The organism is Kaistia adipata DSM 17808, from assembly GCF_000423225.1.
Lineage (GTDB): Bacteria > Pseudomonadota > Alphaproteobacteria > Rhizobiales > Kaistiaceae > Kaistia > Kaistia adipata.
Map to the genome: position 1 here is coordinate 113,165 of NZ_AUHO01000010.1, position 113,650 is coordinate 226,814.

Consider the following 113,650-nt stretch of genomic DNA (forward strand, 5'->3'; position numbering starts at 1 on the left):
GGTTGGATCGTCGGGTCGGCGCGCAGAGCGGGCCTGCCGATCCCTGTCAGGTCGGGCCCGTCATCGGCGGAGCCCGGGGGAGACGTCCCGCGAGGAGGATCGCGGGATCATCGGCATTTTTGTGGGAGGAGAAACCATGCAGACGAAACTGGCGAAACTCGGCAGAAGCACGCTTGTCGCCTTTGCCATGATGGGGGCCACCTCGGCTTTTGCCGAAGAGGTCAGTCTGATGAAGGGCGTCATTCCGCGCGAAGGCGACGACCGGATGACGACGGCGGACCAGTTCAAGAAGCCCGGTCCGTGGAAGATCGGCATGAGCCATTTCGGCTTGAGCAACACCTGGACCATCCAGATGGCGCATGACGCCGAGTTCGAGGCGAAGAACAATCCGAACATCACGGATTTCCTGTTCCGCAACGCTGACCTGAACCAGACCAAGCAGGTCGCCGACATCGAGGACCTGATCGCCCAGGGCGTCGACGCCATCATCATCACGCCGCTGACGCCGACCTCGGCCGATGCCGGCATCAAGAAGGCCGTGGCCGCCGGCATTCCGGTCATCGTCCACACCGGCCTCACCGACACCGAGGAATACACGGTCGACATCCAGGGCGGCGGCAATTACTTCGGCCGCGTCATGGGCGACTTCCTGGTGAAGCAGCTTGGCGGCAAGGGCAATATCTGGGTGCTGCGCGGCGTGCCGTCCCATCCGGAGGACATCAACCGCTATCAGGGCCTCGTCGACGCCATCAAGGGCACCGACATCAAGATCGTGTCGGAAGACTACGGCACCTGGGAATATGACGGCGGCAAGAAGCTCTGCGAGGCCTTCTATCTCAGCAATCCCGACGTCCAGGGCATCTGGTCGTCCGGCGCCGACATGGCGCGCGCCTGCGTCGACGTCTTCAACCAGTACGGCGCCGAGATGCCGCCGATCTCCGGCGAAGGCAACAACGGCTTCTTCAAGTTCTGGCGTGACAACAAGCTGACCTCGATCGCTCCGGAATACGGTCCGGAACAGGGCGCTGCCGGCGTGCGCGCCGCTGTCGCCCTGCTCGAGGGCAAGCCGCTGCACAAGCGCTACGTCTACAATCCCGAGCCGATCACCGCCGAGACGCGCGACACCTACATCCGCGAAGATCTCTCGGACGCTTATTGGTTCCCGACCGCTCTGTCGGAAGAGAAGAAGCAGGAATATTACGGCCTGAAGAAGTAACACGACTTTGGGAAGCCGCGGCCCGCAGCCGCGGCTTCCCGATCTCGCGAAGGAAGCGCCATGGCCGCCCCGCTGATTGAACTCCTCGATATCTCGCGCTCGTTCGGCAGCACCCGCGCCGTCGACGACGTCAGCCTGACCGTCCAGTCGGGCTCCGTCCACGCCGTCACCGGCGAGAACGGCGCCGGCAAGTCGACCCTGATGAAGATCCTCGCCGGCGTCATCCGCCCGGATGCGGGAACCATCCGGCTCGAAGGCTGCGAAGTACATTTTTCGTCGCCGCTCGGCGCGCTCGGACACGGCATTTCGACCGTGTTCCAGGAATTCACCTTGATCCCCAATCTGACGGTCGCGGAAAGCATCTTCCTGGGCCGTGAGCCGATGCGGCGCTGGGGCGGGATCGACTATCCGAAGCTCCGATCCGGCGCCGCAGCGGCCCTGGCGCGGCTTGAGTCCGCCATCGATCCGGACGGCATGGTGCGCAATCTGACCGTCGCCGAGCAGCAGATCGTCGAGATCGCCAAGGGGCTGTCGGCCGATGCGCGGGTCTTCATCTTCGATGAACCGACCGCCGCGCTGAACTCCGCCGACGTCGAGAAGCTGACCCGCCTGATCCGCGACTTGAAGGCGCGCGGCAAGGCGGTCCTCTACATCTCGCATCGCCTGGAAGAGATCTTCGCGCTCTGCGACACCGTCACGGTGATGAAGGACGGCCGCCATGTCGCGACCCGGCCTACAGCCGAACTGAACGAACATGATCTGGTGGCGATGATGGTCGGGCGGGAGCTGTCGAGCTTCTTCCCGCCGCGCGCCGGAACCGTGGGCGAGCCCATCCTTACCGCCGACGACCTTCGCGTCACGGCCGCCGCGCCCTCGGTCAGGCTGAAGCTGTATCGGGGCGAGATCCTCGGACTGGCGGGCCTCGAGGGCCAGGGCCAGCGCGGGATCGCCCGGGCCCTGGCCGGCATCGAGCCGGCAGAGGCGGGCCGGATCGAGAAGACTGACCGCGACCAGAAAAGGCAGGCGCTGCCGGTCGATGCTGGTATCGGCCGCACGCTGGCAAGCGGCATCGGCTTCGTGCCGGAAGACCGCAAGGGCGAGGGCCTGTTCCTCGATCTGGCGATCCGCGACAACATCGCGCTCGGCGTCGAGACCGGCCGCCCGTTCTGGACGCTGGCGCCCAACACCACCGCCGTCATCGGGTCGATGATGCAATCAATGAACATCCGCGCCCGCAACGCCGACGCCATCGTCGGATCGCTCTCCGGTGGCAACCAGCAGAAGGTGCTGATCGGCCGCTGGCTGTCGTCCGGCGTTGACGTGCTGATCATCGAGGAGCCGACGCGCGGCGTCGATGTCGGCGCCAAGGCGGAGGTCTACAAGCTGCTCAGGGCGTTTTCGGATGCTGGCGGCGCCGTGCTGGTGCTGTCGCGCGAGACACCGGAACTGATCGGCCTGTGCGACCGGCTGCTCGTCGTGCATGGCGGCGCCATCGTCGCCGAGATGGCGGCGGACGGCGCCACCGAGCACGACATTCTCCATTCGGCCATCGGTTCGCGGCAAGCAGCATAGGGATCCATCATGGCAATGCTCTCGGCCCTGCTGCCCGCTCCCCGCAATTCGCGCGCCGGCCCTTGGTATCTCGTTCTCGCCTGTCTCGTCGTTGTCGTTGCGGTCGTCTCCTGGTCGGCGCCGCTGTTCCTGACGCCCGGCAATCTCTCCAATGTCGCGGCGCAGATCACGCCGCTGGTGATCACAGCCATTGGCCAGACCCTGGTGATCATCACCGGCGGCCTCGACCTCTCGGTCGGCTCGCTGATCAGCCTGACGACGGCGATCATCGTGCTCGACCTGCCGGGCTGGGCGATGGTGCTGCTGGCGATCGCCGCGGCGGTTACCGTCGGCACCGTCAATGGTGTCGGCATCGCCTACCTGAACGTCCATCCGATCATCATGACGCTGGCCTCGATGAGCGTCGTGCAGGGCGTCGCGCTGATCACCCGGCCGGTGCCGGGCGGCACCGTCCCCGGCTGGATCTCGGGCGCGGTGAATGAAAGCCTGTTCGGCCTGCCGGCGGCGCTCGTCTGGATCGCCGTCGCCATCATCCTCGCCGCCTTCCTGATCTACCGCACGCGGTTCGGGCTGCATCTCTTTGCGATCGGCGGCAATCCGAACAGCGCGCTGATGAACGGCGTCCGGGTACGGCGCAACATCGTGCTCACCTACATCCTGTCGTCGCTGTTCGCGATGGGCGCTGGCTTCTTCCTGGCCGGCCGCATCGCCTCCGGCGACGCCAATGTCGGCACGGTGTTCGGGCTCGATTCGATCACGGCAGTCGCGCTCGGCGGCACGTCGCTTTCCGGCGGCGTCGGCAGCCTCGTCGGCACGGTGCTCGGTTCCGTCCTCGTCGGCGTCATCGGCAACGGCATGAACCTGATGAACGTCTCCGCCTTCCTGCAGATCGTCATCAAGGGCGCGCTGCTCCTCGCCGTCGTCTCGGTGCAGCGGCGCAAGCAGATCGGGCTCTGAGCATGGCACACACCCTCGAAGCCTCGTCGAATGCCGGCGGTGCCAACCACTGGGTCCGGGCCCTCGGCCGTCGCCTGATCGAAATCCCGCCGGCCTATTTCGTGCTGGCGGCGGTGCTGATCGCCATCGCGCTGCTCAACCCCAACCTGATGAAGCCGCAGGTGCTTCTGACCTTCATCCGGCAATCGGCGCCGCTCGGCGTCGCCGTGCTCGGACAGTTGATGGTGATGCGGGCGCGTTCGATCGATCTTTCGATCGGTGGCGTCTTCATCATCACCAATTACCTGCTCACATCGGGCCTGCTCGGTGGCCAGCCGGTGGCCGTTCTGGTGCTGGCGCCGCTCGTCGTCGGCCTCGTGGTCGGCCTCGTCAACGGCGCGCTGATCGCGCTGGTTCGCGCCTCGGCCGTCATCGTCACGCTCGGCGTCTCGATCATCCTGACCGGCATCGTGCTGTTCATGAGCAGCGGCCGGCCGCCTGGCCGGGTGCCGGACGAACTGCGCGCGATCGCCAATGCCCGCATCGACGTCGTGCCGGTGCCCGTCATCATCTGGGTCGTCGCGGCCGTCATCGTCGCGGTGCTGCTCAAGACGCTGATCTTCGGCCGCTACCTGACCGCGATCGGCTCCAATCCGCAGGCGGCCCGCTTCTCCGGCCTGCCGCTGCCGCGCATCGTCGTCACCACCCATGTGCTGTCCGGCCTGCTGGCGGCGCTAGGCGGCGTGATGTTCACGGCAGCGCTGGGCGTCGGCAGCGTCAAGTTCGGCCCCGAGATCATGATGAACTCGATCGCCGCGACGATCCTGGGCGGCGTCACCTTCGGTAGCGGCCGCGGCGGTGTCGCCGGTCCGTTCGTCGGCGTCGTCGCCTTCGCGCTGCTGTTCGCGCTGATGACCGTGTTCGGCATCCAGGAGCCGGGCAAGCTGATCGTCCAGGGCACGGTGATCGCCGTCGCCGCCATCATCTACGGAATGCGGACGCGCTGAGGGCGCGCCATCTTCGAGGGAGGAACTTCATGACACCCGAACAATACCGCGCCGGCGGCCAGCCCTTCCTGATCCCGGGCAACGAGGTCGGCGTGCTGCTGTCGCACGGCTATACCGGCACCACTTCCGGCATGCGTTATCTCGGCGATTACCTGCACGAGCGCGAAGGCTGGACGGTGCTGGCGCCGCAGCTGAAGGGCCATGGCGACAGCCCGGCCGCGATGGCGAAGACGACGGCGACCGACTGGATCCGCTCGCTCGAGGAAGGCCTCGACACGCTGAGCCAGACCTGCTCGACCATCTTCATGGCCGGCCTCTCGATGGGCGGCTGCCTGACGCTCTACATGGCGGCGCAATATGCCGACCGGATCAAGGCGGCGGTGCCGATCAACGCCTGCCTCTATTTCGGCGTGCCCGGCCTCGCCGAGCTTGCCTATGCCAAGGACGCGCCGGAATACATCGTCGGCGTCGGCAATGACGTGAAGGACCCGGACGTGATCGAGGTCGCCTATCGCGAGATTCCGATCCCGACGATCAAGGAAATCTACGGCCTGATGAACATCACCCGCGATCTGCTGGTCAAGGTGACCTGCCCGACGCTGGTGATGGTGTCGCCCGACGACCATGTCGTGCCGCCGAGCAATGCCGGCGTGATCCTGAACGGCATCTCGTCGAAAGAACGGCGCCAGCTGATCCTCGACAATTCCTTCCATGTCGCGACCATCGACTACGACAAGGAAATCATCGCCGAGGAAACGCGGCGCTTCTTCAAGGAACAGCTCGCGGGCTGATGTCTCCTGCGCCGCCCGCCGGGCGGGCGGCGCAGTCTTTTCCAGCGATCCCTCGCGGCTAGTGCGCGAGCTCGGGCGCCGGCAGGCTATTGCGCGGCAGGTGGCAGGCGCTGGCGTTGCCGTCGGCATAGATCGTCTGGCTCGGGTCGTCGGTGGCGCAGCGATCGAAGGCGAACGGGCAGCGCGTGCGGAAGCTGCATCCGGGCGGGATGTCGATCGGATCCGGCGGCTCGCCTTCGAGCAGATAGGTCCCGGTGCGATAGGGCTTGGCCTCGACCGTCGGCACGGCGCTGAGCAGCGCCCGCGTATAGGGATGCGCCGAACGCCAGTACATGGTGTCGTTGTCGGCGAGCTCGACGATGCGGCCGAGATACATGACCGCGATGCGGGCGCAGACGCGGCGCACCATCGCCAGATCGTGCGAGATATAGACATAGGTGATGCCGCGCTTCACCTGCAGCGTCTCGAACAGGTCGAGGAGCTTCGCCTGCTCCACCTGGTCGAGCGAAGATAGGGTCTCGTCGAGGATCAGCAGTTCCGGCTCGAGCACGAGGGCGCGGGCGATGTTGACGCGCTGGCGCTGGCCGGCCGAAAGGCCGATCGGCAGCTGGTTGTAGAGCGTCGGCGCCAGGCCGACTTCGGCCATCACGTCCTTGACCTTCTGCTCGATCTCGCGCCGGTTGCCGAGGCCGTGGATCAGCAGCGGTTCGGCGATGGTGCGGCCGATCGAGGCGTGCGCGGCGATGGCGTTGTAGGGGTCCTGCAGCAGGAGCTGGAACCGGCGCCGCAGGCCGAGCAGGTCTCGCCCCTTCAGGGTCGCGATGTCGCGGCCCTCGAACTGGATCTCGCCGGCATCCGGCTGCTCGAGGCAGCTCAGCAGCCGGGACAGCGTCGATTTTCCGCAGCCGCTTTCGCCGATGATGCCGAAATTCTCGCCCCGGCGCACGGTGAACGAAACACCCCGCACGGCGCGAACCTGGCGCTCGGCGAAGATCGCCTTGCGGTCGCGCACGCGGTAGGTCTTGTCGACGTCGCGGACATCGAGAACGACGGTGTCGGAGGACGGCTCCGGCGGCGCTTCGGCCGTCGCCCAGATCTTCGGCACCTTGGCGATCAGTTCCTTCGTGTAGACGTGCTCGGGGGTGGCGAGCAGGCCCGTGACCGACTGGCGTTCGACGATGTGGCCGCGATCCAGCACGATCATGTCGTCGGCGATCTCGCTGACGATGCCGAGCGAGGACGAGACGAAGACGATCGAGGTGTCGAAGTCCTTCTGCAGATCGCGCAGCAGCCGCAGGATCTGCGCTGCCACCGTGACGTCGAGCGGCTGGGTGATGTTGTCGGCGATCAGCAGCTTCGGGTTGGAGACGAGCGCGTCGACGATCATCGCGCGCTGCATCATGCCGCCCGAGAACTGGAACGGATATTCGTCGAAGCGCTGCTTCGGCGACGGGATGCGGACGGCATCGAGCGTGTCGATGACGCGCTGGCGTGCCGCCTGCGGGCTCAGTTCCGGCGCGACGGCGCGCAGCTTTTCCAGGATCTGGTGGCCGACCGGCACGGTCGGATCGAGGGCGCTGGTCGGATTGGCGCCGATATAGGCGATCTCGCGGCCACGCAGTCCGGCCATGGTGGCGGCGGGCAGGGTGAGCAGGTCGCGGCCGTCATAGCGCACGCTGCCCCTGGTGATGGCGAGCGGCGGCTTCAGCCAGTTGACCATGGCGCGCGACAGCACCGTCTTGCCGGAGCCGCTCTCGCCGATGATGCCGAGCACGGAGCGCGGCGCGACGGTCAGGTCGATGTCGGAGAGGATGCTGCGCTCGCCGGCGGCGGTGCTGACCACCACCGAGAGGCCGCGCACTTCCATGACGGGCGCGACGCTGGCCTGCGGATTGTTCGCCGAGGCCGTCTTGGTTGCCAGGGACGCCGACATCATTCCCCTCCCTGCAGGATGTGGTTGCGCGCGCGTTCGAGGACGCCGCCCATGAGATTGAGGCTGCCGAGCGCCAGCGCCAGCAGCACGCCGGGGACAATGGTGATCCACCACGCGTTGAGCAGATACTGCGTGCCGGAGGCGATGATGGTGCCGAAGGTCGGCGTCGGCGGCTGGATGCCGATGCCGATGAAGCCGAAGATCGCCTCGAAGATCATCATGCGGGCGACGTCGAGGACGGCGACGAAGGCGATCGGCGGCAGGATGCTCGGCGCGATGTGGCGGACCATGATGCGCAGGTCGCTGGCGCCGAGGATCTTGGCGGCGCGGACATATTCCTTCTGCCGCTCGGCCAGCGTGACGCCGCGGGCGACGCGGGCATAGACCGGCCAGCTGGCCAGGATCAGCACGGCGATGATGGTGAGCGGCGAAGGCCGCGACATGCCGAGCACCGTGATCGCCAGGATGACGACCGGGATCGACATCTGCACGTCGGTCAGCCGCATCAGGATGACGTCGGTCAGGCCGCCGCGATAGCCGGAATAGATGCCGATGGCGCAGCCGAGGATGAACATGCCGACGACGCTGACGACGCCGATGGCGAAGGCGTTGCGCAGGCCGATCAGCGAGCGCAGCAGCAAGTCGCGGCCGAGCTGGTCGGTGCCGAGGAAATGCGGAAGCTTGCCGCCCTCCATGAAGATCGGCGGCAGGAACTTGTTGGCGACGCTCATCTTGGTGGCGGAGGCGTCGATGACGTAGGGGCCGAACAGCGTCAGAAGTGTCAGCGCCAGGAAGATCGACGCGGCGAGCTTCATTTCGGTCTGGCCCCAGGCGCGGCGCAGGATGCGCGCGGTGACGCCGCGATATCTGGTCTTGGGTGTGGCCGGCGAAGCGGCGGCCGTAGCGGTCGAGCTCGTCATGGGGTGCCGTCCTTCAGAATTTCAAGCGGCGATCGATGGTCGTCGAGGCGAAGTCGACCAGCATGTTGATCGCGACGAGCGCGGCGCTGGCGAGGATCGCGACGGCCTGGATGATCGGGAAGTCGCGCTGGAATACGGCGTTGATCGTCAGCATGCCGATGCCGGGATAGGAGAAGATGTATTCGACGACGAACAGGCCGCCGAGCAGCATGCCGATCATCTGCGCGCCGAACAGATTCAAGAGCGGCACGGCGGCGTTGCGCAGTACATGCTTGGCGACCATCGTCCGGCGCGACAGGCCGCGCACCAGGCCGACATCGAAATAGACCTCGCCGAGATTGGCGGCGACCGAGACGGAGATGGCGCGGATCATCACCGGCGACAGCTCGATGGCGAGCACCATGGCGGGAATGATGGTGTAGGCAAAGCCCTGATAGCCGATGGCCGGCAGCCAGCCCGTCTTAGCGGAGAGCAGGAAGATCAGCACGACGCCGACCCAGATGTTCGGCAGCGAGACGAAGAGCGAGCTGACATAGAGCCCGAGCCTGTCCGGCCATTTCCCGGCCCGGAGGCCGGCGCCGAGCCCGATCGGGATCGCCACCAGGAAGGCGAAGGCGATGCCGAGCGCCGCCAGCTGCAGGCTGTAGGGCAGGGCATTGGCGATCAGGGCGGAGACGGAAGCGCGCGATTCGGGATTGTAGCCGACCGCGTCCTGCGAGCCGCCGGCGCTGCCGCCCTGCGCGCCTCGAATGAAGGAGCGGCCGAAATCGCCGGTCGTGACCTGACCCATGAAGCGTCCGAACTGGACGTAGATCGGATCGCGCAGGCCGAGCTCGGTCGCCTTTTCCTCCAGAGCCGTCGCCGAGGCCATCGGGCCCAGGATGATGCGGATGGGGTCGCCCGGGACGATCCGGAGCAGGGTGAAGATCACGAAGGCCACCAGGATGACGATCACCACGCCCTGGCTGATGCGCCGCAGGAAGAATTCGATTGCGAAGGCCATGGATGCCGTCCCGGAAACGAAGAAGGGGGTCGAGCGCACCGTCGGCGCGCCCGAGGCCGCGTGACCGGCCCGGCGGTGGTCAGACCGCCAGGCCGGGGAAGGTCGGCTTGCCTCAGAACAGCTTGGCCTTGCTCAAGTCGATCGGGCCATTCGGGTAGAAGTAGGCGCCCTCGAGGTTCTTCGACATCGCGCGCAGCGAGACGGCCGAGAACAGCGACAGGCTCGGGACCTTGGCGGCCAGCAGCGGCAGGGTCTCTTCCTGCAGGATCTTCTTGCGTTCCTCGGCCGTCTCGGCGCCGCGCTCCTTGTCGAGCGCCGCGTCGATCTCCGGATCGTTGACGCCGTTGATGAGCGCGAACTTCGAATAGTAGTTCGGGCGCAGCACCAGATCGGGCTCCGGCGAGCCGGTGATCCAACCGACATCGATGATGTGGCCCGGGCCCTGGCCGTCGGCGCGACGATAGATCTGCTCTTCCCAGGCTGCCGGCTCGAGCGTCGTCAGCTTCACCGGGAAGCCCTGCTCCAGCAGCATGGCCGTGACCAGCTCGCCATATTCGCGCGTCTTCGGATAGAAGCCGACCGAGGTGATGTATTCGAGTTCCGGCAGGCCCTGGCCGTTCGGGAAGCCGGCCTCCGCCAGCAGCTTCTGGCTCAGCTCGGGGTCATATTTCGGATAGTTCGGCACGTCGGTGAAGCCGAACTTGACCGGCGAGATGTGGCAGTTCGAAGCCTCCGCGGCATCCCCCATCAGGGCGAGGATCTGGTCGCGGTCGATGGCGTGGACGGCTGCCATGCGGACGCGGATATCGTCGAAGGGCGGCTTGTTGCAGCGGAAATGCAGATATTTGTTCTCGCTCGACAGGCCGCGATTGGTGACGATGTTGGCGTCGGCCTTGAGCGATTCATACTGCTCCGGCTCGAGGCGCTCCGTCAGGTGGTACTGGCCGTTCAGCAGGCCGAGGACGCGGGTGTTGGCGTCGGGGACGTAGTTCCACAGCAGCGTGTCGATATGCGGCTTGCCGTCGTAATAGGCCTCGTTGGCCTTGAAGACGATCTGGTCGCCCTTGGTCTCCTGGTAGCGGAACGGGCCGGTGCCGTTCGGGCGCTGCTTGAGCTGGTTCGGATCGGCGACATCCTTGGCCGAGAGAACCGGCAGGAAGGCGGCGACATACCAGAAGTTCAGCGCCGGATAGCCGAATTTCTCGGTCTTCAGGCGCACGGTGTAGTCGTCGACGATCTCGACCTCGACCTGGCCAGGATACCAGGCGGAAGCGGGCCGGCTCGGCTGGCAGCCATATTCGTAGGTCGCCTTGACGTCCTCGGCCTTGAACTCCTTGCCGTCATGGAACTTGACGCCCGGGCGCAGCTTGTATTCCAGCGTGTACTTGTCGATCAGCTTCCATTCGGTCGCCAGGTCCGGGAGGATCTCGCCCGGATTCTCCGCCGTCATCAGGCATTTGGTGAGTCGGCTGAACACCAGCATCTCGGCGGTGATCTGCGGCGCGATGGTGTGCGAGGTCGGGTCCCAGCTGCTCGTCACGGTGCCGGCGGCAGCGAAGACAAGCGGCTTCGATTCCTGCGCGAAGGCGGCGCCGAACGGCCCCGTGCCCGCGCCGACCAGCAGGGAGCCGGCGCCGAACGCCGAAGCGCCGGCCAGAAATGTGCGTCTCGTGGTGTTCATGAATGAGTTCCCCTTCATTCGGTGGTGGCTTCGGCCGCCCTTCCGGTCCCCGGATCGCAGCCTCGCGACGACCGCCCCTCAGCGATCCCGCACCTCAACTGGCCAGCGGCCCCGCTGGCTGGGTCAAACGGCAGCTGGTCTTGCGCCGGCGTCGCGGCGCGACGTGTCCCGTCGAGCCGCGCGCCTGATAGCCGTTAGCCCGAATATGGTATATACTGTGACCGTTCAGTCAATCCGATCCGCGAGAATTATTTGCCGGCCCATTTTTCGGGCACCTGCCCCGACCGAAGCGCCGCGGCCCCGTCGCGGCCGGCCTCCGCGATTGCGGGGCGCAGGGGGGTCGGCTATTTTCCCCTCGCCGAAAAACCGTGCGGAAAGCCAATGACATCCAGCCGTTTCAGTCCCGAACAGCGCCGCACCATGATCATGGATATCGCCCGCGAGAAGGGGCGCCTCCTGGTCGAGGATCTCGTCCAGCAATTGTCAGCATCCAGCGAGACGATCCGGCGCGATCTCAACCAGCTCGCCGCCAGCGGTGCGCTGCGGAAATTCCATGGCGGGGCCTGTTTGCCGTCCTTGGCCGAGGAAAACCCGTTCTCCATCCGCATGTCGGAGCAAACGGCCGGCAAACGGGCAATTGCCCGCAAGGCGGCGAGCCTGTTCGGCAATGGCGAGACGATGTTCATCGACACCGGCACGACGACGCTCTTCTTCGCCGAGGAGCTGGCGCATGCCAGCAATCTGTCGGTCGTCACCAATTCGTCGGCGATCGCCGCGGCCCTGTCCGGTCCAGCCAATAACGTCTTCCTGCTCGGTGGCCTCTATCAATCCGACGCCGGGCAGACGACCGGCGAGGCAACCATCGAGCAAATCAGCAATTTCCGTGCCGCTCATGCCGTCCTGACCATCGGCGCCATCCACGGCCGCAACGGCGTCATGGATTTTTCGCTCGGCGAGGCGCAGGTGGCGCGCGCCATGATCGAGCAGGCCGATCGCGTCACGGTCATCGCCGATCATTCGAAAGTCGGCCGCGGCGCGTTCGCCAAGGTTTGCCCGCTCGACGTCATCGATCGCTTCGTCACCGACCTGCGGCCACCGGCGGAAACCATGGATGCGCTGCTGGCCGCCGGCATCGAGGTCATCATCGCCGACTAGGCTGCCGACGCTTCGCCGTTGTCCTTCGCCCGCGCCGCGCGCTGCCGTTACGGACTCTCGCGAGGTCCGGGGCAACGCGTCGGCGATGGAAAACGTCGCCTCTATTGACCGTTCGGTCATTGACAATGTTTGTTTCAGTCGCTTCTAATGCCCGAATTGCGAGACGTCGCCGTGCGAGAATGGCGGCGCCGCCGGGCGGCGGTCCGGCATGAGCGCGATGCAAGCAGGGAGGGCCTGGATGGCCAAGCAGGATCTGGAACAGCTGATTCAGGGGCGGGACCTGAACGAACTCGTGGCCGAGTTTCGCGCCAAGACGACGGGCCAGCACAGCCCCGCGCTGCAGCGCCTGATCAACCGCATTCGCAGCGAGCCGATGACCGGCAAGCTGGCCCTGCTCTGCACCAAGCCGCACGAGGAATGGCGGCTCGTCCAGATGAACGGGCGTGGCAAGCCGATGACGCTGCTCGACGGCATCTTCCACGATCTGAACGATGCCGAATGGGCGATCTTCAAGCTGCGCATGAAGCGGCATTTCGACATCGACCTGCAGGATTGAGCCGGCGGCGGCGCCGTCGCCCGCACCGCCCCGATCGATCGCATTCGACCGATCGCCCCTGACCGACCGAACGAACGCCGCCGGCGAATAGTTGGAGACTGGCCCATGCTGAAAATCACCGGATATGCCGATCGCGTCAGCGCGATGCCCGGCGATGCCGTCCGCTTCATGATCAATTGCGAATATCCGGCCTACCAGGCGAGCGTCGTCCGCGTCGTGCAGGGCGATACCGCCCCCGAGGCGCCCCCGGTCAAGCTGGTGCCTGTGCCGACGTCGATCGACGGCCGCTATCCGGGCCGGCCGCAGGTCATCCATGCCGGTTCGTTCGGGCGCGTCGATTGCGAGCGTGGCTTCGCCGGCGTTTCGAGCCTGTCGCTGCAGGCGATGATCTTCCCGACCACGCCGCAGAAGGGTCGTCAGGCGATCCTGTCGAAATGGGACGAGGCCGCCGGGCGCGGCATCGCCATGATCGTCGCCGCCGATGGCTCGCTCGGCATCGAGATTTCGGACGGCACGACGCGGAAGACGCTGTCGGTCGGCAAGCCGATGCTGTCGCGTCACTGGTACTTCGCCGCCGTCAGCTATGATGCGGCGACGGGCGCGCTGCAGGTCCATCAGGAACCGCAGCACGATTTCCCGACCATCGACGATCGCGGCAGCGCCAGCGATACCGTCCCGGCCGGGCTTTCATGGCAGAGCGCGGCGCCGCTGCTGTTCGCCGCCAACTGGGGCGGCGAGGATCTGGGCCGCACGGTTGGACGCGCGCTCTACAACGGCAAGATCGACCGGCCGCGGGTCTCCGGCGCCAGCCTGAGCCTCGCCGACATGCAAGAGCTGCGCGGCGATCTCTGGTCCGAGCGCCTGGGTGGTTCGCTGATCGGCGCCTGGGATTTCTCGCGCGACATTCCCGGCATCCGCATGGACGACATCTCGGGCCGCGAGCATCACGGCGTCGTCGTCAACATGCCGACGCGCGGCGTCACCGGGCACAATTTCACCGGCGAGGACGGCATGTGCTGGAAGGATCGCCCGACGCAATGGTCGGCGATCCACTTCCATGATGACGACATCTACGATGCCGGCTGGCAGGTCGATTTCAGTCTGACCATTCCGGAAGGCATGAAGAGCGGCATCTACGCCGTCCGCATCGAGGCCGAGGGCGAGGAGCAGTTCGTCACCTTCGTCGTCCGGCCGCCGCGCGGAAAGCCGGGCTCGAAGCTCGCCTTCCTGTTTCCACTCGCCACCTACATGGCCTATGCCAACGAGCATTTCGGCACCAATGACGGCCTGGTCGAGCTGCATCTGAATCGGGCGCTGGTGCTGCATCCGCACCAGCAGTTCCTGAACGAGCACCGCGAATACGGCCATTCGCTTTACGACCTGCACTCGGACGGCAGCGGCGTCTGCTATTCGTCGCGCCTGCGCCCGGTGCTGAACTTGCGGCCGAAGGTCGAGGCCAACCATGGCGCTGGCCCGTCGCATCTCTGGCTGTTCAACGCCGATACGCACATCACCAGCTGGCTCGAGAATTTCGACCAGGACTATGACGTCATCACCGACGAGGATCTGCACGCCGAAGGGCACGGCCTGCTGCGTGACTACCAGACCGTCGTTACCGCGACGCATCCGGAATATTACACCAAGGAGATGTACGACGCCGTCCATCGTTATACGCATGGCGGCGGCCGGCTGATCTATCTCGGCGGCAACGGCTTCTACTGGCGCATCGCCTATCACGCCACCCAGCCCGGCATCATCGAGGTGCGTCGTTCCGAGGGCGGCAGTCGCGCCTGGGAGCCGCCGACGGGCGAATACTATCACTCCTTCACTGGCGAATATGGCGGCATGTGGCGCCGCCAGGGCAATCGCAGCCCCAACCATCTGGTCGGCGTCGGCTTCACCGCGCAGGGCTTCGACCAGTCCTCGCCTTATCGCCGCGCGCCCGGCGCCGACGATGCCCGCGCCGCCTTCATCCTCGAGGGCATCGAGGACGAGATCCTCGGCGATTTCGGCCTGACCGGCGGCGGCGCCGCCGGCATGGAACTCGACCGCCACGACGTCTCGGTCGGCTCGCCGCCGCATTCGCTGGTGATCGCCAGTTCCGGCCCGCATACCGAGGCGCATGTCTTCGTCGTCGAGGACATGCTGTTCAACTTCATGGGCGCCACCGGCGATGTCTGCGACAAGGTCCGCGCCGATCTGGTGTTCTTCGAGACGCCGCAGGGCGGCGCCGTCTTTTCGGTCGGCTCGATCGCCTATTCCGGCGCGCTGCCCTGGAACAACTTCGACAACAACATCTCCAAGCTGACGTTGAATGTGCTGCGCCGGTTCATGGATCCGACGCCGTTCCCGATGCCGACAAGCTGAACCGCGGCACCGTTCAGAAAGACAGATGATGACAAGCCAGTCCGGCTTATTCGATGTCGCCGTCATCGGCGGCGGCGTCGTCGGCTGTGCCGTCGCCAGGCGCTTCGCGCTGGACGGCGCACGCGTCCTGTTGCTGGAGCGGGCGTCCGACATCCTGTCGGGCGCCAGCAAGGCCAACAGCGCGCTGTTGCATACCGGCTTCGACGCGCCGCCCGGCAGCCTGGAGCTCGCCTGCATGCAGGCGGGCTACCGGGAATATTGCGAGATCCGCGAGCGGATGAACCTGCCGCTGCTGGAGACCGGCGCGATGGTCGTCGCCTGGAGCGAGGCGGACCTGGCCAGGCTCGACAGCATCGAAGCGCAGGCGCGGGCGAACGGCGTCGACGATGTCCGCCTGATGGAGCCGGCCGAAGTGCTGGCGCGCGAGCCGCATCTGGCGACGAGCCTGCGCGGCGCGCTGCTGGTGCCCGGCGAGCACGTGATCGATCCGTGGTCGGCGCCGCTCGCCTATCTGAAGCAGGCGGTGGCGCATGGTGCCGAGGTGCTCTGCAACGCCGAGGTCCTGTCCGGCCGCCTCGACGCCGGCCTCTGGACGCTCGAGACGCCGCGGGGGGCCGTGCGGGCCAGGATCGTCATCAACTGCGCAGGCCTGTTCGGCGACGAGGTCGAGACCCGTCTGCTCGGCCGTTCCGATTTCATCATTATGCCGCGCAAGGGCCAGTTCGTCGTCTTCGACAAGGCGGCGAGCGCCCTGCTCACCACGATCCTCCTGCCGGTGCCGAACGAGCGCACCAAGGGCGTCGTGCTGGCGCGCACCATCTTCGGCAATGTGCTGGTGGGCCCCACCGCCGAGGAACAGCTCGACCGGACCCGCGCCGATGTCCGGCAGGAGGCGTTGCGCGATCTGGTCGCCAAGGCTGTCGCGATGGTGCCGGGGCTGGCCGACATGCCGGTGACGGCGATCTATGCGGGATTGCGGCCGGCGACCGAGAAGAAGGAATATCGCGTATCGGCCAAGCCGGAGCTACGCTGGATCACGATCGGCGGTATCCGCTCGACCGGCCTGACCGCCGCCCTCGGCATCGCCCGACACGCCGCCAGCCTGCATGCCGGCTTCGACGATGCCGGCTTCCGCCCGGTGAACGATCCCGTCTGGCCGCACATGCCGAACCTTGCCGAGCATGGCCGGCGCGACTGGCAGGCCGACGGCCATGGCGAGATCGTCTGCCATTGCGAACTGGTCACCCGGCGCGAGATCGAGCAGGCGCTCGAAGGGCCGCTGGCCGCCGGCGATGTTGGAGGGCTGAAGCGCCGGACCCGCGCCGGCATGGGTCGCTGCCAGGGCTTCTATTGCCAGGCCCGCATCGCCGCGCTGACCGAGGGAAAATTCGCGGAGCCGCTGGCCGTGGAGAAGGCGGATGACTGAGCCCTTCGAGACCGACGTCGCCATCGTCGGCGGCGGACCGGCCGGCATCGCCGCGGCGCTGGCGCTGCGCCATCGCGGTGTTGCGCGCGTCACCGTTCTGGAGCGCGAGAGCGAAGCGGGCGGCGTGCCGCGCCATTGCGGCCATCCGCCGTTCGGCCTGCGCGAGTTCGGCCGCATCCTGTCGGGACCGGCCTATGCGGCGCGGCTGCGGCTGGAGGCGGTTCGTGCCGGCGTCGAGATCCGGACCCGTACCAGCGTGACCGCGCTCGGCCCCTCCGGTCGCCTGGCCCTGACGACGCCGGATGGCACGGCGGCGCTTGCGGCCGGCCGGGTGATCCTGGCGACGGGCGTGCGGGAAATGCCGCGCTCGGCCCGGCTGATCACCGGCGACAGGCCGGTCGGGGTCCTTTCCACCGGCACGCTGCAGCATGCCATCTATATCGAGCGGCAGAAGCCGTTTCGCCGGCCGCTGATCGTCGGCACGGAGCTGGTCAGCCTTTCTGCCGTGCTGACCTGCTGGAAGGCCGGCATCCGGCCCGTAGCGGTCGTCGAGGCGGCGTCCCGGCCGACGGCGCGCTGGCCGATGGCGCTGTTTCCGCGCCTGCTCGGCATTCCGATGCATTATGGCGCGGAGCTTGTCGACATTCGCGGCCGCTCGCGCGTCGAGGCGGCGACGCTGCGCCTGGCGGACGGCACGACGCGCGACGTCGATTGCGACGGCATCCTTTTGACAGGCCGCTTCGTGCCCGAGTCGGCGCTGGTCCGCCTCAGTCATCTCGATGTCGATATGGGCAGCGGCGGTCCCTCCATCGACCAATTCGGTCGCTGCAGCGATCCCGCCTATTTCGCCGCCGGCAATCTGCTGCGCCCGGTCGAGACGGCGGGCTGGTCGTTTCGCGAGGGCAAGCGCATCGGCGGCATCGTCGCCGACGACCTGGACGGACGCCTCGCTCCGGCGGAGCGGACCATCCAGATCGCGCGTGGCGAGGGGCTCAAGCTCGCCGTGCCGCAGCGGATCGCGCTGCCATCGGCCGAACCGAGCCTTGGCTGGATCCAGCTCCGCGCCGCGACGGGCGGCACGGGCGTGCTCAGCATCCGAGACGGCTCGGCCATTCTCTGGGAAAAGCGGCTTTCGATCTTGCCGGAGCGGCGAATTCTCGTTCCTCTGGCGGCACTTCTGAAAGCGGGCGAACGAACCGATACGGTCGAGATCCGCTTCACCAGCGACAAGGCGGGCTAGATGCGGCTGGCGGCAATCGATCAGGGTACGACATCGACGCGGGTGTTGGTGGCGGACGATGCCGGTGGCCTTGAAATCGCCCAGGCGCTCCGCCACGCCCAGCACTATCCGCGAGCCGGCTGGGTCGAGCACGACGCGCGGGAATTGCTCGCCAATGTCGCCGCCTGCATCGAAGCGGCGGGCGCCGTCGACGCCATCGGCATCGACAATCAGGGCGAGAGCTGCCTGGCCTGGGACGCCGTCACCGGCGAGCCGCTGTCGCCCGTGATCGTCTGGCAGGACAATCGGACCAAGGATGTCATCGAGCGACTGCGGGGCGAGGGCGCCGAGGCGCTGACCCTGGCGCGCGCCGGGCTGCCGCTCGACCCCTATTTTTCCGCTTCCAAGCTGGCGTGGATCCTCGATGAGCTGCCGGCGGCGCGCGCCGCCCACGCGGCAGGACGATTGCGCCTCGGCACGACGGACGCCTTCTTCCTTGACCGGCTGACCAAACGCTTCGTCACGGACGCGGCGACCGCCTCGCGCACCTCCCTGATGAACCTCGAGACGCTCGATTGGGACCCGGAGCTCTGCCGGCTGTTCGGTGTGCCGGTCGAATGCCTGCCGGAGATCGGGCCCTCGGCCGGCGGCGTCATCGGCATGGCCGGCCGGATCCCGATCACGGCGTCGATCGTCGACCAGCAGGCGGCGCTCTACGGACATGGCTGCCGCCGGCCGGGCGACGCCAAGATCACCTTCGGCACCGGCGCCTTCGCGCTGGCGGTGACCGGCGACCGGATCGTTCGCAATCCGGCGATCGGGCTGCTGCCGACGGTGGCGTGGCGGATCGCGGCGGAGACGGTCTATGCCGTCGATGGCGGCGTCTACGACGCCGGCTCGGCGATCGAGTGGCTCGGGCGGATCGGCATGCTGAACGGCGTCGACGACCTGCAGGCCTTTGACGGCGGCCCGGCGATCGAGCGCGACCTCGTCTTCGTGCCGGCCTTGTCCGGCCTCGGCTGTCCGCATTGGGATCGCAGCGCGGCGGGGCTGTGGCTCGGCATGTCGGCTGACACGACGCGGGCGCAGATGAGCCAGTCGGCGCTCGAAGGCATCGCGCTGGCTTGCGCCGACGTGATGCGGGCGATGGCCGCGGAGGTGACCATCGGCGATGTGCTGTCGATTGATGGCGGCCTGTCGCGCAGCCCCTATTTCGCGCAGTTCCTGGCCGATGCGCTGGGACGCGATATCCGCACGCGCTCCTTCGACGAGCTGACGAGCCTCGGTTGCGCGGCGCTGGCCGGACTGGCGCTGGGCGTCGAACTGCCGGAACGGGCGGGGGGCGACATCGTCTATGCGAGCCGCGATCTCGGCCGGGATCGCTGGCGGCAGCGCTTCGACCAGGCCATCGGCCGTTCGCGCAACTGGCGCTGACGGCACGCGCCCAAAACGGCTGCCGCCCTTCCGCCATTTCCCGTCGTGGCGGAATATGACCGTCTGCTTGGATCCCCCGGCGCCACGCAAGGGTAGAGCTGGCTTCCATCCGGGTACTGGCCCGGCGCCGAGGCCGATTTGATGACGAGGGCCGAGATCGGGATCCGGCGCGGGAAGCAGGGGGCGTGGTGCCGAAGCGATCGGGTCGGCTGGGCCTCAGACCGACCCCAGGTCCAGGATCTCCGACATCGCGACCGGCCGCTTCTGGGCGAGGGACAACAGCGTGGCCTCGATCATCGCGGTGACGACGAGGCCGTCGCGTCCGGTGCACTGGGGAACCAGGTCCTCTGCGACACAATCGATGAAATAGCGGATTGAATCGTACTGGAAGCCGGAGGCCTTACCGTAGCGGGTCACGGTTTCCGACGAGAACGGGGTGTGGAAGCGGTCGGTGTAGACCCACAGGGACGGTTCGTTGCGCAGTTCCAGGCCGCCCTTGGTGCCGTTGAGAAAGATGCGGTTGTCGACCACGTTGGTGTAGGTCTCGGGCACGATCCAGGATGTCTCGAAGGTGCAGAACGCGCCGCCTTCGAAGGTGACCAGGCTCTGGATCGCATCCCAGCTGTTGATGCCCATGCCGTCGAGCACGCCGCGATGGCCTTGGGCGTAGACCGAGACCGGCTCGCGGTCGAACATCCAGCGGATGGCATCCATGGTGTGCGGGAACAGGAACCATTCGGGGCCGGACTGGCCGCCCCATTTCAGCATCTTGGTCGGCACGTGGATCGTGTCGGAGAGGCGCGCATAGGCCATGACCGGATCGCCGAGCTCGCCGCGTTCGGCATAGCCCTTGGCGCCCATGAAAAGCGGATGCCAGCGGGCATGGAAATCGACCATGAACTTGGTGCCGGCGGCGTCGGCCGCGCGCACCATGTCGATGCCGTCGGCGACGGTGGTGGCGAGTGGCTTTTCGCACATGACGTGCTTGCCGGCGGCGAGCATCGCGACTGTCGGGTCGCGGTGGAAGGGGTCGGGCGTGGCGATGGTCACGGCCTCGACGTCGCTGCCGGCGAGGCTGTCGAGACTATCCGTCCACGCGCAGCCGAAGCGATCGGCCAGCGCCTTGGCGCGCGCTGGATCGCGGTCGCAGATCAGGGTCACCTCGCCCTGGGGGTGGGTCGACAGAGCGAGGGCGTGATTGCTGCCCCAGATCCCGGCGCCAACAATGCCGATCTTCACTTTGCGGTTGGACATTCAATGAACCTGTTCACGGGGGCGGTTGGCGCCGGCACATGCCGATCTGGACGAACTCCCCCGCGCGTCGCCGGGCGGGGGAGGGGCTTTCCTAGAATCCGTAGCCGTCGATGTTCTCGGGCGTGAGCCGGGTGTCGGGGACGTAGGCCATCTTGTTGGCGGCATCGATGACCGGCTTGCCCGCCCAGGCATAGTCGTCGCCCTCGGCCGGCAGCGTGCCGGCGGTGGCGTAGCGATGGGCCATCAGCACGCCCAGATAGGTCATCTGGCCCGGATCGAGCGCCAGCGCGCCCTTGGTCCAGCCCTTCTTGACCGCCTCGGCGTTCTGCTTCGGCATGGCAACGCCCCAGATCGCCACCTTGCCCTGCTTGCCGGCATTGACGGCGGCCTGCACGGAAGCGGGCACGCCGGTGGTCACGACCGACGCGAAGCCGGCCAGGTCCGGATGGGCCTGCAGCACAGATTCGGCCTGGCCGAGCGCGACGGCGAAGTCGTTGTCGCTCGCATAGACGCCGACGACCTCGATCTCCGGGTAGCCCGCCAGCGTATCCTCGACCGCCTTCTGGCGCTTGGCCAGCAGCGGCGAGCCGAGGCCACCGGTCAGAATCGCCACCTTGCCCTTGCCGCCGATCTCCTCGGCGAGCCCCTTGGCGATGTTCGTGCCGCTCGAAACCGCTTCCCAGCCCGACGCGGTATAGATCGCCTCGGTGCCGGGCGCGCCGATGTCAAAGCCGAAAACCGGAATGCCGTCCTTGATGGCCTTCGAGATCGGGCGCGCCAGCGTGGCCGGGTCGACGGCGGCGATGACGACGGCGTCGGCGCCATTGTTGATCACGTCGTTGAAGACGTCGACCTGACGCGCGGCGTCTTCGCGCTCGGGGGCCGTGAACACCACCTCGATGCCGAGCTCCTCGGCGGCGCGCTTGGCGCCCTCCTCGGCCCGCACCCACCAGGGGTGACCCAGCGCGAGCGGCACGACGGCGATCGTGTCAACCTTCTTGTCCTGCGCGGCGACCGGTCCAGACAGGCCGATCGCGAAAGCGCTGCTCATGAGAGCCAGCGTCAGAACCGTTCTTCTCAGCATCGATCTTCTCCCCTCTTGGGCCTATGGCCCGTCGTCACCCCGTGGCTCGGGGTATTTCTGCTGGAGATGCCGGATATCCATGCTGAAGCGCCGGAACGCCTCGTTCCAGGCCTGCGCGGTCTCCGGGGTGTATTCGTGGAAGCCCTTGGCGTTGGCGGTTCCAAGCGCGCCGGCAGCGATCGTATCGCGCATCAGGCGCGGCAGCTCGGTCGCGTTGGAGAGGTCCGGCATCAGGTCGGTCATCACCGCGCCGTAGGCCGGGATGCCGGTCAGGTCCATCCAGCGGAACGGACCGGCCAGCGTGGCCCAGGCTCCGATGTCGTTGCGGACCGAACGATCGACGTCCTCGACGGAGGCGGCGCCCGACTCGACGATGTGGAAGGCCTCGCGGATCATGGCGTACATGATCCGGTTGGTGACAAACCCCCGGATGTCGCGACGGACCAGCGTCGGTTCCTTGCCCCAGCGCCCGGCCAGCGCATGCAGATGCTCGCCGAATGCGGGAGCGCTTTCGTCGCCGGCGATGATCTCGAGAAAGCGGGTCAGATGCGCCGGCTCGGCCCAGTGAACGCCGAACAGGCGCTGCGGGCTCCGAAGGCCCTGTTGCAGCATCGTGATGGGGATTGCGGAGGTGTTGCTCGCGATGATCGCGTCGGGCGCGAGAATGCCCTCCAGCGCGGCGAATACCTCCCGCTTCGCGCCGAGATCCTCCGTGACCACCTCGAAGGCGATGCGACAGGCGGCGAGTTCCTGGATCTCGGCGGCCACCGTCAGGCCCTGAAGCAGGGTGTCGACCGGTGTCGCGAGGCCGCCTTCGCGGGACAGCTCATCGAGCATTGCGCGGACGGCGGGAAGCGTCTCGTCGCGCCGGGCCGGGTCGGTGTCATAGCCGATCACCGGGTGCCCCGCGGCGAGCAGGCAGGCGGCGATGCTCTTCCCCATGAGGCCGAGACCGATAATGCCGACCAGGGTGTCGCGCGGCGCGAACCTCATGCGATCATTCCCATTCGAGGATGGCGCGGACCGGCGCGCCCGAGGTGCCCACCACAGGCAGTGGCAGGGCGTAGAGCCGTCCTCGATCGGCGCCGATCTGGTCCAGATTGACGACCGGTGCGAGCAACAAGGTGCCGCGCGCGAACAATTGGGTCAGCAGACCGCCCTTGGCGCTTGCGTCGTCGTCGGTCCAGGCTGCCTCGATGGCCGGAATGTCGACGCCCAGCAGGGCGATGGGCTGCTCGAGGATCCAGGCGAGGGCACTTGGAAGCATCTTGGGGCAGCGTTCGACGAAGCCTGGCGTGTTCCACTGCCGATACCAGCCCGTGTCGATCAGGAGCGCGTCTCCCGGCTCGATCGCCGGCGCCGCCGCGGCAAGCATCGCCCCGTCGATCAGCGTATCGGGGGCGAGGCCGCCGAGCCGCAGGATCTTCGCCGGCCGGATGAAGTCGTCGACGCCATAGCTGCTGAGGTGGCGGCCGTCGGCCAGCACGTGGCTGGATGCTTCCAGATAGGTGCCCGAGATCGAGGACAGCGTGAATTTGGACCCGTAGAAGCCGAAGGTGTCGAGCGTGCCCATGGTCTCGATGCGAAGGGGCGGAACCAAGTCTTCGAAGCCCGGAAAAACCCGATAGTCCCACATGCCGGGTTCGAGTTTGCCGGTGATATCTGTGAGTTGCCCCATAGGAGCCCGCCTCCTGCCTGCGCAGCGTCGATGATCGTCAGCCGCGTCAACTTAAACGTTGCAGAAGCTGGGCCGGATTTTGAGGATATGTCAATGGGGTTCGACTGGCCGTTGAATAATAAACTATTGGGAATCGCACGCTATTTGCAGTCGCGCTCGGTCGTTGACAGCAACTTTCGAGCTGGATAGCGTCACTGTGACGATAAAGGTGGGCGGCAGACTTGCGGCCATTTCTCATTGGAGTTCGGGAGATTGGCTTTCGCGCGCCCTTCCTCAGACGTCATCGTCGCCCGGATTCGATCCGGCTGGGTGGTACATGTCGGCCGTGCCGCGCCCACGCGGCGGACAACGGCGACGAGGATCGAGATATCGTCGCTTTCCGGATGCGGGGCGGAGACCTGATGCAAGCGCAGGGCAGGCTGCAGATGACATCTTCTGGTCCGCCGGCAGCGCTGTCGGTCACCGGACTGGGAAAGAGCTTCCCCGGCGTTCGGGCTCTCGATGGCATTGGCTTCGAGGTGCCGCGCGGCGCCGTGGTCGGGCTCGTCGGCGAGAACGGCGCGGGCAAGTCGACCCTCATCAAGATTCTCTCCGGTGTCTACGCCGAATATGAAGGCGTGGTGACCTTCGAGGGGCAGCCGATCCGCTTTGACAGCCCGCATGACGCGCAGAAGGCGGGCATCGCCACCATCTTCCAGGAGCTGACGCTGGTTCCAGGGCTGACGATCACCGAGAATGTCTTTCTCGGCCGCGAGCCGACGCAGGGGTGGCTCGGCGTCGTCGACAAGGCCGGGATGCACCGCCGCACCGCCGAGGTGATCGCCAGGCTCGGGGTGCGGATCGATCCGGACGAGATGGCCGGCGATCTGTCGATCGCCAGTCAGCAGCTTGTCGAGATCTGCAAGGCGATGGTGCTGGATTCGCGCGTCGTCATCATGGACGAGCCGACATCCTCGCTCACCCAGTATGAGGTCGAGCAACTATTCGGCATCATACGGGCCCTGCGGGCCGAGGGCCGCTCGGTGATCTATGTCAGCCACAAGCTGGAGGAGATCTTCGCGATCTGCGACCATGTCGTGGTCTTGCGCGATGGACGCTTCGTCAACGGCTATCCGATCGGCGAGGCAACGACCGGCCGGATCGTGTCGGACATGGTCGGTCGCGAGCTTTCGGAAATCTATCCGCCGCATAACGCGACCGTGGGCGAGGTGCTGATGCGGGTCGAGGGGCTGACGCGTCGCGGCGAGTTCACGGAGGTCAGTCTCGAGGTGCGCGCGGGCGAGGTGCTGGCGCTGGCCGGCCTGATCGGCGCTGGTCGAACCGAGCTGGCCAAGGCCGTGATTGGATCGACGGAGCCCGAGGCGGGGACGATCGAAGTCGGTGGCGCGACGCTGCGTTTCCGGGATCCCGGAGAGGCGATGGCCCAGGGCATCGTCTATCTGTCCGAGGACCGGAAGGGCGAGGGTCTGCTGCTTGACCACAGCATCGGCGAGAACATCGTGCTTTCGATCCTGAAGCGCCTCGCGCGCCTCGGGATGCTGCTTCCGGGCGTGCAGAAGCAGATCATCGATCGCGGCATGTCCGAGCTGCGGGTCAAGGCGCCGAATGCGCGCGTCGCGGTGTCCGCGCTATCGGGCGGCAATCAGCAGAAGGTCGTGCTGGCGCGCCTGCTCGCCACCGAGGCCCGGGTCTTCATCCTCGACGAGCCGACGCGTGGCGTCGACATCGGCGCCAAGGCGGAGATCTACAAGATCATTGCCGGCCTGACCGAGGCAGGGCGAGGCGTGATGCTCATTTCCTCGGAGCTTCCGGAAGTTCTCGGCCTCGCCGATCGAGTGGCCCTGTTCCGCGATGGGCGGCTGGTCCGCACGCTGCCGCGCCGGGATGCCGACGCGGTTGGTATCATGAACGTGCTTACGGGGGCCGCCGCATGAGCCTGTCATCGGGGCGATCGCTGGCAGCCCAGCGCGAAACGCCCATCCTTGCCTTCTTCGTCTTCATCATCCTCGTGCTTTCGTTCAGCGTCGATGGTTTCGCCTCGCTGAGCACGTTCGACAATGTCAGCCGACAGATCGCGGTCATCTGCATCATGTCTGTCGGCATGACGCTCGTCATCATCACCGGCGGCATCGATCTGTCGGTGGGCGCCGTGATGGCTTTCGCGACCAGCGTTGGCGGCTCCATCGCCATCGGCGGCGGGTGGCCGATCTGGCTGGCCTATCCGCTGATGCTGGGGATCGGGCTCGGTCTCGGTCTGATCAACGGCCTCCTGGTGATCCGCTTCGCCGTTCACCCGCTGATCGTCACGCTCGGCACGATGAGCATCGTGCGCGGGGCCACGATGGTCCTGACCGGCGGCAAGTACATCACGCCCATTCCCGGCGAGTATCTTTGGATCGGCTCTGGCTATGCGCCGGTAATCCTGCTGGTTGTGGTGCTGCTGCTGGCCCATTTCACCCTGACGCGCACGCGCTTCGGACGGAACCTCTATGCCATTGGCGGAAATGCCGATGCGGCGTCCTTCTCCGGCGTGCCGGTGGATCGCTACCGGGTGTGGGTCTATGTCGCCTCGGGCGGGCTGGCGGCTCTGGCGGGCCTGGTCTTGGTCGGCCGCAGCGGGTTCGTGCAGCCGCAGGTGGCGTTCGACGGCTATGAAATGAGCGCGATCGCCGCGGTGGTGATCGGCGGGGCCAGCATCTTCGGCGGCAGCGGCAGCGTGCTCGGCACGCTTCTGGGGGCCGCCATTCTCGGCGTCATCCTTGCCGGCATGACCATGCTGGGCATCGATGCCTACTGGCAGGGTGCGGTTCAGGGCTTCCTGATCATCGTGGCCATTTCGCTGGAATATCTGCGGCAGCAACATGCTGCGCTGATGCAGCGTCATTCGAGGCGGGCGGCAGAATGACGTTTTGGAAAGGCCTGCCGCAGCTGTGGCGCACCATTCTGGTTCTGGTGCTCGTCAACCTGGCGCTGGGCGCTGCGCTCGCCAGCGTATCCGGAACGTTCCTTTCGATGCGCAACATCGAGAACCTCGCGCTGCGCATGAGCGAACTCGGCATGCTGGCGATCGGCCAGGCGCTGGTCATCATCGCAGGCGGCTTCGACCTGTCGATCGGCGCGGTCATGGCGCTCTCGCCGGTCGTCACCAGCAAGCTCTACGAAATGGGCGTTCCGTTCTGGCTGGCACTTCTTGCCGGAATCGGTTCGGGCGCGGCGGTGGGGCTGGTCAACGCGGTGCTCATTGCCCGCTTCCGCATGCAGCCGATCATCGTCACGCTGGCGACCATGACGATCGTCCGCTCCGTCGTCTACGGCCTGTTGCGGGGGCGCACCGCCACCGCCTTTCCGGACGCGTTCCTCGATCTCGTGGATGCCTCGGTTCTGGGTGTGCCGGTGCTTTTCGCCGCGATGCTTCTGCTCGGGCTGCTGGCCGGCCTGCTGCTCAATTTCATGCCGCTCGGCCGCGCCATCCTGGCGGTGGGCGCGAATCCGCGTACCGCCGCTTTGGCGGGAATCAACGTGCGCAACGTCGTGCTTTTCGTCTATGTGGCCTGCGGCATCATCGCCGCCATCGCCGGGCTGACGTCCACCATCCGGGTCCAGGCGGCGACCGCCGATGCCGGGCTCTACGCGCCGCTCGAGGTGGTGACGGCGGTGCTGATCGGCGGCACGCTGATCACTGGCGGCCGTGGGTCGATCCTCGGCGCGCTGCTTGGCGTGCTGACCATGCTGCTGCTGGTCAATGGCTCCACGTTGCTGAAGCTCAGCCCCTTTTATCAGCACATCGCGCTGGGCATCATTCTTATCGTGGTTGTCGGTCAGGACAAGTTCCGCGGGTGGTCGTTGAAGCCGCGACGCGGCAAGGCGGGGGCCGCCGCATGAGCCAGTTCGCGGGTCGGGTTGCGCTCGTCACGGGCGCGGGTGGTGGCATCGGCCGCGCCATCGCCATCAAGCTGGCGCGGGAAGGTGCGGCAGTCGGCATCAATGTGATGGCCAACCGGTCCGGTGGCGACGAGACGCTTGCCGCGGTCGCGGCGGCCGGTGGACGCGGCCGCGTGCTTCAGGGCGATATCTCCGAGGCGGGGGTCGCCGATGCCCTGGCGGCCGAGCTTGCCGGGAACTTTGGCGCCGCGACGATTCTGGTCAACAATTCGGGGATCGGCAGCCCCGGCTCCCCCGATTCCGTGCTCGAGATCGCGCCTGACGACTGGGACCGGGTGATGGCGGTGAACGTACGGGGTGCGATGCTGTGCGCGCGCGCCGTGCTGCCGGACATGATCGCGGCAGGGCGTGGCGCGATCGTCAACATCGCCTCGATCCGCGGCGTGACGGCCGCGCGCAATCTCGCCGCCTACAGCGCTTCCAAGGGGGCGATGATCAGTCTCACCCAAGAGATGGCACTCGACTATGCGCGGCACGGCGTGCGGGTGAACGCAGTCAGCCCCGGCTTCGTGGAGAGCGAGATGTTCAAGGGCTATCTCGACCGCCAGCCGGATCCGGCCGGCGCGCGGGACCATTTCGCGTCGACCGCGGCGCTGAATCGTATCGGTCGGCCCGAGGAGGTTGCCGAAGCCGTGGTGTTCCTGGCCTCGGACGAAGCCTCGTTTGTCGTCGGCGCCAACTTGTTGGTCGATGGTGGTAATATGGCCAACGGACTGAGGGCGTTCCTGTGAGCACCGGCTATGAGGGGCGCGTGGCGCTTGTCACCGGCGGCGGCAGCGGTGTCGGCAGGGCGACCGTGGAACTGCTGTTGGAGCGAGGGGCAAGGGTTGCTGCGATCGATCGCAATCCGGCAGCCGTGGCAGACCTTCCGGATGGCGTGTTCGCCCGTGCCGCCGATATTCTCGATCGTGACGCGGTGGCGGCGCTGGTGGCTGACATCGCGGCGCGCTGGGGGGCGGTCGATCTCCTCGTCAACAATGCCGGGGCCGAACATACCGCGAGCGCCCTCGACACGGTCGCGGTCGACTGGGACCGGGTGATCGGCGTCAACCTGACGGGAACCCTATGGATGAGCCAGGCCGTGCTGCCGGCGATGTGCGCGCGGGGAGGCGGGGCCATCGTCAATGTCGCGTCGATCTCCGGCCTTCTGGGCTGGCCGCTTTCGGCTGCCTATTGCGCTGCCAAGGGCGGGGTCATTCAGCTCACCCGCCAGATGGCCGTGGATTTCGGCCCTCGGGGCATCAGGGTGAACGCGGTGGCGCCCGGAACGACGCTGACCCCGATGATCGAGCGCCTGTTTGCGGAAATGGCGCCGGAGGCGCGGGCCGAGATTGCCGAGCGGCACCCGATCGGCCGCTTCGCCCAGCCGCATGAGATCGCGCGGGCGATCCTGTTCCTCGGTTCGGATGCCGCGAGTTTCATCACCGGCACCATCCTGCCGGTGGATGGTGGCTACACGGCCAAGTAAGCTGGAACGGTTACGCCGGTCAGCGCGCGGTGGGAACCGCGCGTGCACCGGCGCGCCGGCCCGTGGCCTGCGGGCCGCCCTCATAGGCAATCGCGCCGCCGACCATGGTCATGCGGACGCCATGGGCGATGCGCGTGCCGTCCTTCCCGGCATTCTCGCCGATGCGATCCCAGTCGAGCAGCGCCAGATCGGCGCGCAGCCCCGGCGCGATCCTGCCCCGGTCCGACAGCGAGAAAAATGCCGCCGGCGCGCTGGTCATGCGGGAGAGCGCGGTGACCTGGTCGACATGGCCGGGACGGGCATAGCGCTCGATGAAACCGGCGAAGGCACCATAGCAACGGGGATGGCAGGCGGCGGTATGGCGGTGGCCGAACAGGTAGCCGTCCGAGCCGACGAGGCAGAGCGGATGGGTGATGATCCGGTCGATGGTTTCGGGTCGGCTCTCGCGTTCGTAGAGGCAGACCGTTGACGGATCCGCGATGTAGATATCCTGCGCCACCTCGCCGGCCGGCTGGTTCAGCGAACGGGCGATATCGCCGATGGTGTGTCCGGCTGCATCGGGAAACGTCGAGGCCAGAACCCTGACATCGTCGAGGCCGCCGATGCAGACCCCGCGCGCCGCCTCCTCGAGCTCGTCGCCAGGCACGCGCGCCCCGACGGCCGGCGTTCGCTGGAACAGGTAGCTGAACAACCAGGCCAGCGTGGTGAAGCCGGCGGCGTAGGGATAGAGATCGAAGCGTGCGTTCTGGCGCGTCTCGAAGATCGAGAACAGCGGATCGAGCAGATGGTCGTAGCGATCCGAGATCGGCCGCATATGCGAAACCAGAACCTGGCAGCCGGCGGCGTCGGCCCAGGCGACGACCTCGCCGACGGACTGGAGGATGCCGGCGCCCTGGTCGGCGATATGGCAGGTGAGCGGGCGGCCGTGCCGGGCCAGAACGCGGCACAGCGGCACCATTTCCGCCGCGCCATAGCCGATGGCCTCGGGATAGTTGAGGCCGACCGACAGGCCCATGCCGCCTGCGGCGAGGAAATCGTCGAGCAGGCCGCACATGCGGTCGATCTCGGCGGGCGTCGCGGCGCGCGCCTCGCCCATGACGTGGCGGCGCAGCGTGTTGTGGCCGAGCAGGTCGCCGATGTCGAGGGCGAGGCCGTGATCGAGGCGAGCGAGGTGATCGGGCAGCGGCACGTTGCTGTCGCCCGCCTCGGGCATCAGGACGGCATGCACGGTCCCCGTCGGGGTGGCGGAGTAGCCGCAATTGCCGACGACCAGCGTGCCGACGCCCTGTGCCAGGGCGGACACGCCGTCATTGTCCGGATCGACGCCGTGGTAGTCGCCGTGGTTGTGGGTGTCGATGAAGGCCGGCGAGAGGATGGACCCGCTGCCATCGACCCTGCGGAAGCCCTGCTCGGCCAGATCCAGTATCTGGCCGACATGGACGATGCGTCCCTCGGCGACCGCAACCGCCGTGCCGTCGGGCAGGAAGCCCTGGCCGTCGAAAACGCGCGCCCCGGTGATGAGCGTGCCCTGTTCCATCGTCATCTGTCGTCTCCGAGATAGGCCATCGCATCGATCTCGACGAGGATGCCGTCGAGGCCGGCTTCTACCGTGGTCCGGGTTGGGTAGGGTTCCGAGAAGGCAGCCCGATAGGCGATGTCGAACTCGGAAAATGCATCGATGTCGTGAAGGTAGCAGGTGCATTGGACGACTTGATCCATCGATCCACCGGCCGCCTCGACGAGGCGGCGGATGTTGTGGAGCGTGGCGCGCGTCTGGGTGGCGATGTCGCCGTCTATGACGGAGCCGTCCGGACGCAGCGGCCCCTGACCGGAAACGAGTATCCATGGCCCCGCCCGCAGGGCCGGGGAGTACGAGCCTGTATTGACGGCTGCCAAGGGATCGGCGATGCGCCGGCGCATTCATGTCCTCCACAATTCCGCTGAACGACAGCGGCGTTCCAGTCTTCAGGTCCGGGGGGCGTCCGTCGTCACCCGGCGACGATCGCCGGTCCTCGATCAGGCGGCGCGCGCCTGGGCGCGAAGCCGCTCCGTCTTCGCTGTGTCGAGCGTCAGGTCGTCGGTGAGCGCGACGCCATAGACGGCTTCCGCGCGGGCCCGGCTGATCCAGCCTTCGCGCACGTCGTCCATGACGGATTCCGGCCGCCGCTCGAGCGGCGAGCCGTAGCCGCCGCCACCGCAACTGATCGAGACCATCGCCTCGCCGGGCGCGACCAGGACTTCCGCGCATCCCGGCATCGGATCGAGCGTGCCATCCTGCCGTTTGCGGAACTGGGAGGACGGTCCGCCGGCCAGGCCGCCGCGCACGCCGGATGCCGGATTGAGGTTGCCGTCGCTGACATAGGCGACCGTCATGTCGCATCCGAGCGGCGAGAACTCGGAATAGGCGCTGAGCGCGCCGCGGAATCGGCCGGCCCCTTCCGTGTCCGGCATCAGGCGCCGGGCATGGACGAAGATCGGGTGCCGGAGTTCGTCGATTTCGATCGAGTCCTGGTAGCACATGCCGGCATTGCCGACATGCATGATCGTCAGCCACCCGTCCGTGGTCGGCGTGCCGGCCCCGCCGGTACAGCCGAGATAGACCTCGTTGACGAAGGGCTGCCCGTCATGGACGCCCGACACCACGCCCGAAGAGGCCGGGATGCAGGCGCCCGTTTCGGCCATGCCAAGCCCATCCGCGAGCTCGGCAATGGCACATTGCACGGGGTTCGCGACGCGATCGGCCAGATTGGTCGTGGCAACCGAGCAGGAGGTCGGATGCATCGGGCGCCCGACCGCGCAATTGTCGCGAAGGTGGACGCGGATGCGGCGAAAGCTGCCCTCGTTCTTCGGAACCGTATGGTCGATGGAGTTGAAGATGCCGATCATCGGGGCGGAGCGGGCGCAGCCTTCGGACAGGTTGATGCCATTCTCCATGCAGTCGGGATTGTCGCGGACGTCGACATCGATCATCGCGGCGTCCGGATCGACTTCGACCGTGACCTTGATCTCGACGCCATCGGCCGGCGTGCCGGGGAAGGGGTCGTGGCGGCTGGAGCGCGTCACGCGGCCCTTCGGCATGGCGCGGATCGTCTCCGCCATGCGCGCCTCGCTGTAGTCGAACCACTCGCGGACATAGGTTTCGAGCACGTCCCAGCCGACTTCCCGTCCCAGGGCCAGGATCTCGCGCTCGCCCACCCGGGCCGACCCGAGCGTGGCGAGATAGTCGCCCCACCATTGTTCCGGCACGCGGATGCGCATCTGGCACATCCGGACGATGTCCATCTCATGCTTGTAGTTCGACTGGATCCGAACCGCCGGAAAGATCAGCGCGCCCTCGGCATAGACGTCCTTGGCGGCGCCCATATAGGTGGTCGGCAGCGCGTTGCCGCAATCGGCCTGATGCCCCTTGGCGAGCACGGTGAAACGATGGACGCCGTCATCGTCCAGGACCGGGACGAGGATGCTGTGGTCGGCCGGGTGCGTACAGCCGTGATAGGGCGAATTGTGCAGGAAGGCGTCGCCTCGCCGGAGCTCCCTGTGGTTGTCCGTCATCGTTCGGCTCATCACTTCCGGACCGCGCAGGACGTGGATGGGCAGGCTGTCTGAGGCGGTCAGAAGTTCGTGGCGAGCGGTCAGGATCACGCAGGAGAAGTCGCGCGCGATCGTCAGGATGCCGGAGCGACCTGTCCGATGCAGCGTGTTGGCCATCTTGCGCGCGATCCCCTCGAACCGCGCCGTCAGGACGGCGAGCTGGACGCCGCTCATGGTCTTGGAACTGGCGTTCATTCCTGCCTCCTAGGAGCGCACGATGATGATGAGCGTGCCCGTAGCATCCCGCCGAGCGCTGGCGCCCGGATCGACGACGACCGACGTAAAACTGGATTCAACGATCGCCGGACCTTCGATCTCGAGATCGACGGGCAAGGCCTCGAAGCGGTGGACTTCGGCGTCGACCCATCCCGTCGCGGCGAAATAGACGGGGCGGCTGGCCAGTGCAGCGCCCGTGTCACCCGCTTCGATCCGGCCCGGCAGGGGCGAGCCGATGCGGCAGCGTATGGTGGCATTCCATCCGATCGTCTCGATCGGGGAACCCGGATCGCTGATCGCGAAGATTTCCTCATGCGTACGATGAAAGTCCGAGACCAGTTCTTCGACATCCTGGTCGCTGCCGAAGCGGCTCCGGCGAAGCGGCACCTCGATTTCCCAGGCCTGGTCCGGATAGCGAGCCTCCGTCGTCCAGTCGATGCCGACGAACTCGGCATCCGGACCCGTCTTCTCCTGAAAGGCGCGGCAGCGCGCCTCCAGTTCGTCGAGGATCGCGTTGACGCCGTCGATGTCGAAGTCGGCGCTGGTCGCGTGGAACATCGCCTGATGATGCGCAGCGAGGTCGGAGATCAGGGCGCCCGAGGCCGCCAGGGCAGCACCGGTTTCCGGAACGAAGACGGTTTCGCAGCCGAGCCGGCGGCCGATCGCGACACAGTTCAGCCCGGCGGCGCCACCGCCCGCGACGAAGGCTGCTTCGGTCGGGTCGATGCCCTGGTTGACGGTGATGTCGAGGATCGCCTGGACCATGTGCTCGGTGGCGAGTTCGAGGATCGCGGCCGCGGCGATCTCGACGGTTTGTCCGAGCGGGTCGGCGACCTCGCGCCGGATGGCTGCTTCGGCGGCGGCGCGGTCGAGCTGCATGCGGCCGCCCAGAAAATGGGCGGGATCGATATGGCCGAGCGCGATCGCCGCGTCGGTGACGGTCGGGCGCGTGCCGCCACGTCCATAGGCGGCGGGGCCGGGGACGGCACCGGCGCTGATCGGTCCGACATGCAGCAGCCCGCCGGCGTCGACCCAGGCGATCGAGCCTCCGCCGGCGCCGATGCTCTTGGTGTCGACGGAGGGCATGCCGGTCATGTGGCTGGAGAGCGGCTTGCCGAGCCAGGTCTCGCGCGTGCGGGGGATGCGGCCATTGCGGACGAGCGAGACGTCGAAGGTCGTGCCCCCCGTGTCGCCGACGATCAGCGTGCCGGCGCCGCCACCTGGGTTGTAGGCCTTGGCGCCGACCGGCGCCATGCTGGGCCCGGAGTTGATCAGGTGTACCGGCGCGCGCGCCACGTCGATCGCGTCCATCACGCCGCCCTGCGACGTGACGACGAGCAGGCGTCCATGAAACCCGGCTTCGCGCAGCCGCCCGTCCAGGCCGTTCATGTATCTGCCCATGATCGGTTTCAGCGACGCATCCAGCGCGGTCGACATGGCGCGTCGGTATTCGCGGATCGACGGGTTGATCTGGTGCGACAGCGTGTAGGGCATCGCCGGCAAATGGCGCTCGATCAGCCGGCCGAAGGCAAGCTCATGCGCGGGGTTGACGATCGACCACAACAGGCACACGGCGATCGACTCCGCGCCGGATGCCGCGACCTGCTCCAGCAGGGTGACGGCGCGTGCCTCGTCGAGCGGATCGCGAACGGTGCCATCCGCCATGATGCGCTCTTCGAGTTCGAAGGTCAGTGCCTTGGAGATGAACGGGGCCGGGTAGGGCACCGTGAAGTTGAAGGAGTCCTGGCGTCCGCCCTCGCGGAAGACGAGGGTGTCGGGGTGTCCCTTGGTCGTGAGAAACGCCGTCTTCGCGGTGCGTCCGGTGATGATCGCGTTGATGGCATGGGTCGTGCCGTGGACGAGGATCTCGCCGCGCTCGAGATACTCTGAAAGCGGCTGCCCGGCCGCATCCGCGGCAACCCGCATGACATCGATCACGCCCTTGACCGGATCGGACGGGGTGGTGGCGGCCTTGTGCATGCGGAGCGTGCCGGCGGCATCGGCGACGATCAGGTCCGTGAAGGTGCCGCCGGTATCGACGGCAAAGCGCAGGCGGTCCGATTGACCGCTCCGATGGGACGCGGCCCTCGCCTTGCCGGATGCCGTGATGGCGGCATCGCGGGAACTGGTCTCGATCATCGCCTGCGTGCTCCGATGGGGCTGACGGGTGGTTCGGCGGGGAGAATTCACATGGAGAGGACATGGCCTCCGTCGACGACGAGCACGGAGCCGGTCACGAAGCGGGAAGCGCGGGAGGCCAGGTAGAGGATCGCGCCGTCCAGATCGTCGACCTGGCCGACGCGTCCGAGCGGAATGCGATCGGTGATGGCGCGGCTGGCCTCGCTCGCGAAGAAGGCGCTGTTCATGCCGGTGACGACATAGCCCGGGGCCAGGGTATTCACACGGATGCCGGACGCGGCGTATTCGAGCGCCATGACGCCGGATAGCTGGGCGACGCCTGCCTTGGCGACGGCGTAGGCCGCATCGCCGCGCGCCGGCTTGAGGCCGAGGATCGACGATACGTTGATGATGGAGCCGCCGCGTTCTCGCATCCGACTTGCGCCCTCCTGCGCCATGACGAAGAGCGCGTCGAGATCGACGGCGAGGATTGCGCGCCAGCGGTAGAAGTCCAGGTCCGCCGTGCCGCCCGGGCCGGCGATGCCGGCATTGTTGATGAGTACGGAGACGGGGCCGAGCGCCGCCTCGGCCGCATCGAAGACTGGCGGGACCGCCTCCCTGTCGAGCAGGTCGAATGGCAGGACGACGGCTGTACCGCCGATCGCACGGATGCTATCCGCCGTCTTCTCGAGCTCTGCCTCTCGCCGCCCTGCCAGGGCGACCCGGGCTCCGTTCGCCGCCAGAACCGTCGCAAACCGGCGCCCCAGCCCGCTCGAGGCGCCCGAAACGAAGGCGACCTCTCCCGAGAGGTCGAAGATCGAGGCGGCGAGGGGGCTGGCGGCTCGGTCAGACATCGATATCGGCTCCCTCCGGGGAGCGTGCTTCCTGGTCCTGGTGCGTGTCGAGCACAGTGGTCATCAAAGGACGCCGTATTTTTCGTAGACTTCAATCAGGAGGCGTCCGGCCCGCAGTTCGTCGCGCGTGTGCGTCTCTCGCGCGGCCTTGTCGAGCGCGCGCCTGAAGACCTCGTCGGCGATGGCTTGCGGGATGACGACGACCCCGTCGACATCGCCAAAGATCGTGTCGCCCGCCGAGATCATGACGCCGCCGCATTCGATCGTGCGGTCCATCTCGATCATGCGGCAGCGCCCCTTGCTGTCGAGGGGACCGATGCCGCCATGGAACACGGGGAACTTCAGCGCCCGAATGTGACGCACGTCGCGCACAAGACCATCCGTGACGCATGCGACGGCGCCGCGCGCCATGGCCGCCGTCGTCAGCAGCTCGCCCCATGGCGCCATGCGGTGCGTGGGGCCGCCGCAGGCGAAGACCGGAACGTCGCCGGGTTTCAGGTCATCGATCAGGCGGATTTCCAGTTCGTACGGGTTTTCACCCTCGAGCACCGAGTAGGCATTCGAATAGAGGCCGGTGCGGGCGCGGCCGACGAAGGATGTCGTCTCGTCGAGCGGTCGCATGAAGGGTCGACAGGCCTGGTTTGGATAGCCCATCTCGTCCATGACGTCGGAAAGCACGGCGGTATAGAGCGTACGCAGAAGCTCTGCAGATGCGACCACAATCATCCTCCCGTGGCATTTTATAAAACGTTACAGTTGACGTTGCTGCCGAGTCAAGTCGGTCCAGCGAGGGCAAGTTGTTGTCGATTGGGGTGCCGAATTATCGATATTGCTGCAATTTGATTGTCTTTGACTGTAGTCAATGACTGTTGCGTCAGGGTGGCTTGACAAGGGAATTCATCCTCGTTTGTATTGACTGTAACGTTTAAGAGGCGTCTTCGGTTGCCGCTGCAATGACACGCTCGATGCGGCGCAGCCTGAAGGTCAGGGCAGGTGGGCCGCTGATGCAGCAGTTACCGGAAGCAAAGGCTGACCCGCACTCCGAGCCGATCCTCGAGCTTGCCAATATTCGTCACAGCTATGCCGGCAACCCGGCCCTTCGCGGGATCTCGCTGGATGTCGCCAGGGGTGAGTTCCTGACGCTGCTGGGCCCGAGCGGCTCCGGCAAGTCGACGCTTCTGCGCGTCATCGCCGGGCTGGAGGAGCCGGACTCCGTCGGTCAGATGCGGCTTGACGGTCACGACATCAGGAAACTGCCCGCCAACCTGCGCAACGTCTCGACGGTGTTCCAGCATTTCGCGCTGTTTCCGCACATGACCGTCGGCCAAAATGTCGAATACAGCTTGAGATTGCGGAAAGTGCCGCAGGACTTGCGACGCCAGCGCGCCGAAGAGGCTCTGGCGCTGGTGCGGCTGGAGGGGAAATACGAACGGCGCATTCATCAGCTCAGCGGCGGCGAACGCCAGCGCGTGGCGCTGGCCCGATCGCTCGTCATGGGGCCAGACGTGTTGCTGCTGGACGAGCCCTTGGGAGCGCTCGACGAGCGGCTTCGCCTCGACATGCAGCTCGAACTGATCGAGCTCCGGCGCAAGACGGGCGGCACCTTCATTCTCGTCACTCATAGCCAGGAAGAGGCGATCACCATGAGCGATCGCATCGTCCTGATGCGGTCGGGCGCGATCGAGCAGGTCGGCACGCCACGGGATCTGTTTGGCAGTCCGGAGACGGAGTTCGCCGCCCGTTTCATGGGGGTCGAGAATGTCCTGCGCGGCACGCTTGCCGCGATGTCGGGCCGCCGGGCCGAAGTGCGGGTCGGCGATCAGATCATCGTCGGCCGCGCGGTCGGCGACGTTGCCCGCATGGGCCCGGGTGATGCCGTCTTCGTGGCGATCCGGGCCGAGCATGTCCATGTCGGCGCCGGCGGGGGCGCGGCCAACACCCTCCGCGGAACCGATGGCGCGCCGATCTACAAGGGGCGCTTCAGCGATGTGACCTATCGGAGCGCCGTCGGCAGCCTCGTCGCCCGCCTGGGCGATGCGGATCAGCGGGCGCCCAAGCACGCGGATCTCAGTTTCTCGCCCGAGCACTGCATTGTCGGCGTGGTCGATCGGGGAAAACTAGCCTGAGCTGAAACCTTCATAGCTTCCATGAGAGAAGAGCAGGGGAATTCACATGGCCATGAAGAATGCGAACCACTGTACTCCGAGCCGTCGCACGGTCCTGAAGGGACTCGTCGCCGGTACCGGCGCGCTCGCCGCGCCCACGCTCGCGCTTGGCGGCATGGGGCGGGCGCAGGCCGCCACGCCGGGGACGATCCGGATGATGGGCGGGCCGACGGTCGCCCTTCAGGACTGGAGCCTGTTCGAGAAGGAAACCGGGCTCAAGATGGAGTTCACGCCCTTCAACGTTGACGACGTGGGTGCTCTCTACAACGAGATCCTGGTCAATGGCGCAGGCGAGCGCTTCGACCTGATCAACACGCTGGCCGGCGTGCAGAAGCCGCTGGTGAAGCAGGAGCAGGTCGCCCAGCTCGATACGAGCAAGCTCAAGAACTACGCCGGCATTCCGGAAACCGTGAAGCGCAGTCCGGTGCTCTATGCCGGCGACGGCAAGGACTGGAGTGTGCCGCTCTATTACAACGCCGACAGCTTCGGCTATTTCCCCGAGAAGCTCGGTCTGCCGCGTCCGCCGGAAAAGCTGACCTGGGATCTTCTACTCAACAGCGAGCAGACGCTCGGCAAGACCGCGATCGACGGCGACATGATCGCCCTGATGATCGGTGGCATGTACCTGAAGAACCGCGGCCTCGCCGAGATCGCCGACCCGGCCAACATGACAGCAAGCGAGTGCCAGACGGCGACGAACTTCCTGATCGAGCGCAAGAAGGCGGGCCAGTTCCGCTCACTCTGGAAGACCTATGACGAGCAGGTCGCGAATTTCGTCAATGGCGAGGTCGTGGTCCAGCGCTGCTGGGAGCCTGCCGTCAAGGAGGTCCGCGCCAAGGGGCTCGACGTCGAATATGCGACCTGCAGCGACTTCCACATCAACTGGATGCATTCGACCTTCATGCCGGTCCAGGCGGTCGAGCGCGAGAACGTCGAAGAGATCTATCGCGCGCTGGACTGGTTCATCGGCGGTTCCTATGCGGCCGAACTGGCGATCCTGCGCGGCTACACCGGATCGCGCATGGATCTCGGGCTTGAATTCGCCAAGGCGCAGAACTGGGCGCCGGAGAAGATCGCCCAGGTGCAGGCCAATATCGTGAAGGTAGAAACGAAATTCTCCAACCCGAACTACTGGATCGGCGGCGCGCCGGACGACCTCGCGGCGCATGATTCCGAAATGGCGCGCTTCCGCAACGCCTGATCGCGGTGACGGAACCGCTTGGGTGGTTCCGTCACCCCCTTGGCGATGGAGACAGAATGAGCCTGGTATCGGCGACGAGCGATCGCGGCGGCGTGGCGCCGCCAGCGACGCGCACCATACGCTTTTCTCTGGAAGGCGCGGCGATCCGGCTCGTGACCGGGCTTTGGGCGATCGGGGTGCTGCTGCCCATCCTGTCGCTGCTGGTCATTGCCTTTCTGAGGGGGCGGGGCATCGGGTTCATCTGGACCCCATCGCTTCAGGCCTATTCGGATATCCTTGTCGGTTTCCGCATCGAGATCATCCTCCGGACGCTCCGCATCGTGGCGCTGGTCACGCTGATCGAGTTCGTGCTGGCCTTTCCCTTCGCGCTCTGGCTCGCCAAGGGCTTGCGGGCGGGCTGGACGAAATCCATCATCCTGGTCCTGCTCGTGGTGCCGTTCTTCCTCAGTCCGGCCGCGCGAACCATCGTCTGGCGATCGATCCTCGGGCGGGAGGGCCTCGTCAACTCCGTCCTGATGTCGTCGGGCCTCGTGGATACGCCGCTCGACTGGCTTCTGTTTTCTCAGTTCGCCATTCATCTCGGCCTCATCGGCCCCTATTTCCCCTCGATGGTCTGGCCGCTCTTTATCTCGATCTCGCTGATCGACGACGAACTGATCAAGGCCAGCCGGGATCTCGGGGGAAGCGCATGGCAGACGCTCTGGCTTGTCGTCGTTCCGCTGGCGGCGCCGGGCATCGCAGCGGGGATCCTGTTCACGGCGATCCCGATGCTGGGCGACAATGTCGTGTCGGCGCTGCTCGGGGGAGGCCGGGTCGCCCTGCTTGCGGAGAGCTTCGACGATCTGATCCGCGCCATGAACTTCGCCGGCGCGGCGGCACTCGCGAGCCTGCTCGTTCTGATCATCCTGGCGCTTGGCGCCGCCGTGCTCGCCCTCCTTCGCCGCAACGGGATCAATGGCGATGTGTTCCGGGGGATGCAGGCGTGAGACACAATCCGGCCGGGCTGTTTACGCGCAAAACCGTCGCCGTCTCGATCGTGTTCGGCGCGATTGCCATGGCATTGCTCTACATTCCGATCGTCGGCCTGGCGCTGCTCTCGTTCAGCACCCAGCCGCTTTCGGGCATTCCCTGGCCTCTGACGCTCGAATGGTATGCCTCGCTCTTCGAGGGCAACAACGCCAAGTGGATCGGCCCGCTCGGCACCAGCGTTGCGATCGGCCTGATCGTGTCCACCGCCGCGACGTCCGTCGCCCTTCTGATCGGCAGGGCGTTGCCCGTCATCGAGCGGCGTGGCGGAATCCTCGCCGCATATCTCTCGGTCCTCGTCATGCCGGGGATCCTGGTCGGGATCGCGGTGCTGATCTTCTATCGCGGCCTGCTGGGAATCCGGACCGGCTTCTGGTCGGTTGTGCTCGTCCATTTCATCTGGGCGCTTCCCTTCGCGCTGCTGTGCATCCTGCTCGTCGCGGTCCGGTTCGACCGCCGTCTCCTTGAGGCCGCAAAGGATCTCGGCGCGAGCCGTTACCGTCAGTTTGTCGATGTCGAACTGCCGCTGATGCTGCCCGGCATCTCGGCATCTGCGTTTTTCAGCTTCCTGCTCTCGTTCAATGAGTTGCCGCGCACGCTCTATGCGCGCGGCGGCGTCACCACGCTGCCCTACTATATCTGGACCGCATCTTCGGCCCACAGTTCGCAAGTCTCGCTGATCTATGCCCTGAGCGCAGTCATCATGCTGGCCAGCTTCCTGGTGACGTTGCTCGCCATGCGCCTGCTGATGCGCGCCGAATGACGGAAACCCCGATGGAACTCACTGGCTATAGCAATCGCTGGACCGTGCGCCCCGGCGAGGAGATCACGTTTCACATCCATTGCCGATCCACCCGCTATGAGGCGCAACTCGTTCGGCTCATTCACGGTGACGAGAATCCGAAAGGGCCGGGGTTCAAGGAGCAGCCCATTCGCTCCGATCTCGATGGGGGCCATGCCGGCAGGGAGCAAGTGATCCGCAAGGGCTCCTACGGTGTCGTCGATCTCGCAGGGCTGCTCGACGGGGTCGAGAGCTTCACCCTGTCGTTCTGGGTTTGCCCGACCCTTCCGGGTCCGGAGGATCAGGGGATGCTGGCTCTCCACGCACCGTCTGTCGGGGCTGGGCTCGGCCTGTATCTGATGCCGGATGGCTTCGTGGAGTGCCGGCACGGCGATGCGCCGGCGTTGCGCAGTGGCCAGCGCTTGACCGTCGGCGAGTGGTACCAGCTTCGGCTTTCAGTCGAGGTGGCGGCCAGACGGCTCTCCCTTGAAATCGCGTCGCGTCGATGGCAGCCGTCGCACGCGGAGCCGGATCGAGTGGCGGCGCCGCTTTCGTCCCGATTCCGGCCAGGAAATGCTTCGTTGCTGTTTGCTGCCGGCTGGGTCGAAACGACGGAGCATGGTCCCACCCCGCATGGCGTCTTCAATGGCAAGCTGGCGCGCCCCTGCATCGTCGGCCCAGCGCCTGCAGGGAAAGAGGCGCCCGTCTTGGCGGCATGGGACTTCTCAGTCGCTGCGGGAACGGCCTCCATCGTCGATGTCAGCGGTGGGGGACGACATGGCAGGACCGAGAACCGGCCGGCGCGCACCATGACCGGCCCCGGCTGGCCCGGCAGGGCGGACTCGACGGCTCCGACGCCGGAAACTCATGACGCCATTCACTTTCATGACGACGATGTCGCCGATGTCGGCTGGCCGGAGTCCCATCGCTTTCGCGTGCCGGATGATCTCGCTTCCGGTGTTTACGCCCTGCGGCTGAGGACGGGCGGGGCGGAGGACCATCTGCCGTTCTTCGTCGCGCCTTCGCGCTCGGGGCTGCAGGCGAAGCTGGCCGTGCTGATGCCGACGATGAGCTATCTCGCCTATGCCAACGAGTCGCTCGACGTGTCCGACACCGTGCAACTGGCGCCTCGCCAGGACATGGCGATTTCGCCTGAAGCCTATGCCTATGTCGCCGCCAACGGCCTGAAGAGCACCTATGACCTGCACCGGGATGGCAGCGGCATTCAGTACGGGTCGCGCCGCCGGCCGGTGATGGATTTTCGCCCCAAGGCGCGCTGCAGGACCTTTGATGCGCCGCATCAGTTCGCCGCCGACCTGCATCTGATCGACTGGCTCACGGTCAAGGGATACGACTTCGATATCCTTACGGATGATCTGCTGCATGAGGAGGGGGCGGCCCTTCTGGCACCCTATCGGGCCGTCGTCACGGGGTCGCATCCGGAATATTGGACGGCCCGAATGCTGGACGGACGCGACAGCTGGCTCGATGGCGGCGGCCGCCTCGCCTATCTCGGCGGCAACGGGTTCTACTGGGTCACGGGCGTCGCCGAGGATGCTCCCGACGTGATTGAAATCCGACGCTATGGCGGCACGCGGACGTCGACCGGAGCGATCGGCGAGGAAACCCTCAGCGTCACCCACGAGCGCGGTGGCCTGTGGCGGGACCGCGGACGTTCGCCGCATTCCCGCGTCGGTATCGGTTTTTCCGGGCAGGGCTTCGATCGCGGCGCGCCGTTCCGGCGCTCGCCGCGAAGCTTCGATCCGGCATGGTCGTGGATCTTCAAGGGAGTGGAGCAGGAAATCGTCGGCGCGGGACCCGCCCTGGTTCTGGGGCACGGTGCCGCCGGTTTCGAGGTCGATCGGACCGATCCCAGGCACGGCACGCCGGCGCACACCGTTGTCCTCGCCTCAACGGATCGTTTCACCGACGCCTATCAGGGAGCGATCGAGGACTTCAATTCGCTCAACCCGTGGTCGGGTGGCTCGCACAAGGCGTCGGGCATTCGAGCCGATATCGCCTATACGCCCGGGCCGAGGGGGGGCGCCGTCTTCGCTGCTGGTTCGATCAGCTGGAGTTCGACGCTGTCGCAGTCTGGCTATGACAGCGATACATCCCGTATCACCCAGAATGTGTTGGACGCTTTCCTCAGGGAAATGCTGCCAACGTCGTGATGCATGGGCCCGGCCCGACTAGTCGGAGTCGCCCGGCTGGAGCTCGACGTCGAGCACCAGCTGGCGCTCGTCGAACTGCCCGCGCGCGAGACGCTTCAGCAGGAGCGCCGCGCCTTGCTTGCCCATCTCATAGGCCGGTGACGTGACGGTTGTCAGTCGTGGGCGGACATATTGCGTGAACTCGAAGCCGTTGAAGCCGGTCACCCGGACATCGGCAGGGACCGACAGGTGGCGGTCGAGTGCCCAGGTCAACGCGGCGATGCCCATCTGATCGTTGCCGCCCATGAAAACGTCCGGCAGGCCCTCGCGGTCGACATAGCGGCTGATCGCGGTCTGCGTGTCGGCGACACTCTCGCTGCCGCAGACCACCGTCTCGAATCGCACGTCGGGGCCCGAGGCTTGCACGACGTGGTCGATGCCGAGTTGTCGCTCTGTCACGGCCGGCCAGTGCTGCGAAGGAACCAGCAGAACCAGGTGCCGTGCGCCCCGCTGGATCACCCGCTCGGCGATGCGTTCGCCGGCCAGCCGGTCGTTCTGGCGGACGGAGAGCGCATCGGGAAGGAAGCTCGGGCGGTCATCCTGGAAGATCAGGATGGGCTGCTCCGTCTCCTTCAGTCGCCGGTACAGTCGCCGTCGTTCTGTCGCCGAACCGGACGGGATGACGCAAAGGGCGTCGGTCTGGTCCCGTCGCAGCAGGTGCGCATCATCGATCGTGGCGTGATGAATGCCACACAGCAGCAGCGCAAAGCCGTTGACACTCAGATAGTTGGAAAAGCCCGCCAGTATGTTGGTGTTCATCGGGTCGGCGAGGAAGCGGGGGGAATCATCGACGATGATCAGCCCGATCGAACGCCTTTGCGACAGGCGGAGACTGCGCGCGCCCTCATTCGGACGATAGTTGAGATCGCGCATGATCGTTTCGACGCGTTCGCGCGTTGCGGCGGACATCAACTCGAGCCGGCCATTCGCGACATTGGATGCGGTTGTGACCGAGACGTTGGCTGCCGTCGCAATTTGCGACAGCGTCGTTCGCGCGCGCTTCGCTACCATAGCTGCTTCTTAATAAAGACGCCCATGATCGATTCCATGAACGCAGTTTCTCTTTCCTGTAAGGATTTAGTCCCTTCCTTCGGGTTCCGCAACTTGCATCGATAACGCGAGAATATTGAACAGACCATCGAGGGACTTGGCTCCAGATAGCCAAATCTCCTCCCGCAACGCATTGCAAAACTCAAGTCTGTCGTGCCGGTCGTTTTGAGGAGGCGGCAATACTTAGGCGGCTGATGCCTTGAAGGTGGCAGGGGCCAATCTATCCCGGCACGAGCTTTTTATTTCGAGTGACGGCAAAATTCTGGACGAGCTTGTTTCCAAACCTCCGTCAGGTCCATCCGATACGTCTCAGTCAGGCCTTCTGGCAGTTGGCGCTGCCGCATGCGCGAGTTCCGCGTGCCGACCCCGTCTAGTCCGGACCTCGGTAGCGCAGCGCCTCGACCAGGACGGCGAGGGCGGGCGAGATGTGGCGGCGGCTGGGGTAGTAGAGGTGGTAGCCCGGAAAATGCGGGCACCAGTCGTCGAGCACGCGAACGAGCCTGCCCTCCGCCAGATAGGGGCTGGCCTGGTCCTCCGGCAGATAGGACAGCCCGAGCCCGTCCAGCGCCGAGGCCAGCCGCATCCCGAGGCTGTTGAACACCGTCTGCCCTTCGACGCGGACATTCACCTCGCGGCCATCCTTCTCGAGGCCCCAGGCGAACAGGCCGCCATAGGTCGGAAGCCGCATGTTGATGCAGTTGTGCATGGTCAGGTCCTGCGGTGTCCGCGGCATCGGCATGCGGCGGAAATAGTCCGGCGAGCCCACGACCGCCATGCGCATAGGGGGGCCGATGCGGATGGCGATCATGTCCTTGGCGACCTGCTCGCCCATGCGCACGCCGGCGTCGAACCCCGCCGCGACGATGTCGGTGAGGCCGTAGTCGATGATGATCTCCACCCGCAGATCGGGAAAGTCCGGCAAGATGCGCTTCAGGGCGGGTTGCAGGATCGACAGGGCCGGATGCTCGCCGGCCGTGATCCGCACCGTGCCGGCGGGCTTGTCCCGCAGTTCACTGAGAGAGGCCAGCTCCGCCTCGATCTCGGCGAGACGCGGGCCCACCGTCTGCAGCAGCCTCTCGCCGGCCTCGGTCGGCGCGACGCTGCGCGTGGTGCGGGTCAGCAGCCGCAGGCCCAGCCGCGCCTCCAGCTGGCGTATGGTCTGGCTGAGCGCCGGTTGCGACACGCCGAGCCGTGCCGCCGCCCGCGTGAAGCTGCGCTCCCGCGCCACGGCGGCGAAGGCCGCCAGATCGTTGAAGTTCGCCTGCGCCATTCATAATCCCAGCTTATAGCGGCATGACGATTATGGCGTCTAAACGGGGGCGGCGGCGAGCGCTAATTTCGCCTCGTATGCAGGCGCGGCATCGCCCCGGCCGGTTCGGACGAACCGGCCCGATGGCGGAACCGGACAGCCTTCGCGAGGGACGCGGGACCGACCGACGAAACCGCGATGGAAGCGACCGGCCGACAAGGTTCAAGCGACGCAGGCCCCCGGCGCCGCGGCCCGGCGGAACCTCGGCGCCCCCCGGTTCCGGTGTCCGGATCGGCCGGAAGAAAGGAACGGACATGAAGACCAGATTCCTGCGGGACCTCGAGGTCTCCGCGCTCGGCCTCGGTTGCATGGGCATGAGCTCGGCCTATGGGCCGGCGGCGGACAGGGGCGAGATGATCCGGCTCATCCGCCACGCGCATGAGGGTGGCATCACCCTGTTCGATACGGCGGAAGCCTATGGCCCGTTTGCCAATGAGGACCTCGTCGGCGAGGCGTTGCAGCCCATCCGCGACCGGGTCGTCATCGCCACCAAGTTCGGCTTTGACATCGATCTGCGCACCGGAGCGCGCACCGGGGGCACCAACAGCCGCCCCGACCACATCCGGCAGGTCGCGGACGCGGCGCTGAAGCGGCTGCGCACGGATCGCATCGACCTGTTCTACCAGCACCGCGTCGACCCGGCGGTCCCGATCGAGGACGTGGCTGGCGTCGTGAAGGAGCTGATCGCCGCGGGCAAGGTCAAGCATTTCGGGCTTTCCGAGGCCGGCGTGGCCACCATCCGGCGCGCCCATGCGGTCCAGCCGGTCACGGCGGTGCAGAGCGAATACTCGCTGTTCTGGCGCGGTCCCGAGGTCGAGCTGCTGCCGGCGCTGGAGGAGCTGAACATCGGCTTCGTGCCGTTCAGCCCGCTCGGCGCCGGCTTCCTCACCGGCAAGATCGACGAGACCACGACGTTCGATCCGACCGATTTCCGCAATGCCGTGCCGCGCTTCTCGCCGGCGGCCCGCAAGGCGAATCGCGCGCTGGTCGACGTGATCCAGCGAGTGGCCAACGCCAGGAGCGGCACGCCGGCGCAGGTGGCGCTGGCCTGGCTCCTGGCGCAGAAGCCGTGGATCGTCCCGATTCCGGGCACCACCAAGCTGCACCGGCTCGAGGAGAATCTGGGCAGCGTCGATCTCGTCCTGACGCCGGCGGAGCTCGACCGGATCCGGATCGAAGCCGCTCGGATCCAGATCCAGGGAGAGCGCCTGCCGGAAGCGGCGCTGAAGATGACCGGCCGCTAGGCCCGCCGCAGGCGAGCCGTGTCCCCGCTGGCCATCCGTGGCCGCGTCGTCCCGCAGTTTCCCTCATCCTGCCCGCCCGCCCGGCGGCGGCATTCGTCAAGCAGTGCAACCCGGAGAGCGCGATTCTCGAGGAGGTCCCCGCAGTGGCGCGGCGCGCTGTTGGGCTTGGCCGTCCGCGAGCCGGCGGGTTGCGTACGGAACCACCTTCGGCCTTCGGCACGCGTGTCGAAGGCCGATATCAGGCCGGGCTGTCGGGCGGAGAAGACCGCCTCACGGCCTCGGGGGCGCAATCCGGTCGGAGCGCTCGGCCGGGCGATCGGTGCGATGGCCGTGGCCGGGGAACGGGTCGGCCATCGAGCCGAGCGTCAGCTCGATCTCGTATTGCGCGACCCCGCCCGGCGCCAGCGCGGCGGCGGGGCCGGCCGCCGGCTCTCCCGCGGCGCAGCGCCGGGCCGGCTCCAGCGCGAGGGCATAGACCCCGGACTGGAAGGCGCGCCAGATCCCGAAGCTCGGCAACTGTTCGCGCAGGAAGCAAAGCCGGGCCTCGATCCCGCCGCAAAGGGACGGGTTGCGCAGTTCGATGCTGGCCCGTTTCGTTTGCGAAACCACGGCCATGTCCTGGTAGTAGTCGACGAAGTCCTCCCTCGGCCGCCTGTCCTCCCGGTTGAAGGCCGAGACCGCCTCGCCGCGCAGGTCGCCCGAGATCTCGGTCGTCTCGTCGAGGAACGGATAGCCGAAGTTCACGTGGTAGAGCATCGCGTGCGGCGTCGGCCGGAAGCCGCAGTTTTCGACGAAGTCGTCGATGCGGATCGTCCAGCCGAAGACGTCCACCGCGATGCGGCGCCGCAAGACGAGGTTTTCGCCGAACACCGAACTCTGCCGGACGACGCCCTGCGCCCAGATGACCGGGGCATCGGCGTTCCAGTCGATGCCATAGCCGGAAAGCCCGGCGCGCTGGCTGGAGATCCGCCCATGCAGGGGATGGAACACCTGCTTGCGGTGCTTGTGCAGATAGTGCTCGGCGTCGTCCCGCCTGGCGCCGCCGATGTGATCCAAACCGCAGGTGACCAGGAAGCCGTCAAAATTGCGGTAGAAGCCGATCCCTTCCTCCGCATCGACCGAATTCGGCGGCCAGGGCATGCCGTTCGCGCTGTTCCACCCGATGTTGATGCCGCGCCAGGTCGCGCTGGAGATATCGAAACCGCGATCGACCGCGATCTCGAAGCCGATGCCGCCGGCGTTGCGGACCAGGAGCAGCCGCTGCCCCCGGCCCGGGCCATCCTCGACCTGCAGCAGCCGGATGTCGGCGACGCCCCGTCCATCGACCGTCCGATGGCGCAACTGGGCGGGCGCCAGTTCGTGCGCGGCCCGGCCGGATGGGCTGGAAGGCTCCGTCATGCGGACCTCGCCGGCGTCCAGCCACCGCCGACGCGGGCCAGCAGGGGACGGACCCTGGCCAGAAACGCCTTGCTGCCGCAGGCGAAGCGCAGTTTCGCGCGCAGATCGGCGCCGTCCCAGTCGATGGTGTCGCATAGGCCCAGATTGGCGAGGATCGGCAGCGCCGCCATCACGTCCCAGGACGCATCGCCCAAGGCCAGATAGCCGTCGGTCTCGCCGAGGGCGACCTCGACCAGGGAGAGGGTCGACGCGCCGCAGCAGCGGAAGGTGCAGCGAAGCTCGTCGGACAGGAAGCGCAGCACCTCCAGGCGGTCCGGCGTCGCGACCGATGGATGCAAGCCGATGCCGATGGAGGCCTGCGCGGCCTCGAAGGCGGGAAGAGCCGGCAGGGGGGCGTCGTTCAGCCGTGTCTCAACATTGGCTCCGCCGCTCAGCATCAGCTCGCGCGCCGGGGCGTGGATCACCCCGAGAACCGGGCGGCCGGCTTCGAAGAGCCCGATCGAGATGGCCCAGTTCTGGCCGCCGCGCACGAAGTTGAACGTCCCGTCGATCGGGTCGATGACCCAGATCCGGCCGGAGATGCCGGCGACGTCGCCACCTTCCTCACCAAAGACGCCGTCGTTCGGAAACGCCTCGCGCAGGCTGGCGACCAGGAAGGCCTCGACCTCCCTGTCGGCCTTGGTGACGAGATCAAGGTGCCCCTTCCTCTCGACCCCCCCATCGGCCAGGGACCGGAAATGGCCAAGCGCGATCTCGCCGGCGCGCCGCGCGATGGCCTCGAGCTGCGCCAGCGTGGCGCATCGGGGCGCCATCGACCCGTCGAGATCATGCACGGGCTTCGTTCCAGATGCGGACTACCTGCGCGACGTCGTCGCTGATGAGCTGATCCAGCTGACCCTGCCGGACCCATTCGACCACCATGGCCTCGACGTCGATGCCATAGGACTTGAGGGCCGCCAGCCGCTCCGGTCGCGGAACATGCAGGAAGGCCGCGAAGCCGCCGTCGTGGAGCTGCCGGGCCTCGCCACGGGGGAAGTGCTGGATCTCCAGGTTGATGGCATCCAGGTCCGCCTGCCGCGCCAGCGCCGCGGGGTCGATCAGCCGCGAATGGGACAGTCCGACGGTGGGCACCTCGGGGATCGCCGCCTTCAGCGCCTTGAGCTGGACGAAATCGAAGGACGAGAACTGCAGGAGGTCGGCGCAGCCCAGTTCGTCGATCAAGGCGCGCAGCTTGGGGAAGATCACGTCGTCGAGATCATACCGCTTGAGCTCGACCTGATAGAGGATGCCGAGCTCCCGCCCGAGTTGCAGCGCGTCCCGCAGCCGCGGCACCCGCTCGCCTGCGAACCGGGCGTCGAACCAGCGGCCGGCGTCGAGCGCCGCGATTTCCGAGTAGGACAGGTTGCGGACGAGGCCATGGCCGTCCGTGGTGCGATCCACGGTCTCGTCGTGCAGGAGGATGAGCTCGCCGTCGCGGGTCAGCGCGAGATCCGTCTCGCAGGTCACGCCGGCTCCGCCAAGCTCGCGCGCCCTGCGGAACGCGGCGAGCGTGTTCTCCGGCGCTCCGGCACTATGGCCGCGATGTCCTGCGATCCGCATCGTCTCCGGCGTCATCAGCAGCGGGTTCATCGATTTCTCCTGAAGTTTGGGCATGAAAGGCGCGTCCGGCGAGCGCGCGACTAGGGGGCGAGGTCCGCGTCGCGGCGGCGGGCCGCCGCCCGGTCCGGCGGATCGAGCCGCACGACCTCCCGTCCGCAGCGGGCAACGAGGTCGAAACCCCAGCGGACATCGTCGCAGACCAGCATGTCGATGCGTCCGGCGCGCAGATGGGCGGCGAGATCGTCGAGATGGTCGACGCCATAATCCTTGCGCAGCGCGAAATGCGCCGGCTGCGGCACGAAATGGCTGACGCCGATCCCCGCCTCGTGCAGGCTGTCGGCGATGTCCGGCGCGAACTGCGGATAGTCCGTGTTCAGGACGTCCATCGTCGCCGAGCGGGCCGCGCCGGCGGCATCGACCAGGCGGTGGTAGTTGATCCCCATGGTGCGGAGCGAGGGCGCGATCGCCTTGATGTCGCGCAGCACCACATAGTCGAACGAGCTGATCAGCACCCGCTCGGTCATGCCGGCGGCCTCGATCGCGGCGACGACCGGTTCGAGATAGCCGGGCCCCGCCACCTTGTCCTTGATCTCGACGATCAGCCCGAGGCCGAGGTCGCGGCAGTAGGCCAGGATCGCCTCGAACGGCTCGATGGGCTGGCCCGCGATCGCCTGGCCATTCCGGGCCCGGGTCCGGAACGGCGCGATGTCGTCATAGTCGAGCTGCGAGATCAGTCCCTTGCCCGTCGACGCGTTGTCGAGGATGTCGTCGTGGAACACCACGAGGCGTCCGTCGCGGGTTCGGCGCAGATCGATCTCGCACAGGCTGGCGCCGAGCTCGGCGGCCTGCTGCAGCGCGGGGCGGGTGTTCTCGTGGCCGTCCACGCTGTGGCCGCGATGGCCGCATAGCAGGATGCGCCCCGAGCGAGAGGGCAGAAGCTCAAGCATGATGAAGTCCTGGCTGGGAAGGTGGATGAGGTGTTTCGGCCGGACGCGTTCGCGCCCCGGCTAGCGCAGGCGGGCGTCGAAGCGATCGCGCAGGAAGTCCCCGAGCAGGCTGATCGACAAGGTCGTCACGACGATGATGAGCCCCGGCAATGCGGAGAGCCACCAGGCGGTCGCAAGGTAGTTCCTGCCATCCGCCACCATGAGGCCGAGGCTCGTCGCGGGCGGCTGGATGCCCAGCCCCAGGAAGCTCAGCCCGCTTTCCAGAAGAATGATCTCGGGGAAGTTGACCGTGAGCTGGACGATCAGCGGACCCGCGATGTTGGGCAGGATATGTCGCCAGTACACGCGGCGATCGGGCACGCCGATGATGCGCGCGGCCTCGGCATAGCCCTCGAGGTTGGCGCTCAGGATCAGCCCGCGCGTCAGCCGGGCGTAGCGCTCCCAGTTTGCAATGCCGACCAGCAGCATGAACAGGAGCGGGCTCGACCCGAAGAAGGCCAGTATGCCGAGCGCCACCACGATGAAGGGCACCGAGGCCATCGCATCGGCCAGGCCCATGATGAGATTGTCCAGCCAGCCGCCGAAGTGAGCGGCCAGCAGTCCCAGGCTCGTGCCGATGACGGCGCAGATCAGCGATCCGACCAGCGCGATCACCAATGTGGTCTGTGTCGCTGCCAGGAGGTTGCTGAGCAGATCCCGGCCCAGATAGTCCGTGCCCAGGACATGGCCCGGAAGCGCCCCCGGCGCCGCGAGGCGTGTGAGCGGGAATTGCTGCAGATGGTCATAGGGGGCGATCCATTGGGCCGTCGCGCCGACGGCGATGGCGGCCGCGATCCAGGCGCCGCACATCCAGATGCTGAGGGGCCATCCGAACGCCGGGAGCCTGGGGCGCCGGCCCGACCATGCGGGAGTCCTAGCTTGCGTCATGGTTTCCCAGCCTGATCTTCGGGTTGAGCGCTGCGTAGAGGATGTCCACGGTCAGGTTGATGGAGACCATGAAGGCGGTGAAGGTGAGGATCATCGCCTGAACCACGTTCAGGTCGCCGCTGTTGACGGCGCGAACGAAGCCGCTGCCCAGGCCGGGCCAGGCGAATACCGTCTCGACGAACACCGCGCCGCCCAGCATGCCGCCGGCGCCGAAGCCGAGCATGGTCACGAGCGGGATCGCGGCATTGGGCAGGGCGTGCCGAAGGATGATCTCTCGTTCCGGGATGCCATCGGCGCGGGCGGCCGCGATATAGGGCTGTCCGAGGACGTCGATCAGGGTCGAGCGGGTGAAGCGAGAGATGGTGGCGGCGCCGGCCAGCACCAGCGTCGCCACCGGCAGGATGGCGTGCTGCCAAGTCGAGCTGCCGGAGCTCGGCAGGACGCGCAGCCATACCGCGAAGAGATAGATCAGGGCGACGCCGAGGAGGAAGTTGGGAATGCTGTAGCCGACCACCGCGCCGGCCATCACCGCCTTGTCCGCGGCAGTCTCGCGGCGGACCGCCGCCAGTATTCCCGCCGGTATGCCGATCAGCATGGTGAGCAGGAAGGCCGGCACCGTGACCGACAGCGTCTTGGGGACGCGCTCGCCGATGACGGTGAAGACCTCGCGGCCATCGGCGAAGGAGGTCCCGAAGTTCCCCTGAAACGCATTGGCCAGATAGAGGAGATATTGCTCGGCGATCGACCGGTCGAGGCCCCATTGGGTGCGGAACGCCGCCAGCGCCTCGGGGGTGGCGATATCGGAGAGCATCTGCTGGGCGGGATCGCCGCTCAGCCGGAGCACGATGAAGACGAAGGTCACGGTGGCGAACAGCACGATCAGGGACCGCAACAGCCGCGCGAGGACAAAGCCGAACATCAGGCGACCTCCGCCGTAGCCATGGGAAGGGGCCGGACGTCCTCGGCGCGGTGGCAGGCGACGTGCCCCTGGTCGATCCGGCGCAGCCGCGGCGTCTCGGACGCGCAGCGCTCGATCGCCAGCGGGCAGCGCGAGCGGAAGGCGCAGCCGCGCGCGGCCTTGCCCGGATCGAGATCGCCCTGCACCGGCGGCGCGACATTCCGAACCCTGGGATCCAGCGACGGCACCGATGACAGCAGGGCCCGCGTATAGGGGTGGCGCGGCCTTGCATAGACCGACCGGATATCGCCGGTTTCCACCACGCGGCCGAGATAGAGCACGGCAATGCGGTCCACCAGGTGGCGAACGATGCGCAGATCATGCGTGATGAAGACATAGGCGAGATCGAGCTGCTGCCAGAGCGAGCGCAGGATCGCGACGACCTGCGCCTGCACGGACACGTCCAGCGCCGATACCGCCTCGTCGAACACGACCAGCCGGGGCGAGAGAACGAGGGCGCGCGCAATGACCACGCGCTGCCGCTGCCCGCCCGACATCTGGTGCGGGAAGCGGTCCATCAGCTCGGCGGACAGGCCGACCTTCTCGAGCATGGCGGCCGCCTGATCGCGGGCGCCATGGCGATCGGCCAGGCGATGCACCCACACGGCTTCCGCCACTTGCTGGCCGATGGTCATCTGCGGGTTCAGGGCGGATAGGGGGTTCTGCTGCACCAGCGAGGTCTGCCTGCGGAATGCCTTCCAGTCGCCGGGGCGGCGATCGGCGTGCGCGACGCCGTCGAAGCGGACTTCGCCGGCGCTGGGCGGCGTCAGCCCGAGCAGGAGTCGGCCGAGCGTCGATTTTCCGCTGCCGGATTCTCCGACGATCCCGATGCGTTCCCGGGGGGCGAGGTCCAGGTCGATGGCATCGACCGCGACATGGTCGACGGATCTTGCCAGCGGGCCGGAGCGCAGGCGGAAGGTCTTTTGCAGCCCGCGCGCTTGGAGCAGGGGCGGGTTCATGGGCGCACCGGATGGTAGCAGGAGGCCGCGTGGCCGGGGCCGATGCGCGCGGGCGCCGGATAGGCCGATACGCAGTCGCGGCCGCCCCGGTCGCAGCGCGGATGGAAATGGCAGCCGGCGGGAAGGTTGTCGAGCAGGGGCACCGAGCCCGCGATCGGGGTCGGCGGCTCGAGGTCGTCGGGATCGATGGTCGGCATGCAGTCGATCAGGGCCCGGGCATAGGGGTGGGCCGGGCGCTCAAGCAGCGCGCCGATGGGCGCCGTCTCGACGATCTTGCCGCAATACATCACGGCCGCCCTGTCGGCCAGGCGCGCGATGACGCCGAGGTCATGCGACACGATCAGCAGGGCCATGCCCGTCTCGGCGCGCAGTTCCTCGAGCAGATACAGGATCTGCGCCTGCGTGGTGACGTCGAGCGCCGTCGTCGGCTCGTCGGCGATGAGCAGTCTCGGCTTGGCGGCGAGCGCATGCGCGATCATCACGCGCTGGTTCATGCCGCCCGAAAACTGGTGGGGATAGGCGCGCAGCCGGCTCTTCGCCCTGTCGATGCCGACTCGCTCGAGCAGCCGCATGGCCTCGAGCCGCGCATCGTTGCCGCGCAAGCCCTGATGCCGATAGAGCGCCGATTCCAGATAATGGCCGATGGTGTGAACCGGATTGAGGCTGCTCGTCGGGTCCTGGAAGATCATCGCAACCGACGGCTTGGCCGGCGAGCCGGTGCCGCCGTCGGCATCGTCCTGCAGGGTGATCGAACCACCGGTCCGCGCGATGCCGCGGGGCAGGGCCCCGGCGATGGCGTAGCAGGTCATGCTCTTGCCGCAGCCGGATTCGCCAACCAGGCCCAGGGTCTCGCCCCGGTCGAGCGAGAGGTCGATGCCGTCGATGATTTTGAGTCCGCGCGCGGGGGCCTGAACGACCAGGCCGCGCACAGCTAGAAGATGGGACAATCGTAGCTGCTCCTGTGGGGGACGGCGCGCAATCGGATGCGCGCCGTCCGCTCGCCATGCGCGCTCAGCCGAAGCTGAGATTATGGGCGCGCAGCTCCATGGTCTCGAAGCTCACCGGATTCCACTTCACGTCCTTCCGCGCGCCGTAGACGTCGAGTGGCTGGTAGAGGATGACGGCGGGCGCCTCCTCCTCGAAGATGTCGCGCATGCGGTTGAAGGCGTCGAAGCGCTCCGGGCCGTCCGGCAGCTGCGCCACCTTGACGGCGAGTTCGTTGAACTCGGCCGGGGCGTCCCAGCCCCAGCGCTGCTGCACGGCACGGCCGGGGCCGAACTCGGAGACGATGGTGTTGAGGGCGTCGGTCAGGGAGAGGCCGTTGGACCAGTTGCGAATCCAGATGTCCTCGTCCTTTGCCGTGGTTCCCGGCGCATAGATCTCCGGCACGACATTGACGCCGATCTCCTTCCACATCTCGATCATCATCATCAAGGCGGGAATGGCGTTGGCGTAGTAGTTGCCCATCGTGCGATAGGTGATCGGCGTGCCGTCATAGCCGCTTTCGCGCACCAGCCGCTTCGCCTCCTCGACGTCATATTCCATGGGGCGACGGTTCGGATCGAAGGTCGCGCCATAATGCGGGAAGTTCAGGCCGTTGGGGATGGAGGCCCGGTTCTGCCACAGGGCCTCGACCAGCAGCGGACGGTTGACGGCGAGCGCCATCGCGCGCCGCAGCGTCTTCGACTTGAAGACCGGCTGGTTCATGTTGAACGTGAACATATGGAAGTTCTCGATCAAGATGCCGCGGGTCTCGAGGTCCGAATAGCTGTTGACGAGCGCCAGATCATCCGGCGTCAGCGTCGTGATGATGTCGTATTCGCCGCTGATCAGGCCGGCAACGCGGGTCGCGGGCTCGGCGACGACCTGGAACGTGATCTTCGATGCGGTCGGCTTCTCGCCCCAGTATTTGTCGTTCGCGTCGATGACGGCCCGATCGCCCGCGATGAACTCGACGAACTTGTAGGGGCCGGTGCCGACCGGGCTGTTGCCGAATGCGGCGGCTCCGAGCTTGCTGTAGTAGTCCTTGGGCACGATACGTCCGACCCAGGACGCCACGATCTTCTCGATCAGATAGGACGGCGTCTTGGTGCGCAGGACGACGGTATACTTGTCCTCGACGACCGGCTCGTCCCAGTCGGGCGAGAAGTTGCGGCCGTTCGGGATCGACTTGATCGCCTCGTCGCCCCAAAGCCGTCCCGACGAGAAGGTGAAGGCGACGTCGTCGGCGGTCATTTCGACGCCGTTGTGGAACAGGACGTTCTGGCGCAGCTTGAAACGGACCGACCGGTCGTCGAGCCGCTCCCAGCTCTCCGCGAGGGCCGGCACCAGCTCGGTGCCATTTCCCGGGGCGCCATCGTGGAACCAGTCGCGCGCGATCAGCGTGTCGAAGATCTGGGTGACGATGCGCACGCCGGTATTGCTGATGGCATTGACCGGCTCGAGCGAGTTCGGCAGGCCGTTGACGCCGATGCGAAGCTCGCGCCGATCCTGGGCAAAGGCGAAGCCGGCGCCGGACGTCGATGCCAGGGCGATGGCGCCGGCGCCGAGCAAGAAGTTCCTACGATCAATTCTGAGCATCTCATTCTCCTGCTTTGTCGGGATGCTGTTCAGGGGCGGAGAGCGGGGCCTAGTGCGCGATGACGAACTTGCGCCGCATTTTTTCGGGGGCCGTTTCGATGATGCTCGCGGCGCCGGCGTCGGTGACGATGACGCCCACATCCTCGATCCTTGTCGTGACCGAGAAGCTCGACTTGGTGAACTTGGAGTGGTCCGCCACCACGATGACGCGGCTCGACACTTCGATCATGGCCTGCTGGACGCTCGCGTTGAGCGGGTAGCCGGTGCAGATCAGGCCGCGATCCAGATCGATCGAAGCGGCGTTGAGAATGAGCTTGTCGACATTGAACTGGCGGATGAAATGTTCGGCCTGGGGGCCGCGGAAGGAGCGGTTGGTGTCGGTATATTCCCCGCCGATCGCGTAGAGGTTCCTCGCCTCGCCGCGGATCAGCTCGGCGATGATGTCGGCCCCGTTCGAGAGCAGCGTGAGCCCGGTGCGCTTCGCCAGCAGTTTGGCCACTTCCAGCGACGTGGTGCCGGCATCCAGCAGGACGGCATCCCCGTCGGCGATCATTCCGGCGGCGGTCGCGGCGATGGCCGCCTTTTCCGCCAGCTGGGAGACGGCGCGGACGGCGTGGATCGGGTCCTGCGCCACCTGGTTGAGGCTGACCGCGCCGCCATGCGTGCGGCGCAGGAATCCTGCTTCTTCCAGTTCGCCGAGGTCGCGCCGGACGGTCGCGACCGATACCTGGAGGTGTTCCGTCAGGGCGCGGATGTCGAGAAAAAGCTTCTCGTGCAGCAGCGCGACGATCTTGGCCTGACGATCTTCAATCGGGTTGAACAAAACGCTTGTCTCGCTTGCGACGTGAAGCAAATCGTTCACGGCGAGCGAAAAACATCATAGCTCGATGAAGGTCATGCGACGTATCTGTGACGGATCGATAACATTCGCCGTGTTTGCCGGCGGAATGCGGTCCGTCTGGTGATGCCGGGATGATGGAAATCGATCATGGTCACGGTCGGCGCGGGGATGTCGCCGGGTCTGGCGGCGCCGGGATTCAATCGATCGTCGCGTCTAGGGGGGATGCCGTTCCGGCGACCGGCCGGGAACGCGGGCGCCTTGGGGCGGGCGGCGGAGCCCGCCGCCCGCGATCCGGCGCCGGGGTGGCCGCCGGTAGGTCTCGCTGCATGGCCAGCGGGCGCGGCCAAGCCTCCCCGCCAGGCGCCGCGTTCCGGTCGTCCGGCGCGGAAGGCCTTACTGGACGACGATCCGCGCGCCGGGCTGAACCCGGTCGTAGAGATCGATGACGTCCTGGTTGAGCAGGCGGATGCAGCCGGCCGAGACGGCCTTGCCGATGGAGCTGGGATCGGTCGTGCCGTGGACGCGGTAATAGGTGTCCTTGCCGTCCTTGTGCATGTAGAGCGCGCGGGCGCCCATCGGGTTGGCCGGCCCGCCGGCGACGCCATCCTTGAACTTGCCGTAGTGGCCGGGGTTCCGCTCGATCATGCTGTCGGTCGGCCGCCACCGGGGCCATCGCGCCTTGTTGGCGATGACCGCCTCGCCGCCCTCGAAGGAGCGGGCCACGGGGCCGACGCCGACGGCGTAGCGGATCGCCTTCCCGTTTGGCTGGACCAGGTAAAGGAACCGCGTCGGCTGGTCGACGACGATCGTTCCGGGGGGCTCGCTGGTGCTGTAGTCGACGGTCTGGCGGATATGGGCGGGCTTCATGCGGCTGGTGTCGACCCCGGCGATGCGAAAATCCCCCTCGGTCATCTCCCGGTACATCTGCCGCGGGTCCGAACCCACCGGACGGGCGGAAGGCGAGCTTCTGGCCTCCGGTGCCTTCGGCGCGGGCGCGGGTGGGACAGCGGTGCCCGACTGCGTGGTGGCACAAGCCGAGGTGAGCAGGGCCAGGCAGACGAGGGCAGCTAGGTTGAGTGGCTTTGCATGCTTCATTTCAAGGGGCCGTCAGCGGTTTCTTTCTACCGAAGCGCTGCGTTCTGATTCTTAAGGCTGGCTTAAGACTGGTGCGGCTTCCACCGAAAGAAGCGCGTCGCGATCGATGGCGGGGGAACGCGATGCTGGGGCGGTCGGCGGCGGGTCGTTCAGGCGCGGCCGGCACCTTGCGCGGGTTGTTCGAATCTGTTTGTTCGGCAGCCTGCCGCCAAGGGATTCCATCTGCCGAGCGACCTGTCCCGAGATGGAAAGGGCCGGTCACCGCGCGATCCAGGCTCTTTTGAGAAGAAACGAAGTTGATCGAAAACAACGATAATATTCAGGATCAACTTCCTGAATTGCTGCGATTGGCGATCGCGCAATCCTTCAATTCCGTCATGATCACAACGGCGGATCCGGGCGGGGATGGTCCGAAGATCATCTACTGCAACCCCGCCCTCTGCAAGATGACGGGCTATTCGCAGGAATATCTGATCGGCAAGAGCCCGCGCATTCTGCAGGGCCCGCTGACCGACAAGGCGGTTCTGAACAAGTTGCGGCGGTGCCTGCGAAGCGGAAGCGATTTCCAGGGCTCGACCCTCAACTATCGCCGGGACGGCACTCCCTATTTCGTCGAATGGAACATCTCGCCGGTCCGGGGCGCCTCCGGCAAGGTCGAGTATTTCGTTTCCGTCCAGCGCGACATCACCGCCCGAATCCTGGCGGAGCAGCGCCAGGAACTCCTGGCCCAGGCGCTCAACGTCACTCAGGACGCGGTCGTGATTGTCGATGATCGTGGTCGAATCCTGTTCACGAACCAGGCATTCCAGCGGGTGACGGGATACAGCCCGGAAGACGCGCAGGCGCTGGCGATGCATGCCGCGACGACGGCAAGTCCTCATCCGGCCTTTTACAGGAATCTTCTGCGTGTCATGCAGGGAAGCCGGCGGCTGCGCGTCACCTTCGAGGGCGACGGGCCCGCCCAGGATCGTCCGATGCATCTCGAGCAGGTGGTGACGATCCTGAAGGACAAGTCGGGGGCTGGAAAGCACTATGTCAGCGTCCTGAAGGACATCTCGTCCTTCGTCGAGCGCGAGAACCTCCTGAGCCGGCAGGTTCGCAGCGATGTCCTCACGGGTCTGCTCAATCGCCGTGGCGGCAGCATGAAGCTTCGCAGCGTCCACCGCGCGGCGCAGCGGGCGGGATCCGCCTATGCGGTCATCCTGGCCGACATCGACAATTTCAAGATGATCAACGACCGGTACGGGCATGATACGGGCGACGTCGTCTTGCGGCAGTCCGCCGCCGTATTAATCGGTACCATCGGCGGCGAAGGCGCCATTGCCCGCTGGGGCGGGGAGGAGTTCCTCTTCCTGCTGCCGGATGGATCCCTGGCCGAGGCAATGGGCCTGGCCGAGCGCGTCCGGATGGCGATCGCCGCCCATGACTACCCGATTGCCGGCAGGGTCACGCTCTCGCTGGGCGTCGGGGTCTGGGAGGGTTCGGAGACAGCCCATGCGCTGGTGCGCCGCGTCGACCAGGCCCTGTACCGGGCCAAGAACGAGGGCCGGGATAGGGTCGTCGCCGCCGAATAGAGCCCTGTCGCGGAAAGCTACCCGACGACGATCTGGCCCCTGTCCGGGTCGGGGATCACGACGATGCGGCTGCCGTCCCGCACCGCATCATGCAGGTGGATGACATCCTGGTTGAGAAGGCGGATGCATCCCGATGACACCGCCTTTCCGATCGACCAGGCCTGGGAGGTGCCGTGAATGCGGTAGATGGTGTCGCGGCCTCCCTCATGGATGTAGAGGGCGCGCGCACCCAGCGGGTTGCGAAGGCTCGGCGGCATACCGCCATTGGCGATGCTGTAGGGCTCGAGTTCGGGCTGGCGGGCGACCATCTCGTCGGGCGGATTCCAGCGCGGCCATTCGCGCTTGTAGGCGATGATGGCGCGCCCCGACCAGGAGAAGCCGTCGCGCCCGACCCCGACCCCGTATCGCGTGGCGCGCCCGTCCTTGCCGACATGGTAGAGATACTTAGCCGGGGTATCGACGATCACCGTTCCCGCCGATTCCGGGCCGTCATAGTCGATTTCGGTTCGCCACCACTTCGGATCGATCTGCCGGATGTCGACCTCCGGTATCGGGAACGGTTCGTCGGGCATGGCCGCATACATCAGTGGCGGCGCCGGCGCGGCTTCCGGCGCCGGGGTATGGGCCGCCGGCATCGTGTCTCTCGCCGAGACGCAGCCCGACAGGCCGAGCGCGCCGGCGCCGAGGAGAAGGGTCCGGCGCGTCATCCTGCGCGCGTTGCGGCGCTCTTCGGTCATTGCGGCACTCCATCCATTCTTGTGATCCCCGGCATCAAGGGCGCCAAGCTTAAGGGGCCCTTAAGGACGGGCGGCGCGACCCGCGCGACCTGCGGACGCATGCAGGCCAGGTGGATCGCGCCGCGGACGGCGCCGCCCTGGCGGGTGCGTCGTCCCGCCACGCGCCCGGTTCCGCCCGCTCTTAAGTCTCGCTTAAGCTTGCCTGCCGACATGGCCGCGGCGTTCTGGGTCTGGCGATCGGCGGTGGGTGCATTTCGGATGAACGGATCTTTTGGGGAATCGGTTGGGCGGGGGCGAACCCTGAATCGGCGGTCGCTCCTCGGCGCGGCGGCCGCCGCCGTCTCGGCCCTGGCGCTGGTGCCGCCGCGCCAAGCCTCGGCGGCGGAGACCGCCGTGGTTACCTCCGTCGAGGCCTACCGGGCGGCGCTCGCCAGGCTCTCGCTCGGATATCGCCACGCGCTGGTCGATATCCGCGCGGATTGGTGTCCGCCATGCCTGCATATGGAGCGGGCCGTGTTCCCGCATCCGTCGGTCAGCCCCCTGCTGGAGCATGTCGCGCTGATCAAGGTCGACGTCACGGCGATGGATGACGCCAATCGCGCGCTGCTGGGCCTGCTGCGCGCCGAAGGGCCGCCGACCCTGTTCGTCGTCGAGCTCGCGAGCGGGCGCGAGCAGGACAGGACGCGGTCGGTCGGTCCGACGAGCCGTCGGGCCCTGGTCCGGCAGCTGCAACCCTTCGCGCGCTGGTAGACGCGTCCCTCCAGCCTGGAATCGGCACTTCACCATGATGTCTCATACTCGTCGCCGACCCCCTGCGGGTCTCCTCGCCGTCCCCCTGGCGACTGGCAGCCTCGCAGCGGGGCGATCCCGTTGAACGCCATCGTATTGGGGCCGCTGATCCTTGCGCCCGACCGCTTCGCCGCCATCTTCGCCATCGCCGCCTTCCTGATCGCCAGCGAGGTTCTGGCGCGGAAGGTCGATGGTCGTTTCTCGTCCTGGGGATGGCGGGCGATCGTCGCCTTCATCGTCGGCGCACGGCTCGGCCATGTGCTGTCCCATCTCGACAGCTTCGCCACGGAGCCGCTTCGCGCCCTTGCCGTCTGGCAGGGAGGCTTTCTCGTCTGGGCGGGCGTGTTGCTGGCCATCGCCTATACGGCGTTCGAGTTTCGCCGGCATCTCGGCCGGATCGCCTGGACGCTGCTGCCGGGCGCGACGGCTGCCTTTGTCGCCGTTCTCGTCGTGCAACTGACCGCCGGCACGCCGCGAACACCCTTGCCCAAGGGCGAGTTCCTGACCCTGAGCGGCGAGAGCGTGCCGTCATCGAATCTCGTCGGCCAGCCTCTGGTCGTTAATCTCTGGGCGAGCTGGTGTCCGCCGTGCCGCCGGGAAATGCCGATGATGGCCGACGTCGCCGCCGGGTCGAGCGACGCCGCCTATGTCTTCGTCAACCAGGGTGAATCGCTTGAGGCGATCACGAGCTATCTCGAGGCCGAGAACATCCGGCTTCCGACCGTGCTGCGCGATTCGCTCGGCGAGTTCGCGAGGAACTACGCCCTGCCGGGCCTGCCGGCCACCCTGTTCATCTCCAGCGACGGGCTGCTGCATTCCGTGCACATGGGAGAGATTTCCCGGGAGGCCCTGCTGCAAGGCGTCGCGGAACTCGATTGAGGCCGGAAGGACGAGGGCGAACGCGTCCTCGTCCTTCGGTCTGTGTTCCCGGGCGGCCAGTCCTTGCTGGCTGGCGACGGTCAGGCTTCGGAGGCACTCCGGGCCGGGGTCGCGCCCTCGTCCCTCGCGCCCGTATCGTATTTTTCGAGAAACGCCTCGACGGGCAGGGCGCGAAAATCGCCGAGGGCGTCGCGCAACCGCTCATGGCTCCAGTCCCACCAGCCAAGCGCGAACAGCCTTTCGATCACGCCGGGATCGAAGCGATAGCGGATCAGCGAGGCGCTGACGCCGGCCACGATCGCAAATGGCGCCACGTCCTTGGTGACCACCGCGCCGGCCGCGACAATCGCGCCCGCGCCGATCGTGACATCCGGCTTGATGATCGCGCCATGTCCGATCCAGCAGTCGGGGCCGAGCACGGTCCGGCGGGCGGCCCGGCGGCGGAAGAACTCGGCGTCGTCCTCGACATCGTCCCAATAGCTCGCGGACCGATAGAGAAAATGATGCTGGGCCGCGCTGGCGAGCGGATGGTCGGTCGGACCGATCCGGGTCATCGCGGCAACGTTCGAGAACTTCCCGACCGTGGTGTTGGCGATATCGGCCAGGCGGTCGCAATAGGCATAGTCCTCGAACCGGGAGTTGAGGATCCGGGAGCCTTTGCCGATTTCGCAATAGGATCCGAAGGTGGAGTTCACGATCTCCACGTCCTCGTGCAGAAGCGGCTGGCTGGGTGACAGTTTTGGCATCGTGGTGGCTGATGTTGGGATCCGGATGGGGAGGTTCGGGTGCCGGGCTGGCTGCGGAACGCGGCCTTGTCGGGCACCCGGCTCGGGGCCGCCTAGACGAAGAGCGGGTTCGACCAGGCGCGGCGACCCTGTTCGTCGGCGATGATCAGCCTCGCCCAGCCGCCGGAGAACTTCTCGAGCGGGAGCCGGGCGCGCGTGATGCCGCGCCCCATGACGACCGTGGAGCGGGCGGCGTGCCCGACGAGCCACATGGAGCGGGCGGCGCTGGTCTCGACGAAAAGATGGTCGCCGTCGATCTCGATGTGGTGGATCGAGGGGCCCTGGGAAGCGTAGTAGGCGCCCGCCTTGAGCGCGGAGAGGATGGCGTCCGGCGAGTTCGACTCCGCCTTCACCATGACCCAGCCGCGACAGGCTTCCTCGCCATAGCGATGCGCGTCGTCGGTGGCGATGACGCCGGTGCGCCGTCCCTTGTTGAGCAGCTGGTCGATCAGATAGTTGCCGTCGCCGCGGCCGGTTTCCCAGTCGCAGATGGAGTTGTACGCCTCGACGGCGTGCGCCGGGGGCATGGCCAGCGCGTCGTCCAGCGTCAGTCCGTACCAGCCGGGGTGGGCGATCGACACGAAGGCGCCCGCGTCGAGGGCGCGCTGCGCCAGCTGCGCCGCCGTCTCGCCCGGCATCAGGGGGGCGAAGTCGAGCGGCAGGCCGTTGGCGAGCACGTGCCAGATCTCGCCATTGTCGATCCCCTCCGCATGCAGCTCCGCGCCGATCAGCGTCGTGAACCCGTCCGCGCGGAACGGCGTGGTGTCGACGACCGGATAGCCGAAGCGTTCCATGAAGTGATCGGTCAGGCTGATGAAGTCGTAGCCGGCGTCGCGATAGAAGGCGCAGACGCGCGCCGGAGTCGGGTCGCCGTCCGAACGCGAGGAGTGGCAGTGCAGGTTGCCGCGGAAGAATCGTCCTGGCGCGGTGAATGCATCAAGCATTGACGAGGCTCTCTCTCAGAGGGGTTGCTTGGGGGAAGGCCGTCGCGAGGCTCGTCTCGCGGGGTGGCGTGAACGGCAGGACCTGCGCGGGGAGGGCGGCGTTGAGCCCGGCCGGCGGGGTGAAGCAGAGATCGCCGTTCCGGTAGACGGCGAAGCGGCGAGGCAGGACGTCGGCGGCCATTCCGGGGGCCCAGCCGGTTTCCGGCTGCGCGCTGATCCGGAGCTTTTCGTGGTTCAGCGTCCCGACCTCGATCGAAAGATGGGTGCCGAAGTCGGTCACGCGCGTCACTTGCGCGCCGCGGCCGTCGTTGCGCCGCTGCAGGACGATGTCTTCGGGCCGAAGGGCCAGCGTCGCCGGACCATCGGCTACGGGAACCGGCAGCTCGATGGTGGCGGCGCGCAGCATGCCGCCCTGCACGGTGCCGGGCAGAAGGTTCATCTGGCCCACGAAGCCGGCGACGAACTCGGTCTGCGGCTGCCGGTAGAGCATGTCTGGCCGGCTCAACTGCTCCAGCCTGCCATTGCGCATGACCGCGATCCGGTCGGCGATGGCGAGCGCCTCGTCCTGGCCATGCGTGACGAAGACCATGGTGATGCCGGCGCGGCGTTGAATCTCGCGCACCTCCTCGCGCAGTCGCTCGCGCAGGTGCTGGTCGAGGCTGGCGAAAGGTTCGTCCAGCAGCAGGATCTTGGGTTCCAGCACGAGCGAGCGGGCGAGCGCCACGCGCTGCTGCTGGCCGCCGGACAGCTGCGTCGTGCGCCGCTCGCCGAAGCCTTCCAGCCCCACCGTCGCCAGCGCGGCTTCCACCTTCTGGCGAATTTCGCTCTTCGGGCGCCGGCGCAGCTTCAGGCCGAATGCCACGTTGGCGAACACGTTCATGTGCGTCCAAAGCGCATGGCTCTGGAACACCATGCCGGTCGGGCGTCGTTCCGGCGGCACCCGCGTCACGTCCTGACCGTCGATCAGGATCGAGCCGCCGCTCGGCTGTTCGAAACCGCCGATCATGCGCAGCACCGTCGACTTGCCGGACCCGGAGGGGCCCAGCAGGCAGACGAGCTCGCCGTCGCCGACGCTGAGCGTCAGCTCGTCGACGGCGCGGGTATCGGCGAAGACCCGGCTCAGATTCTTGACTTCCAGTGTGGCCATGCTGGTGAACTCCTTGAAATCTCAAGCACCGAGCGCACGGCCGAGCGCCTGCGCGCCCAGAAAACGGCGGGCGAGTATGAGCAGCAGAAACGAGGGGACCCACAGCATCAGCGACAGCACCGCGCCGTACTGGACCACCAGCTCGGAGTTGATGAAGCGGATCATCAGCAGCGGCACCGTGCGCACTTCCGGCGCGCCGATCAGCCAGGCGACCTCGGTCTCGTAGAAGGTATTGACGAAGGTCAGCAGCACCGCGGCCGACACGGCGGGCAGGACCTGCGGCAGCGTGATCGACCAGAACACGCGCAGCGGCGACGCGCCGGCGTCGCGGGCCGCCTCTTCCTGCCGGCGGTCGACATTCTGGAAGGCCGAGACCGGGATCCACACCATGAACATCAGGGTCGACACCAGCTGGATCAGCACCACGCCCCAGAAGCTGCCGATCAAGCCAAGGCCGATGAAGATGGTGGCGATGGTGATGTAGAGGCCGAATTTCGGGAACGCATAGACCGTCAGGAACGACATGAAGAAGAGGTTGCGGCCGGGAAAGTCCAGCCGCGCGAACGCGTAGGACGCGGGCAGGCAGATCACGGCCGACAGCGCGGTGACGATCGCCGCGAGGGACAGCGAGGTCGTCATCGCCAGGTGCACGTCGCCGCGCCCGAGCACGTCGCTCCAGAAGCGGAAGCCGAATTTCTGCGGGATTACCGCCGGATACCGCCAGACCTCGGTGAAGGCCCAGATCGCGACATTGACCAGGGGCAGCAGGATGAAGGCCGAGAGCAGGATGGCGATGACGATGCCGGCCCAGTCGGGCAGGGCGCCGGCGAGGCGGAGACCGGGCCGGCTGGCCCGGGCGTGTCCGGAGAGGCTCATGTTGATTGCTCCCGCCGGGTGCGCGCCACCGATCGCACGTAGAAGAGGGCGAAGATCGCGCAGATGAGGAAGGTGACGACGGCCTGGGTGCGCGCCTGGATCGGGTCATCGACCTCGATGATGGTGCGGCGCATGAACGGGCCCATCATTTCCGGCACGGCCGGGCCGAGCAGGTAGGGCAGCGTGAACGCGGAAAACAGGCCGAGAATGACAAAGGAGGCCGCCACCAGCAGCGTGCCGCGAATGCGCGGCAGGATGATGTAGGCCAGCACCTGGAACCGGTTGGCGCCAGCGTCGCGCGCGGCGTCGATCGAGGCGCGCGATACGTTGCTCAGGCCGGCCAGCACGATCAGGAGCGTCAGGGGCAGGTTGTCCCAGACCAGGCCGATGATCGGTCCCCAGGGGGTCAGATAGGGCGATGGCAGTTTCGGCAGCCCGACCGCGTTGAGCAGGATGTCGACGGAGCCGTTCGGTCCGAGCGTGCGGATCAGCGCATAGGCAAGCAGGATCGACGGGACGAATAGCGGGAACAGGGCCAGTGCCTGGATGTAGCCCGTGAGGCGCGACGCGGAGAAGCGCAGATAGAGCGCGATCGGCAGGCAGAGGAGCAGCAGCAGGACGGTGCAGATGGTTGCCACCTGGATGGTCATCCAGAGGTTGCGCAGGCTGAACTCGTCGGAAAAGAAGAAGCGATAGGCGTCGAGGCTGAAGCGCGGCCCCGATGGCCCCTCGACCGTGAGCGTGTCGAAGACCGCCAGCGCGACCGGCCAGAGGATCAGCGCCACGACCAGGAATACCGGCGCGGCAACAAGGAGGAGGCCGATGAGCCTCCCCCCCGCTGCGCGTTGGCTGATGAGCTCAGCGCGTGACATGAGGGGCAACGGTACGGAACCAGCCATCGCTGATCGCCGAAACCCAAGGGCCACCCGGGAAGGTCGGGATCGAGGCCGGCTGCATGGCGGCGTATTTCGCGGCCAGGTCCTTCGGCAGGTGATCCCACGAGATCGCCGGGAAGGCGCCGATCTCGGTGACGACCTTGGTCTGGACCTCCGGCGACAGCACCAGGTCGGCCAGCTTCATCGTTGCTTCGAGGTTGCCGGCATTGGTCGGCACCGTCATGTCGGCGAAGCCGCCGGCGAAGGCGAGGTCGGTCAGCTGCGTGAAGCCGGTCGTCTCAGGCAGGACACCCTTGTTGACGGCGTCGAGCGCCATGTCGGACCAGACCGGAACCATGGTGACCACGCCCTGCGCGAGCAGCTGGATCGACTGCATGTTGTCGCCGGTATAGGAGCCGGGGCCGTAGGTGTAGGGCGCGATCTCCTTCAGGAGCTCGAAGCCCTTGGCCAGCATGGCGTCGCTCTCGCCGGCGACATAGTTGTCGATGCGGAAGAGGGAGGGATCGCGGCCATTGGCTTCGTGGATGGCGCGACGGACGAAATTGCCGCCCGAACCGCCCGTGTCGGGGCGATTGTGGGTGAACTGGCCCGGATTGGCCTTCATCCACGCGACCAGCTCCGCCCAGGTCTTGGGCGCATTCTCGGGCGACAGCTTCGTCGTGTCGTAGGCGAGAACCACCTGCGTGCCGCGATAGGGCAGGCCGAAACTGGTTTCCAGCGTGACCGGATTGAGCTTGTCGTAGTTGGCGAGGCCGGCCTTCGAGAAGTCGACCCAGAGTCCCTTCTCGATGGCGCCCTTCGGCAGGTTCGGGTCGTTCTCGTCGAAGATGTCGACCTGCGGGTCGGCATCGGTGCCGAGCGCCGCCAGCGTGCGCTCGACGATCGGCGCGATGTTGTTGCGCGCGCTGACGACGTTGAGCGTGTATTCCGGATTGGCCTTCTCATAGGCCGGCTTGATGATGTTGTTCCAGAAATTGATGATGTTGGAGTCGCCGGTGATGTAGACATCGATGCGGCTGGTATCGGCCATGGCAGCGGCCGGCATTGCCATCAGCGCCGCGGCGGCGATGGTGGAGCGGAAAAACTGTCTGCGGTTCATCGTGGTCCCCAGGTTTCAAGGCGGCAGCCATCCCTCGCAGGGAACGACATGCCCACTGCCGCCTGTTGCTTCGATTTCGGTTGTCCATTTCGTCGCGCGGCCATTGCCGCCGCCCGACCAAGCCTTGTCGTTGCGGGCGTCTCGATAGCCGAGACGCCAATGTGTTCGCTCGCCGCGAAGCGCGTATGCGTTGCCTTACGGCCGCATCGCCCGTCGCCGGTTCAATCCCCCGTATTGCCTCGCTGCCAAGGTGCCGCGCTTCCGAAGATCGCGGCCGGCGAGCCGATGCCGCCGCTGGCCCTTCGCATACAGGCCGATTGTGTAAGGCGCGTGACAGCTGTAGGTACAGCACAGGGCGTCCGCGACGGAGACAGTCCGTTTCCGCGCCGCGCCGTCGGTCGATACCAAGCGAGAAGCCAATGAAACCGCAGTGGGAAACGCTCTATGACGAGCTGAAGCAGGGCATTCGGAGCCGACGGTTCGCGCCCGGCGAGCGCCTGCCGACCGAGCACCAGCTTTCCGCCGCCAGCGGCGTCAGCCGCAACACGGTGCGACGGGCCTATCTGGCCCTTTCGCAGGACGGGCTCATCCGCATCGTCAACGGACGCGGCAGCTATGTCATGCAGAACGGCATCGTCTACGAGATCGATGCGGTGTCGCGTTTCCGCGATGTCCTCCAGCGCCTGGGCGTCGACAGTGGCTGGCGGATGATCGAGATCGGGACGTTCTCCGCCGATCCGGACATGGCGCAGAAGCTGCAGATCCGGCAGGGCGACGGTGTCCTGCGCTATACGGCGCTGGTTCTCGGCAATGACGTGCCGTTCATTCTCGCGACCCGCTATTTCCCGCTCGATCTCCTTGCCGACTTCGAGAATCGTCTGACCCTCGGAGGGTCCTTCACGGCGCTCTTGCGCGAGGAAGGGCTGGGCGACCTCCGGCGCGTTTCGACCACGGTCGGGGCGCGCATGCCGCAGGACGAGGAAGCCGCCCTGCTGGAGTGCCCCCGCAACGCCCCCCTGCTCGACGTCTCGGCGGTTGGTCGGCTCGATAGCGGCAGGATCGTCGAGTGGCAGCACGCGGTGATGAACAGCCAGCTCATCCGGCTGTCGTTCAGCGCCTGATCAACGACGCGATCGGGTTCCGGGCCCGAGGCTTCCCCCGCGGACCTCCGTCCGGCGACGGGTGGTTCAGGATCCGCCTGCCGCCGTGGCGAGCGAGAGGCGGGCTTCGAGTGCCTCGGCGGCCTCCTTGCGCTCGCTGTAGCGGTCGGTCAGGTAGGGGGAGACGTCCCGCGTCAGCAGCGTGAACTTGACCAGTTCCTCCATCACGTCGACGACCCGGTCATAGTAGCTCGACGGCTTCATGCGGCCGGCCTCGTCGAACTCCTGGAACGCCTTGGCGACCGAGGACTGGTTCGGGATGGTGATCATGCGCATCCAGCGCCCGAGCACGCGCAGCTGGTTGACGGCATTGAAGGACTGCGAGCCGCCAGAGACCTGCATGACGGCGAGCGTCCGCCCCTGCGTCGGCCGGATGGCGCCGACGGAAAGCGGGATCCAGTCGATTTGGGCCTTCATCACCGCGGTCATCGCGCCATGCCGTTCGGGGCTGGTCCAGACCTGACCCTCCGACCAGAGCGCCAGCTCGCGCAGCTCCTTCACCTTCGGATGGTCGGCGGCGGTGGCGTCCGGCAGCGGCAGGCCGTGCGGATCGAACACCCGCGTTTCGGCGCCGAAGTGCTGCAGCAACCGTTCCGCTTCCAAAGTCAGAAAGCGGCTGTAGGAGCGTTCCCGCAGCGAGCCGTAGAGCAGCAGGATGCGCGGGCGATGCGTGGAAACCGGCGCCCGCAGCTTGCCGGCCTCGGGCGGGTTAAGCAATTCGACGGCGACGTTGGGCGGTGCGGGGATCATGTCCGCTTCTCCTCAAGAGTGGGGCGGACCAAGCGCGATGATCTGTTCGTCATGGCGGGCGGTGTGGGATCGTGATCGTTGGTCATCAGACCTCCTTGCGGCGGATATTGCCGACAAGGTCCGTGGCTTCGGCCAGCGTGTTGTAGATCGTGCCGTATTTCTGCAGGTTGCGGTGTAGCAGGTCGATCCGCTGGTCGGTTTCGTCTGTGTCGACCACGATCTCATAGGAGATGCGCAGCATCTTTGGCGGAGCGTCCTGGCGCACGCCATGCAGGCTGACTTCGATGCCGCGCAGATCGAATTGAAGCATCGGGATGACCCGCTCGGTGCCCTTCAGGATACAGGCCGCAAGACTGGCCAGCAGCATCTCGGTCGGGTTGAAGGCATCCGCCCGCCCGGCGAGGCAGGTATCGAGAATGATCCGTGCTTCCTTCGTTGTGGCCTCCGAGCCGGAGCTGTCGATGCGGCGGGCGGAGACGGCATACTCAAGCATTTTGCAGTCCTTTCAGGCGGCGGGTTCGGTCCCGGACACTACGCAGGCGTTGGATCGGCCGGCATGGCGGCCAGTTCCGTTCATGTTCGGCTGCCTTCCGTGGGCCGCTCAGGAAACTGGATAGTCTTCGAGGCACCGGCCACAAGCTGGACTGCAGCGCCGCGCTCGTACCAGCCCTTTGACCGGTTCACGATCCAGACGACGGAGAGCATCACCGGCACCTCGATCAGGACGCCCACGACGGTCGCGAGCGCGGCTCCGGAATGGAAGCCGAACAGGCTGATGGCGGCGGCGACCGCCAATTCGAAGAAGTTGGATGCGCCGATCAGGGCGGAGGGGCCGGCGACGCAATGCGCTTCGCCCGTGGCCCGGTTCAGGAGATAGGCGAGGCCGGCGTTGAAATAGACCTGGATCAGGATGGGAACGGCGAGCAGGCCGATGATCAGAGGCTGGGCGATGATCTGTTCGCCCTGGAAGCCGAACAGCAGCACCAGCGTCGTGAGCAACGCGACCAGAGAGACCGGACCGAGACGGCGCAGTAGCCCCGCCAGCGCGGCTTCTCCGCCCGTGGAGATCACCCGGCGGCGGATGATTTGGGCGATGATCACGGGTACGACGATGTAGAGCCCGACCGAGAGCAGCAGCGTGCCCCAAGGCACGGTGATGGCCGAGAGGCCGAGCAGCAGGCCGACGATGGGCGCGAAGGCGACGATCATGATCGCGTCGTTGAGCGCCACCTGCGACAGCGTGAAGAGCGGCTCTCCCCTGGTCAGGTTCGACCACACGAACACCATGGCGGTGCAGGGCGCGGCGGCGAGGATGATCAGGCCGGCGATGTAGCTGTCGATCTGGTCGGCGGGCAGGAGCGGGCGAAACAACCAGCCGATGAACAGCCAGCCGAGCAGCGCCATGGAGAAGGGCTTGATGGCCCAGTTGATGAACAGGGTGACGCCGATGCCGCGCCAATGGCGGCCGACCTGACCGAGCGCCCCGAAGTCAATCCGCAGCAGCATGGGGATGACCATGAGCCAGATCAGGACCGCGACAGGCAGATTGACCTTGGCGATTTCGGCGGCGCCGATGGCGTGGAACACGCCCGGCATCAGGTGACCAAGGGCGATGCCGACGACGATGCAGAGGGCTACCCAAAGCGTGAGGTAGCGTTCGAAGATGGACACGGGCTGGCCTCTAGAAACGTATGGCGCGGGCGAGAAGGGTGGCGTCGGCCGGGCATAGTTCGCGGGCCTGCCGCGTCGCGAGCACGGCGGCGGGCGCATCGTCCCGGGCGACGGGTTTGAACCCGATCTTCTCGAAGAACGGGGCGGCGGCGGCGGTGAGCACCCAAGCGCGGCGGGCACCCTCGTCAAACGCGCGGCGCTGCAGGAGCGCGACCAGATTGCGGCCGAGCGCTTTGGCGCGCCAGTCCGGCTGGACGACGATGGACCGGAGCAGGGCGTTCTCGCCGAGCGCCTCGTAACCGCCAAAGCCGATGCGCTGCCCGGCGAGCGTCCGGTAGGCGAAGAAGCGGCACGCCGTCTCGGTGAGATCGTCGATCGGGAGTGCGGCCGCCTGCAGGGCCTCCAGCAGGGCCGGGTCATCGGCCCGCACAGACTCGTCGACGAGGAACGGCACGCCTTCTTCCTTGAGTAGGGGGCTTGTGAGCCCGGGTGCGAGCAGATCGAGGACGACGTCGGACGGTCGGCACAGCTTCACGCCGCCCGGGCCGACGACGATGGGGCGGTTGATCAGGATGGGATGCGCGATCATCGCGTCGAGCAGAGCGTCCTCGCCGAGGGACGGGTCGTCGAGCCCGAGTTCCGCATAGGGCGTGCCCTTCTGGCGGATCACGTCGCGCACGGCGAGCCCCATCCGGCGGATCAGCTCGGCCAGTTCCGCGCGGCTCGGCGGGGTCCGTAGATATTCGACGACCCGCGGCGCGACGCCGGCGTCGCGGAGCAGGGCGAGCGTGTTGCGTGACGTGCCGCAATCGGGGTTGTGGTAGACGACGAAATCCATGGCTAAGCGCCCTCAGCAGGCGCAGGCGCAGGCGGAGATCGCCGCCACGGCCGGTTCGCAAACCTCGGGGCGGCCCTGGCAGCAATCGCGCATCAGGAAGCCGATCAGGCCGGCCAGCGCCGGGTAGGCGGCGCTGTAGATGATCGAGCGGGATTCGCGCCTCGACTCGATCAGGCCCGCCTGTTCGAGGTGGCTCAGATGAAACGAGGCCTTGGACGACGAGGCCCCGACCGCCTCGCCGATCGCGCCGGCCGCCAGTCCGACGGGCCCCGCGGTCACCAGCAGGCGCACGATCTGCAATCGCGTTTCCTGCGACAGCGCCGCGAAGGCGCTCAGGGCCTGCTGCTGGTTCATCATTTCAACCTTTCAAGAAATGTTGAGATGATGAATAGCGAACTTCATCGCGCGCCGCAACTGCGAGGTCGTGCTGTCGGCGGGCGGACCCGCCTGTTGCAACATCATCCTCGAGCTTCTCTTGGACCTGTCGGTGCCAACCAGCATGCGTTCATGCGCATCCCGGTCGACAGCCCGCTACGGATCGGCGACATGGTGATCCTGGACATCCCGCACCCTTGCACGACCTTCGACAAATGGAACGTGATCTACGGGGGCGATGCCGGCTTCAACGTGACGACGGCCTACAAGACCTATTTCCGACGCCCCGCAATCGGGCGGTCGCCTCAGGCCGCCCGGATTCCGACGACGCGGAACGGCAACGCTTCCGTGTCGGCAATGTCCGCGGCGGAAGCCCTTGGTCTTGGCCTGCGAAGCGGCCGGGCCGATAGCGAGAGTCTCAGATCGCCGGTTGCGCCCTTCGGGAGGGGCAGCCGGAACAGCCTTAGGACGGGCCCGTTTGACTTGCCGCCGCCCGCGCGGGTTCGAAGACGGGCAATGGCGACGCCGTCGATGCAGACCTCGAACAGGAAACGGCGCAATTTGGCCGGAGGCGCGAGTTCGAGCTCGATCACGAGTTGCGCGCCCTCGCGCACGGAGGCCAGCGTCCGATGATCTTCCAGCGTTGCTGCGGAAGTCGCCTTCCGGCCTCCCGATCGGTCGCGATAGAACCACGCGCCGAGGGGGCGTGCCGCCCTTCGGATCAGGATGACGTGCTCGTCCTTCAGTTCCAGCTGAAAGCCGCGCCGGCGCAGAATCCGGTCGGCAAGACGGTTCGCGGATTTCTCGATCCAGTCACGCTCGCTCGGATGGTGGACATTCGACCAGTATTTCAGCCGCTCCGCCGGGGAGGCCCGCAACGAAGCGAGGTCGGCGGTCACATGCGCCGGCACGGGAACGCCCAGGCCCTCCGACAGATAGCCGAGGCCGGCGCGGCAGGCCGGGACGAGGCCGCGCTCGTCGGCGGTCTCGGCCAGGCGGTTCCAATCGATCTTCTGGCGCTCGATCCGCGTCGCGGCATCGATGGCCCAGTCGCCGCCGGTCCCTTCGGCTGCATGCGCTAGCAGCAGGAGCATGGAATCGGTCGGATCGGGAACGAGAACCGGGTGCAGGGCGAGTCGCGCCGTCTGGGCACGGCTCCAGAGGGCCGCGTCGAGCCGTTCGGCATCGCGCGAAAAATGGAAGGGCGTGACGTGGAGGTCGATCTCGCCATTCGGCCCCTTTCGGAAATTGCCCCGTAGTCTCGCGGCGGCGAGCCGCCGCAGGAAGGCGAAGGAATCGCCGCTCACCGGCAGCCATTCGCCCAGCTTCAGCGCATCGAGCGTGCGACCCGCATCGTCCAGCCGGATCAGAATGTCGATGTCACCCATGACGCGACGCGGCGATATGGCCAGGCCCTCGGCATATTGAGCTCCGCCCTTGAAGACGAGGAACGGCACCCCGGCCTGGTTCAGGCAACCGAGCGCGTGGGCCGCCTCGTGCAGTTTCAGCTGGGTCCGCGTCCAGAGATGCTTCGCCAGCCCGTCGATGCGCGGCCTCAGCGGCGAGGCGGGATCAAGCTCCGCCAGGCGCGCTGCGACCGGCACCAGCAGGCGCATCTCGTCCCAGGTGATGTCGTCGAAATCCCGGGTTTCGTTCCAGGCCTGCCAGGCGCGCGCTGCTTCCGGCGCGGGGCAAAGCGCCGTCCGCACCAGTAGGTCGACGACGCCCTTCGGCCAGCTTCTCGGTCGCTTTGCCATGGTTAGTAACCGAGATGCTTGGCGGGGCGGACTTGTGCCCCGCGAGCGCCGTTGTTGGCATTCCAGCTCTCGATGTCGACGCAGTCATCGAACGAAATCAGCACGGTTTGCACAGTCACGTTTCGTTCGACCTTCCCCGGTGCGAGTCTCTGGGGCATTTTTGCATGCGGCGGGCGCGCGATCCAGAAAGAGCGATCGGTTTTCCCGAGGGTCTTCGATCGCTGGGATACCCGGCGATCTGAACCAAGGCCTTGAATTCGTGGGGGAAAATTGTCGCCATTGCCGGAGTTGGGACGAAGGGACGCTACGAATGGGCGAGGCGCTGACGACAGCGTCGGCCTCATGCTCGCCAGCCTGCGCGCCGGTAAGCGGCAAGTGGCCCTCGATCATGCCCGCCAGCTCGCGACGGCGGACGTTTCCTACCCGCATTCGCTCGCGCTCGCCGGCCGCATTCTCGAAATCGGCGGCTGCTGGGAAGATGCCGAAGGCTTGTATGGCCACATGGCGGCCATGGCGCCCGAGCTGATCTATCCGCGCTACCGGCTCTGCGCGGTCCTTGCCGAACGGGGCCAAGATGCCGCGGCGGCGGAACTGACCGGTAGCCTGGTCCGGCAGTTCCCTTCCAATCCCCGCATCGCGGCGTTGGCAGAATGGGTCGGGAGGTCGACGCAGCGAGATGCCGGTGCCTTGCTGCCATCCCGCCGCTGGCGCCGGTGGTTCGAGGGCGAGGCCTCTTTGCACGAGGGAGAGGCCGTCGCCAGATCGAAGCTAGCCGTCGTGGTGATCGGCTTTCGGGCCCAGCCGGGCCTGGTCCAGGCCGTTTCGTCTCTGTTGGAGCAGGACGAAGAGGCGGAGATCGTCGTCGTCAATTCCGGTGGCGGCGATCCGAAGTCGCTGCTCGCGGATCATGCCGACCGATTGCGCATCCTGAACATCCGCCAGCCGCTCTATGCCGGCGCGGCGCGTAATGTCGGCATCGATGCGAGCGTGGCGCCCCATGTCGCCTTCCTCGCCGGTGATTGCCGAGCACGGCCCGGCTGGATCCGCGCCAGGCTGGCCGCCCATGGTCGTGGCGCACGGGGCGTGGCATCTGCGATCGTTCCGTCGGATCTCGACAGCGATCTTGCCGTCGCGGCGCATCTCTGCCTTTTCGGCGCGCGGTCGCCGCAGGTTCCGCCGACCCAGGCCCTGCGTTACGGCGCCTCCTATGATCGGCATGTGTTCGGCCAGTTCGGCTATTTCCATCCCGCGCTCCGGATCAGCGAGGATACCGATCTGGCGCGGCGCCTCGGCAAACAGGTGCATCCCGCCTGGGATCCCCGCGTGCAGACCGAGCATGCCGCTCCCTCGGGCCGGTTGCGCTTCTGGGCCGAGATGTTCGGTCGCGGCCGGCGCGCGGCGCGCTATCACCCGGCCCGCGACCAGCGTTCGCCCTGGCGGGCCGATCTCGTCGGCGAACTGATCGAAGGCGCACGCCAGCGTGCCGGCACGGCGCTGCGCATCGCCCGCGACATGCTGAAGGTGGCGCCGCAGCGGCTGGGCTCGATCCGGTCTCGGCTCGCGCCGGCATCCGTCTCCTATGGAGCCGGCCTCTTCGTTGGGCTGGTCGGGCTACACCGTGCCGGACGCGCCCATCGGAAGAGCCGCGATTGCCGCGCGCGCGGCGAGATGTCCCGTGCGATCCGCTATGCCGAGCGGGCCCATCGGCGCGACCCGGAGAACCTCGCCATCCGTCTCGACTGCGCCGAGCTGCTGCTTGCGCGCGGCGAGGTCGAAGACGGGGCGAGGGCGGCCGTGCATCTCGACGCGGCGGCTTGGCTCGCGGCTTTTCACGGTGGTAGGCTGGTCGGCATGGCGGATTGGCTCGTCGCTAGAAGGCTGCATGACCGGGCCTGGATGCTGGGCGAGATCGCGACCTTCACGCTGCCGGCGGAAACCCTCATTCATGAACGCCTGGCCCAGGCCGCCGAGGCGATCGGCGATCCCGCGGCGTTCGAGCTGGCCGCCTTCGATGCGATGGCGCGCGATCCGGCCGCGCCACCGCTCCGTCCCTGCCTCGATGCGATCTACGAAGCCGCGTCCAGCGCGAGAGGCTGAACCGGCAGGTCGTCGATGAAGTCGCGCAGAAGTTTCCCGTTCCGCTCTGCGTCCGCCGACAGCTCCATCTGGAAGCACGGCAACTGCGCCAGCAGCCGCGCGAAGAACGCCATGCCGCTGTCTGCTTCGCCGGCGAACTGGTGCAGGTTGGAGCTCATCAGCGCCAGCATGATCGCTTGCGGGCGGATCGGCGCGATCGAAGGCTGGCGCGCATGGGCGATGCGGGGCAGGACGGCGGCCCGGAGCGCGATTCCGTCGATGGTCGCGCCAGGGAAGAACTGGTCGGGGTCGAACTCGACCTTGCCGCGCCAGTTTCCCGAAAGATGGACCGTCCTCTCGACCAGCGCCTTGTTGCGTGCCAGTCCTGCCTTGTCCTGCTTGACGACGCGATAGAGCGGCCGCGCGACCGGGGATGGGGCATTTCCGAGCGCGATATAGTCGTCGCCGACGGTGGAGAGGCCCGCCGCGAGACCCGCCAGCGTGGTCCCGGACTTGCCGGCGCCGCCCTTGCCGAACAGCACGAGGCCGCGATCCGGCCGGCCGAGCGTCGCGGCATGCGCGAGGCGCAGTCCATTGCCCTCCAGCAGCCAGTGAAGATGCTGGCGGAGCGGCGCGGAGCCGTCCCAGGGCGGAAGCGCGTCGACACCGGTAGTCCATTGCACGCCAATCCCCGACTGCGCGTCGAAGAAGCGCCAGAGGCGGCTCTGGAAAGGGTAGGCGGCCCGCAGGCCAGCTGCGGTGACGATGGCCTGAAATTCGGCCGGAGGGCAGGAGGCGTCGCGCCATTTGGGCACGGACTGGAAGCCCGGCACCTTGCCCGTCAGCACATAGAGGCGGCCTGGCGGCGTCGGCTCGCCCTCGACGTTGCGAAACCGCGCCGTGTAGGCGGCGGCGAAATCCGGATCGTCATAGCGGGTCTCGAGATTCAGCCCCGCAGGAGCGATCCGCAGCGTCGTGAGCGCGTCTCCCGGCAGCGCCTCCGCCTGGGTTATGATCCGGCGCATCCACGCCACCACGTTGCCACGATCCACGCCGGCGTCGGGGCCGTTGGTCTGCGTCATCTGATCGCCACTCCATACCGGCGAAGCCACTCGCCGGCAGTTGAAGCAATCGCTGGACTATTGTCTAGCTGGTGCCCCTTCCTCATCGACAATAAACAGGCTTGGACCTCGCAGTTCCGATGGAAATCAAGAGCATAGAAGTCCGCCACGCCAGCGACGCGGTCGCGCGGCGGGTTCAGGCCTGGTTCGAGCGGGGCGGGCGCATCGGCATCCCAGACGGCAGCCGATCCGTTCGCCTGCCGCATCCGGAGAAGGGCGGTTACGCGCTGAAGATCAAGGGCGCCGGGCTGAACGGCGGCCGCGTGCGGTTCGGCTCTTTCAGCCGGACCGGTCCGGCGGCCGTGACGTTCGACTTCGATGGACGCGTGATGGACGACGTCGCGTCCGGCCACGACAACGCCTATCTCGGCGCGGCCTCCTTCCAGCAGGCCGCGACCGAGTTCCGTGTCAGCCGGCTCCTGACCGCACGCGGCATTCCCGTGGTGCCGTGTGTCGGCTATGGCCGGGTGGAGACCGAGACCCATACGGCGTGGTTCTCCCTCTTCGAATGGGGGCGCGACTGGACGGGCGTCAACGTTCCTCGCTCCGGCGCGCTCGACGACTATCTCGACGTCAATATCTGCCTGAGCGCCGATATCCTTCGGCTCGCGGTCGAGCATGATCTCATCGGTTATTGCGGCTATGTCCGCATGCCGGACGGTTCCTTCCGGCTCAAGGACCTGCATCCCTTCCGCCAGGCGGATCCGATCAGCATGTCGCAACTCTCCTGGGTGATGCAGGTGCTCTTCTCGCTCAATGTGCGCTGCCAGGCCGTACAGTTCTTCCTGGCCGCGGCGAGGACCGAGGATCTTCCCGCCGATCTCGCGACCTATCCCCTCCGCGCCATCGTCCCTGACGCCAGCCTGGATGACTACGCCGCGCTGCGGACGCAGATCGTCAAACCCTATCTGCGGCGTTCGCCACCCGACTTCACGCCGCGCGCCCTGCACGACGCGCTTCGCGGAACCCGAGTCGGCAGCGCCCTGCTTGATCTGTGCCCGGAACGATTTGCACGTTGGTGACCAAGGTTTTTCCCCGTCGCGGGCTTGCCCGGCGGCGCGGAGGCGGTAAGGATCGCGCGATTTCTGGGACCAGTGCTTCGGGGCAACATGCAGCAGGACGGACCGATGGCCGCGACCGATCGGGTCAGCGTGGTCATTCCCGCGTTCAACGCGGAGGCCTATCTGGCCGAGGCGGTGGCGAGCGTGCTGGAGCAGACGGTTCCGGCAGCCGAGATCATCGTCGTCGACGACGGTTCGACGGATGGCACGGCGGAGATCGCGCGCAGCTTCGCGGCGGTGACCTATGTACGCCAGGCCAATGCCGGCGTCGCGGCGGCCCTGAATCATGGCAGTCGCATCGCCAGTGGTGACCTGCTCGCCTTCCTGAGCGCGGATGACGTCTGGCGGCCCGACAAGCTCGCGCTGCAGCAGCAGGCGCTGCATTCGGCCCCCAACCGGCTCGTCTTCGGTCACATGCAGCATTTCCTCTCGCCCGAGTTGACGCCCGCCGAGGCGAGCGGCCTGGTCTGCCCACCGCAGCCGATGCCGGCCTTCTCGGCGGGCACGATGCTCGCCCGGCTCGACACGTTCCGCGCCATCGGCCCGCTCGACGAGGGCTTCGCCGTCGGCGAGTTCCTCGACTGGTATGGCCGGGCCCGCGATCGCGGCGTCGAGGTGATCATGCTGGATGCCGTCGTCTCCGGCCGCCGGGTCCATCTCGGCAACCAGAGCACCAAGGCGCTGCGCCAGAAGAGTTACGCACCGGTTCTGAAGGCGATGCTCGACCGGCGCCGCAGCGGACAGACAAGCTGATGCGGCTGGTCGCGCTTCTTCAGGCCCGCAACGAGCAGCGCTTCCTGCCCGGCTGGCTGGAAAACGTCGCGCCGGCCGTCGACGGCATCATCGCGCTCGACGATGGTTCCGAGGATGCGACGGCGGAGATTCTCGCCGCCCACCCGAAAGTGCTGCAGGTTATCCGTAATCCCGCCGGCCAGCCCTGGAACGAGCGCGGCAATCAAATGGCGCTGATCAAGGCCGGCCGTCAGCATGGGGCGCAATGGGTTCTCTGCGTCGACGCCGACGAGCGGCTCGAGCAGCGCTTCGCGCGCGACGTCGCCGTTATTCTCGATGACGCCGACGCGAAGGGGATCGAGGCCTATTCGCTGCGATTTCGTGAGCTCTGGAACGATCGCTCGCATTACCGCAAGGACGGTATCTGGGGTCGCAAGGCGCGATACGGGCTGTTCCGCAACGATATTCGCCAAACCAAGTTCGATCCGCGTCCGCTGCATCGATACTGGATGCCGCTGGAAATCGTCACGCGCCTCGCCAGCGTCGGCGCGCACCTGCCGCACAATCTCTATCACCTGCGCATGGTGTTCGCCGAGGATCGCCACGCCCGGTATCAGCGTTATGTCACGATGGACCCCGACAGCCGCTACCAGCCCCAAGGCTACGACTATCTGGTCGACGAGACTGGAATGGAGTTGGCGACGATCCCGCCCGATCGCGACTTCCTGCCTCTCCGGGACGCGGCACTGTTCGAGTAGGGCATGGACCATCCTGCTTCGACCCCGCTATCATTCCTTCGCCCATTCACCGAGAGGACAGATCTTGCCGGCCCGACTTCTTGAACTTGCGTCGCCCGAATGCTCGGCCGACGATTTCGACGGCGAGATCGTCGCGATCAACCTCGAGACCGGCATCTATTACAGCATCAAGGATGCGGCTGCGGTGCTCTGGCACGACCTGGTCGCCGGCCATTCGGTCGAGGCGCTGGTCGAGATCGCGCGCGACAATGGCGAACTGGCGCAGGGGATCGAGCGCTTCGCCGATGAACTGGTGGCCCTCGGCCTGATGCGGCCGGCAACGGACGCGCCCGTACCGACGGAGATCGCCGGCACGGCAGCCCAGGTCGCGACGATGCTCCTGCCGACGCTCGAATCCTTCGGCGACATGCAGGACCTGCTGCTGCTCGACCCGGTGCACGAGGTGGATGAGGAGATGGGCTGGCCGAAGACGCCGGACTGAGGAACGCGCCGGCTTGCCCGCCGGCGCTCCTTTTCCATTGGCCAGCGGCTACAGGCTGGCGCGCAGATGCTTGGCCGCCTGCCGGTGGCCGTCGAGCCGGGCCGCGAGGTCACCCTTCGGCCAGCCGAAGTCGCGGTCCTCGTGCTCGATCGAAATCACCCCATCGAAACCGTCGCGTCGCGCGGCGCCGATCAGCTCGCGCCAGTCGACGAGACCGCGCCCCGGCAGCGCGTAACGCCACCAGCCCTCGCCGAAATAGCCGCCCGACTGCACGGCCTCCTCGTCGATGAAGGTGTCCTTGCCGTGCAGGATGCCGATACGGCTCGCGAACTCCGTCCGCGCCGCGAAGGGATCGATCCCCTGCAGACTCGATGCAAAGGGGCGGGCATCTGCCTCATCGGCCTCGATCCTCGGATTTTCCCGGATTGGCGAAGCCTATCGGCGCCATCTCCCTTTCGAAATCGACCTGCACAAGTTCCTGACGGCTGTCGAAGCGGCCTGGACGAGGTTTGAAGAACCGGACGCCCAGTGGGCTGACCGAAGCGGTCGTGGTTGTCCCGATCGGCCTGCGCTAATCGCGGAAATTCTGGCTCCGGCGAGGCGTCTGGGGCAGTTCTCTGCCGCAGAGGAATGCTTCCCGAACGAAATGGACGCAAAGACAACTTTCCGGACCCCGGGATAGCGACCTCCGTGAAAGGAGGCGATATCGTCAGTATATCGAATGACGTCTTAACAATTCATCATCTACACGAAGTATGTGAGGAATATTCCTCATATATGTCTGATCAGTTCGGAATAGAAATCTGATTTCTATTGCTATGATGGAGGCGTAATTGGGAGATGTATTCCGTACATCGAGCATGATCCCCGAAGGGAAGGCGCGGCGTCGCATCCTCGTCGCCGGTGGCGCGGGCTTCCTCGGGTCGCATCTGTGCGAACGACTTCTGCGCGAAGGCAACTCCGTCGTCTGCGTCGATAATTTCTCGACCGGGCGTATGGAGAACCTGCGCGGCCTGCTGCGCACCGACGGTTTCACGGTCATCCGCCACGACATCGTCGATCCGCTCGACCTGCCGGTGGACGAGATCTTCAACCTGGCGTGCCCGGCCTCGCCGCCGCATTACCAGGCCGACCCGATCCATACGATGAAGACGAGCGTCATCGGCTCGCTCAATCTGCTGGAACTGGCGGTACGGCACGGCGCGCGCATCTTCCAGGCTTCCACGTCCGAGGTCTATGGCGATCCGCACGTGCATCCGCAGCCGGAGGGCTATTGGGGCAACGTCAATTCCTTCGGCCCGCGCGCCTGCTACGACGAGGGCAAGCGCTCGGCCGAGACCCTGTTCCACGATTTCCACGAGCGCCACGGCGTCGATATCCGCATCGTCCGCATCTTCAACACCTACGGACCGCGCATGCGCGCCGACGATGGCCGCGTCGTCTCCAACTTCATCGTCCAGGCGCTGAAGGGCGAGGACATCACGGTCTATGGCGACGGCTCGCAGACGCGCTCCTTCTGCTATGTCGACGATCTGATCGAGGGGTTCCACCGGCTCATGTATCGCCGGCCGGCGATCCACACGCCGGTCAACATCGGCAATCCGGGCGAGTTCACCGTGCGCGCGCTCGCCGAGCAAATCATCCGCATGACGGGCTCGTCGTCGAAGATCGTCCATCTTCCGCTGCCGACCGACGATCCGCGCCAGCGCCGGCCCGACATCACCGTGGCCCGGCGCGAGCTCGGCTGGTCGCCCGACATCGCCCTGGTCGACGGGCTGAAGTCGACCATCGCCTATTTCGAAGGCCAGCTGCCCCGCTCGGTCGGGGTACTCGCAGAGGTATCGTGATGAGCAGGCAATCCGTCCTCGTGGTCGGTGGCGCGGGCTTCATTGGCAGCCATACGGCCAAGCTGCTCTCCCAGCAGGGCTATCTCCCGGTCGTCTACGACAATCTGTCGACGGGCGATGCCGCGGCGGTCCGCTGGGGGCCGCTGGTCGAGGGCGACATCCTCGACACGGAGCGGCTGATCACGACCATCGAGCTGTTCGATCCGATCGCGGTCATCCATTTCGCCGCCTCCGCCTATGTCGGGGAGTCGGTCGAGAACCCGGCTAAGTATTATCGCAACAACGTCAACGGCACGCAGTCCCTGCTGGAGGCTTGCCGCCGGGCCGGTGCGCGGCCCGTCATCTTCTCGTCGAGCTGCGCCACCTATGGCGTGCCGGATCACCTGCCGATCCGCGAGGGCGAGGCCCAGCACCCGATCAATCCCTATGGCCGGACCAAGCTGATCGCCGAGCAGATGCTGGCCGACTATGCGGCCGCCTATGGCATTCGCTACGTGTCGCTGCGCTATTTCAATGCCTGCGGCGCGGATATCGAGGGTGAGATCGGCGAAGCGCATGATCCCGAGACTCATCTGATCCCGCGCGCCATGCTGGCGGCGGCGCGGTCGATCGACGTCCTCGAAGTCTATGGCGACGATTACGAGACTCCGGACGGCACCTGCATCCGGGATTATATCCACGTCACCGACCTGGCGCGCGCCCATGTGCTGGCGGTCGAGCACCTGGTCCGGGACGGCGGCAACCTCGCCGTCAATCTCGGCACCGGACACGGCACGTCGATCAAGGAAATCCTCGACGCCATCGGCCGCGTCACGGGCCGCGAGGTTCCGGTTGCGCTGCGCCCGCGCCGGGCCGGCGATCCGCCGATCCTCTATGCCGATCCGGCGTTGGCGGCGGAGACGCTGGGCTTCCGGGCGCTGCATTCGGACCTCGACACGATCATCCGCACGGCGGCGCCGTTCTTCGGGCTCGAGGTGCGGTCATGAAGACGCCCCGCGTCGCTCCGGCGGCCGTAACGGACGAGCCGCTCCTGGTGCCGATCTTCACCAGCCGCAAACGCGTCGAGTATGTCGGCGGCGCTTTTCTCTGGCTGTTGGCCCTCGGCTATTTTTGGCAGTGGTGGCTCTTCACCGCCGTCCATACGCATCTCGTCGGCTCGATCTTGATTTCTGCCGTCCTGGCCTGGATCACCGTCCTGCCGGTCTACTTCATCTGGATTTTCTACCATGCGCGCCGGCCGCATGGGCCGCTCCGTATTCCGGCCGGCAGCCGGGTCGCCATGGTCGTCACCAAGGCGCCGTCCGAGCCCTTTCCGGTCGTCGCCGAGACGCTCCTGGCGATGCTGGCGCAAGATGTCCCGCATGATACCTGGCTCGCCGATGAGGATCCGTCGCCGGAGACGCTCGCCTGGTGTGCCGAGCATGGCGTGTTCGTCTCGACCCGCAAGGGTCGCGCCGACTATCACCAGAAGACCTGGCCGCGTCGCACGCGCTGCAAGGAAGGCAACCTTGCCTTCTTCTACGATACCTATGGCTACGAGCGTTACGACTTCGTCGCCCAGCTCGACGCCGACCACGTGCCGGAGCCCGGCTATCTCTACAACATGCTGCGCCCCTTCGCGGACCCGGCGATTGGCTACGTCTCCGCACCGAGCATCTGCGACCGCAACGCGTCGGAAAGCTGGTCGGCCCGTGGGCGGCTCTATGTCGAGGCCAGCATGCACGGCGCGCTGCAGGCCGGCTACAATGGTGGCTATGCCCCCCTCTGCATCGGCTCGCACTATGCGGTGCGTACGGCTGCGTTGAAGGAAATCGGCGGCCTTGGGCCCGAGCTCGCCGAGGATCACTCGACGACGCTTTTCATGAACGCGCATGGCTGGCGCGGCGTGCATGCCCTCGACGCTATTGCGCATGGCGACGGGCCGCGCACCTTCGCCGACCTGGTCACGCAGGAATTCCAGTGGTCGCGCAGCCTGGTGATGATCCTGCTGCAGTATTCGCCGGGATTGGTGAAGAAGCTTCCGCCTCGTCTGCGGTTCCAGTTCCTGTTCTCGCAGCTTTGGTATCCGCTCAATGCGCTGTGCATGACGATTGCGTTCCTGCTGCCGCCTGTGGTGCTGGTCTACAACGAGAATTTTGTCAACGTCACCTATCCGGACTTCCTGATCCATTTCCTGCCGCAGTCCATCGTCATGGTGATGCTGGCGTTCTGGTGGCGGTCGAGCCGGACTTATCGTCCCGTCGACGGCAAGATCTTCAGCTGGGAAGCGACGCTCTTTCTGCTGGCACGCTGGCCATGGGCTCTGGCGGGAACGATCGCTGCGGTTCGCGATTGGCTGACCGGCTCGTTCGTCGACTTTCGCGTTACGCCGAAGGGCACGTCCGAGGTCGATCCACTGCCGTTCCGGGTGCTCGCGCCTTATGTGATCATCGCGCTGATCTCGGTCCTTCCCGTCCTGCTCGTGTCGGACGCCGACGAGACGCGTGGCTTCTATGTCTTCGCGATCGTCAATGCCAGCCTCTATCTGCTGCTGATGACGGTGATCGTGCTGCGACATGGCCGTGAGAACGCGGTCCGGGTGCGCAGCCGTTTCTACCGGCCGGCTCTGGCGAGCAGTCTCGTCACTCTCTGCGCGGTGGTCAGCATCGCCACCGCCGAGCGCGGTCGGGACGGCATCGTGGCACTGACCTGGGGCACCAAGAGCTTCTCGATCTTCGATGATCGCTTCTCGGTGTCCGGCGCGGGCATCGGCGGACGTCAGATTCACAAGACAGTTTTCAATCCGCGTTGGCGCGGCGAAATCACCAGTGGCCAACACTAGCAGGGAGGCACGGCTGAACATGAAAATCGCAGTCATCGGAACCGGTTATGTCGGACTGGTCAGCGGCACCTGCTTCGCCGCCTGGGGGCACGAGGTGGTCTGTGTCGACAAGGACGCGCAGAAGATCGCCGGCCTCAAGCGCGCGATCCTGCCGATCTACGAGCCCGGCCTGGACGAGCTGGTCGAAGAGAACACGGCGCTGGGGCGGCTGGCCTTCACCTGCAACCTCGCCGAGGCGCTGAAGGGCGCGGCCGTCGTGCTGATCGCGGTCGGAACGCCGGCCCGCGCCGGCCATGGCGACGCGGACCTCTCCTTCGTCTATATGGCGGCGCGCGAACTGGCGCCGCATCTCGAAATGGGCGCGGTTGTCACCGTCAAGTCGACCGTGCCGGTCGGCACGGGCGATGTCGTCGAGAAGATCATCGGCTCCATCCGGCCGGCGGGGAGCTTCTCGGTCGCCTCCAATCCGGAATTCCTGCGCGAGGGCGTCGCGATCCGCGATTTCCTCGAGCCGGACCGGGTGGTGATCGGCGTCGAGGACGAACGCGCTCGCAAGGCCCTGATGGAGCTCTACGGTCCGCCGCTCGAGACGCGCGGCACGCCCATCGTCGTCACGCGCCGCCGCACCTCCGAACTGATCAAGTATGCCGCCAACGCCTTCCTGGCGACCAAGATCACCTTCATCAACGAACTCGCCGATCTCTGCGAGGAAGTTGGCAGCGATGTCGGCGAACTGGCGCTCGGCATGGGGCTCGACAAGCGCATCGGCGCGAGCTTCCTGAATGCCGGTCCCGGCTATGGCGGCTCCTGCTTCCCGAAGGACACGCTGGCGCTTCTGCGCACGGCGCAGGACCATGGCGTGGCGCTGCGGCTGGTCGAGGAGACCGTTACCGCCAACGAGGCACGCAAGCGCCGCATGGCGCTCAAGGTGATGGACGCGCTGGACGGGGATGTCGAGGGCGCCACGATCGCGGTGCTGGGCCTGACCTTCAAGCCCGATACGGACGATATGCGCGACGCGCCGTCGGTGCCGTTGATCGAGACGCTGCAGCGCTTCGGCGCCCGCATCCGCGCCTATGATCCGGTCGGGACGGAGAATGCGAGCCGCATGCTGTCGGATGTCGAGTTCTGCCAGGACGCCTATGAATGCGTCCGCGACGCCGATGCGGTGGTGGTCGTGACGGAATGGGACAGCATCCGCAGGCTCGACCTCGCCCGCGTCAAGCGGGCCATGCGCCAGGCGGTTCTGGTCGATCTCCGGAACGCGTTCTCGCGCGGCGCGGCCGAGGAACTCGGTTTTCGCGTTTCCGCCATTGGCCGGCCGGCGTCCGCGCCGGCGCGCCAGGAGATGCGCGGCCATTTCGGACTGCAGGCGGGTGAAGTCCGTTCGCATGCAGGGCAGGGGGGCGACAGCCAGGCCAAGGGTGGGAGGTTCGAATGAGAGAATGGAATTCTGAAGCAGGCCGGGCCGTCGCCCGGCTGAGGGCAGCGGCCCTTGCGGTCGTGGCAGCGGTGGCTGTCGCGGGTCCGGTTGCCGCCGCCACCGCTTCAGTGGTGGAGGGTGAACCGCCCGCTGGGAGCGCCGTCATGTCGGCCGCCGAGCTCTACGCGCTCTATCAAGACAAGAGCTGGCAATGGCAGAGCGGCGCGGGGCGCATGGACAGCACGGATCGCCGTTTCACCGCTTGGGTCGACGGTGAGAAGGGCAAGTCCTGGGCCGAGGGGCGGTGGCTCGTCACCGACGGTGGCAGGATGTGCATCAAGGCGGACTGGCACAGCGGCCAGGAAGTCTTCCCGGCCCGGACCTGCTTCGTCCACCGCATCGACGGCGGGACAATCTACCAGAAGAAGGAGCCGGACGGGCAGTGGTACGTCTTCCGCCACGCCCAGATTCGCGACGACGACGAGGCGAACAAGCTGGTGTCTGCGGATCTCGTTTCCGGACGGCTGGACGAATGGATGCCGGCGCGGCTCAAGGCCCGCCCGGCGGTGAAGCAACAAGCCAAGAAGTGAGACGGCTATGAAATCACGATACGTGGTGGCTGCAGCCCTGCTGTGCGGGGCGTTCTTCTCCGGCGCGGTCTACGCGGCGAGCGGCGCTTCGGGCGCCAATGTCGACAACCGCAGCCAGTTCCAGGACAAGCGTCCGGTGATCACCGCCCAGTCGCTGGTCGCCGGCGCCTATGACCCGCATGGCGACTATGCCAATGACCCGAACTCCAAGATCGAGCATCTCTTCCTGCCCTGGGAGGATGTCGATCTGGAGAGCCTGTCCATGGCGGACGCCTATGCCCGCGAGCGCGGGCGGTCCTTGCTCATCAGCGTCGAGCCGTGGTCATGGGCCCGCGACTGGCGCGTTGCGCCGGATGATCTGCTCAATGGCATCCTGGCGGGGCGCTACGATGCCAACATGGCGGCCGTCTGCTCCAAGGCCGCGCAGCTGAAGAGCCCAGTCACCATTCGCTGGGCCCAGGAAATGGACGACAAGACCGGCCAGTTCACCTGGTCCTACTGGAAGCCGGAGGGCTACATCAAGGCCTACCGGCATGTGGTGGATGTCTGCCGCAAGTACTTGCCTTCGGCTCAATACATGTGGTCGCCGAAGGGCGACGAAGACCTGCAGGCCTTCTATCCTGGTGACGATTATGTCGACACGATCGGCCTGTCCGTCTTCGGCTATCAGCCCTACGACCAGCTGACCGTCGGGCGCGACACAACCTTTGTCGAGCGGACCAAACCGGGCTACGACCGGGTCAAGGGTTTCGGCAAGCCAATCGTCATCGCCGAACTCGGTTATGAGGGCAAGGACGACTATGTCCGCGCCTGGGCCCTGGAGGCCAACCGGCCTCACACCGAATTCCCGGACCTGACGGCCGTGGTCTACTTCAACGACCGCGAGGTCTATCCCTGGCCGAGGGATGTGGGGCGCCCGGATTGGCAGGTCGCCAATCACCCGCTGGATTGGCCGACCAACTGACCCGCTGGAGCGGCTTCAGCCGATTGGCCCAGGGGCCGCTCCGTATCCCTGTTCGCCGGTGCATCCGTCTTGTGACGCAATCCGCCGGATGCGATGCACCTTCAACGAGAGGAAGCAACAGTGTCTCCGATCCGTTTCACTATTGCGAGTATTGCGAGCGCGGCGTTGACCGTTCTCGTCGCGACGGGCGCCAATGCGGCTCCCAAGTCGGAAGCCGCCGTCAAGATGGCCGCAGCGGCAGCCGCAGCGACGCCAATGAGTGTGCCGGCGCTCGAAGCGCTCTATTCGGGCAAGACGTGGAAGTGGAAGGATGGCGGCGGGTATTTCTCCGCCGACCGCCACCGCTTCACTGCCTGGTCGGAGAAGGGCAACGCCTGGTCCTATGGCAAGGGCCGCTGGACGGCGAGCCATGGTGGCAAGGTCTGCCTTCAGGCTCGATGGCACTACCGAACCGGATACGGCAACAACAGCGCCTGCTTCCTGCATCGCGAGAAGGATGGCGTGATCTATCAGAAGCCGGCGCTCGGCGGCGAATGGTACGTCTTCCGCCACAATCCCGTGCGCCCCGGCGACGAGATCCGCAAGCTGGTGCCTGGTGATCGGGTCGGAAAGAACCTGGCTCGCCTGGAGGCTCAGCGCTGACCGCCCAGACGCTCGCGGGGCATCCTGAAAACGACAGTCCGGGAGCGGTCAACCGCTCCCGGACTGTTTCATTGCGTATGGGAAGACTGGTGATCCGGCGGGATGGGCCCGGTCGTTCAGAAGATGCCACGCGAATGGCAGCGCGACTTCTGTCCGAAGCCGCTCGGTGTGCACACCAGCGAACTGCCGCGTGCATAGTCCGCGGCGGAGATTGTTACGACCTGCGCCTTGCCGACCTTGTTGTAGCGGACTTCGCCATTGACCCGGTACTTGACGAGATAGACCGTCCGGGTGTCGTCCTTCTTCTTGCGGGTCTCCTTGGCCTCGGCTGCGGCCTGCCATGTCATCGACGTCGCCAGTCCGATCGCGACCACCGCCACCCATTTCAGGCTCTTCCGGCGGGCATTGCAAAACAGTTCATTGCGTCTCACGGGATTGCCTCCTGGCTCTTGATCCGGAAGACGTCTTATCGGCAACCCGCTAACACTCTGGCCGAGAAATTCCGACACTTTTCTTCAATTTTGCGGGGTACTAGGCGGCCGCTACGGCCGGGCAAGACGTCAGCCCATGGACTGCCGCCTTCAAACAAGCATGATTTTCTGATCGACGCCGAACAAGGAAATCCATGCGACGTAGTATAATAAGTTCGCCATATTTACATAAACCCGGACTGCGCTAGTTCCTTGAAATCAGGAGGCTTCTGTATTTATTCTATGGCGTTGACTTGATGGGTGGTGTCGTGGCGTCGGACGGGTCCGGTAACAGCTCCTCGCAGTCCGAGTTCGTCGAACGTCGGCGCCAGCCACGTGTGCCGCTCGTTCCGTTGGCCGACGATCCGAGTCAATCCTCCGCTGTCGTTCCGTTCTGCTTCACCACCAAACATCTTGGTGCGTCCCAGCAGTTCAAGGCTTGGCAGGACTATCTGGCGCCGGTGTTCGACGTGCGCCTACCGCCCGATATCGGTGTCGGCGACGGGTTTCCGGTCGAGCAGGCGGCCTGGAATCTCGGCGGTATCCTGCTGGTGCAGCAGACCGCGCCGGCGTTCAGTTTCGAGCGATCCCGCGACCAGGTTCGCTTCAGCCCGATCGACCACTGGCAGATCACCTTCTTGCGCGCCGGCCGAAGCTGGACGGCTGTCGGCGAACTCGTCGCGGAGAACAGTCCCGGAATGGTCGAGATCCGATCGCTCGGCCAGCCGTTCCGCGGACGGGCGACGGCGACGGAATCCGTCACCCTGATCGTGCCGGTCGACCAGTTCGCATCGCGCGGTGGCCTGCCCGAGGCCAGTCAGCACGTGGTTCTGAGTGGCCACCGTGTCCGGATGCTGATCGACTTCGTGACCAGTGTGGAAGGCAGCCTCGGAAAGCTGACGCAGGAAGGGCTCGCCAGCGTGAGGGGCAGCCTGCTGGAGATGGTGTTCGACACGGTCTCCCATCTGGTGGGCACGCGCCGCGATCCGGATCAGGTTTCCAATCTCGGCCTGATGACCCGTGCGCGTCGGTACATCCAAAGCCACCTGACCTCGGAGGAGCTGACGGCGGACGCCCTCAGCCGGGAACTGGCGATCTCCCGCACGCGGCTCTACGAGCTCTTCGAAAGCTCCGGTGGCGTGCTGCGATATATCCGCGAACGTCGCCTGGTCGCGGCGCACGCCATGCTGGCGGATGTTTCGGGCACGCGGAAGATCGCCGATATCGCGACGCTTTTCGGCTTCGACTCCGCCGCCAATTTCAGCCGCGCCTTCACGCAGCAGTTCGGCTACAGCCCGAGCAGCGTGCGCCGGCTGCCGCACGGGCCCGGCGCGCCTGCGGATGCTCGCTCGGATCCGCAGCGGCCGGCGAGCTTCGAGACGTTGCTGCTGACGCTTCATCCGTTCTGACTTCCCGTCTCTCGGTACCTGCATGGGGCCAAGTCGGCGCGGCCGCGCGTCGGCGCCGGCTTTGCGGCTTGACCGGCGGCGAGGCAACGCGCAATGAGGCCTCCCGGATCGGAAAACTGCGGAGACAAGGATGTCCGAAAAGACCGAAGCCGAGCTCGATACCGAGTTCGAGGATTTCGAAGGCGACCACTTCAAGGTCACCATTACCGTCGACGTGATCGCCGGCAATCGGACCGAGGCGGCGATGCTCGCCTACTGGTCGCTCAGCGACGAGCTTCCCGACACGTTCGAGGTGACGGACGAGGCCGGGGTCTCCGAAGAGATCACCCTGACGGACGAGCAGATGGAAGAAGCGCTCGCGGACGAACTCGCCCTCGACGTCGTCTGAGGTCGTTCCGTTCAAGACGGGTCCCGGGACAGCGCCTCGGGAAACCGTCTTCGCAAGTCTGGCGGCTGGCGAGCTCCGCAAGGACGTTCGCCGGCCGCTTTCATTTCGGCCGCCACTTGGCTTGCCGCCACTCGGCCGGCCCGATGGCCAGGGCCGCGCCGCGTCCGGAACCGTCGGCCCAGGACGCAACCGCTTTGAGAGCGCCGGACGAGGCGTTTCGAGCACCCTCCCGGCCAAGCATCCCGGAGGGTACGTCGTCGTCCAGGAGGATGCGTCTGGCGATCGCGGACGGCGCCTGCTTGGCCTTTGGCGGTACTGTCGGCGGTCATCGGTTGCCGGCTCGCCGACGAGGCCGCGTCTTCCAGCCACTCGCCTTCCTCGAGCTTCGACGCGTTTGGGGCGACCATCCCTGTGCCGGATGCGTGGGGGATCTATGCCTTGCCATCCCCGGCGAATGCCGCTCCGCTGCGTCGCAGCACCTCCCGCGCAAGCGCAGCCAGGGTTCGACGCACCGGTATACTGGCGATCTCGACGTCACCTTGACATGGTTGCTGGCGTTGCTAGGATCATAAAATGAAACGTGAGTTTACTAGATGAAATCACCGACGGACAACGACCGATATTCAATCCGCGCCGTCGATCGGGCGATCGACGTGATCCAGTGCCTGGCGGCGCGCGAGGAGGCGTTGACCGCCGACGACATCACGGCTGCGACGGGCCTGCCGAAGAGCACGGTGTTCCGCGTGCTGGCGACGCTGGTCGGCCGCGGCTTCCTGGAGCGCGACGACGACCGCCAGACGTTCAGCTTCGGCACGCTGGCGCTGCTGGTCGGGGTGCGGGCGCTGGGCAATCTCGACGTCCGGCGCGTCGCCCGGCCGTTTATCGAGCAGTTGACCGACGCCACGGGCGAAACGGTCCACCTCTCGGTGCTGAACGAACAATCGGCGCTCTGCATCGACAAGATCGACAGCAAGCGCTCGGTGCGCATGTCGTCCTTCGTCGGTTTCCGCGACCCGCTGCATTGCAGCGGCGTCGGCAAGACGCTGCTGGCCTTCCAGGACGAGGAAGCGCGCGAGGCGCTGATCGCCCGGATCGGATTCGAGAAGCATACCGATCGCACGATCACCGAGCCGGCGGCGCTGCGCGCGCATCTGCGCGAGATCGTGGCGCAGGGCTATGCGGTGGACCGCGAGGAGATCGAGGAGGGCCTGTCCTGCGTGGCGGCGCCGATCCGTGACCATACCGGCGAGGTCATCGCCGCCATCAGCAATTCGGGGCCGACCTATCGCCTCGACGAGGCCGCCATCCAGGACCTCATTCCAATCGTTCTCGCCCACGCCAGCCGGATTTCCACCGCGCTTGGATATCTTCCGAGGAAGTCTGCCCGATGATCATCGACGTCCACACACATACGCCTCAGTTCCGCGATCGCGTTCCCGCCGACAAGCTGGTGATGAACACCACCTGGCGGCCGGATCGGGCGGTGGCGGCCAACTACAGCTGGAACGAGTACATGGCGGCGCAGGCGCCGGTGGACAAATCCATCGTCTTCGGCATCGCCTGGGAGCCGGGCGAGCGCGTCGGCGGCACCAACGGATTTGGCGATGTCGGCGACGTGGCCGACGGCGTCAACGATTCCACTGCCGCCTTCGTGCGGGCGTTCCCCGACCGGCTGATCGGCTTCATGGCCGTGCATCCCTATGACCGCAAGGTCATGGACGAGATGGAGCGCAGCCGGACCGACCTCGGCCTTCGCGGCGTCAAGCTCGGCGCCAACTACCAGATCTTCGATCCGCTCGAGAGCCGGGCGCTGGCGATCTACCAATATGCCGAGAAGCACGGCCTGCCGGTGCTCTTCCACATCGGCACCTCCGGCGTGCGCATGGCGCCGATCGTCTCCGCCCATCCGCTCGTCATCGACGAGGTCGCCATGCGCTACCCGGATCTCAAGATCATCATGGCCCATATGGGCCACCCCTGGACGGTGGATACGGCCGTGGTGGTGCGCAAGCATCCCAACGTCTTCACCGACATCTCCGGCCTGTTCTACCGCCCCTATACTTTCTACGAGGCGATGATCAAGGCGACCGAGTGGAACATCCTCGACAAGGTGCTGTTCGGCTCGGATTTCCCCATCGCCACGCCCGCCGAGACCCTGGCCGGCCTGCGCAACGTCAATGCCATCCTCGAGGGCACCAGCCTGCCGCGCGTTCCCGCCGATCGGATCGAACAGATCATCCATCGCGATAGCCTGGCTCTGCTCGGCCTGAACTGAAACCACAGGATCCGTATATTTCCATGAACTTCCAGAAATCCGCCGAGACCTATGAGCGTGCCACCCGCGTGATCCCGGGCGGCGTCAACTCCGCCACGCGTCGCCTGGCGCGCCCGATGGCGTGGGAATGGGCCGAGGGCGCCTATATCCGCGACGTCGACGGCAACACCTTCCTCGACTATCACGCGGCGTTCGGGCCGATCGTCCTCGGCCACAAGCATCCGGGCGTCACCGCCGCCGTCGCCGAGGCCATCGAGGGCCTCGACATGGTCGGCGTCGGCGTTACCGAACGCGAGATCCAGCTCGCCGAGAAGGTCGTCGAGCATGTTCCGTCGGCGGAGATGGTGCTGACCTTCTCGACCGGTTCGGAAGCCACCTACATGGCGGTGCGCCTGGCGCGCGGCGTCACCGGCCGCACCAAGCTGATCAAGTTCCAGGGTACGTTCCACGGCTGGCACGACTACCTGCTGATGAACATCATCACGCCGGCCGAGAAGATCGGCCAGAAGGATCCGGGCTGCGCCGGCCAGCTCGCCGACGCCGTCGAGAACACGCTGATCTGCCGCTTCAACGACCTCGATTCCGTCGAGCAGGCGATCGCGGCCAATCCCGGCGAGATCGCCGCGATCTTCCTCGAGGCCATTCCGCACAATATCGGCTGCGTGCTGCCGACCCAGGCCTTCGTCGAGGGGCTGCGCCAGCTCTGCGACGCGCATGGCATCATCCTGGTGTTCGACGAGGTCATCACCGGCTTCCGCCATGGCCTCGGCGGCTATCAGGCCAAGCTCGGCGTCACCCCCGACATCACCACCATGGCCAAGGCGATCGCCAATGGCTACCCGTGCGCCGTGATCGCCGGCCGGCGCGACCTGATGATTCAGTTCTCGACCGCGCCCGGCGGCAAGGTCTTCGTCGGCGGCACCTATAATGGCCATCCGGTCGGCTCGGCCGCGGCGCTCGCCACCATCGCCGCGATGGAAGACGGCTCGGTGCACGAGCATCTGTTCGCGCTCGGCGAGCATGCCCGCAACGGCATCCAGGCGATCGCCGATCGCCTCGGCGTCCAGATGACGGTGGGCGGTTATGGCTCGGTGTTCACACCCTACTTCATGGACGGCCCGATCGACCACTACGAGGACCTGCTGCGCAACGACAACGCCAAGGACGTGGCGTTCCGCTCGGCCATGGTCGACCAGGGCATCTTCATGCTGCCCATGGCGCTGAAGCGCAATCACATCAGCGCGGCCCACACCATGGACGATGTCGAACGCACGCTCGATGTCGCCGAAACGGTTCTCAAGACCTTGCGCTAGAGCCGGACCCTGGGGGAGGGGAAGGGCGCGCCGGCTCGGCCGTGCCGATCGGGCGCGCCCCTTGTCGCGGCGGCCTGTCGCTCACGCCGGCTGCAGGCGCGCCACCCAGGACGACACGTCGTCGCCGCTGCTCATGTCCGGCTGCACCAGCCCGTCGATCATGAAGGTCGGCGATACGTGGATGCCGTTCTGGCGGGCATATTTGCAGTGCCATTTGATCTCGCGGTCGAGACCCGGGATCGCGAAGGCCGCCTTGAGCGGCACGCCGCTATAGCCTTCGAGGCGCTCGATGATCTGATGCGGCGTCGCGTCCATGTTCGGGCCGCCGGCATGGTGGGCGAACTCGAATTCTTCCCGATGGTCGGCGACGGATTCCATGACCTTCCTTGCCGTCTCCTTGCCGCCTTCCAGCGTCGAGGCGGCGAGGATGCAGCGCACGACGACGCCGGAATAGAGATGCCAGGGCTGCGAGTGCAGCCTTATGGCGAGGGTGATCTTGTCCCTGCCGGCCTCGGCGAGGAGTGCGTCGAGCTTGCGGAAGGTCCTGACGGAATAGGGGCAAGTGGGCTCGAGGAAGACCTCGAACCGGCGCGGCCCGGTTCCCCAGACGAGAGGGTCGGCGTGCCAGACAGACGCGGTCATGATGTTTCCTTCGGGAAGGGAAAGGCGGGCTGGTAGGGCGGGTCGTCAAGTCAGCTTTTCATCAATGGGCACGCGTGTCGATCCCGTAGCCCCTCGCCGGCCGCGGCGCCGATGCAGCGAACCGGGACATGGCCGTCCAGGTCTGATCGGCCCAGCGCGCGCGCTGCCGGTCAGGCCGGCCGGCGCACGCAGCGGAAGCCGACATGGCTGGTCGAGGTGTCGACCGGCTCGGCATGCCGCGCCGCCGGGCGGTAGCGGCGGCAATAGTTCGGCGCGCAGAGATGCGAGCCGCCCTTCAGCACCTTGCGGGGAATGCGGATCCGCGGCTGGAGCAGATCGTAGCTCGCCTCCACCGGGCCGCCGCGCGGATTCTCCGGCACGCAGCACGCCTTGGGCGCGTCGGCGGGATGGTGCGTCGACCAGAAATCGGCGGTCCATTCCCAGACATTGCCGATCATGTCGTGCAGCCCGTAGCCGTTGGGCGGAAAGACGTGCACTGGCGAGGTGCGTTCATATCCGTCTGTCTTGAGATTTTCCGCCGGGAACTGGCCTTGCCAGGTATTGGCCATCTGGCGACCGTCCGGGTTGAGCTCGTCGCCCCAGGCGAATTCCGCGCCGTCGAGGCCGCCGCGCGCGGCATATTCCCATTCCGCCTCGGTCGGCAGTGTCTTGCCGGCCCAGGCCGCATAGGCCTCGGCGTCGCTATAGGCGACATGGACGACCGGATGGTCGTCGAGCCCCTTGATCGAGCTGCCGGGGCCATAGGGCCTCCGCCAGTTGGCACGGAAGCGGAACGACCACCATTGCGACCAGTCGCGCGTGTCGACGGGACGGTCCGGCGGCGTGAAGACGAGCGAGCCGGCCTTCAGCATGTGCGGCAGGGCGCCCGGATAGTCCTTCGGATCCGGCGGAATCTCGGCGAAGGTGATGTGCCCCGTGGCTTCGACGAAGCGGCGGAACTGCGCGTTCGTCACCGGCGTCGGGTCGATGAAGAAGCCGTCCACGGTGACCCGGTGCGTCGGCTTCTCCTCGGCATAGTGGTCGTCCGATCCCATGCGGAACGTGCCGCCGGGAATGAAGACCATCTCGTCGACCACCGCCGCCGTGGCGTGCGATCCGTCGCGAAGACCATGATTCATGAGCCGGTTCCGCGCGCTGTTGAGGGGAGCGACCTGTTTCGCGATGATCGAAAGGATGGTCGCGTCGCGTAGCGTCACCGAAGAATAGGGGATCGGATCGGCCCGTCAACGGCGGCGTGAGGAAGCGGCGCGAACCGAAGGATCCGCGCCGCAGCTTGCTACTGGCCTCCGCCGGCGTTCTTGAAGGTTTCGGCCATGTTTTCCTGGATCTGGTCGATCGAGAAGCTGGCCGGACGCTGCGCCGGCGGGAACTCCTTGAACGTATCCAGGAACTTCGCGACATAGGCTTGGCCCGCTACCACCAGATAGGCGTGATCGAGCAGCCAGTCGTAGTAGGTGTTCGACGTCACATCGGCCCGCTCATAGGGATCCGAGCGCAGGTCGAACATCTTCGGCACGCGAAGCTTGGTGAAGGGCTCGGCCCAGATGGCGAGGGTCCCGGTCGCGCGTTGCTCGGCGAAGACGAGCTTCCAGTTCTCGTAGCGCAGGCCGACGATCTCGCCGTCGTCGTTCAGGTAGAAGAACGAGTTGCGGGCGCTCTTGTCGGATTGGCCAGTCAGATAGGCAAGCTGGTTGTAGCCGTCGAGGTGGTTCTTGTACGGCTTGCCGCCGATCGTCGTTCCCTTCAGCAGGCGCTCGGTGATGTCGGTATCGCCGGCGGCGGCCATCAGGGTCGGGAACCAGTCCAGACCGGAGAAAATGCCGTTCGCGACCGTGCCCTCCTTGATGTGGCCGGGCCAGCGGATCATCGCCGGGACGCGATAGGCGCCTTCCCAGTTGGTGTTCTTCTCGCTGCGGAACGGGGTGGTGCCCCCGTCCGGCCACGAATTCTGGTGGGGGCCGTTGTCGGTCGTGTAGATGACGATCGTGTTGTCGGCGATGCCCATGTCGTCGAGCGACTTCAGCACCGTGCCGATGACGGCGTCATGCTCGACCATGCCGTCGGCATATTCGGTCATGGCGGTCAGCCCAGGGGGGCTGCGATGTGCGTCGCGGACATGGGTGCGGAAATGCATCCGCGTCGTGTTGAGCCAGGTGAAGAACGGCTTCTTGGCGGCGTGCTGGCGCTGCATGAAGTCGATCGCCGCCGCCGAGGTCTCGTCGTCCACCGTCTCCATGCGCTTGCGCGTCAAGGGGCCGGTGTCCTCGATCTTGCCGTCAGCGGAAGAGCGCAGCACGCCGCGCGGTCCGAATTGCTTGCGGAAGGCAGGGTCACGCGGATAGTTGCGGTTCTCCGGCTCTTCCTCGGCATTCAGGTGATAGAGGTTGCCGAAGAACTCGTCGAAACCGTGCGCGGTCGGCAGGAACTCGTCCTTGTCGCCAAGATGGTTCTTGCCGAACTGGCCCGTCGCGTAGCCCTTGTCCTTCAGGGCAGAGGCGAGCGTGACGTCCGAGGCCTGAAGGCCGAGATCCGCGCCGGGCAGGCCGACCTTGGAAAGACCCGTGCGAAGCGTCGACTGGCCGGTGATAAAGGTCGAGCGACCGGCCGTGCAGCTCTGCTCGGCATAATAGTCGGTGAACTTCATCCCTTCTCTGGCGATGCGGTCGATGTTCGGTGTCTGATACCCCATCAGGCCGAAGCTGTAGGTCGACAGGTTGGTCTGGCCGATATCGTCGCCGAAGATGACGAGGATGTTCGGCTGCGCCTGTCCTGTCGTCGCCGGGGCGTCTTGGGCGAAAGCCGGCGTGAGCGGGCCCAGCAGGCCTGCCCCCACGACGGCAGCGGATGCAATCAGTTTCGGTAGTCGCATAACCTCCTCCTGTGCTTCTGCTTCTGCTGGTTGGTGGTTGGTGGTTGGCGTCGCTTGGAGCCGGAGTGGCCGCGTTCGGGCCATCTCCGGGCGGCGGCGTAGTAGCGGCCATCGCCCGGGGACTGACGCGCTGATCGCCAAACTTGAAGATCTCGCTGACGCCGAAGGTGATCGGGATCCTCCAGTCGCCGGATTCCCAGTCATAGGTCGACTCGGTGGTCAGGATCAGCGAGGTCGTGTCAGGGAAGGTGTAGTTGAGGAACGGCTGGACGAAGGCCTTGCTGTAGTCGTCGCGATCGTCGGGCCCGGCATAGGACCAGATCTGGTTGGCGAGCGCGCCGACGGTCCACCCCCCGGTCTGCTGGAATAGGACCGCGGTCGGCCCCGCGCTCCAGATGCCGTTGCCGAGCTCGCTCTCGGTCGTCGTTGGCCACAGGAAGGCCGGGCCGGCGCCGAACACCCGGCCATTCTTGAGCGCCGGCGCGAGGAAGAAGCTCTGCGTGGCGTCTCCGAGGCCGAAATGGCTGCCATAGCCGGGCGCCAGCTCTCCCTGCTGGATTGTCGGCAGGATGGTGCGGACGACGAGAGTGAGATCCTCGGACAGCGTGAAGGGGATGACGGGCTGCAGGTTGAGCGTGTACTGGCCGGCCTCGCTCGGACCGAGGTAGCAATCGTCGTTGCTCTGGAAGGGCACGCTGATCAGGTCCGCCACCGGATTGGCCAGCCGCTTGGCGAGTTCGGCCTCGTCGGCGGCAGGCGGGACGCCGATGTGCTGCATCAAGTCGACCGCGGCTCCCGGGGCGATCTGATTGGCTTTCCCGTCGGCGACCTCTCCATGCTTCGGGCTCCAGGTTCCGGAAAGCCGCCGATCTGTCGCGCCCGATCCGTTGCGATCCATGGCGTCGCTCTCGAGCCGGTTCTCGATGCCGAACGCGGGGGCACGGCGCATGCTGAAGCCGAGTGGGTTTTCCTCGGCGCCGCCGGCCTGGAGCGGAATCGGGCCTGTGGCGAAGAAGTCGACCCTGGATCCATCGGAGATGCCGATCATGTCGGCGCCCTCGTCCTTGGTCGGCTGAGCGGCACCGATCGCTGCGGGTTCGCACCTCCCGGTTCTGACCGTGGCCTTGCCGTTGTGCCTATCGTTCGACCGGATCCCAGTCGGAGTGCGGGTTGAACGTGCGGACGCCGGGCGCGACCTTGCCGGTGGAGGCGCCGAGATTGCGCTGCCAGACATTGCCGCGCTGGTCGCACAGGAATGTCATGATGCCCGTCTCGCCCCATTTTTCTGGATAGGCGATCAGGGCGAAGCCGGCCAGCATGCGTCCGTTGACGAGGTAGTCATAGGCGCCGCCGGGCGCCGCCGGTCCCTGGCGGGTGAGGATGTGGTAGCGGTAGCCCTGATAGGAGCGGGGCGCGTTCGGGTCGTCGCTGCTGCGCACGGCCGCGGCCACGATCCGGTCGCCGAGCGGGCTGCGATCGGTCGGCGATGCCGGCTCCCAGTAGAGGCCGTCATGCCGGCCGGGCCGGCTGACCAGCCGGCGTGCGAACTGCTGCACCGGCTCGTCGTCATGCAGCGTCCGGAAATATTCGTTCTGCGCGGCGACATAGTCGTCGCAGACGCCGATCGTCACGAGCTCGTTCTGCCCGATCGACATGTCGGCGATCCGCTGCTTGCCGGCGGCGAGGTCGAACGTCCAGCCGTCGGCGGCCTTCTTGAGCGGGATCGGGAACGGCCATTGGTCGGCGCCATAGGTCAGCACCTTGACTCCGTTTTCGCCATCCTCGACGGCGCTGCCCTTGCTCGCGAGTTCCAGGAAATCGGACAGGCGCTGCTTGTCGACGTCCGGGTCACCGGACGCGATCAGTTCCCGGGCGCCCGGACCGAAGATCTTGTCCAGCATGCCCTTTTCGGGTGCCTTCGCCGCGTCGACGAGCGCCGTCGAGGCCGCCTCGGGGGAGGCAAAGACCTCTTGCGCGACGGCGGGCTGGACCGCGAGGGCGACGACACCTGCCATGACGGCGCCAAGCGCCGAGAGAGCCATTTTCTGCATGACCGTTCTCCTCAGCGCCGTCCGCGTCCACCACCGCCGCCACGATGCATCTGCGGGCGTCCGCCGCCGCCGCGATGCATCTGCGGCCGGCCGCCGCCACCGCGATACATCTGCGGGCGGCCGCCGCCGCCGCGCTGAATCTGCTGCCGGCCGCCGGATGGCCGCGCCACGGATTGCCGGCTCGACGAGCCGCGATTCGAGGCCGCCTTGGAGCTCTTGCCGCCCGACTTCGCGTTGCTGAAGGCGGTATTCTTCGCGGGCTTCTTGGTTGCCTGCTTGGCGCCAGAAGCGGGCCTCTGGCCCTTGTTGGCGCTGGCCGTCCGATCCGGCTGGTTGCCCGCATTGGGCCGGTTGCCGACGTCCGGGCGATTGCCGGTGCCGGGCCGCTGGCCGATCTCGGGTCGGTTGCCTGCATTGGGGCGATCGATGCCCGGCCGGTTGCCGGCGCCGGGGCGATTGCCCGCCCCCGGGGCATTCGGCCGGTTGGCGAGGCCGGGCTTGCTGCCCTGGCCGGGACGATAGCGGTCGCCATCCGGCCGCCAGGGCCGCGTGCCGCCGCCGATGTCGACCCTGTCACCGCCGCCGATGTTGATGTCGTTGCCGATGTTGATGTTGCCGTTGCCGGGTCGATAGCCGGGATAGCCCGGCCAGCGGGGCGGATAGACCCAGCCATGCCCCCAGTCCCAGACATTGTCGATGGCGATGCCGACGGCGATGCCGGCGCCGAAGCCGATGATGCCGGCCGCCAGCGCGTCGCCGCTGTCGTAATAGACCGTTTCCGGATCATAGGTCGGCACGTAGATGACGCCCGGGTCCGCCGGCTCGATCGTGACATAATTGGTGCCGCCCTGGTCCTGGACGACGACCTTCTGCTGCGGGGTGGTCTTGAGCGATCCGGCCTTCTGCGCCTCGCGGCGCAGTTCCTGGATCACGGCGGCGACGTCGTCGGGCTGGTTGACGAAGGCGTCGCCAAGATCGGTCGTCATGTCGAGGTCGCCGTTGAGCTTGGCGATGATATCCGGGAAGCGGACCAGGGCCTTGACCGTGGGGTCCCAGTTCTGCCCGTCGGTGCCGGAGAAGTCGCCTTTCGCGACGGCGGACTTGTTCTTGTCGAGCCAGCGCGCCGCCTGGACGATGTCGACGGGATAGGCGCAGGCCGGCAGCAGCTGCGCCAGCAGCGCATCCGGATAGAGCGCGAAGGGGGCCAGCAGCTTGCGCAGCTCTTCCGTGGTGAAGACGTCGGGGGCGGTCTGGGCCGGCGCGGCGGTGGCATCCGGCGGGGCCGCGGCGGTCGTGCCCGCTGGCGCCTGCGCGGCGGGCTGCTCCTGCGCGCGCGAGGGTGTTGCGCTGGTCGCGAGGGACGTCGCTGCGAGCAAGACGAACCCGATCATCCGTATGCCGGCACCATTCGATGAACCAAGCATTTTGATCCCTTTGGTGTGCAGACGCGAGGAGGTGCATCTTATACAACGCTACGGCACCTGACAATTTTCGGGATGGCCGGTTGCAGGAAATATTTGGTCTGATCTTTGAAATATTGAAAATCCTGCTTGGCTCTGCCGAGCGACACGACCGGGCGACGAGGTCGCCCAGGCCGCGAGGGGGCGCGCCCGGCCCAAGACGCGAAGGAAAGCAACGAGCGCGCCGTAACACAATCTTCAACAACGCCGGCGATATCTGGTTAACCAAGCGCTCGGGCAGGTTGTCGCGTGTCCCGGGCGTCCTATGCTGGTCGTGTTTCGGAGTACAGCTGTCTTGATTCGCATTCTGACCGTCGGCGCGCTGACTGGCTCGCTGCTCGTGCCGCTCGTCTTTTCTTCCGTCCATGCCGCGGATGCGCCCGCGAAGCGCAGCGACGGTGTCGATCTCGTCATCGAGCTCGGCGCCGGCGGTCAGGTGCAGCCGCGCTATCCCGGCGCCAGCGACCTGCTCTTCTCGCCTTATCCGATCGTGTCGATGTCCTATCTGCGGCTGCCGGGCCTGTTCGAGCTTGGCGGCGGCCCGAAGACGGCGTTCTCGATCGGGCCGTCGTTCCGCGTCATCGGCGAGCGCGATCCGGCCGATGAGCCCGGCCTCGCCGGCACGCGCAAGCTCGACGCCACGTATGAGGCGGGCATCAAGGCCGGTTACGAGTTCAACTTCGACCCGATCTATGGCGCCGAGGTGATCGGCGAAGTGCGCGGTGCCTTCGGCGAGGCGAGCGGCGTGGTCGGCACCGTCGGCGCTGACGTCATCGCGCGGCCGATGCCGATGCTGGAGCTCCGCCTGGGGCCGCGTGCCAATCTCGCTTCCAGCGACTACATGGGCACGTATTTCTCGGTCTCGCCCGGCGAGAGCGCGGCGAGTGGCGGCCGGCTCGACGCCTATGACGCAGGCGGGGGTCTCTATTCGGTCGGCCTCAAGGCGTCGGCGCGCTACGAGTTCAAGCCGACCTGGTTCCTGAACGCCAATGCCGGCTATGAGCGCTTCGTCGGCGACGCCAAGGATTCGCCGATCGTCGCGTCCGTGGGCGACGCCAACCAGTTCACGTTCGGCGTCGGCCTGTCGAAGCAGTTCTCGCTCGACCTGTTCCGCGACTGAGCGGAATGCCTTGAGGCGGGCGAGGCGCTGCGATAGCCTCGACCCGTCGAAAAAGGAGAGGTCGGTGCGGTTGGCCCGGCCCCCGGCAACGGGTCCTGACCGGCGCATGGACTGTGTTCCATCCGCCCGAGTCCCATGACTTTCAGCGCTCCGGCATGGTGTCGGGGCGGACGAAAGGGAATGGGCAGTATGCAGCAACAGCTTTCCGTCATCACGCTCGGCATCGCCGATCTCGCGCGCTCGAAAGCCTTCTATCGCGACGGCTTCGGCTGGACGCCGGTGTTCGAGAACGACGAGATCGCCTTCTACCAGATGAACGGCTTCGTACTCGGAACCTGGCTCCAGTCGGCGATGGAGGTCGACATGAACCGCGACAGCCTCCGCCGTCCGGGCGCCTTCACGCTCGCCCATAATGTCGCGAGCCAGGCGGCCGTCCAGTCGCTGATGGACAGGCTCGCCGCCGCCGGCGGCAGGGTCCTGCGGGCCGCCGATGCGCCGCCGCATGGCGGCTTCCGGGGCTATGTGGCCGATCCCGACGACCATGCCTGGGAGATCGCCTGGAACCCGGCCTGGGCGATCGACGCGCGGGGCCTCGTGACCTTCGGCCTGTAGGGGATGACCGCTTGACAGGCGCCCCGCCTGCCTGCTCGATCTGAAATCGGAGGGGCATGGCGGCGAGGACTCGTCGCCATGCGGCGCAGCCGGTCGGGCCGGGCGGGACAATCGAGGGAGAGAGACAATGACCATTCGCAGGGGCGCCCTTGTCGGGTGCGGGTTCTTTGCGCGTAATCATCTGAATGCGTGGCGGGAACTCGGCGATCGCGCCCGCATCGTCGCCGTCTGCGACATGGACCGGTCGAAGGCGGAAGCCGCCGCGGCCGATTTCGGCATTCCGGCGGCCTATGACGATTTCGAGCGCATGCTCGACGAGGAGCAGCCGGATTTCGTCGACATCGTCACCACGGCGCCGTCGCATCGCAAGCTGGTCGAGGCCTGCGCCGCGCGTGGCGTCGCCGCCATCGTGCAGAAGCCGCTGGCCCCCGACTGGGCGGATTGCTGCGCGCTGGTCGACGCCATGGACAAGGCCGGTAGGCCCTTGATGGTGCACGAGAATTTTCGCTTCCAAGCGCCGCTCCTGCGCGCCGCCGAGATCGCCCGCTCGGGCGTGCTCGGTGAACCGACCTGGGGCCGCTTCGCCTTCCGCACCGGCTACGACATCTACAAGGGCCAGCCCTATCTGGCTGAGGTCGAGCGCTTCGTCCTGCTCGACATCGGCGTGCATGTGCTGGATGTCGCCCGCGTCTTCATGGGAGAGGCCGACAGCGTCTATTGCCTGGGCCAGGCGATCAAGGAAGGGATCAATGGCGAGGACCAGGCGACGGTGATGATGCGCCACGCCAATGGCGCGGTCAGTGTCTCGGAATGCTCCTATGCGAGCCGCCAGGAACCGGACCTGTTCCCGCAGACGCTGATCCATTTCGAGGGCACGAAGGGCTCGGTCCGCGTCGAGGCGGATTGCCGGCTGGTCGTTACCTCGCCCAAGGGCAATTTCACCGAAATCGCCAAGCCGAAGCCGCTCTCCTGGGGCGGCGAACCCTGGCTGCTGATCCAGGACAGTGTCGTCTCGACCCAGCGCCACTGGCTCGACAGCCTCGATGCCGGCACCGCGCCGGCGACCTCCGGCCACGACAACCTGAACACGTTTGCTCTGGTCGAGGCGGCCTACAAGTCGATCGAGACGGGCGGTCCGGTCAGGCCGGAAACGTTCTGAGGCGGTGCGGGCCTGAGATCCGCGAGGGGCGCCGGGCAGGGTCCGGTCGCAGGGCGGTTATACCACCCTCCCGCGTCATCCCGGCGGAGGCCGGGATCCAGAGACGCCGGCCCGTGGCCAGAAGGACGGGCCGAGGTTTCTTGGCCCGAACCTTCTTGGCCAGTCTCCTTGGCCGGTGTCTATCGGACACCCGGCCTTCGCCAGGGCGACGGTGCCCGACCATTCTGGCGGGGCGCTGGTGGGCTCTCAGCTCACCAGCAGGGCGTCGTCGTCGAGCGTCTCGCCGCCGCGGGCCTTGCGGAACATCTCGATCAGGTCCTCGATCGTCAGGTTCTTGCGGCTTTCGCCGACCACGTCGAGGATCACCTTGCCGCCATGCAGCATCACCGTGCGGCTGCCGTAGTCGAGCGCCTGCCGCATCGAGTGGGTGACCATCATCGTCGTCAGCTTGTGCTTGTCGACGAGCGACTGGGTCAGCTCCATGACGAACTCGGCCATGCCCGGATCGAGCGCCGCCGTATGTTCGTCGAGGAGCAGAACCTCGCTGCCGGAGAGCGTCGCCATGACCAGCGACAGCGCCTGGCGCTGGCCGCCGGAGAGCAGGTCCATGCGGTCATGCATGCGGTTCTCGAGGCCGAGCTTCAGCTCGGCGACGCGGTCGCGGAATTCGTCGCGACGGATGCTGCCGAGCGCCAACCCGAGGCCGCGCCGCCGGCCGCGCGCGGCGGCGAGGGCGAGGTTCTCCTCGATGGTGAGCGCGCCGCAGCTGCCGGTCAGCGGGTCCTGGAAGACGCGCGCGACATACTTCGCGCGGTCGGCCGTGGCGATGCGGGTGACGTCGCGGCCGCCGATGACGACGCGGCCCGAGGTCGGGATGACGTCGCCGGCGAGCACGCCCAGCATGGTCGACTTGCCGGCGCCGTTCGAGCCGATCACCGTGACGAAGGTGCCGGCCTCGATCTTCAGCTCGAGGCCGGAAAGCGCCTGCTTCTCGAGCGGCGTGCCGCGGCCGAAGACGACGGAGAGGTTGGAAAGCTCGATCATGCCGCGGCCCTCCCGCGACGCAGGCGCGGCAGCACGAGGGCGGCGGCGACGAGCACGGCGGTGACAAGGTTCAGGTCGGAGGCCTTGAGGCCGAGAATGTCGCTCGACAGCGCCAGCTGGATGGCAATGCGGTAGAGCACCGAGCCGACCACGCAGCCGATCAGCGCCCAGATGATGAGGCGCGAATGGAACAGCGTCTCGCCGATGATCACCGCGGCAAGGCCGACGACGATGGTGCCGACACCGGAGGTAACGTCAGCGAAGCCGTTGGTCTGGGCGAAGAGCGAGCCGCCGAGCGCGACGAGCGCATTCGAGAGAGCCATGCCGAGATAGATGTGCAGGCTGGTCTTGACGCCCTGGGCGCGGGCCATGCGCGGATTGGCGCCGGTCGCCCGCATGGCGAGGCCGAGATCGCTCGCCAGGAAGCGCCAGACGAGGAAGACGGCGAGGATGGCGAGCACGCCGATGAACAGCGGGCGGACGTAGAAGTCCGGCAGGCCGAGCCCGTAGAAGGGCGTCAGCATCGTGTCCTGGTTGATCAGCGCGACGTTCGGCCGGCCCATGACGCGCAAATTGACCGAGAACAGCGCGATCATCGTCAGGATCGAGGCGAGCAGGTTCAGGATGCGGAACTTGACGTTCAGCGTCGCGGTGACGAGGCCGGCGGCGGCGCCGGCGACCATGGCGACGGCCGTGGCGAGCCACGGATTCCAGCCGGCGATGATCAGCACCGCGGCCACGGCGGCGCCGAGCGGGAACGAGCCGTCGACCGTCAGGTCGGGGAAGTCGAGGATGCGAAAGGCGAGATAGACGCCGATCGCCACGAAGGCGAAGACGAGGCCGAGTTCAACCGCGCCAAGGAAGGCAATTAGGCTCACGAAAGCGGCCTCTCCGGTGGAGCCCGCCGCGTGTCGAACGGGGCAGGGCTCTGTTGTCGTTTGAAATGGCGGACCGCCTGGCGCACCGGCCGGGGATCCGCCTGAAGAAAGGCCCGGCGTTCGCCGGGCCATTCCACCTTACTTGATGACCTTGGTCGCGCGGTCGACCACGGCCTTCGGCAGCTCGAGGCCGATCTTCTCGGCCGCGCCGGGGTTGATGACCAGGTCGGTGCCGGCCGCGACGTTGACCGGGATGTCGCCCGGCTTCTCGCCGTTCAGGATGCGGACGACGATCGCGCCCGTCTGCTTGCCGACGTCGTAGTAGTTGAAGCCGAGCGCCGCGACGGCGCCGCGCGAGACCGAGTCGGTGTCGGCCGTGAAGAGCGGCAGCTTGCTCTCGACGGCGACGGCGACGGCCGATTCCAGCGCCGAGACGATGGTGTTGTCGGTCGGGACGTAGATCGCGTCGACGCGGCCGGCCAGTGCGCGGGCGGCGTTCTGGACCTCGGAGGAGCGGGTCGCGGGCGACTCGACCACGGCGATGCCCTGCTCGGCGCCGAGCGTCTTCAGCAGCTCGACCAGCGTGACCGAGTTGGTCTCGCCCGGGTTGAACAGCACGCCGACCGTCTTCACGTTCGGCAGGATCTCCTTGATCAGGGCGATGTGGTCGCCGATCGGCGACAGGTCGGACAGGCCGGTGACGTTGCCGCCCGGTGCCTTCAGGTCCTTGACGAGCTGCGCGCCGACCGGGTCGGTGACGGCCGAGAACACGACGGGGATGTCGCGCGTGCCGGAGACGACGGCCTGGGCCGACGGGGTCGAGATCGGGACGATGACGTCCGGGCCGTTGCCGATGAACTGGCGGGCGATCTGCGCGGCCGTGCCGGGATTGCCCTGGGCGGATTCGTAGTTGAAGGTCAGGTTCTCGCCAACCTTGAAGCCAGCCTCGCCAAGCGCGTCCTTGACGCCGTCGCGCACGGCGTCAAGCGCCGGGTGCTCGACGATCGCGGTGACGTCGACGGTGACGTCGCGTGCCAGCGCCGGCTGGGCGAAGACGAGGGCCGCGAACGCGGCTGCGGTCAGAAGTTTCATCAAATTGCCCCTTGAAGTGGTGTTTTTTGGATCCGTTGGGTCTCCTCAAGGTGAAACCAGCCCCCGAAGGAGAAGTCAACATCGATGCCGGCGCGCCGGCTGGGGACGCGCTCAGCGCAGCGCTTTCTGGCCGCCCGCCGCGGTGATGACGCCGACAATGATCAGTCCGGTCAGCAGCAGGCGGATGCCGGCGCTGACGCCGAAGGTGTTCAGCATGGTGAGGAGGAGCACGAGGAACAGCGCCGCGCCCCAGATGCCCGGCACGTTGGCCTTGCCGCCGGCGACTGAGGTTCCGCCGATGACGACCACGGCGATCGAGCTCAAGAGGTACTCGTTGCCGATGTCGACGCTGGCGCCGCGGAAATAGCCGGCGAGCAGTGCGCCGTTGATGCCGCCGAGCGCGCCGGAGAGCGTGTAGGTCAGGAAGCGGATCCGCTCGACCGGGATACCGGCGAGCCAGGCGGCGCGCATGTTCTGGCCGATCGCCAGCACCGAGCGGCCATAGATCATCCGCTGCAGGGCGATGCCGGCGAGGAAGGCGAAGACCACGCCGCAGATGGCGAGGATCGGGATGCCGAGGAACTGGATGTTGGTGAAGTCGGCGAAGGCCGGCGGCGGCTTGATCTGCAGCCCGCGGCCATAGGCGATATCGATCGAATGGACGATGAAGCTCGACGACAGCGTGGCGATGATCGGCGGGATGCGCAGCGCCCGGATCAAAAGGTAGTTGGCCATGCCGACGGCCATGCCGCTCGTCAGCGCGGCGACGAGGCCGACGAGGATCATCGCGTCGCTGCCGCCCATCACCTTCATGGCGACGGCGCTGGCAAGCCCGATATTGGCCGGTAGCGACAGGTCGACATTGCCGGGGCCGAGCGTGATCACGAACATCTGGCCAATGCCGACGATCACCATGAAGACGGCGAGCGACAGCGCCGCCGTGATCATGCCGCCGGCGCCATAGCCGCCGGTGAAGCTGATTGCGGCGAGCCAGACGAGCAGCGCGCCGATGAACGACCAGATCCAGGGGCGTGCGAGCAGAGCGCGGAGAACCATCATCGGTCGCCCTCCCGCCGGCTGATCAGCGCGCGCGCCGCCAGCACGACGATCAGGATCAAGCCGTTCGCGGCGACCTGCCAGTCGGGCGGGATGCGCATGAAGGTCAGGAGCGGCGAAGCGGCGAGCGCCAGCGTCAGCGCACCAAGCACGGCGCCGATCGGCGACACCCGGCCGCCGACGAACTCGCCGCCGCCGAGGATCACGCCGGCGATCGCGAGCAGCGTGTAGCCATTGCCGAGATTGGCGTCGGCCGAGGTGGTGATGCCGACCAGCGCCATGCCGGAGAGCACGCCGAAAACGCCGGTCATGGCGAACATCGTCACCTTGGTGCGCAGGATCGACCAGCCGGCGCGTTTCACCGCCTGGGCGTTGCCGCCGGTGCCGCGCAGCACGGCGCCGTAGGAGGTGCGCATCAGGCCGAAATGCACGACGAGCGCGATCACCACCGCGGCAAGGATCGGGAACGGCACGAGGGGCGGCTTCAGGCTCATCAGGCCGAGCAGCCAGTCGGGCGCCTTGCCGCCGGGCTTCGGCAGCAGCAGGATCGCCAGCCCCTGCCAGACGAAGCTCATGCCGAGCGTGACGACGATCGACGGCAGGTTGCGGAGATGGATCAGCGCGCCGAGCGCCGCGTAGACGCCGATCGAGCCGAGCAGGACGAGAATGCCGAGGAGCGGCGCGTCGCGCAGCCAGGTCGCCGTCACGCAGGCGACGAAGCCGACGAAGGTGCCGATCGACAGGTCGAGCTCGTTCACCGTGATGACGAACATTTGCGCGATGGTGGCGAGCGCGATCGGGATCGCCAGGTTCAGCATCAGCGAGAAGCCGAAATAGCTGATCGCGCGCGGGTTCAGATAGGCGATGGCGATCAGGATCAGCGTCAGCGACAGGGCTGGCAACAGCGCGCGCAGGAAGCGCGCGAAGGCTGGCGAGCGGAGGCCGGAACGGCCGAGGGGTTCGGTGGCGGCGACGGTCATGCCGCGCTCTCCTCGAAAGAGGACTGGATCACCTTCTCCTCGCTCAATTCGTCATGGCCGAGGTCGGCGACGATGCGGCCATTGCGGAAGACGTAGACGTGGTCGCAGTTTTCCAGCTCGTCCATCTCGGTCGTGTACCAGAGGAAGGTGCGCCCCTTGCGCGCCTCGGCGCGGACGAGGTCGTAGACCTCGAGCTTGGTGCCGATGTCGACGCCGCGCATCGGATCGTCCATCAGGATGATGCGCGCGTCGGAGCCGAGCGCGCGGGCGAACAGCACCTTTTGCTGGTTGCCGCCCGAGAGCGACAGGATGTTGTTGTCGAGATCGGGCGTGCGGATGCCGATCTTCTGCTGCCACTCGCGCGCCAAAGCCTGTTCGCGTTCGGACGAGAGCAGGAGCCCCCGGCGGAGTGCGGCGAGCGAGCGGATGCCGATGTTTTCGGCGATCGACCAGAGCGGGAAGATGCCGTCGGTCTGACGGTCGCCGGCGACGAGTGCCACCGGATCCGTGACCTCGATGCCGGGGCGGCGTCGTGTCGCCGCGCCGTAGATGTAGAGCAGCAGGCGGGTCTGGCCATGGCCGGCGAGGCCGGCGAGGCCGATGATCTCGCCCTGGTGCGCGACGAGTTCGGCCGAGCCGGGTTGGCCGCGAGGCCGGGCCCGGACCTTGACGGGCGTCGCGCCGCGCGTCCGCGCCGCCGCGGCGGGATCCCGGTCGTGCTGGCGCGCCCCGCCCATGGTGGCGACGAGGCGGTCGCGGTTGAAGGCCGAGGCGGCATCGCTCGCCACGACACGGCCGTCGCGCATGACGACGATGCGGTTGGCGGTCGAGAGCACCTCGCCGAGCACATGCGAGATCAGGATGGTGCTGACGCCCTCGGCGCGGGCCCTGCCGACGAAGGCGAGCAACTGGCCGGCCGTGTGGGCGTCGAGCGACGAGGTCGGTTCGTCGAGGATGACGAGATGCAGGGGCTGATCGGTGACGGTGAAGGCGCGTGCCACCTCGACCATCTGGCGCTGGCCGATGGCGAGGTCGCCGACGACGTCGGAGGGCTCGATGCCGTGGCCGGGGAATATCTCGTCCAGCTTGGCGCGGATCAGCGCCGCCGACCGCTTGCGCCAGCCCGGGCCGCGCAGCGACGCATGGCTGATGTGGGTGTTCTCGGCCACGGTGAGATTGGGGCAGAGCGACAATTCCTGGAACACGCAGCGGATGCCGAGTGCCTGCGCGCGGGCGACCGAATAGTCCGTCTCGGGCGCTCCCCGCACGGCGATGGTGCCGCGATCCGGCGATCCGGTTCCGGCCAGGATGTGCATGAGCGTCGACTTGCCGGCGCCGTTGTGGCCGACGAGGCCGATGCACTCGCCGGCGCCGACCGCGAAGTCGACGCCGTCGAGGGCCCGGACGGCGCCGAAATGGCGCTCGACGCCGTCGAGCTTCACGATGACAGGGCTACCCTCGGACATTCCGTTTTCGCATTCGCCCGGATCCCTTCGGCGCCTTTGGACAGCGCGGAAAGGACCCGGCTCTTCGTGGGATCGCGCCTTCGTGCGAAAGCGCTCGAGGACTGCACGAGGGCAGTACGGCCTACTTGATGTTGGCCTTGATCGTCTCGATCGCGTCGGCCTGCGTGTATTCCGTGGTGGCGACGCTGCCCTCCGGAATGTTCGGAAGCGCCGCCTCGAAATCCTCCTGGGTGAAGGCGAGGTAGGGCACAAGGAGGTCGTGCGGCACGTCGGTGCGGCCGTCGAGCACCTGCTGCGCGACCCAGAAGGCGAGCGACGACACGCCGGGCGCGATCGAGGCCGACCAGGTCTTGTAGCCGTCCTTGGCCTTCTGCTCCTTCCACCAGGCGAGCTCGTCCTGGCGATTGCCCATGATGATGGTCGGGCGAGGCTTGCCGGCGGCGGCGAAAGCCTGCGCCGTGCCGTAGCCGTCACCGCCCTGGGTCACCACGCCGACGATCTCGGGGAGCGAGGGAAGCACGGTCGCGACCGCCTTCTGCGCCGTCGTCTGGTCCCAGTTGCCGGTCACCGAATTGACGATCTTGAACTGCGAGTGCTTGGCCACGCCCTCGGCGATGCCGGCGTGGATCTCGTCGTCGATAGAGGTGCCGGCGAGGCCGCGGATCTCGAGCAGGTTGCCACCCTCGGGGTGGAACTTGGCCATCTGCTCGACTTCCTCGCGGCCCATGGCCTTGAAGTCGACGACGACGCGGTAGGCGCAGGGCTCGGTGACGATGCCGTCGAACGAGACGACGACGATGCCGGCGTCGCAGGCCTGCTTGACCGCGCCGTTGAGCGCGTCGGGCGAGGCGGCGTTGATGACGATCGCGTCGTAACCCTGCAGGATCAGGTTCTGGATCTGCGCCGCCTGGGTCGGAACTTCCTGGTCGGCGGTGGTGAAGATGTCGGACGCGCCGACGATGCCGTCGGCCACCGCCTTCTTCGTGACGATCTCGTAGCTCTTGAGCATCGCCTGCCGCCAGGAATTACCGGCGTAGTTGTTGGAGAAGGCGATCTTCTTGGCGGATGTGTCGGCATGGGCGGTGCCAGCCAGAAGCAAAACGGCGAGCGAACCCAGTACGGCTGTTGTTCTCATGGCATTTCCTCCCAGGAGCCGTCCGTTCATGGACTTGTTTCCGTGGCTCGCAAGGAGGCTGTCACAGGCCGATTGACGGGTCAATCGGCATCGATGACATCGCTGTCTCTACGGAAGTTTGCGCAGCCTGCCTCAGGCGTTCCAGCAGGCGGCGCGATGGCCGGGCGCCCGCTCCAGCAGCGGCGGAGCCTCGCGCCGACATTGCTCGGAGGCGAGCGGGCAACGTGGCGCGAAGCGGCAGCCGGCCGCCGGGATGGCGCCGAGTTCGCCACGGACGGTCGCCCGCCCGGTCCTGCGCTTGCGCGGATCCGGCACGGGCACGGCATCAAGCAGTGCCTGCGTGTAGGGGTGGATGGGCGTCGTGTAGAGGTCGTCGCGGGCGCTCATCTCGACGATGCGGCCGGCATAGACGACGGCGATGCGGTGCGAGACATGGCGGACGATGGCGAGGTCGTGCGCGATGAAGAGATAGGAGACGCCGAGCTTCTCCTGCAGGTCGCGGAACAGGTTGACAATCTGCGCACGGACCGAGACGTCGAGCGCGGAAACCGGTTCGTCGGCAACAATGAAGGCCGGTTCCATGGCGAGCGCGCGGGCGATGCCGATGCGCTGGCGCTGGCCGCCGGAAAAGGTGCCGGGATGGCGCTGGCCGGCGTCGGGCGGCAGGCCGACCAAGTCGAGCAGTTCGTCAACGCGGGCGCGCGCCTCGGCGCCGCGTGCGATGCCGTGCACCACCAGCGGCTCGGCGATGATGTCGGTGACCCGCATGCGCGGGTTCAGGCTGGCATAGGGATCCTGCATCACCGCCTGGATATGGCGGCGCGTCCGGCGCATCGCGCCGCCGGAGAGGCCGGAGATGTCCTCGCCGCGGAAGCGGGCGCTGCCGGCCGAGAGCGGCACCCGGCCGAGCAGGGCGCGGCCGATCGTGCTCTTGCCCGAGCCGCTCTCGCCGACGATGCCGAGCGTCTCGCCATGGCCGATCGAGAAATCGATGCCCTCGACGGCACGGAAGGGCGCCGGCTTTTGCTGCCAGAAGGCGGCGCGCGGCACGGCATAGCTGACGGAAAGCCCGCGCGCCTCGACGAGCGGCGCGGCGTCGGGCCTCAGCAGGGGGACGCTAGACATGGGCCGCCTCCGGGCTCGCCGCGATCGGCAGGGGTTCGGGATGCCAGCAGAGTAAGTCGCGGCCAGCGGCCGGATGGGTCAGCGGCGGCGCGCTGGCGCAGGCGGCATCGGCACGCGGGCAGCGCAGGCGGAAGGCGCAGCCGCTCGGAAGGTCGGATGGATCGGGCGGGCTGCCCTCGATCGTCTCGAGCCGCTCGGGCAAATCGTCGATCGCTGGCGTCGCCTTGAGCAGGCCGGCGGTATAGGGGTGGGCCGGAGCGTCGAACAGGCTCCAGACATCCGCCGTCTCGACGATGCGGCCGGCATACATGACGGCGACGCGGTCGCAGAGCTCGGCGACGAGGCCGAGATCATGGGTGACGAGGACGATGGCGAGGCCGAGCCGGTCACGCAATTCGATCAGGAGGTCGACGATCTGCGCCTGCACGGTGACGTCGAGTGCGGTGGTCGGCTCGTCGGCGATCAGCAGCGCCGGTTCGGCGGCGAGCGCCATGGCGATCATGATGCGCTGGCGCATACCGCCGGAGAACTGGTGCGGCAGGTAATGCAGGCGCGGGCCCGGATTGGCGATGCCCACC

At 66.7% G+C, this 113,650-nt stretch carries 104 protein-coding genes and 1 pseudogene (1 of these 105 only partly in view); 48 read left to right on the plus strand and 57 right to left on the minus strand.

What is annotated here, in order from left to right; translation table 11 throughout:
- Positions 1-136 precede the first annotated feature (136 nt).
- The 5 genes from G539_RS0109410 to G539_RS24260 are packed head-to-tail and all read left to right on the plus strand — an operon-like array spanning position 137 to position 5,522.
- Complete coding sequence (locus tag G539_RS0109410; protein ID WP_029074973.1) at positions 137-1,216, plus strand: ABC transporter substrate-binding protein; 1,080 nt, start codon at positions 137-139, stop codon at positions 1,214-1,216.
- Positions 1,217-1,276: 60 nt separating this feature from the next.
- Positions 1,277-2,788: a sugar ABC transporter ATP-binding protein gene (locus tag G539_RS0109415; RefSeq protein WP_029074974.1), complete on the plus strand. Its 1,512-nt coding sequence runs from the start codon at positions 1,277-1,279 to the stop codon at positions 2,786-2,788.
- 9 nt (positions 2,789-2,797) lie between these two features.
- Positions 2,798-3,745 carry an ABC transporter permease gene (locus G539_RS0109420; RefSeq protein ID WP_029074975.1) on the plus strand — a complete coding sequence of 316 codons (948 nt, stop codon included), beginning with the start codon at positions 2,798-2,800 and terminating at the stop codon, positions 3,743-3,745.
- A gap of 2 nt (positions 3,746-3,747) precedes the next feature.
- Entirely contained in the window at positions 3,748-4,731 is a 984-nt protein-coding gene (locus G539_RS0109425; protein WP_051231249.1) for an ABC transporter permease, read from the plus strand.
- Between the two features lie 29 nt (positions 4,732-4,760).
- Entirely contained in the window at positions 4,761-5,522 is a 762-nt protein-coding gene (locus G539_RS24260; RefSeq protein WP_035830906.1) for an alpha/beta hydrolase, read from the plus strand.
- A gap of 58 nt (positions 5,523-5,580) precedes the next feature.
- Here G539_RS24260 and G539_RS0109435 read toward each other — a convergent pair whose 3' ends face one another.
- From G539_RS0109435 to G539_RS0109450, 4 genes are all read right to left on the minus strand, one after another.
- Positions 5,581-7,455, minus strand: a complete 1,875-nt coding sequence (locus G539_RS0109435) for a dipeptide ABC transporter ATP-binding protein (protein WP_051231315.1) — start codon at positions 7,453-7,455, stop codon at positions 5,581-5,583.
- Complete coding sequence (locus G539_RS0109440; protein ID WP_029074978.1) at positions 7,455-8,375, minus strand: ABC transporter permease; 921 nt, start codon at positions 8,373-8,375, stop codon at positions 7,455-7,457. The genes G539_RS0109435 and G539_RS0109440 overlap by 1 nt, the downstream gene beginning before the upstream one ends.
- Positions 8,376-8,388: 13 nt before the next feature.
- On the minus strand, positions 8,389-9,378 hold the full coding sequence (locus tag G539_RS0109445) for an ABC transporter permease (protein WP_029074979.1): 990 nt from the start codon (positions 9,376-9,378) through the stop codon (positions 8,389-8,391).
- A 112-nt stretch (positions 9,379-9,490) separates the two neighbouring features.
- Positions 9,491-11,059: an ABC transporter substrate-binding protein gene (locus G539_RS0109450; RefSeq protein ID WP_029074980.1), complete on the minus strand. Its 1,569-nt coding sequence runs from the start codon at positions 11,057-11,059 to the stop codon at positions 9,491-9,493.
- Between the two features lie 381 nt (positions 11,060-11,440).
- Between G539_RS0109450 and G539_RS0109455 the strand changes: the two genes are divergently transcribed.
- From G539_RS0109455 to G539_RS0109480, 6 genes are all read left to right on the plus strand, one after another.
- The gene (locus G539_RS0109455; RefSeq protein ID WP_051231250.1) at positions 11,441-12,214 is read left to right on the plus strand and encodes a DeoR/GlpR family DNA-binding transcription regulator; all 774 of its coding nucleotides are present in this window, start codon (positions 11,441-11,443) and stop codon (positions 12,212-12,214) included.
- 238 nt (positions 12,215-12,452) lie between these two features.
- Positions 12,453-12,770: a N,N-dimethylformamidase alpha subunit family protein gene (locus G539_RS0109460; protein WP_029074982.1), complete on the plus strand. Its 318-nt coding sequence runs from the start codon at positions 12,453-12,455 to the stop codon at positions 12,768-12,770.
- Positions 12,771-12,875: 105 nt separating this feature from the next.
- Complete coding sequence (locus tag G539_RS0109465) at positions 12,876-15,137, plus strand: N,N-dimethylformamidase beta subunit family domain-containing protein (RefSeq protein ID WP_029074983.1); 2,262 nt, start codon at positions 12,876-12,878, stop codon at positions 15,135-15,137.
- Between the two features lie 25 nt (positions 15,138-15,162).
- Positions 15,163-16,563, plus strand: a complete 1,401-nt coding sequence (locus G539_RS0109470; RefSeq protein ID WP_425402350.1) for an NAD(P)/FAD-dependent oxidoreductase — start codon at positions 15,163-15,165, stop codon at positions 16,561-16,563.
- The gene (locus tag G539_RS0109475; RefSeq protein WP_029074985.1) at positions 16,556-17,803 is read left to right on the plus strand and encodes an FAD-dependent oxidoreductase; all 1,248 of its coding nucleotides are present in this window, start codon (positions 16,556-16,558) and stop codon (positions 17,801-17,803) included. Before G539_RS0109470 ends, G539_RS0109475 begins: the two co-directional genes overlap by 8 nt.
- Positions 17,804-19,216: an FGGY family carbohydrate kinase gene (locus tag G539_RS0109480; RefSeq protein WP_029074986.1), complete on the plus strand. Its 1,413-nt coding sequence runs from the start codon at positions 17,804-17,806 to the stop codon at positions 19,214-19,216.
- Between the two features lie 216 nt (positions 19,217-19,432).
- Here G539_RS0109480 and G539_RS24265 read toward each other — a convergent pair whose 3' ends face one another.
- The 4 genes from G539_RS24265 to G539_RS0109500 all read right to left on the minus strand — a co-directional run bounded on the left by G539_RS24265 (position 19,433) and on the right by G539_RS0109500 (position 23,232).
- On the minus strand, positions 19,433-20,470 hold the full coding sequence (locus G539_RS24265) for a Gfo/Idh/MocA family protein (RefSeq protein ID WP_035830910.1): 1,038 nt from the start codon (positions 20,468-20,470) through the stop codon (positions 19,433-19,435).
- A gap of 91 nt (positions 20,471-20,561) precedes the next feature.
- Entirely contained in the window at positions 20,562-21,554 is a 993-nt protein-coding gene (locus G539_RS0109490) for an autoinducer 2 ABC transporter substrate-binding protein (RefSeq protein ID WP_084639910.1), read from the minus strand.
- A gap of 21 nt (positions 21,555-21,575) precedes the next feature.
- On the minus strand, positions 21,576-22,547 hold the full coding sequence (locus tag G539_RS0109495; protein WP_029074988.1) for a 3-hydroxyacyl-CoA dehydrogenase family protein: 972 nt from the start codon (positions 22,545-22,547) through the stop codon (positions 21,576-21,578).
- 4 nt (positions 22,548-22,551) lie between these two features.
- A complete protein-coding gene (locus G539_RS0109500; RefSeq protein WP_084639911.1) occupies positions 22,552-23,232 on the minus strand; it encodes a cyclase family protein in 681 nt (226 codons plus the stop codon).
- 425 nt (positions 23,233-23,657) lie between these two features.
- Here G539_RS0109500 and G539_RS0109505 point away from each other — a divergent pair, with 425 nt between their 5' ends.
- From G539_RS0109505 to G539_RS0109525, 5 genes are read left to right on the plus strand one after another with little or no spacing between them, the layout of a single operon-like run.
- Entirely contained in the window at positions 23,658-25,166 is a 1,509-nt protein-coding gene (locus G539_RS0109505; RefSeq protein ID WP_029074990.1) for a sugar ABC transporter ATP-binding protein, read from the plus strand.
- Entirely contained in the window at positions 25,163-26,137 is a 975-nt protein-coding gene (locus G539_RS0109510; protein ID WP_029074991.1) for an ABC transporter permease, read from the plus strand. The genes G539_RS0109505 and G539_RS0109510 overlap by 4 nt, the downstream gene beginning before the upstream one ends.
- On the plus strand, positions 26,134-27,114 hold the full coding sequence (locus G539_RS0109515; protein ID WP_029074992.1) for an ABC transporter permease: 981 nt from the start codon (positions 26,134-26,136) through the stop codon (positions 27,112-27,114). Before G539_RS0109510 ends, G539_RS0109515 begins: the two co-directional genes overlap by 4 nt.
- The gene (locus G539_RS0109520; protein WP_029074993.1) at positions 27,111-27,905 is read left to right on the plus strand and encodes an SDR family NAD(P)-dependent oxidoreductase; all 795 of its coding nucleotides are present in this window, start codon (positions 27,111-27,113) and stop codon (positions 27,903-27,905) included. The genes G539_RS0109515 and G539_RS0109520 overlap by 4 nt, the downstream gene beginning before the upstream one ends.
- 20 nt (positions 27,906-27,925) lie before the next feature.
- Positions 27,926-28,642 carry an SDR family NAD(P)-dependent oxidoreductase gene (locus G539_RS0109525; RefSeq protein WP_210162804.1) on the plus strand — a complete coding sequence of 239 codons (717 nt, stop codon included), beginning with the start codon at positions 27,926-27,928 and terminating at the stop codon, positions 28,640-28,642.
- Positions 28,643-28,661: 19 nt separating this feature from the next.
- On the opposite strand, the gene G539_RS0109530 is transcribed toward G539_RS0109525, so the two are convergent.
- From G539_RS0109530 to G539_RS0109555, 6 genes are all read right to left on the minus strand, one after another.
- A complete protein-coding gene (locus G539_RS0109530) occupies positions 28,662-30,185 on the minus strand; it encodes an amidohydrolase family protein (RefSeq protein ID WP_029074995.1) in 1,524 nt (507 codons plus the stop codon).
- On the minus strand, positions 30,182-30,562 hold the full coding sequence (locus tag G539_RS0109535; protein WP_051231253.1) for a RidA family protein: 381 nt from the start codon (positions 30,560-30,562) through the stop codon (positions 30,182-30,184). Before G539_RS0109535 ends, G539_RS0109530 begins: the two co-directional genes overlap by 4 nt.
- A gap of 96 nt (positions 30,563-30,658) precedes the next feature.
- Positions 30,659-32,428, minus strand: a complete 1,770-nt coding sequence (locus tag G539_RS0109540; protein WP_029074997.1) for a hydantoinase B/oxoprolinase family protein — start codon at positions 32,426-32,428, stop codon at positions 30,659-30,661.
- Positions 32,429-32,437: 9 nt separating this feature from the next.
- Complete coding sequence (locus tag G539_RS0109545) at positions 32,438-34,588, minus strand: hydantoinase/oxoprolinase family protein (protein WP_245576847.1); 2,151 nt, start codon at positions 34,586-34,588, stop codon at positions 32,438-32,440.
- Positions 34,589-34,635: 47 nt separating this feature from the next.
- On the minus strand, positions 34,636-35,421 hold the full coding sequence (locus tag G539_RS0109550; protein ID WP_035830913.1) for an SDR family NAD(P)-dependent oxidoreductase: 786 nt from the start codon (positions 35,419-35,421) through the stop codon (positions 34,636-34,638).
- A 63-nt stretch (positions 35,422-35,484) separates the two neighbouring features.
- Complete coding sequence (locus G539_RS0109555) at positions 35,485-36,147, minus strand: RraA family protein (RefSeq protein WP_035830915.1); 663 nt, start codon at positions 36,145-36,147, stop codon at positions 35,485-35,487.
- A gap of 239 nt (positions 36,148-36,386) precedes the next feature.
- Between G539_RS0109555 and G539_RS24270 the strand changes: the two genes are divergently transcribed.
- From G539_RS24270 to G539_RS27025, 5 genes are read left to right on the plus strand one after another with little or no spacing between them, the layout of a single operon-like run.
- Positions 36,387-37,547 carry an ABC transporter ATP-binding protein gene (locus tag G539_RS24270; RefSeq protein WP_169516629.1) on the plus strand — a complete coding sequence of 387 codons (1,161 nt, stop codon included), beginning with the start codon at positions 36,387-36,389 and terminating at the stop codon, positions 37,545-37,547.
- Positions 37,548-37,593: 46 nt separating this feature from the next.
- Positions 37,594-38,787, plus strand: coding sequence for an ABC transporter substrate-binding protein (locus G539_RS0109565; RefSeq protein WP_029075001.1), 1,194 nt, complete (start codon positions 37,594-37,596; stop codon positions 38,785-38,787).
- A 56-nt stretch (positions 38,788-38,843) separates the two neighbouring features.
- A complete protein-coding gene (locus G539_RS0109570) occupies positions 38,844-39,773 on the plus strand; it encodes an ABC transporter permease (protein WP_029075002.1) in 930 nt (309 codons plus the stop codon).
- Positions 39,770-40,576: an ABC transporter permease gene (locus tag G539_RS0109575; RefSeq protein ID WP_029075003.1), complete on the plus strand. Its 807-nt coding sequence runs from the start codon at positions 39,770-39,772 to the stop codon at positions 40,574-40,576. Before G539_RS0109570 ends, G539_RS0109575 begins: the two co-directional genes overlap by 4 nt.
- A gap of 11 nt (positions 40,577-40,587) precedes the next feature.
- Positions 40,588-42,768 (plus strand): N,N-dimethylformamidase beta subunit family domain-containing protein, encoded by a 2,181-nt coding sequence (locus tag G539_RS27025; protein ID WP_156911919.1) that lies wholly within the window; start codon positions 40,588-40,590, stop codon positions 42,766-42,768.
- An 18-nt stretch (positions 42,769-42,786) separates the two neighbouring features.
- On the opposite strand, the gene G539_RS0109585 is transcribed toward G539_RS27025, so the two are convergent.
- Both G539_RS0109585 and G539_RS0109590 read right to left on the minus strand, forming a co-directional pair.
- Positions 42,787-43,818 (minus strand): LacI family DNA-binding transcriptional regulator, encoded by a 1,032-nt coding sequence (locus G539_RS0109585; protein ID WP_029075005.1) that lies wholly within the window; start codon positions 43,816-43,818, stop codon positions 42,787-42,789.
- Positions 43,819-44,227: 409 nt separating this feature from the next.
- A complete protein-coding gene (locus G539_RS0109590; protein WP_029075006.1) occupies positions 44,228-45,127 on the minus strand; it encodes a LysR family transcriptional regulator in 900 nt (299 codons plus the stop codon).
- Positions 45,128-45,420: 293 nt separating this feature from the next.
- On the opposite strand from G539_RS0109590, the gene G539_RS0109595 reads away from it, so the two are divergent.
- Positions 45,421-46,410 (plus strand): aldo/keto reductase, encoded by a 990-nt coding sequence (locus tag G539_RS0109595; RefSeq protein ID WP_029075007.1) that lies wholly within the window; start codon positions 45,421-45,423, stop codon positions 46,408-46,410.
- Between the two features lie 270 nt (positions 46,411-46,680).
- Here the strand turns inward: G539_RS0109595 and G539_RS24275 are convergent, their stop codons facing one another.
- From G539_RS24275 to G539_RS0109650, 11 genes are all read right to left on the minus strand, one after another.
- Positions 46,681-47,808, minus strand: a complete 1,128-nt coding sequence (locus G539_RS24275; protein WP_169516630.1) for an aldose 1-epimerase family protein — start codon at positions 47,806-47,808, stop codon at positions 46,681-46,683.
- Positions 47,805-48,641, minus strand: coding sequence for an inositol monophosphatase family protein (locus G539_RS0109605; RefSeq protein WP_342665061.1), 837 nt, complete (start codon positions 48,639-48,641; stop codon positions 47,805-47,807). The genes G539_RS24275 and G539_RS0109605 overlap by 4 nt, the downstream gene beginning before the upstream one ends.
- Positions 48,634-49,437 (minus strand): glycerophosphodiester phosphodiesterase, encoded by an 804-nt coding sequence (locus tag G539_RS0109610; RefSeq protein WP_029075009.1) that lies wholly within the window; start codon positions 49,435-49,437, stop codon positions 48,634-48,636. Before G539_RS0109610 ends, G539_RS0109605 begins: the two co-directional genes overlap by 8 nt.
- Positions 49,438-49,487: 50 nt before the next feature.
- On the minus strand, positions 49,488-50,354 hold the full coding sequence (locus G539_RS0109615; RefSeq protein ID WP_084639913.1) for a glycerophosphodiester phosphodiesterase: 867 nt from the start codon (positions 50,352-50,354) through the stop codon (positions 49,488-49,490).
- A 60-nt stretch (positions 50,355-50,414) separates the two neighbouring features.
- A complete protein-coding gene (locus G539_RS0109620) occupies positions 50,415-51,281 on the minus strand; it encodes an ABC transporter permease (RefSeq protein ID WP_029075011.1) in 867 nt (288 codons plus the stop codon).
- Positions 51,268-52,200 carry an ABC transporter permease gene (locus tag G539_RS0109625; RefSeq protein WP_029075012.1) on the minus strand — a complete coding sequence of 311 codons (933 nt, stop codon included), beginning with the start codon at positions 52,198-52,200 and terminating at the stop codon, positions 51,268-51,270. Before G539_RS0109625 ends, G539_RS0109620 begins: the two co-directional genes overlap by 14 nt.
- On the minus strand, positions 52,200-53,198 hold the full coding sequence (locus G539_RS0109630) for an oligopeptide/dipeptide ABC transporter ATP-binding protein (RefSeq protein WP_029075013.1): 999 nt from the start codon (positions 53,196-53,198) through the stop codon (positions 52,200-52,202). Before G539_RS0109630 ends, G539_RS0109625 begins: the two co-directional genes overlap by 1 nt.
- Positions 53,195-54,145: an ABC transporter ATP-binding protein gene (locus G539_RS0109635; protein ID WP_029075014.1), complete on the minus strand. Its 951-nt coding sequence runs from the start codon at positions 54,143-54,145 to the stop codon at positions 53,195-53,197. The genes G539_RS0109630 and G539_RS0109635 overlap by 4 nt, the downstream gene beginning before the upstream one ends.
- A gap of 64 nt (positions 54,146-54,209) precedes the next feature.
- A complete protein-coding gene (locus G539_RS0109640; protein ID WP_029075015.1) occupies positions 54,210-55,778 on the minus strand; it encodes an ABC transporter substrate-binding protein in 1,569 nt (522 codons plus the stop codon).
- A gap of 49 nt (positions 55,779-55,827) precedes the next feature.
- On the minus strand, positions 55,828-56,601 hold the full coding sequence (locus tag G539_RS0109645; protein WP_029075016.1) for a DeoR/GlpR family DNA-binding transcription regulator: 774 nt from the start codon (positions 56,599-56,601) through the stop codon (positions 55,828-55,830).
- Positions 56,602-57,012: 411 nt separating this feature from the next.
- On the minus strand, positions 57,013-57,543 hold the full coding sequence (locus G539_RS0109650) for a L,D-transpeptidase (RefSeq protein WP_245576849.1): 531 nt from the start codon (positions 57,541-57,543) through the stop codon (positions 57,013-57,015).
- Between the two features lie 548 nt (positions 57,544-58,091).
- On the opposite strand from G539_RS0109650, the gene G539_RS0109655 reads away from it, so the two are divergent.
- Positions 58,092-59,288: a diguanylate cyclase gene (locus tag G539_RS0109655; RefSeq protein ID WP_156911920.1), complete on the plus strand. Its 1,197-nt coding sequence runs from the start codon at positions 58,092-58,094 to the stop codon at positions 59,286-59,288.
- Positions 59,289-59,305: 17 nt separating this feature from the next.
- Here the strand turns inward: G539_RS0109655 and G539_RS0109660 are convergent, their stop codons facing one another.
- Entirely contained in the window at positions 59,306-60,025 is a 720-nt protein-coding gene (locus G539_RS0109660; RefSeq protein ID WP_029075019.1) for a L,D-transpeptidase, read from the minus strand.
- A 393-nt stretch (positions 60,026-60,418) separates the two neighbouring features.
- On the opposite strand from G539_RS0109660, the gene G539_RS27300 reads away from it, so the two are divergent.
- Both G539_RS27300 and G539_RS0109670 read left to right on the plus strand, forming a co-directional pair.
- Positions 60,419-60,775, plus strand: a complete 357-nt coding sequence (locus G539_RS27300; RefSeq protein WP_169516631.1) for a thioredoxin family protein — start codon at positions 60,419-60,421, stop codon at positions 60,773-60,775.
- 120 nt (positions 60,776-60,895) lie between these two features.
- Positions 60,896-61,693: a TlpA disulfide reductase family protein gene (locus G539_RS0109670; protein WP_029075021.1), complete on the plus strand. Its 798-nt coding sequence runs from the start codon at positions 60,896-60,898 to the stop codon at positions 61,691-61,693.
- Between the two features lie 80 nt (positions 61,694-61,773).
- Here the strand turns inward: G539_RS0109670 and G539_RS24280 are convergent, their stop codons facing one another.
- The 6 genes from G539_RS24280 to G539_RS0109700 all read right to left on the minus strand — a co-directional run bounded on the left by G539_RS24280 (position 61,774) and on the right by G539_RS0109700 (position 67,440).
- Entirely contained in the window at positions 61,774-62,439 is a 666-nt protein-coding gene (locus G539_RS24280; RefSeq protein ID WP_051231257.1) for an LbetaH domain-containing protein, read from the minus strand.
- A 92-nt stretch (positions 62,440-62,531) separates the two neighbouring features.
- Positions 62,532-63,422: a PHP domain-containing protein gene (locus tag G539_RS0109680; protein WP_029075022.1), complete on the minus strand. Its 891-nt coding sequence runs from the start codon at positions 63,420-63,422 to the stop codon at positions 62,532-62,534.
- The gene (locus tag G539_RS24285; RefSeq protein ID WP_084639916.1) at positions 63,415-64,569 is read right to left on the minus strand and encodes an ABC transporter ATP-binding protein; all 1,155 of its coding nucleotides are present in this window, start codon (positions 64,567-64,569) and stop codon (positions 63,415-63,417) included. Before G539_RS24285 ends, G539_RS0109680 begins: the two co-directional genes overlap by 8 nt.
- Positions 64,570-64,590: 21 nt before the next feature.
- Positions 64,591-65,445 (minus strand): ABC transporter permease, encoded by an 855-nt coding sequence (locus tag G539_RS0109690; RefSeq protein ID WP_084639917.1) that lies wholly within the window; start codon positions 65,443-65,445, stop codon positions 64,591-64,593.
- Complete coding sequence (locus G539_RS0109695; protein WP_156911922.1) at positions 65,442-66,317, minus strand: ABC transporter permease; 876 nt, start codon at positions 66,315-66,317, stop codon at positions 65,442-65,444. Before G539_RS0109695 ends, G539_RS0109690 begins: the two co-directional genes overlap by 4 nt.
- Positions 66,304-67,440: an extracellular solute-binding protein gene (locus tag G539_RS0109700; protein WP_029075025.1), complete on the minus strand. Its 1,137-nt coding sequence runs from the start codon at positions 67,438-67,440 to the stop codon at positions 66,304-66,306. The genes G539_RS0109695 and G539_RS0109700 overlap by 14 nt, the downstream gene beginning before the upstream one ends.
- Before the next feature lie 419 nt (positions 67,441-67,859).
- Between G539_RS0109700 and G539_RS26145 the strand changes: the two genes are divergently transcribed.
- Entirely contained in the window at positions 67,860-68,561 is a 702-nt protein-coding gene (locus tag G539_RS26145) for a GntR family transcriptional regulator (RefSeq protein ID WP_051231258.1), read from the plus strand.
- A 66-nt stretch (positions 68,562-68,627) separates the two neighbouring features.
- On the opposite strand, the gene arsH is transcribed toward G539_RS26145, so the two are convergent.
- The 5 genes from arsH to G539_RS0109730 form a co-directional block, all read right to left on the minus strand.
- Positions 68,628-69,350: an arsenical resistance protein ArsH gene (gene arsH / locus G539_RS0109710; RefSeq protein WP_029075026.1), complete on the minus strand. Its 723-nt coding sequence runs from the start codon at positions 69,348-69,350 to the stop codon at positions 68,628-68,630.
- An 85-nt stretch (positions 69,351-69,435) separates the two neighbouring features.
- Positions 69,436-69,843 (minus strand): OsmC family protein, encoded by a 408-nt coding sequence (locus G539_RS0109715; RefSeq protein ID WP_029075027.1) that lies wholly within the window; start codon positions 69,841-69,843, stop codon positions 69,436-69,438.
- Positions 69,844-69,923: 80 nt separating this feature from the next.
- On the minus strand, positions 69,924-71,021 hold the full coding sequence (gene arsB / locus G539_RS0109720) for an ACR3 family arsenite efflux transporter (RefSeq protein ID WP_029075028.1): 1,098 nt from the start codon (positions 71,019-71,021) through the stop codon (positions 69,924-69,926).
- Positions 71,022-71,031: 10 nt separating this feature from the next.
- A complete protein-coding gene (arsC, locus tag G539_RS26620; protein ID WP_084639919.1) occupies positions 71,032-71,859 on the minus strand; it encodes an arsenate reductase (glutaredoxin) in 828 nt (275 codons plus the stop codon).
- A gap of 12 nt (positions 71,860-71,871) precedes the next feature.
- On the minus strand, positions 71,872-72,213 hold the full coding sequence (locus G539_RS0109730; protein WP_029075029.1) for an ArsR/SmtB family transcription factor: 342 nt from the start codon (positions 72,211-72,213) through the stop codon (positions 71,872-71,874).
- A 30-nt stretch (positions 72,214-72,243) separates the two neighbouring features.
- Between G539_RS0109730 and G539_RS27745 the strand changes: the two are divergent.
- Positions 72,244-72,453 (plus strand): annotated as a pseudogene (locus G539_RS27745) (hypothetical protein); the annotation flags it as partial.
- An 86-nt stretch (positions 72,454-72,539) separates the two neighbouring features.
- On the opposite strand, the gene G539_RS0109740 reads toward G539_RS27745, so the two are convergent.
- Positions 72,540-73,991 (minus strand): nucleotidyltransferase family protein, encoded by a 1,452-nt coding sequence (locus tag G539_RS0109740; protein ID WP_029075030.1) that lies wholly within the window; start codon positions 73,989-73,991, stop codon positions 72,540-72,542.
- A 342-nt stretch (positions 73,992-74,333) separates the two neighbouring features.
- On the opposite strand from G539_RS0109740, the gene G539_RS0109745 reads away from it, so the two are divergent.
- A complete protein-coding gene (locus G539_RS0109745) occupies positions 74,334-76,088 on the plus strand; it encodes a glycosyltransferase (protein WP_029075031.1) in 1,755 nt (584 codons plus the stop codon).
- Here G539_RS0109745 and G539_RS26150 read toward each other — a convergent pair.
- Positions 76,058-77,149 carry a phosphoenolpyruvate carboxykinase (ATP) gene (locus G539_RS26150; protein WP_051231259.1) on the minus strand — a complete coding sequence of 364 codons (1,092 nt, stop codon included), beginning with the start codon at positions 77,147-77,149 and terminating at the stop codon, positions 76,058-76,060. The two genes, G539_RS0109745 and G539_RS26150, sit on opposite strands and share 31 nt — an antisense overlap.
- A gap of 119 nt (positions 77,150-77,268) precedes the next feature.
- On the opposite strand from G539_RS26150, the gene G539_RS0109755 reads away from it, so the two are divergent.
- The 4 genes from G539_RS0109755 to G539_RS0109770 all read left to right on the plus strand — a co-directional run bounded on the left by G539_RS0109755 (position 77,269) and on the right by G539_RS0109770 (position 80,220).
- Entirely contained in the window at positions 77,269-78,210 is a 942-nt protein-coding gene (locus G539_RS0109755) for a hypothetical protein (RefSeq protein ID WP_029075032.1), read from the plus strand.
- A 105-nt stretch (positions 78,211-78,315) separates the two neighbouring features.
- Positions 78,316-79,002: a glycosyltransferase family 2 protein gene (locus tag G539_RS0109760; protein ID WP_169516633.1), complete on the plus strand. Its 687-nt coding sequence runs from the start codon at positions 78,316-78,318 to the stop codon at positions 79,000-79,002.
- On the plus strand, positions 79,002-79,739 hold the full coding sequence (locus G539_RS0109765) for a glycosyltransferase family 2 protein (protein ID WP_029075034.1): 738 nt from the start codon (positions 79,002-79,004) through the stop codon (positions 79,737-79,739). The genes G539_RS0109760 and G539_RS0109765 overlap by 1 nt, the downstream gene beginning before the upstream one ends.
- A 64-nt stretch (positions 79,740-79,803) precedes the next feature.
- A complete protein-coding gene (locus G539_RS0109770) occupies positions 79,804-80,220 on the plus strand; it encodes a hypothetical protein (protein ID WP_029075035.1) in 417 nt (138 codons plus the stop codon).
- A gap of 48 nt (positions 80,221-80,268) precedes the next feature.
- Here G539_RS0109770 and G539_RS26625 read toward each other — a convergent pair whose 3' ends face one another.
- Positions 80,269-80,646, minus strand: coding sequence for a TIM barrel protein (locus G539_RS26625; protein WP_084639920.1), 378 nt, complete (start codon positions 80,644-80,646; stop codon positions 80,269-80,271).
- Positions 80,647-81,080: 434 nt separating this feature from the next.
- Between G539_RS26625 and G539_RS0109780 the strand changes: the two genes are divergently transcribed.
- The 7 genes from G539_RS0109780 (at position 81,081) to G539_RS0109810 (ending at position 88,507) form a co-directional block, all read left to right on the plus strand.
- The gene (locus G539_RS0109780) at positions 81,081-82,067 is read left to right on the plus strand and encodes a UDP-glucuronic acid decarboxylase family protein (protein WP_035830922.1); all 987 of its coding nucleotides are present in this window, start codon (positions 81,081-81,083) and stop codon (positions 82,065-82,067) included.
- On the plus strand, positions 82,067-83,053 hold the full coding sequence (galE, locus tag G539_RS0109785; protein WP_029075038.1) for a UDP-glucose 4-epimerase GalE: 987 nt from the start codon (positions 82,067-82,069) through the stop codon (positions 83,051-83,053). Before G539_RS0109780 ends, galE begins: the two co-directional genes overlap by 1 nt.
- Positions 83,050-84,888, plus strand: a complete 1,839-nt coding sequence (locus tag G539_RS0109790; protein WP_029075039.1) for a glycosyltransferase family 2 protein — start codon at positions 83,050-83,052, stop codon at positions 84,886-84,888. Before galE ends, G539_RS0109790 begins: the two co-directional genes overlap by 4 nt.
- 19 nt (positions 84,889-84,907) lie before the next feature.
- The gene (locus G539_RS24310; RefSeq protein WP_084639921.1) at positions 84,908-86,329 is read left to right on the plus strand and encodes a UDP-glucose dehydrogenase family protein; all 1,422 of its coding nucleotides are present in this window, start codon (positions 84,908-84,910) and stop codon (positions 86,327-86,329) included.
- Positions 86,326-86,901, plus strand: a complete 576-nt coding sequence (locus G539_RS0109800) for a DUF995 domain-containing protein (protein ID WP_051231260.1) — start codon at positions 86,326-86,328, stop codon at positions 86,899-86,901. The genes G539_RS24310 and G539_RS0109800 overlap by 4 nt, the downstream gene beginning before the upstream one ends.
- A 7-nt stretch (positions 86,902-86,908) precedes the next feature.
- The gene (locus tag G539_RS0109805; protein ID WP_029075041.1) at positions 86,909-87,865 is read left to right on the plus strand and encodes a glycoside hydrolase family 26 protein; all 957 of its coding nucleotides are present in this window, start codon (positions 86,909-86,911) and stop codon (positions 87,863-87,865) included.
- Positions 87,866-87,958: 93 nt separating this feature from the next.
- On the plus strand, positions 87,959-88,507 hold the full coding sequence (locus G539_RS0109810; RefSeq protein ID WP_035830924.1) for a DUF995 domain-containing protein: 549 nt from the start codon (positions 87,959-87,961) through the stop codon (positions 88,505-88,507).
- 116 nt (positions 88,508-88,623) lie between these two features.
- On the opposite strand, the gene G539_RS0109815 is transcribed toward G539_RS0109810, so the two are convergent.
- A complete protein-coding gene (locus G539_RS0109815; RefSeq protein WP_245576865.1) occupies positions 88,624-88,854 on the minus strand; it encodes a hypothetical protein in 231 nt (76 codons plus the stop codon).
- Between the two features lie 380 nt (positions 88,855-89,234).
- Here G539_RS0109815 and G539_RS0109820 point away from each other — a divergent pair, with 380 nt between their 5' ends.
- The 5 genes from G539_RS0109820 (at position 89,235) to G539_RS0109840 (ending at position 94,362) form a co-directional block, all read left to right on the plus strand.
- Positions 89,235-90,386 carry a helix-turn-helix domain-containing protein gene (locus tag G539_RS0109820; RefSeq protein WP_051231261.1) on the plus strand — a complete coding sequence of 384 codons (1,152 nt, stop codon included), beginning with the start codon at positions 89,235-89,237 and terminating at the stop codon, positions 90,384-90,386.
- Positions 90,387-90,516: 130 nt separating this feature from the next.
- On the plus strand, positions 90,517-90,774 hold the full coding sequence (locus tag G539_RS0109825) for a hypothetical protein (protein WP_029075045.1): 258 nt from the start codon (positions 90,517-90,519) through the stop codon (positions 90,772-90,774).
- 593 nt (positions 90,775-91,367) lie between these two features.
- Entirely contained in the window at positions 91,368-92,165 is a 798-nt protein-coding gene (locus G539_RS0109830) for an IclR family transcriptional regulator (RefSeq protein WP_029075046.1), read from the plus strand.
- On the plus strand, positions 92,162-93,049 hold the full coding sequence (locus G539_RS0109835) for an amidohydrolase family protein (RefSeq protein WP_029075047.1): 888 nt from the start codon (positions 92,162-92,164) through the stop codon (positions 93,047-93,049). The genes G539_RS0109830 and G539_RS0109835 overlap by 4 nt, the downstream gene beginning before the upstream one ends.
- A gap of 23 nt (positions 93,050-93,072) precedes the next feature.
- The gene (locus G539_RS0109840) at positions 93,073-94,362 is read left to right on the plus strand and encodes an aspartate aminotransferase family protein (protein ID WP_029075048.1); all 1,290 of its coding nucleotides are present in this window, start codon (positions 93,073-93,075) and stop codon (positions 94,360-94,362) included.
- A gap of 81 nt (positions 94,363-94,443) precedes the next feature.
- On the opposite strand, the gene G539_RS0109845 is transcribed toward G539_RS0109840, so the two are convergent.
- The 3 genes from G539_RS0109845 to G539_RS0109855 form a co-directional block, all read right to left on the minus strand.
- The gene (locus tag G539_RS0109845) at positions 94,444-95,004 is read right to left on the minus strand and encodes a DsbA family protein (protein ID WP_029075049.1); all 561 of its coding nucleotides are present in this window, start codon (positions 95,002-95,004) and stop codon (positions 94,444-94,446) included.
- A 170-nt stretch (positions 95,005-95,174) separates the two neighbouring features.
- Entirely contained in the window at positions 95,175-96,143 is a 969-nt protein-coding gene (locus G539_RS0109850; RefSeq protein ID WP_029075050.1) for a formylglycine-generating enzyme family protein, read from the minus strand.
- Between the two features lie 158 nt (positions 96,144-96,301).
- Positions 96,302-97,894: an arylsulfatase gene (locus G539_RS0109855; RefSeq protein ID WP_029075051.1), complete on the minus strand. Its 1,593-nt coding sequence runs from the start codon at positions 97,892-97,894 to the stop codon at positions 96,302-96,304.
- Between the two features lie 520 nt (positions 97,895-98,414).
- Between G539_RS0109855 and G539_RS27030 the strand changes: the two genes are divergently transcribed.
- Positions 98,415-99,068 (plus strand): hypothetical protein, encoded by a 654-nt coding sequence (locus G539_RS27030; RefSeq protein ID WP_029075052.1) that lies wholly within the window; start codon positions 98,415-98,417, stop codon positions 99,066-99,068.
- Here G539_RS27030 and G539_RS0109865 read toward each other — a convergent pair.
- The gene (locus tag G539_RS0109865) at positions 99,031-99,945 is read right to left on the minus strand and encodes a DUF2950 domain-containing protein (protein ID WP_029075053.1); all 915 of its coding nucleotides are present in this window, start codon (positions 99,943-99,945) and stop codon (positions 99,031-99,033) included. The genes G539_RS27030 and G539_RS0109865 overlap by 38 nt on opposite strands.
- A gap of 11 nt (positions 99,946-99,956) precedes the next feature.
- Positions 99,957-101,336: a DUF3300 domain-containing protein gene (locus G539_RS0109870; protein ID WP_245576850.1), complete on the minus strand. Its 1,380-nt coding sequence runs from the start codon at positions 101,334-101,336 to the stop codon at positions 99,957-99,959.
- 364 nt (positions 101,337-101,700) lie between these two features.
- On the opposite strand from G539_RS0109870, the gene G539_RS0109875 reads away from it, so the two are divergent.
- The 3 genes from G539_RS0109875 (at position 101,701) to G539_RS0109885 (ending at position 104,296) form a co-directional block, all read left to right on the plus strand.
- A complete protein-coding gene (locus G539_RS0109875) occupies positions 101,701-102,525 on the plus strand; it encodes a MipA/OmpV family protein (RefSeq protein WP_245576851.1) in 825 nt (274 codons plus the stop codon).
- 189 nt (positions 102,526-102,714) lie between these two features.
- On the plus strand, positions 102,715-103,137 hold the full coding sequence (locus tag G539_RS0109880; RefSeq protein ID WP_029075056.1) for a VOC family protein: 423 nt from the start codon (positions 102,715-102,717) through the stop codon (positions 103,135-103,137).
- A gap of 127 nt (positions 103,138-103,264) precedes the next feature.
- Entirely contained in the window at positions 103,265-104,296 is a 1,032-nt protein-coding gene (locus tag G539_RS0109885; RefSeq protein ID WP_029075057.1) for a Gfo/Idh/MocA family protein, read from the plus strand.
- Positions 104,297-104,542: 246 nt separating this feature from the next.
- On the opposite strand, the gene G539_RS0109890 is transcribed toward G539_RS0109885, so the two are convergent.
- The 9 genes from G539_RS0109890 to G539_RS0109930 all read right to left on the minus strand — a co-directional run.
- Positions 104,543-105,340, minus strand: a complete 798-nt coding sequence (locus G539_RS0109890) for an ABC transporter ATP-binding protein (RefSeq protein WP_029075058.1) — start codon at positions 105,338-105,340, stop codon at positions 104,543-104,545.
- On the minus strand, positions 105,337-106,218 hold the full coding sequence (locus tag G539_RS0109895; RefSeq protein WP_029075059.1) for an ABC transporter permease: 882 nt from the start codon (positions 106,216-106,218) through the stop codon (positions 105,337-105,339). Before G539_RS0109895 ends, G539_RS0109890 begins: the two co-directional genes overlap by 4 nt.
- A gap of 138 nt (positions 106,219-106,356) precedes the next feature.
- Positions 106,357-107,310 (minus strand): ABC transporter substrate-binding protein, encoded by a 954-nt coding sequence (locus G539_RS0109900; protein WP_029075060.1) that lies wholly within the window; start codon positions 107,308-107,310, stop codon positions 106,357-106,359.
- 111 nt (positions 107,311-107,421) lie between these two features.
- A complete protein-coding gene (locus G539_RS0109905) occupies positions 107,422-108,369 on the minus strand; it encodes an ABC transporter permease (RefSeq protein WP_029075061.1) in 948 nt (315 codons plus the stop codon).
- Positions 108,366-109,346, minus strand: a complete 981-nt coding sequence (locus G539_RS0109910) for an ABC transporter permease (RefSeq protein ID WP_029075062.1) — start codon at positions 109,344-109,346, stop codon at positions 108,366-108,368. Before G539_RS0109910 ends, G539_RS0109905 begins: the two co-directional genes overlap by 4 nt.
- Complete coding sequence (locus G539_RS0109915) at positions 109,343-110,812, minus strand: sugar ABC transporter ATP-binding protein (RefSeq protein WP_029075063.1); 1,470 nt, start codon at positions 110,810-110,812, stop codon at positions 109,343-109,345. The genes G539_RS0109910 and G539_RS0109915 overlap by 4 nt, the downstream gene beginning before the upstream one ends.
- 121 nt (positions 110,813-110,933) lie before the next feature.
- On the minus strand, positions 110,934-111,947 hold the full coding sequence (locus G539_RS0109920; protein WP_029075064.1) for an ABC transporter substrate-binding protein: 1,014 nt from the start codon (positions 111,945-111,947) through the stop codon (positions 110,934-110,936).
- Between the two features lie 132 nt (positions 111,948-112,079).
- Positions 112,080-113,072: an ABC transporter ATP-binding protein gene (locus G539_RS0109925; RefSeq protein WP_051231262.1), complete on the minus strand. Its 993-nt coding sequence runs from the start codon at positions 113,070-113,072 to the stop codon at positions 112,080-112,082.
- Positions 113,065-113,650 carry the 3' portion of an ABC transporter ATP-binding protein gene (locus G539_RS0109930; RefSeq protein WP_029075066.1) on the minus strand. The gene runs 413 nt beyond the window's last position, so 586 of the gene's 999 nt are visible here — the last part of the coding sequence; its start codon lies off the right edge, out of view; its stop codon occupies positions 113,065-113,067. Before G539_RS0109930 ends, G539_RS0109925 begins: the two co-directional genes overlap by 8 nt.

Bases quoted from the DNA above. Each gene is read 5' to 3' on its own strand.
- G539_RS0109520 (WP_029074993.1), top strand. From the start codon at position 27,111: ATGAGCCAGTTCGCGGGTCGGGTTGCGCTCGTCACGGGCGCGGGTGGT.
- galE (WP_029075038.1), top strand. From the start codon at position 82,067: ATGAGCAGGCAATCCGTCCTCGTGGTCGGTGGCGCGGGCTTCATTGGC.
- G539_RS0109610 (WP_029075009.1), bottom strand. From the start codon at position 49,437: ATGAACCCGCTGCTGATGACGCCGGAGACGATGCGGATCGCAGGACAT.
- G539_RS0109780 (WP_035830922.1), top strand. From the start codon at position 81,081: ATGATCCCCGAAGGGAAGGCGCGGCGTCGCATCCTCGTCGCCGGTGGC.
- G539_RS0109500 (WP_084639911.1), bottom strand. From the start codon at position 23,232: ATGGGGCAACTCACAGATATCACCGGCAAACTCGAACCCGGCATGTGG.
- G539_RS27025 (WP_156911919.1), top strand. From the start codon at position 40,588: ATGGAACTCACTGGCTATAGCAATCGCTGGACCGTGCGCCCCGGCGAG.
- G539_RS0109915 (WP_029075063.1), bottom strand. From the start codon at position 110,812: ATGTCCGAGGGTAGCCCTGTCATCGTGAAGCTCGACGGCGTCGAGCGC.
- G539_RS0109925 (WP_051231262.1), bottom strand. From the start codon at position 113,072: ATGTCTAGCGTCCCCCTGCTGAGGCCCGACGCCGCGCCGCTCGTCGAG.
- G539_RS0109815 (WP_245576865.1), bottom strand. From the start codon at position 88,854: ATGACATGGCAGGCCGCAGCCGAGGCCAAGGAGACCCGCAAGAAGAAG.
- G539_RS0109480 (WP_029074986.1), top strand. From the start codon at position 17,804: ATGCGGCTGGCGGCAATCGATCAGGGTACGACATCGACGCGGGTGTTG.
- G539_RS0109765 (WP_029075034.1), top strand. From the start codon at position 79,002: ATGCGGCTGGTCGCGCTTCTTCAGGCCCGCAACGAGCAGCGCTTCCTG.
- G539_RS0109590 (WP_029075006.1), bottom strand. From the start codon at position 45,127: ATGGCGCAGGCGAACTTCAACGATCTGGCGGCCTTCGCCGCCGTGGCG.
- G539_RS0109920 (WP_029075064.1), bottom strand. From the start codon at position 111,947: ATGAGAACAACAGCCGTACTGGGTTCGCTCGCCGTTTTGCTTCTGGCT.
- G539_RS24310 (WP_084639921.1), top strand. From the start codon at position 84,908: ATGAAAATCGCAGTCATCGGAACCGGTTATGTCGGACTGGTCAGCGGC.
- G539_RS24265 (WP_035830910.1), bottom strand. From the start codon at position 20,470: ATGTCCAACCGCAAAGTGAAGATCGGCATTGTTGGCGCCGGGATCTGG.
- G539_RS0109790 (WP_029075039.1), top strand. From the start codon at position 83,050: ATGAAGACGCCCCGCGTCGCTCCGGCGGCCGTAACGGACGAGCCGCTC.
- G539_RS0109730 (WP_029075029.1), bottom strand. From the start codon at position 72,213: ATGAACCAGCAGCAGGCCCTGAGCGCCTTCGCGGCGCTGTCGCAGGAA.
- G539_RS0109820 (WP_051231261.1), top strand. From the start codon at position 89,235: ATGGGTGGTGTCGTGGCGTCGGACGGGTCCGGTAACAGCTCCTCGCAG.
- G539_RS0109440 (WP_029074978.1), bottom strand. From the start codon at position 8,375: ATGACGAGCTCGACCGCTACGGCCGCCGCTTCGCCGGCCACACCCAAG.
- G539_RS0109545 (WP_245576847.1), bottom strand. From the start codon at position 34,588: ATGATCGAGACCAGTTCCCGCGATGCCGCCATCACGGCATCCGGCAAG.
- G539_RS0109840 (WP_029075048.1), top strand. From the start codon at position 93,073: ATGAACTTCCAGAAATCCGCCGAGACCTATGAGCGTGCCACCCGCGTG.
- G539_RS0109450 (WP_029074980.1), bottom strand. From the start codon at position 11,059: ATGAACACCACGAGACGCACATTTCTGGCCGGCGCTTCGGCGTTCGGC.
- G539_RS24280 (WP_051231257.1), bottom strand. From the start codon at position 62,439: ATGCCAAAACTGTCACCCAGCCAGCCGCTTCTGCACGAGGACGTGGAG.
- G539_RS26145 (WP_051231258.1), top strand. From the start codon at position 67,860: ATGAAACCGCAGTGGGAAACGCTCTATGACGAGCTGAAGCAGGGCATT.
- G539_RS0109625 (WP_029075012.1), bottom strand. From the start codon at position 52,200: ATGTTCGGCTTTGTCCTCGCGCGGCTGTTGCGGTCCCTGATCGTGCTG.
- G539_RS0109455 (WP_051231250.1), top strand. From the start codon at position 11,441: ATGACATCCAGCCGTTTCAGTCCCGAACAGCGCCGCACCATGATCATG.
- G539_RS0109555 (WP_035830915.1), bottom strand. From the start codon at position 36,147: ATGATTGTGGTCGCATCTGCAGAGCTTCTGCGTACGCTCTATACCGCC.
- G539_RS0109415 (WP_029074974.1), top strand. From the start codon at position 1,277: ATGGCCGCCCCGCTGATTGAACTCCTCGATATCTCGCGCTCGTTCGGC.
- G539_RS0109470 (WP_425402350.1), top strand. From the start codon at position 15,163: ATGATGACAAGCCAGTCCGGCTTATTCGATGTCGCCGTCATCGGCGGC.
- G539_RS0109540 (WP_029074997.1), bottom strand. From the start codon at position 32,428: ATGAACGCCAGTTCCAAGACCATGAGCGGCGTCCAGCTCGCCGTCCTG.
- G539_RS26150 (WP_051231259.1), bottom strand. From the start codon at position 77,149: ATGACGCAGACCAACGGCCCCGACGCCGGCGTGGATCGTGGCAACGTG.
- G539_RS0109810 (WP_035830924.1), top strand. From the start codon at position 87,959: ATGCACCTTCAACGAGAGGAAGCAACAGTGTCTCCGATCCGTTTCACT.
- G539_RS0109410 (WP_029074973.1), top strand. From the start codon at position 137: ATGCAGACGAAACTGGCGAAACTCGGCAGAAGCACGCTTGTCGCCTTT.
- G539_RS0109615 (WP_084639913.1), bottom strand. From the start codon at position 50,354: ATGCTTGAGCTTCTGCCCTCTCGCTCGGGGCGCATCCTGCTATGCGGC.
- G539_RS0109835 (WP_029075047.1), top strand. From the start codon at position 92,162: ATGATCATCGACGTCCACACACATACGCCTCAGTTCCGCGATCGCGTT.
- G539_RS0109550 (WP_035830913.1), bottom strand. From the start codon at position 35,421: ATGTCTGACCGAGCCGCCAGCCCCCTCGCCGCCTCGATCTTCGACCTC.
- G539_RS0109905 (WP_029075061.1), bottom strand. From the start codon at position 108,369: ATGATGGTTCTCCGCGCTCTGCTCGCACGCCCCTGGATCTGGTCGTTC.
- G539_RS0109420 (WP_029074975.1), top strand. From the start codon at position 2,798: ATGGCAATGCTCTCGGCCCTGCTGCCCGCTCCCCGCAATTCGCGCGCC.
- G539_RS0109850 (WP_029075050.1), bottom strand. From the start codon at position 96,143: ATGAATCATGGTCTTCGCGACGGATCGCACGCCACGGCGGCGGTGGTC.
- arsH (WP_029075026.1), bottom strand. From the start codon at position 69,350: ATGATCCCCGCACCGCCCAACGTCGCCGTCGAATTGCTTAACCCGCCC.
- G539_RS0109505 (WP_029074990.1), top strand. From the start codon at position 23,658: ATGACATCTTCTGGTCCGCCGGCAGCGCTGTCGGTCACCGGACTGGGA.
- G539_RS0109830 (WP_029075046.1), top strand. From the start codon at position 91,368: ATGAAATCACCGACGGACAACGACCGATATTCAATCCGCGCCGTCGAT.
- G539_RS0109845 (WP_029075049.1), bottom strand. From the start codon at position 95,004: ATGACCGCGTCTGTCTGGCACGCCGACCCTCTCGTCTGGGGAACCGGG.
- G539_RS0109655 (WP_156911920.1), top strand. From the start codon at position 58,092: ATGATCACAACGGCGGATCCGGGCGGGGATGGTCCGAAGATCATCTAC.
- G539_RS0109460 (WP_029074982.1), top strand. From the start codon at position 12,453: ATGGCCAAGCAGGATCTGGAACAGCTGATTCAGGGGCGGGACCTGAAC.
- G539_RS0109435 (WP_051231315.1), bottom strand. From the start codon at position 7,455: ATGTCGGCGTCCCTGGCAACCAAGACGGCCTCGGCGAACAATCCGCAG.
- G539_RS0109535 (WP_051231253.1), bottom strand. From the start codon at position 30,562: ATGCGCCGGCGCATCGCCGATCCCTTGGCAGCCGTCAATACAGGCTCG.
- G539_RS0109490 (WP_084639910.1), bottom strand. From the start codon at position 21,554: ATGCTGAGAAGAACGGTTCTGACGCTGGCTCTCATGAGCAGCGCTTTC.
- G539_RS0109865 (WP_029075053.1), bottom strand. From the start codon at position 99,945: ATGCAGAAAATGGCTCTCTCGGCGCTTGGCGCCGTCATGGCAGGTGTC.
- G539_RS0109515 (WP_029074992.1), top strand. From the start codon at position 26,134: ATGACGTTTTGGAAAGGCCTGCCGCAGCTGTGGCGCACCATTCTGGTT.
- G539_RS24275 (WP_169516630.1), bottom strand. From the start codon at position 47,808: ATGACGGAGCCTTCCAGCCCATCCGGCCGGGCCGCGCACGAACTGGCG.
- G539_RS24270 (WP_169516629.1), top strand. From the start codon at position 36,387: ATGCGGCGCAGCCTGAAGGTCAGGGCAGGTGGGCCGCTGATGCAGCAG.
- G539_RS0109660 (WP_029075019.1), bottom strand. From the start codon at position 60,025: ATGACCGAAGAGCGCCGCAACGCGCGCAGGATGACGCGCCGGACCCTT.
- G539_RS27030 (WP_029075052.1), top strand. From the start codon at position 98,415: ATGGCTGCCATAGCCGGGCGCCAGCTCTCCCTGCTGGATTGTCGGCAG.
- G539_RS0109910 (WP_029075062.1), bottom strand. From the start codon at position 109,346: ATGACCGTCGCCGCCACCGAACCCCTCGGCCGTTCCGGCCTCCGCTCG.
- G539_RS0109595 (WP_029075007.1), top strand. From the start codon at position 45,421: ATGAAGACCAGATTCCTGCGGGACCTCGAGGTCTCCGCGCTCGGCCTC.
- arsC (WP_084639919.1), bottom strand. From the start codon at position 71,859: ATGGATTTCGTCGTCTACCACAACCCCGATTGCGGCACGTCACGCAAC.
- G539_RS0109715 (WP_029075027.1), bottom strand. From the start codon at position 69,843: ATGCTTGAGTATGCCGTCTCCGCCCGCCGCATCGACAGCTCCGGCTCG.
- G539_RS0109900 (WP_029075060.1), bottom strand. From the start codon at position 107,310: ATGAAACTTCTGACCGCAGCCGCGTTCGCGGCCCTCGTCTTCGCCCAG.
- G539_RS0109530 (WP_029074995.1), bottom strand. From the start codon at position 30,185: ATGACGATGGAACAGGGCACGCTCATCACCGGGGCGCGCGTTTTCGAC.
- G539_RS0109690 (WP_084639917.1), bottom strand. From the start codon at position 65,445: ATGAGCCTCTCCGGACACGCCCGGGCCAGCCGGCCCGGTCTCCGCCTC.
- G539_RS0109565 (WP_029075001.1), top strand. From the start codon at position 37,594: ATGGCCATGAAGAATGCGAACCACTGTACTCCGAGCCGTCGCACGGTC.
- G539_RS0109805 (WP_029075041.1), top strand. From the start codon at position 86,909: ATGAAATCACGATACGTGGTGGCTGCAGCCCTGCTGTGCGGGGCGTTC.
- G539_RS24285 (WP_084639916.1), bottom strand. From the start codon at position 64,569: ATGGCCACACTGGAAGTCAAGAATCTGAGCCGGGTCTTCGCCGATACC.
- G539_RS0109640 (WP_029075015.1), bottom strand. From the start codon at position 55,778: ATGCTCAGAATTGATCGTAGGAACTTCTTGCTCGGCGCCGGCGCCATC.
- G539_RS0109825 (WP_029075045.1), top strand. From the start codon at position 90,517: ATGTCCGAAAAGACCGAAGCCGAGCTCGATACCGAGTTCGAGGATTTC.
- G539_RS0109445 (WP_029074979.1), bottom strand. From the start codon at position 9,378: ATGGCCTTCGCAATCGAATTCTTCCTGCGGCGCATCAGCCAGGGCGTG.
- G539_RS0109570 (WP_029075002.1), top strand. From the start codon at position 38,844: ATGAGCCTGGTATCGGCGACGAGCGATCGCGGCGGCGTGGCGCCGCCA.
- G539_RS0109465 (WP_029074983.1), top strand. From the start codon at position 12,876: ATGCTGAAAATCACCGGATATGCCGATCGCGTCAGCGCGATGCCCGGC.
- G539_RS0109745 (WP_029075031.1), top strand. From the start codon at position 74,334: ATGCTCGCCAGCCTGCGCGCCGGTAAGCGGCAAGTGGCCCTCGATCAT.
- G539_RS0109755 (WP_029075032.1), top strand. From the start codon at position 77,269: ATGGAAATCAAGAGCATAGAAGTCCGCCACGCCAGCGACGCGGTCGCG.
- G539_RS0109760 (WP_169516633.1), top strand. From the start codon at position 78,316: ATGGCCGCGACCGATCGGGTCAGCGTGGTCATTCCCGCGTTCAACGCG.
- G539_RS0109475 (WP_029074985.1), top strand. From the start codon at position 16,556: ATGACTGAGCCCTTCGAGACCGACGTCGCCATCGTCGGCGGCGGACCG.
- G539_RS0109425 (WP_051231249.1), top strand. From the start codon at position 3,748: ATGGCACACACCCTCGAAGCCTCGTCGAATGCCGGCGGTGCCAACCAC.
- G539_RS0109855 (WP_029075051.1), bottom strand. From the start codon at position 97,894: ATGCGACTACCGAAACTGATTGCATCCGCTGCCGTCGTGGGGGCAGGC.
- G539_RS0109870 (WP_245576850.1), bottom strand. From the start codon at position 101,336: ATGATCGGGTTCGTCTTGCTCGCAGCGACGTCCCTCGCGACCAGCGCA.
- G539_RS24260 (WP_035830906.1), top strand. From the start codon at position 4,761: ATGACACCCGAACAATACCGCGCCGGCGGCCAGCCCTTCCTGATCCCG.
- G539_RS0109680 (WP_029075022.1), bottom strand. From the start codon at position 63,422: ATGCTTGATGCATTCACCGCGCCAGGACGATTCTTCCGCGGCAACCTG.
- G539_RS0109630 (WP_029075013.1), bottom strand. From the start codon at position 53,198: ATGAACCCGCCCCTGCTCCAAGCGCGCGGGCTGCAAAAGACCTTCCGC.
- G539_RS0109700 (WP_029075025.1), bottom strand. From the start codon at position 67,440: ATGAACCGCAGACAGTTTTTCCGCTCCACCATCGCCGCCGCGGCGCTG.
- G539_RS0109880 (WP_029075056.1), top strand. From the start codon at position 102,715: ATGCAGCAACAGCTTTCCGTCATCACGCTCGGCATCGCCGATCTCGCG.
- G539_RS0109885 (WP_029075057.1), top strand. From the start codon at position 103,265: ATGACCATTCGCAGGGGCGCCCTTGTCGGGTGCGGGTTCTTTGCGCGT.
- G539_RS0109800 (WP_051231260.1), top strand. From the start codon at position 86,326: ATGAGAGAATGGAATTCTGAAGCAGGCCGGGCCGTCGCCCGGCTGAGG.
- G539_RS0109890 (WP_029075058.1), bottom strand. From the start codon at position 105,340: ATGATCGAGCTTTCCAACCTCTCCGTCGTCTTCGGCCGCGGCACGCCG.
- G539_RS0109650 (WP_245576849.1), bottom strand. From the start codon at position 57,543: ATGTACCGGGAGATGACCGAGGGGGATTTTCGCATCGCCGGGGTCGAC.
- G539_RS0109585 (WP_029075005.1), bottom strand. From the start codon at position 43,818: ATGGTAGCGAAGCGCGCGCGAACGACGCTGTCGCAAATTGCGACGGCA.
- G539_RS0109740 (WP_029075030.1), bottom strand. From the start codon at position 73,991: ATGGCAAAGCGACCGAGAAGCTGGCCGAAGGGCGTCGTCGACCTACTG.
- G539_RS0109620 (WP_029075011.1), bottom strand. From the start codon at position 51,281: ATGACGCAAGCTAGGACTCCCGCATGGTCGGGCCGGCGCCCCAGGCTC.
- G539_RS0109695 (WP_156911922.1), bottom strand. From the start codon at position 66,317: ATGTCACGCGCTGAGCTCATCAGCCAACGCGCAGCGGGGGGGAGGCTC.
- G539_RS0109510 (WP_029074991.1), top strand. From the start codon at position 25,163: ATGAGCCTGTCATCGGGGCGATCGCTGGCAGCCCAGCGCGAAACGCCC.
- G539_RS0109495 (WP_029074988.1), bottom strand. From the start codon at position 22,547: ATGAGGTTCGCGCCGCGCGACACCCTGGTCGGCATTATCGGTCTCGGC.